The organism is Luteibacter sp. CQ10, assembly GCF_040900725.1.
Lineage (GTDB): Bacteria > Pseudomonadota > Gammaproteobacteria > Xanthomonadales > Rhodanobacteraceae > Luteibacter.
Genome location: NZ_JAEUYM010000001.1, coordinates 1,807,368 through 1,922,710 on the forward strand (window position 1 = coordinate 1,807,368; position 115,343 = coordinate 1,922,710).

Genomic DNA, 115,343 nt, shown 5'->3' on the forward strand with positions numbered 1-115,343 from the left:
GGTGATGCCACGCGGACCGAGGTCTCGCGCCAGACCGCGTGTCAACGATTCCACGGCACCCTTCGTGGCCGAATAGAGGGCCCCGTTGGGCGACCCCGAGCGATCGCTCACCACGCTGCCGAGGTTGACGATGCTGCCACCGGCTTTCATGTGTGGCACGGCGGCATGAATGCCGGCGTACACCGCGCGAACATTGACGGCAAAGATCTTGTCGTACGCTTCCACGCCCGCTTGATCGATCGAACCGAGCGAGATGATGCCGGCGTTGTTCACCAGCACGTCGATGCCTCCCTCGCGCTTCGCGGCGTCGTCGATGGCCTCCGCCAGGGCCTGGACATCCGCGCTGTCCGCACGTACGGCGCGCGCCGTGCCGCCGTCGTGGGCGACCTCGGCGACCACGGCCTGGGCCGCCTCCTCGGACGATACGTAAGTGAACGTCACCTTGGCACCCTCGCGCGCCAGACGGCGGACGATGGCCGCGCCGATACCGCGGGAGCCGCCCGTCACGAAAGCATGTTTACCGTTCAACGTAGCCATGACTTACCTCTATTTTAGATTGATTGATCAATTATTAGGCGAAAGAAAAAGCCTTCAACTTAGGAGCGAACACTTTAACCGCTCTTGCCTCGAAGGCCTTACCGTGATTTATGGACTAATCATTCCACAACAAGGGCGCGCAACGCAAGATCCGCGATCCGGCGGAGATCGTCCGCCCCCGCACCGCCTCGCGCCGCGATTTTCAGCCCGACCAGGGTCGCCATGAAGAATCCGCCCCCGGTAGCCGGCTCGACCCAACGGGCGATTTCACCACGCTCGAGCCCTTCTCGTAGCCTCGCCTCGACGGCTCGCCGGGTCTTGTCGCCCATGGCGGCGTTGATGGCGTTCACCTCGGCCGACGAGGTGCCGAACTCGGCGACCGAGTGCACGCCCAGGCAGGCCCGCGCGGGGTCCGCCATGGCTTCGTCGATGAAGCCGTAAAGGGACCGGCGCAGTCCCTTCGCCACGGAAGGCTCCGAGAAAAGCCTGGAGATGGTGCCGGACGTACTTTCTTCCGAATAACGGGAAAGGCTTTCCAGGTACAGCGAGCGCTTGTCGCCGAAGGTGTCGTAGAGGCTCTGCCGGCCGATCTTCATTGCTTCCAGCAGCATGGGCGTGGAGGTGCCCTCGAAGCCGTGCGCGGAAAAGACTTCGATGGCACGCTTCAGGGCGGTATCCCTGTCGAATTCGCGTGGCCTGGCCATGGATCACCATTATGGACTGTTGAGTCCAACATGGTATCACCTGTCGCGAAGGCAGGGCCTTATTGGAGTTCGCGCACCACGCGGAAGCCCACGCGCGCGCTGCGCACGTCGGCCGACGCACCCTGACGGTAGGCCGAGCGCACCATATCGGGCGCGCTGCCCCACGAACCGCCGCGGATCACCCTCCGGTTACACCCCGGGTTCACCCAGGCCTGGGCGTCGCGCGGCGCACGGATGTAGTTGTCGTGCCAGCAGTCGGCCGTCCATTGGGAGACGTTGCCACCCATGTCGTACAGGCCGAAGGCATTGGCCGAGAAGCTCATCACCGGCGCGGGACCCCAGTAGCCGTCCTTGTACCCGCTGAAGGCATTGCTCCAGCGACGCCCGGACGACGAGCGGTCGTTGCTGCCGGTCAGGTTTTCCACGCGGCTCGCGGGCGTGCCGTCGCCCCACCAGTATCGCGTGGTGCTGCCGGCCCGCAGCGCGTACTCGAACTCGGCCTCGCTCGCGAGGCGGTATTTCTTGCCGGTGCGCTGCGAGAGCCAATCGGCGTAGGCCTTGGCGTCGTTCCACGACACGTTCACCACGGGCAGGCGCTCCTGCCCGGGCCGCCCCAGGTAATCGTCTTCCCAGGTGGCCGAGCCATCGTCGCGCAGGCCGCCGCTGGCTTCGTCGTACACGCTGCCGCCCTGCAACGATTGCGATTGCGGCACGTAGCCGCTCGCGCGCACGAAATCGCGGAACTGGCCGATGGTGACCGAGCTGCGCGCCATCGCGAATCCCTTGTCGACCTGCACCTCATGCACGGGCGATTCGTTGGTATCGTGACCTCGCTCGCCATCGGGCGAACCCATCAGGAACTTGCCGGTGGGTATCACCACCATCGCCGGTGCCTGGCCCGCGCTGTCGACGAAGCGGTCGGCGAACACCTGGCCCGGCTTGTAGCTGGCGTAGAGGCGTGCGTTGGTGAGGCGTTCGTTGAAGTCGTCGATACCGGCGACGTCGGGGCTGATCTGCTGTGCCTGCGCGGCGAGCTGTTGGGCCAGTTCGATGTTGCCGGCGTCGAGCGCCGAGCGCGCTTGCGCCAGCACGCCCGAGGCGCTTTGCCGGCGCATGCCCTCGATGCGGCCACGCGTGTCCTGCAAGGCCTGGGACTCGGGCTCGATGACGGCCGCTTCGGCGAGGGCCGCGTCGGCCGATTTGAAATCGTTCTGCGCCACCGCCGCCAACGCCCTGTCGAGCACCACGTGCTGCACCTGGGCAATGCCTTGCACGGCCACGGCGTTATCCGGGTCGAGGTTCAGCACCTGGCGATAGGTATCCAGCGCACTGTCGCCGCGCGGCTGGGTGGCCTTGTTGTCGCGCAATTGATCGGCCGCCTTGCCCAGCAGAGGTCGCACCTTGTCGAGCACGCCCAACCGTTGTTGCAGCGGCCCGACATCGCCGCCGCTGTCGGGAAGCGACTTGAGGGCGCCCAACGAGTCGCGGGCCGCGTCGGCGTCGCCCAGCGCGATGTCCTGTTCGATCTCGGCGACGAGACGCGCGCGCACTTCGTCCATGCCCTGGGCGGCGCGCTGGCTGTCGGCCTTTTCCTTCAGCGCAGCCATGAAGAGGGCCGAGGCGCTGTCCTTGCCCACCAGGCGGTCTGACGACAGGGCCTTGTCGGCACGGTCGAGCAGGGCCGTGAGTTCGGGGCTGTCCGGCGTCTTCTGCGCGGGTAGCTGGATCTCGTCGTTCTTCTCGCGACGACGCGCCGCGATCACGGAAGCGGGCGCCAGCACCAGCGGCGGCCCGGCATCCACTTCGGAGGCCATGGCGGGCGCGGCGGCCTGCGGGCGCTGGTCGAAGCCCATGGGGGTCGGCTGGCCGCGCAGCGGGGAGCGCGGCGTGTTCTGGCTGGGCTGCACGTGCAGCAATTGCGGAAAAAAGTGATAGAACAAGGCAAAACCGAGCACGGCGACACCCATCGCGCCGCCAATGGCACGCTGTCGGCGGACGGTCTCGGTGTTGGGCATGGTGTGCTGTTCCGCGTGGGCCTGCTATCGTGCGTTGCCACCTTAGGGAATCGCGCGCTGCAGGGCAACACGCAGACGCGTGTCCCCGATCCCACAAGGACCCATGCATGCCACCGAGCGATCTCGCTCCCAACGCTCCCTGGATCGACCGCCACGATGCCCTCGTGGAATGGCTCGCGCCGATCGGCCCGGGCGCCGTTGTCGGACTCGACACCGAATTCATGCGGCGGAACACGTTCTATCCGCAACTGGCCCTGCTCCAGCTCGCCTACGACGGACAGTACGCGCTGATCGATCCGCTCGCCGTTCCGTTCGGCGACACGCTGGCGCGCACGTTCACCGCGCAGCCGGTCGTCACCGTGATGCACAGCGCCGGCGAAGACCTCGAAGCCTTGTCGCCTCACCTGCCCGAAGGCCCGCACACGTTGTTCGACACGCAGATCGCGGCGGCCTACGTCGGCATGGGCCTGGGCATCAGCTACCGGGCCCTGGTGGCCGAACTGGTGGGCGACGAGCTCGACAAGGGCGAAACGCGCAGTGACTGGCTGCAACGCCCGCTCACCGAATCGCAGAAGCGCTACGCGGCCCTCGACGTGGTGCACCTGCATCCCGTGCACGCGATCCTCGCCGAGCGCCTGGCCCAGCGCGATCGCACCGCATGGCACGCGGAAGACTGCGCCCGCATGAAACGCCGCGCCAGCCAGCGCGACGGCGATCCGCAACCGCAACGCGGCTTCAAGCCCGCGGCCGAGTGGAGCCCCGAGCGCCAAGCCCTGCTCCGCCGCGTGCTGCGCTGGCGCGACGCCACCGCGCGCACGCTCGACAAGCCGCGCTCGTGGTTGCTCGAAGATGCCCACGCCCTCGACCTCGTCGACAAGCCCGCCACTTCCCTCGGTGCGCTGGAAGAGCGTACGCGCGGCACGCGCGCCCTGCGCTCGCAACAGCGCAGCGAACTGTTCGACGTCTTGCAGCGCCCCGTCGAGCCGGAAGACATCGAGGCCACGGCGCCGGTGGTCGGCCATCCCTTCGGCGATGCCAAGCGAGCCATCAACGACATGCGCACGGCGGTGGACGAGATCGCGACCCAACTCGACCTCCCCGCCGGCCTGCTGTGCTCACGCCGTTCGCTGGAGGAATTCGTGATGAGCGGGGGCGCCTGGCCCGAGGCCCTCGAGGGGTGGCGCCGCGACGTGCTGCACGAACGGCTGTCCTCGCTGCTGCCAGGCTGAACGAGCGCGAGTCAATCCAGCCCAACCTTATGTCAAGAATATTTGACGCGAGGTCAAGCCAGGCATACATTGCAGTCACCCCCTGCAAGGAGCGGTTGTCGATGTTGCCGAGAGAGCGTCTTACGGTCGTATGGGGATGCCCGCAGGATGGCCTCATCCTCGTCGGTTACCGACGGGGCCTGCGTGTCTGAGCGGCGCATCACCAACACCATCCGCACGCTGCGCTTCATGGCGGGCGAAATGACCCAGGCCGATCTCGGTCGACGGGTGGGCGTCACGCGCCAGACCATCGCCGCCGTGGAGGCGGGCAAGTATTCGCCGAGCCTGGAGTGTGCTTTCCGTATCGCCGAGGTCTTCGGAAAGCCCATCGGGGAGGTTTTCTCGTGGGAATGACGCACCGCACCGACATCGTCTCGCTGCCCGCGTGATTGTCTAACACCGCTCGCCGCACCTATCCTCGCCCGCCATGCCTTCCCGTCCGGCCAACCTGTTCCGATGCCTGCGCTCCCACAAGGGAGCGTGGATGCTCGTGTTCGCGGCGATCCTCATCAAGATCATGACGGCCACGGCATGCATGCTGGACGGCCCGCGCGTCGTCGATCCCGCCGCGGTCGCCGCGAGCGAGATCACGATGCAGGCACAGACGATCGACGATCAGGGTGACGACTGCCTGCTCGGCGAATCCGGCGGTTGTCATTGCGCCTGTGCCCACGCCATGACGTTGCCGGCCGTCGCCTTCCACCTCGCACTGACGGTTCGCCCGATGCCCGTGGACATCCATCCGCCGGTCACACCCTCGTTGCGCACGGTCGGTTCCCTGTTACGCCCACCCATCGCCTGAGTGCCCGATAGACGCGCTGCCGCATTCGCGGCGGCGCGAATCATTCGTGCCTCAGGAGATAGTCCCCATGTTTTTTCGACGTGCAGCGCCACGCGGCGCCTTGTGCGTGTTGCTTGCCGCCTCCGCCATGACCGGCGCCGGCGCGGCGGAAACCACCGCGCTTCCCCTTTCCCCTCCGGCTGTGCGCCGAGCCATCCGCGAACTGTGGGATACGAATCCCCAGGTGCAGGCCGCCGAGGCCACGCTTCGTGCCGCGCGGGAGCGCACGCGCGGCGCCGCCCGGCCGGTCTACAACCCATCGATCCAGCTCGAAGGAGAAAACGCCGACGTCGACCGGCGCACCGCGGGTGCCAGCCTCACGCTGGACCTCTTCGGCAAGCGCAGGGCTCGCGTCGGCGAAGGCGATGCGAACGTACGCCTCCAGCAGGCGACGTACGTCCTCGCGCGTCGCGACGCCGCCCTGGACTGGTTGAAAGCCTGGTCCGGGGCCACCCTGGCGCGTGAGCAAAGCGAACTCGGCCGTCGTCGCCTGGAACTCATGCGCCGTTTCGACGCCCTCGCCGCGCAACGGCTGAAGGTGGGCGACATCAGCAGCCCCGAGCGCGACCTGGCCGGACTGGCGCTGGGCGAAGCCCAAATGCAGCAAGCGTCACTCGATGCCCAGCGGGCCGAGACGCTCGCCACGCTCGCCGCGCTTGGCGGCGACCCGGGAGGCGATCTCCCGGCCCTGCCTCGTGACCTTCCACCGGAGACGGCGTCGGTGTCGGCGGTACCGGTCGATGAACGCCCCGAGCTGATTCGCGCAGGGGCGGACCAAGCACGAGCGGAAGCCGCCGTCGTCGTCGCCGATCGCGCCCGCCGTCCGGACCCCACCGTCAGCCTGACCGGCGGCAGCGTTCGCAGCGGTCCCCGTACGGATCGCGTGATCGGCGTCAACGTGTCGATTCCGCTGCCCCTGCTCGACAGCGGTCGTTACGCGGTAAGCGCCGCTCGCGCGGAAGCGGATGCGGCATTCGCCTCGCACCGCGCGGCGATGCTGCGCTCGGAGGCCCGTCTCAAGCAGGCCCGGGCCACCTACGACGCGATGCGCACGGCCAGCGAAGGGTTTCGCCGTGGCCGCGCGAGCGCGTTCGACGAACGGGCGCGGCTGCTCGACCGCCTATGGCAGGCCGGGGAAATCAGCACCTCCGATTACCTCGTGCAGTTGAAGCAGAGCCTCGACACCGCCCTCTCCGGCATCGCCCTCGAAAACCAGACCTGGCAGGCGTGGTTCGACTACCTCGCCGCCGCCGGCCGCCTGACCGAATGGGTCGACGGCTCCCCCAAGGATTCCTCTCCATGACGCGCATCTTCCTTCGTTTTACCGTCGTCGCCTTTTCCGTGGCCCTTGCCCGCGCACCGGTCGCCTTCGCGCAGGACGCCGATCCCCTCCTCCTCGATGCCGCCGCGATCAAGGCCGCCGGCATCACCGTCAGCACGGCAAGCCTGCGCACGTTGACCGATCAGGTACGCGCGCCAGGCGAGGTAAAGGTGGATGCCTATTCCACCGCGCTGGTCTCGCCGCGCGTGGCGTCGCAGGTCGTCGCGCGCAAGGCGAAACTCGGTGACGTGGTGAAAGCCGGCCAGCCGTTGGTGGTGCTTTCCAGCGTCGAGGTCGCCGACACCCAGGGACAGCTCATCGTCGCCAGCCAGGACTGGAACCGGGTGGCCTCGCTCGGTCCCCAAGCCGTGTCCGCGCGACGCTACAACGAGGCGCTGGTCCAGCGTGACCAGGCCAAGGCCCGCCTGAAAGCGTACGGTCTCTCCGACGGCCAGATCACCCACCTCGTCAAACGCGGTTCCGCCGCCGCCGACGGCAGTTTCGAGCTGCTCGCGACGCAAGCCGGACGCATTACCACCGACGACTTCGTGGTGGGCGAACGCATCGAACCGGGCCGCGTCCTGTTCACACTGGTGGCGGAATCTTCCGTCTGGGTCGAGGCGCGGCTAGCGCCGGACATGGCCGAACAGGTTCGCCCCGGTGCCTCCGTGACCGTTCTCGCACACGGCGCCGAGCGGAAAGGCCGCGTGATCCAGCGTTCCCACCAGACCGACGAGAAGACGCGCACCGTCGCCGTGCGCATCCAGGTGCCGAACGAGAACGACCTGCTCCACCCCGGCGAACTGGTGGAATGCCGCATCGCCATGCCGTCCACGACCGAGCGCCTGGCCGTGCCCGCGGAATCCGTCGTGCTGTTGCAGAACCAGCCCAGCGTGTTCACCCGCGGCAAGCGGCCCGGCCAGTTCGAAGCGACCACCGTCGACGTCGGCGACACCCGCGACGGCTGGACCGAGATCAAGCGAGGGCTCTCCGCCGGCACGCCTTACGTGAGCAAGGGCGCGTTCGCCCTGAAGGCGCGCGTCCTGCGTTCCCGGCTGGGAGACGAATGATGCTGGGACGCCTCGTCGAACTGTCCTTGAAGTACAAGGTGCTGGTACTCATCGCCTTCGCGGTGATCGGCGCGCTGGGTTACCGGGCGGTGAGAAGCCTGCCGATCGACGCGTTTCCCGACGTGACCCCGGTACAGGTCAACGTCTACACCGAGGCGTCCGGCCTCGCCGCGGAAGACGTCGAACCCTTGCTCACCACGCCGGTCGAATCCGCCCTGGCCGGCCTGCCGAAGGTGCAGGACATCCGCTCGGTGAGCCTTTTCGGCCTGTCCTACGTGTCGGTGTACTTCGACGACGACATGGACATCTACTTCGCGCGGCAACAGGTGAACGAGCGCCTGCAGCAGGTGGGCGACCGCCTGCCCGCGGGCTACGGCAAGCCCGAGATGGGGCCCAACACCTCCGGCCTCGGCCAGGTGTTCTGGTATACGGTAGAGCGCGCCGACGACACCCTGAAGAACGCGCCTTCCGACATGGACCTGCGCACGCTCCAGGACTGGACGGTGCGCCTGATCCTGCGCACCGCGCCGGGCGTGGACGACGTCACGTCGTGGGGCGGGCAGCAGAAGCAATACCAGGTGCGCATCGACCCCATGCGCCTTATCGCGCACGAACTCGGCTTCAAGGACGTGATCCAGGCGCTGGAGGCGAACAACGCGCAGGTCGGCGGCAACGTCATCGACGTGGGTCGCGAACAATACCTGGTGCGCGGGCTCGGCCTGGTGAAGGACGCGAAGGACATCGGCAACATCGTGCTCAAGAGCGAAGACGGCACGCCGGTCTACGTGCGCGACGTCGCCAGCGTGACCGAAGCCGGTGCGCCGCGCACGGGGGCCGTCACCCGCGACGGCAAGGAAGTGGTGATGGGCCAGGCCCTTGCCCGCATCGGGGAAAACGCCAAGAGCGTGGTCGATGCGGTCACGGCAAGGCTCGACAGGGTGAAGCAGGCCTTGCCCGAAGGCGCCGTCGTCAAACCCGTCTACGAGCGCACCGACCTCGTCGATGCCGCCGTCGGTACCGCCGTGCGCGCGCTGGTGGAGGGATCCATCCTCGTCGCGGTGATCCTGTTCCTCTTCCTCGGCGAACTGCGCAGCGCGTTGATCGTGGTGGTGACATTGCCGCTGGCGATGCTGATCGCCTTCATCTGCATGGAACGGGCGGGCCTCTCGGCCAACCTGATGTCCCTGGCCGGACTCGCCATCGGCATCGGCATGATGGTGGACGGCGCCGTGGTGATGGTGGAAAACGCCTTCCGCATCATGGCGGAGGCGAAGGCACGCGGCGAACCCGTCGACAAGACCGCCGCCGTACTCCAGGCCGCGCGTGAAGTGGCGAGCCCCGTCGCCTTCGCGATCCTCATCATCATCGTGGTCTTCCTGCCGCTGTTCGGCCTGCAGGGTCTCGAAGGCAAGATGTTCAAGCCGATGGCGTTCAACATCAGCTTCGCGATGGCGGGGTCGCTGCTGCTCTCGCTCACCCTGATTCCCGTGCTCGCCGCCTTGATCCTCGAGCCCAAGGAGGAAAAGGACACCCGTCTCGTCGCCTGTCTCAAGCGCGCCTACGGAAGGGTCTTGGCGTGGTCGCTAGGCCATCGCAACGTGGTGATCGGCATCGCCGCCGTTGCCTTGCTGGGCGCCCTCGCCCTGTTTCCCTTCCTCGGCAAGGAGTTCATGCCCAACCTGCGCGAGGGCGCGATCATGTGGCGCATCACGTCCATTCCTTCGGCGTCGCTGGATGAATCCATCGCGATTTCCCACCGGGTGGCCGAGCGGATCAAGGCACGCTTTCCCGAAGTGGACACCACGCTGGCGATGATCGGCCGCGCGGAAAAGGGCGAAACCGCCGACGTCAACTACATGGAGGTCTACACGCCACTCAAGCCGAAAGCGCAATGGCGCAAGGGGCAGACGCTCGAAGGCATCGAAGCCGCCATGCAGGCGGAGCTGACCGACCTCCTGCCCACGGCGGTGGTGAGCTACACCCAGCCCATCCAGATGCGCATCGAGGAACTGATCTCCGGCGTGCGCGCCACGCTCGCGCTGAAGCTCTACGGCAATGACCTGGGCGAGCTCGACCGCACCAGCGCGAAGATCAAGGACGTACTGGCCAGCGTGCCGGGCGTGGCCGATCTCGCCCTGGAGGCCAACCTCGGCAAGCCGCAGGTCCGCATCGACGTGGATCGCGACGCGCTCGCCCGCTACGGCCTGAACGCCGAAGACATCCTCACCGTGGTGCGCAACGGCATCGGCGGCGAGCCCGTCGGCACGTTGCTCGACGGCGTGAGGCGATTCGACATGACCCTGCGCCTGGACGACGCGAGCAAGGCCACGATCCAGGATATCGAACGCATTCCCATGCGCACGCCGTCGGGTGCGCTGGTGCGGCTCGACCAGGTGGCGACCGTGAGCACGGCCGAGGGCTACTCGTTCATCCGCCGCGAACAGCTCCAGCGCTACGCGGTGATCCAGATGGACGTACGCGGCCGCGACATCGACGGCTTCGTGCAGGACGCCAACGCGGCCATCGCCCGGTCGGTGAAATTACCGACGGGCTACTACACCGAATGGGGCGGCGCCTTCGAGAACCAGCAACGCGCCCTGAAGCGCCTGGCCGTCATCGTGCCGGCGACGATCTTCCTCATCTTCGTGCTGCTCTACACCGCGTTCAACTCGCTACGCCACGCGATGCTCATCCTCGCCAACGTGCCCTTCGCGACCATCGGCGGCATCGTGGGCCTGTTCATCACCGGGCAGTACCTATCGGTGCCGTCAGCCATCGGCTTCATCGCGGTGTTCGGCGTGGCGATGCTCAATGGCATCGTGCTGGTGAGCTTCCTCAACGAGCAACGGCAGGCCGGACTGAGCATCCGCGAATCGGTGGTAAGAGGCACCGCCCTGCGCCTGCGGCCCGTGCTGATGACCGCCAGCGTCGCCATCCTGGGGCTGGTACCCATGCTGCTGTCCTCGGGCGTGGGCGCCGAGACCCAGCGGCCGCTGGCGACCGTGGTGGTGGGCGGCCTCATCACCTCCACCCTGCTCACCCTGGTGCTGCTGCCGGTGCTTTACGACTGGATGGAGCAGCGGCTTGCCAGGGCGTCAGGAAGCCTTTCCAGCCGTCCCTGAGCCCCTGTTGGCAGAGCCGTGCATCGCTGATAAGATGCACGGCTCGTGGGGCGGTAGCTCAGCTGGGAGAGCGTCGCGTTCGCAATGCGAAGGTCGGGAGTTCGATCCTCCTCCGCTCCACCAACTATCCAGTGACGAAAGGCCAGGGCATCGCGCCCTGGCCTTTTGTTTTCTACCGAGGCGCCGTCGCCAGCCATTTCAGCAGGGCTTGCGAGAGTTCCGTCCGCTTGTCCGAGTACGCATGATCGGTGGGCAGGTGAAGCGTCGAGACCTTCGTGTCGCCCATCTTTCGAAGCGCGGTGACGAAGGCGTCGTTGGAAGGGGCCAGCCCATCGTCCGAGGTAATGACGAGTACCGGCCGGTCCTTCACCGCACCGGCCTTCGAAGGGAACGCCCAGTCCACCGCATGATCCGACAGCTCCGTCGCCAGGCTAACGGGCGTGCATCCGCTGAGCGGTGCCATGCCTTCGGCGGCCAACGCCGACGCGGTCTTACTGATCGCGTTCGCCCGGGAATCCCGTTCCTGCAACTGCCCTGCCCGCCCCGCCATGTCGGCGGCCGAGATGAGGGCCACGCCCTGGATGGCGGGGTCGGCGGCCGCGGCCTGCACGGCCAACATCCCGCCCATGCTGTGACCGACTAGCACGATCCTCGACGGGTCCAGGCGCAGGCGTTTGGCATTCTCCGGCTCGCGCAGATAGGCCAGCGCCGCCGCTACGTCCTCGATGGCGTGCGAGAAGGAGAAATCCCCCGGTGTGCCCCATGCACCACGGTAATTGAAGTAGAGAACGTCCCATCCCGCCCGGCGCATGTCCTGTGCGAGATCGAGGTTTCGTTCGTTGCCCGGGAAACCGTGCAGCAGCACGACCACCGGATGCGGTCCCGCGCCCGCGGCCACGTACACCAACGCATTCATCGGCGATCCGTGGCTGGGGATCTGCATGGTTTCCATCGAGGCTTTCGCTTCGTTCGATGATGTCGAAGCGACACTCCCGCCGCGGGCGTGTGCGGGAACAAAGGCGGCGCATAGGGAAAGGCAAACCGCGAACCACGCAGACGTGACGTAGACCTTCATGTAGTCCCCTCGATTGAGCATCCCGAAACACGTCCCGCGCGCCGCGCAGGATGACAGACAACTCGACGTTGTTTTGCTAGGGCAGTCGCGTTGCCCGCGCTCTTGCCATGTACGCGTCGCGGGCAACCATCGCTCGATGCGGTGAAAAAGCGCGGGCCGTAGGTGTTTCGACCACCCCCGAGCCGCTCACCAAAGCCAACTGTCCAGGAGTTGATCGTGGCTGACCACCATCATACGGCACCCGCTCGCCCGCCGAATCCCCCCGGCTACAAGGCTGGTCTCCAGCCCTGTATAGGCGAAGCCATGGTTCGGACCCTGCGGACTCCTGCAAGGTGTCGATCATTCTTCAGGATATGGCGCAAGTCGTCACGTTCGGCAGACGTCTAGGCGGCGGAATGATGATTGAGTGCTTCGATAGCGGCCCTCACGAGAAACCCCGAGCGGGTCTCGCCATGGCTTGAAGCGTAGGCATCGATTCGATGAAGCGTTCGGCGTGGCACGGTGATGTTGATCTTCTCTGCCTTGCCTTCGTACTTCGACGTATCGAAATCCACCACCGCCCAGATGCCATCGGCGAAATCCGGGTTCTTCCGGTGTACCTCGATGGCCTGGACGAGCGGCAAGTCAGTCGACTCATCCTCGAGCAACGATTCAAGGTGAAGGTCGATCGCCTCATGGACATGGTTCAAGGCGTCGTCGATGGAGTCACCGGCGCTAAAGCAACCAGGGAGATCGGGAACGGTCACGCCATAATGAATGCCGTCATCTGTATGTAGAACTACGGGAAAGCGCATGGTTGCCTCCTAGCGAAGTCCTGCTTGTTTCAGGATGCTGCGCAACGTGCCTGTCGGGACTTCGGATTTGGGATGGGGGACCGTCACCAGCCCTGATTTCACCGGATGCTTGAAGTGATGATGGGATCCCTTAACCCGATCCAAATACCAGCCATCGGCTTCCAGCCGCTTGATGACGTCCATACTCTTCATGGTGGGTATTATACCCACCGCACCAATGATCTCAACATGTGCATGTCGACTGGGCGGTGTAACGCGACCGCTCAAGCCCTTAAGAACGATCCCGACATCACGGCGGCGAAGTCGGTCTGTCCCACAGGCCGCGCGTCGATCGTGCACTCGAGCACGTCGCCTGACGCATGGAACGAGGTTCGCCCCGTTCCGCGAACCGTGGATTTCGCCAACAGCAACGTGTTCCCGTCCCACCGGCCGCGTGCCGGATCGAGCGGCGGAAAACCGTAGGAGTCGAACCACCACCAGAGCGCATCGCCCTGCTCCGGGTCGACGCCGAGTACGCCGTGGGCGGAAAAGATCGAGCCATCGGCACGGATCTGACGGCAATCGCACAGGAGAAACAGGGAGGCGGCATCCCATCGAAAATGCCATGAGGTGCGGGCCGGTCCGGCACCACCCCAGGGATTGGGATGCACGATGGCGTTCCCTTCCCAGCGGCCCACCAAGACGTCGAATGTCGAGCGATCCGGGTTCGTCACGAAAAAACGGGCTCCTCCCCACTTCCAATATCTTACCGTGACCGGGGCTTGCCGCCATCCCCTCCTCCCGCGATCCAATGCGCAGCTTCACCACGGCGGAGTGTTGCGATGAACGAACATCAAGTGATCGTTATCGGAGGCGGCCCGACGGGATTGATGCTGGCGGGCGAACTGGCGCTGGCAGGCATCGATGTCGCCATCGTCGAGCGGCGTGCGAATCAGGATCTCGGCGGCTCGCGCGCCGGCGGCCTGCACTCGCGCACCATCGAGGTATTCGACCAGCGCGGCATCGCGGATCGCTTCCTGGCGGAGGGAAAAAAGGTCCAGGTCACGGGATTCGCGGCGACCAAGCTGGACATCGGCGACTTTCCCACGCGGCACCCCTATGGACTCGGCCTGTGGCAGAAGCATATCGAACGAATCCTCGCCGGCTGGATCGACGAATGGCCGGTGACGTTCCATCGCGAGCGTGAGTTCGTCGGCTTTACGCAAGACGGGCGAAACGTCGACATCGAACTCTCGAACGGCGAACACATGAAGGCTCGTTACCTCGTCGGGTGCGACGGTGGACGCAGCGCCGTCCGAAAGGCCGCAGGTATCGCATTCCCCGGCTGGGAGCCGACGATGAGTGCCCTCCTCGCCGAGGTCGAGATGGACGAGGAACCCCCGCTGGGCCTTCGTCGCACACCTTCGGGCACCCACGCCCTGGGCAAGGTGGAATACGACATCCGGGATGGTGACGTGGTCTACGGGAAAGGCTGCACGGTGGGCGTCATGCTTACCGAATCGGCGATCGGCACGCGCGAACCCACCCTCCGGGATCTCCGCGACGGACTGATCGCCGTTTACGGCACGGATTTCGGCGCCCACGATCCCAGCTGGATCACGCGATTCACCGATACGACCCGCCAGGCCGCCGCCTATCGGTCGGGACGCGTACTGCTCGCCGGCGACGCGGCACACGTTCACTCGCCCATCGGCGGCCAGGGTCTCAACATGGGCGTGCAGGATGCGGTCAACCTGGGCTGGAAACTCGCGCAGGTGATCCGCGGAATCTCGCCGGAAGATCTGCTCGACACCTACCACGCCGAACGTCACCCGGTCGCCGCCCGCGTGCTGCGCGACACGATGGCCCAAGTGGCCTTGTCACGCACCGACGATCGCACCGAGGCGGCGCGCGACATCGTTTCCGGGTTGCTGGGCGCGGAAGAATCACGCAGGCGATTCGGCGCGAGGATGTCCGGGCTGGATATCCGCTACGATTTCGGTGAAGGCCACCCGCTGCTCGGGCGTCGCATGCCCGATCTGGACATCGTTACCGATCAGGGGGCCACGCGGGTCTACGCCTTGCTGCACGATGCCCGACCGGTGCTGCTCAACTTCGGCAGGGAGGACACCATGTCGTTTCATCCCAGGACCGAACGCATTCGAACGATCGATGCCGCCTACGGCGGCCCATGGGAGCTTCCCGACACAGGGGCGGTTCCCTCGCCCAAGGCGGTATTGATTCGACCCGACGGATACGTGGCATGGGTGGGACGAGGAACGCATGCGGGCCTGCTCGAGGCGTTAGCCACCCGGGTCGGTATCGCGAACGCCACCGCCGACCAGGCCGGCTCCCACGCCTTCATCCGCAACCAGCGTTCCGCGGATGAAGGTCCGTCAGCCGACAATGACGATTCGTTGGGGACATGTACGCCCCCACCGTGAGACTCACGCCATGGCGAGTCAGAAGTTCCAGCGGAACCCCAGGTTCACCGAATCGCTCTTCGTATGCGACGCGCGATCGGCGTTGTAGTACACGTACGTGCTCGCGGCGGGCGTGATGTCGAAGCTCATGCCCACGCCGGCCTGCCAGTGGTTCTTCACCGGACGCGAACCCTGCACCGTGAAGCCGGTGGTCGGCACGCCCGCGAAGGCGTTGTCCACCGTCACCGTGTCGTCCTTGGTGTTGTGCAGGTAGCGCACGATCACGATCGGGTGCAGTTTGGTGCCTTCGACGCCCAGGTCCACGTCGCCGACCAGTCGCGCACCCACGCCGTATTGCATGCTGCGCGCCTCGCTGCGGCCCACGCGCAGATCGGCGTCGCCGGCACCGCGCTCGGTGAAGCCGTCGTACTTCACCTTCGTGTAGTACGCGCCGACGAACGGCTCCAGGTGCATGCTCTGGCCGAGCGGGAAGCGATAGCCGCCTTCCAATGCCGCGTTCGTGGTCTTGCCGTCGTAACGTCCCGTGGCTTCCGGGTCGAACGGACCGACCGCGACGCGACGCGAACTGTCGGCGTTCTGCCAGCCGTACGAGGCCAGGCCCTGGAACCACCACTGGTGCTCGTTGAAGTACTGCGCGTGCACGCCCACCGCGTACTGGTCCACATCGGTGTAGTCGCCGCGACGATCCACCTCGGTGCGCGAGTTGGCCACGTTGGCGTGCACGCCGATGCGCAGGTCGGGCGTCACCGGCGCATCGGTGCCGATCACGATGCCGTTGATGCGGTAATCGGTGCGCGCCACGTCGACGCTACGCGACAGGTCGCTGCTCGAGGTATACGGCTCGGCCCAGACGGCCGCGCCCTGCTCGTTCGTGTCGCGTTCCAGCTTCAGGCGATAGAACACCGAGTCCTGGTACTGGCTCTGGCCCTGCAGCTCCGCCGTGGCGGCCGACGCATAGGTTTCACCGGTGAGCGAGTCGAACGCCCGATCCACCTGGTCGCCGGTCAGGCCGCGCACGTAGCCGAGCAAGGTCGGCAGCGGATCGCCGCCCGAGGTGGCGATGGTCTGAAGCGCCGCGGCCATGCCTTGCTGGTTGCCGTTGAGGCCGGCGAACTGGTCGAACGGGGTGCCGCCCGTGCCCACGCCGCTGCCGGCCTGGGTCAGCGTCAGGACCACCTGGTTTCCCTGCTGGCTCACGCTGGCATCGAGGAACGGGAGCGTGTTTTGCACCACGTTGGCGTAATTGCCGGTGATGCCACCACTCGCGTTGATGATCGAATAGTGGGTGACCGGCGCATACGTGCCTGCCGACGGCAGCGTTACGAGCTGGCCGCCGACGGTCGCGGGGCCGTTGACGTTGATGCTGTCGTGCGCGCCGCCCGCGTTGGTGCGGATCTGCGTCGTGGAGCCGGCGGCGAGAACGAGGCCACCGGTGTTGAGTGTCGTGCGTGGCGTACCGCTGCCACCGGCGGGGCCCGTGGCGCCGTCGATGCCGCTCGGGGCGATGGTGCCGCCGTCGCCGACCGTCACGGGTCCGCCGACGGTACCGCCGCCGACCACGCCGCCACCCGGATTGACCGTCACCGGACCGCCGAGGTTGCCGTTCACCACCAGGTTGCCGCCGATCGTCGTACCGCCATTGAAGCTGACCGAGGTACCCGCATCCACCGACAGCGTGCCCGCATCGACGTTGAGGTTCGTGATGCCGTTGAGCGATGCGCCCGGCAGGCTCGCCTGGCCGTTGCCGGTGATATTCAGCGTGGTGCCCGGCGCGGTGCCGTTGACCGTGCCCGTCACGGTCGGGAGGTCCCCGTAGCTCACGTCGAGGCTGCTGTCGCCACCGAGGTTCAGCGTGCCGGCGATGGGGCCGGCCACGGTCAGTACGTTGCCGCTGCCGTCGAGGTTGGCCGTGGCGCCCGCGCCGACGGAGATGCCGCCCTGGTACGGATTGCTCGCCGTAAGCGTGCCCGCGTTGACGGCGAACTTGCCGCTGAAATCGACCAGCAGGCCATGGAGCACCAGGCTGCCGCTGCCTTCCTTGACCAGGCCACCGCTGCCGGCGAGGTCGCCGTCGAGCGTGAGGTTCTGCGCGCCCGTGACGGATGCGCCGTTGGCACCAACGATAACGTTGTTGGCGAGCGTGACCGCCGTGCCCGCTTCGAGGCTGGCACCGTCGATCGAGAGGTCGCCCGTACCCAGCGCCGTGTCGCTGCCGACGACGAGCGATCCGCCGTTGACCGCGGTACCGCCGCTGAAGGTGCTCGAGCCGTTGAGGGTGAGCGAACTCGCACCGTTCTTGGTCAGGCCACCCGTGCCGGCAATCTCGCCGTCGAGGGTGAGCGCGTTGTTGCCCGAAAGGGTCAGCCCGGCGTTCAAGGTCACGTCGTTCGCCAGCGTCAGCGGCGCGCTCGTATCCAGCGCACCGCCGTTGACGGTCAGGCTTCCCGTGCCGAGCGACGCGTCGTTGCCGAGCGTGAGGCCGCCCGCGTTGAGGGTCACGCCACCGGTGAAGCTATTCGCGCCGTTGAGCACCTGCACGCCCGCGCCGTTCTTCACGAGGCCGCCCGCGCCGTCGATGATGCCGTCGAACGTCGCATCGGCCGTACCGCCCAGCGTCAGCGTGCTGCCACCCAGCGTGACGTTGCTTCCGGCCACGCCCGCGAGCGAGCCGACGGTCTGGTCGCCGCCCGCGGCGATGTCCAGCGTGGCACCCGCACCGGCGAGGTTCACCGCGCTGGCAGGCGACAGGCTGCCGCCCGCACCGATCGCCAGCGTGCCGTCGTTGACGAGCGTGCCGCCGGTGTATGAGCTTGCACCGCTCAGCGTCAGCGTCGCCGCGCCGTTCTTGGTAAGACCGCCCGCACCGGTGATGGCGCCGCCGAGGGTCACGTCGTTGCTGCCGAGCACGGTGAGGCCCGCGTTGAGCGCCACGTCGTTGGCGAGCGTCACCGCCGTGCTCGCGTCGAGCGTGGCCGCGCCGCCCACCGTCAACGCGCCCGACCCGAGCGACGCGTCGTCGCCCACCACGAGGCCGCCCGCGTTCAACGCTACGCCGCCACTGAAGGTATTCGCGCCACCGAGCAGTTGCACGCCCGCGCCCTCCTTCACCAGGCCACCCGTACCGCCGATCGTGCCGTTGAACGTACCGTTGCCGACACCATTCAGGGTGAGCGTGTTGCCGCCGAGCGTCACATCGCTGCCGGCCACGCCGTTCAACACGCCGATGGCCTGGTTACCGCCGCCGGAAATGTCGAAGCCGGTGCCTGCCGCCGCGAGCGTCACCGCGCCCGTGGGCGACAGGCTGCCGCCCGCGCCGATCGCGAGGATGCCCGCGTTGATCAGCGTGCCGCCGGTGAAGGTGTTGGTGCCGGTCAGCGTCTCGGTGCCGGTGCCTTCCTTGACGAGGCCACCCGACCCGCCGATGGAGCCGCTGAACGTGCCGTCCGTGGGTCCGCCCACGGTGAGGTCGTTCGCGCCGAGGTTGACCGTGCCGTTGCCGGTCAGCGTACCGAACACCTGCGTGCCGTTACCGGCGGAGAGGTCGAACGTGGCGCCCGTGACGACGTCCACGATGCCCGTGGCGGCAAGGCTCGCGCCGGCACCGAGGGCCAGCGTGCCGGCGTTGATCTGGGTGCCGCCGGTATAGGTGTTGGCGCCGTTCAAGGTCAGCGTGGCCGCGCCTTCTTTCGTGAGCCCGCCCGTGCCGGTGAGATCGCCGTTGAAGATCATGTCGTTCGTGCCCAGCACCGTCAGGCCGGCGTTGAGCACCATGTCGTTCGCCAACGTCACCACGCCGCTCGAGTCCAGCGTCGCGTTGCCGCCCACCGTGAGCGAGCCGGTACCCAGCGCGGCATCGTTACCCAGCGTGAGGCCGCCCGCGTTGAGGGTCACGCCGCCGCTGAAGCTGCTCGCGCCGTCGAGCGTCTGGACGCCCGCACCGTTCTTCACCAGGCCGCCGTTGCCGATGATGCTGCCCGCGAACGTGGTGTCGGCCGTCCCGCCGAGCGTGAGCGTGCCGCTGCCGAGCGACACCGTGCTGCCCGCCACGCCCGCGAGCGAACCGATGGACTGGTTACCGCCGGCCGAGATGTCGAACGTGCCCGTGCCGGTGAGGTTCACCGCCCCGGTGGACGACAGGCCACCGCCCGCGCCGAGCGCCAACGTGCCGTCGTTGATCGTGGTGCCGCCGGTGTAGGTATTCGCGCCGGTGAGCGTGATCGTCGCCGCACCGTTCTTGATCAACCCGCCCGCGCCGACGATCGGACCACCCAGGGTCAGCGCGTTGCTGCCGAGCAGGTTGAGGTTGATGCCCGCGTCGAGGTCGATGGCGTTGGAGAGGTTCAGCGCCGCGCTCGTGTCCAGCGTGGCGTCGCCGCCGACGGTGAGCTGGCCCGTGCCCAACGCACTGCCGTTGCCGAGAACCAGGCCGCCGGCGTTGAGACCCACGCCGCCGCTGAACGCGTTCGCGCCACCCAGCGTCTGGATGCCCAGGCCGTTCTTCACGAGGCCGCCGGTGCCGGCCATGACACCGTCGAACGTGCCATTCGCGACGCCACCCAGCGTGATCGTGTTGCCGCCGAGCGTCACCGTGCTTCCCGCGACCCCGTTCAGTACGCCGATGGTCTGGTCGCCGCCCGCCGAGATGTCGAACCCGGTCCCCGATGCCGCGAGGGTCACCGCGCCGGTCGCGGCGAGGCTGCCGCCCGCGCCGATGGCGAGCGTCCCCGCGTTGATCAGCGTGCCGCCGGTGAAGGTGCTGGCACCGGTCAGCGTCTCCGTGCCGATGCCTTCCTTGATGAGGCCGCCGGTGCCGCCGATGGCACCGCTGAAGGTGCCGTCGGTGGGACCGCCGATGGTGATGTCGTTCGCGCCCAGGTTGACCGTGCCGTTGCCGGTCAGCGTGCCGAACACCTGCGTGCCGTTGCCCGCGGAGAGATCCAGCGTGGCGCCCGCGGCGAGATCCACGACCCCGCTGGCGGCGAGGCTTGCACCCGCGCCGAGCGCCAGCGTGCCCGCCGCGATCTCGGTGCCGCCGGTGTAGCTGTTGATGCCGTTGAGGGTGAGCGTGGCGGCGCCTTGCTTCGTCAGTCCACCCGCACCGGTCAACGCGCCGCCGAGCGTGATGTCGTTGCTGCCCAACACGGTGAGGCCCGCGTTGAGCACGATGGCATTGGTCATCGTCACCGCCGCGTTCGCGTCGAGCGTGGCCGCGCCACCGACCGTCAGCGTGCCGATGCCCAGCGCCGCGTCGTTGCCGACGATGAGGCCACCGGCGTTCAACGACACGCCGCCGCTGAACGTACTGGCGCCGTCGAGCGTCTGCACGCCCGCGCCGACCTTCACCACCGAGCCGTTGCCGCCGATGCTGCCACCGAAGGTCTGGTCGGTCGCATCGCCGAAGGTCAGCGTATTGCCGCCCAGGTTGATCGCCGTGCCGGCGACGCCCGATAGCGCGGCGATCGTCTGGCTGGCGGCACCGGAGATGTCGAGCGTGGCTCCGGCACCGCCCAGGCTTACCGCGCCGGTCGAGGCGAGGCTGCCGCCCGCGCCGAGCGCGAGCGTGCCCAGGTTGACCGTCGTGCCGCCGGTGTAGGTGTTTGCACCGGTGAGGGTCAGCGTGGCCGCGCCGTTCTTGATCAGTCCACCCGTGCCGGACACCACGCCACCCAACGTCAGGGCGTTGCTTCCCGCGACGCTCAGGCTCGCTCCCGCGGCCAGCCCCACGTTGTTGGCGAGGTTGATCGGGGCGCTCGTATCGAGCGTGGCGTTGCCGCCGACGTTGAGCGCACCCGTACCCAATGCGCTTCCGTTGCCGAGCAGCAGGCCACCCTGGTTGAGGGTCACGCCGCCGGTAAAGCTGTTCGCGCCGTTGAGGGCCAGCAACGAGGCGCCGTTCTTCACAAGGCCGCCGGTGCCCGTTACGGCACCGCCGAGGGTGAGGTCCTGGCCGCCCAGCAGGTTGAGGGTGCTGCCTGCGCCGAGGTTCACCGCGTTGGCGAGGTTGGCCGCCACGCTGGTATCCAGCGTGACCGCGCCGCCGACGTTCAGCGCGCCGGTACCGAGAGCGCCGTCGTTGCCGAGCACCAGGCCGCCCGCGTTGGCGGTGAGTCCACCGCTGAACGTATTGGCGCCGTTCAACGTGAGTACCGAGGCGCCGTTCTTGATGAGGTTCCCCGTGCCCGCCACCACGCCACCCAGGGTGATGGCCTGACCGCCCAGCAGGTTCAGGGAGCCGCCGAGGTTCACGGCGTTGCCCAGGTCGAGCGCCGTCTTGCCGTCGAGCGTCGCCGCGCCACCGACATTGAGCGCACCCGTGCCGAGTGAATTGCCGTTGGCGAGCAGCAAGCCGCCGGCGTTGAGGTTGAGTCCGCCGCTGAACGTGTTCGTGCCGTCCAGCGTGAGCAGCGAGGCGCCGTTCTTGGTGAGGCTGCCCGTGCCGGACAGGACGCCGCCCAGCGTCACGTCCTGGGTGCCCGGAAGCGTAAGTGCCGCGCCGAGGTTGACGGCGTTGGTCAGGTTGAGTGCCGTCGTGCCGTCGAGGGTGGCGGCGCCGTTCACGGTCAATGCGCCGGTACCGAGCGCGCCGCTGTTGCCGAGCAACAGGCCACCGGCGTTGAGGGTGGTGCCGCCGCTGAACGTATTCGCGCCGGTGAGCGTCTGCGTTCCCGTGCCGTTCTTTACCAGCGATCCCGTGCCGCTGATGATGCCCGCATAGGTCTGGCCGGTGGCATCGCCGAACGTGAGCGTGTTGGCGCCGAGGGCGATCGTCGTTCCGAGCACGCCCGACAGCGCGCCGATGGTCTGGTTGCCACCGAGGGAGATATCGAGATTGGCACCCGCCCCGCTGAGCGTCACCGCGCCGGTGGTGGCGAGGCTGCCACCCGCACCGAGCGCGACGGTGCCCGCCGCGACGTTCAGTCCGCCCGTGAACGTGTTGCCTCCATTGAGCGTGAGCGTGGACGCGCCGTTCTTGACCAGGCCACCGGCACCGGACAGGGCGCCGCCGAACGTGAGCGCCTTCGAGCCCAGCACGTTCAGCGTGGAGCCCGCGGCGAGGTTCACGTCGTTGCTCAGCGCGAGGCCACCGGCGGGAGCCGCCGACGAGCCGTCGATCGTCGCCGTGATCCCCGTGATGCCGTCGCCGACGGTGAGGGCTCCGGTACCCAGGGCCGTGTCGGTACCGAGCAGCAGGCTGCCCCCGTTGACGGTGAGGCCGCCACCGAACGCGTTGGCACCGTTGAGGGTCAGTGACGAAGCGCCATTCTTGACCAGGCTGCCCGCACCGGAAACCGTTCCGCCGAGCGTGAGGTTCTGTCCCCCCGTCAGGTTCAATGAAGCACCCATGCCGAGATTCAGAGCGTTGCCCAACGAGAGCGAACTCGTACCATCCAGCGTGACGCCGCTGCCGCCGACGCTGATAGCGCCCGTGCCCGCCGACGTATTGCCGCCGAGCAACAGGCCACCGCCGTTCAAGGCGATGCCGCCGCTGAAGCCGACGTTGTCGCCGCTGAGTGTCTGCACGCCCGTGCCGACCTTGATGAGGCCGCCCGTGCCGGCGATGGTCCCGGCGTATGAGGGGCTCGTGTTCAATCCGCCGAATGTCAACGTTCTCGCACCGAGATTGACGGCCCCTCCGGTGCCCGCCAGCGAGCCGATGGTCTGGTCGGCGTTCGCGCCGGAAATGTCCAGGCTGGTGCCTGACGACAGGCTGATCGCTCCCGTGGGGGAAAGACTGCCGTTCGCACCCAGCGCCAGACCACCGCCGTTGACGGAGAGGTTACCGGTCAGCCCGTTCGCGCCGCCCAGCGTCAACGTACCCGCGCCACTTTTGATGACGTTGCCTGCGCCGGACAACGTGCCGTTGAGTGCCAGCGCGTTGCTGCCGAGCAGGCTGAGCGTCGCCCCGCCATTGACGACGACACTGTTGGCGAGGTTGAAGTTGGCGGCGGTCGTATCGAGGGACGCATTGCCCCCCACGGTCAGCGCGCCGCTGCCGAGCGCGCCGGCATTGCCGAGCAGGAGGCCACCCGCGTTGAGATCCACTCCCCCGCTGAAGATATTCCCGGCACCGAGCCGGACCACGCCCGTAGTGTTGACGGTGAGTCCGCCCGCGCCCGACAACACGCCGTTCAGGCCGAAGCCGTTGGTACCGCCGAGCGTGAGCCGTCCGACGTTGAGGGACACGTTGTTCGCCAGCGAGAGTCCCGCCGCCGACGCGGCGATCGCGCCGCCGTTGACATTCAGCGTGCCGCTGCCGAACGCTCCGGCGTTATTGAAATTGACCAGGCCATCGTTGATCGTGGCATCGACCCCTGCGACGGCACCCAGTAGGTTCCACGTGCCGCTATTGATGACCAGGTGCTGGAAATTGATGTACTGCGCCGCATCGATCGAGGACACGGCGCCGCCGGTGCCCGCGCCCGGACCCGTCGCCGAATTCTGCAGCACCAGGCGATTGTCGTTCAGGCCACCGCCGTCGACGATGCCCGCGGCACTCAGCGTGACGTTGATGCTGAGAAACGGAAGCACGACCGACAAGCCATCGCTCTGCACCGACGATCCCGACACCGCCGTGAAGGTGTTTCCGGTCACGGAATTGCCGAGGTTGACGCTTCCGTTGATGCTTCCGGCATTGAGGAACGTATTGCCCGCACCCGCGGTGGTCGATCCGGCGAACGCCACGCGCCCCTCCATCGCGCCGGTCGCGCTGTTGGTGAGGTTGGTCTGGCCACCGCCATAGGAAATGATGGCCGGCGCATCGGAAACCTTCAGCGCGCTCACGCCGAAGATATCCATGCCGATGTCGCCGTCGTTGCGTATGTTGGTGACGCCGCCCGCGGCGTTTCGCGTGGCGATCGCCTGCCCTCCCACGCCCACCAGCGAACCGACGTTGACCACCCCCTTGATCACGCCCCGGTTCGAACCGTTGACGAGGTTGTTGATGTTGATCGTGTTGGCGACACCCGACGCGTTGCCTGCCTCGATACCCGCGGAAACGATGGTCAACAGACCTGGATCGATCGAGCCGCTGTTGTTGACCGTGATGCCGTTGCCGGTCAGCGTCATCGCCGTGCCGCCGAGGGCCGGTAACGGCGACACGCTGGCTCCCGTCTGCACGTTCACGGTGACGCCATTGGTGGGGCTCGTGACGGGAAGATTGGCGTCGGTGCAGGTAATGACCGTGCCGGCCTGATTACACACCGCGTACGCGGTGGCACTGAACATCGGCATCGTCAATAACGAGGCGAGGGCCAGCCCCACGCTCCGGCTGATGGATTTGCGGCGAAGGAATTCAAGACGGCGCTGGCTCATGATGCTCCCGGTATGCACGCGTTGGTTTACGCTGCGGTCCCACGTCGCGAGGCCGCAAGGAACCCGCCCCTGTCGTTCGTCGGGCAAGCGTTAAAAAGCGGGTCAGGGAATGATTACCGTGGAGCCTAAGCGACCGTCGGATTCATCGGATGCATAAATTTGGCAACCGATTTAGAAGCGTGCGAATGCGTTACGCATTAGCCGTGGGCTGCGCTTTATTCGGCGAAAATGGGGCAATTACGGCATGGCCGATATCGAATCGGCAAAATGTGATTCAAGCCGCTTCAATCATCGCGAAGCGAAACGCGTTCATTCCTTGTCGAGCGCGCGATACGTCCTGTCCATTGCGACCACCAACATTTTCAAGTACGTCAGCCGCATCTTGGCCACCGCCAGGCGATCGATCGCCGTCGCCATGCGTTCCGGTGTCCATTGCCCCGCGTCGGGAACGCTTTCCACGGTCGCCGCCGCATCCATGTCGTCCTTGATCACCTGTTCCTGCGCGCCACGGAACTGATCCTGCATCGCGTAGACGGTGGAGAAATCCTGCGCATCCTCGTAGGCCATGTACGTGAAGGCACCCGACGTCTGGGCCGTACGCCACGCCGCATCCTTCAACGCCCCCATCTCCATGTTGAAGCTCAGGTGCTGGCCTTCGGCGGACGCGTTGGCGATCTTCGCCAGGACGGCGCGGTCGTCGTCGAGCATCTTCAGCTCTTTGTCGATCTGCGTCCGGATCTGCGAGAGGTCACGGGCATTGTCCGCGACCTCCCTGCGCATCGCGGCTTCGGCCTGGTGCACGAGATGCCGGTGGTGCACGGACTCGACCAGCCCCTCCAGGCTCAACGCGATGAACAGGCCCACGGTGATGGTGAGGATGTGCAGCAGGAATTCCTTGACGCCATCGATCTTCCGGTGGGGCGGATGAACATCGAGCATGACGATTCCTCGAGGCGCGGGCCGTATCCACGAAAGTATGCACGGACTTATCTGCACATGGCCATCACGTTCCTTTCGACACCGTTCGCGGAAGGGAATCGGCCAAAAGTGATAAGAACGTCGGCATGCTTCTTGCGGTTATGATGGTGGGCTGCCGTCGGCGAGTAGGGAGACGACGGCGGAACATTCAACTTCCCTGGCCGGATAAGCACATCCGCCAAGGCAGATCGCGGATCAACAGGCAGGATGGATTTGATTCACACGACACCTCCGCGCGCCGCGCGCGTGCCCCGGGCGAGGCTGTGCCTGGCGCTGATATGGGCCTTGCAGGGCTCCGTTGCCCTGGCTTCCACGCCGTCGTCCGACCGCGATGCGCTCATGGCGCAGGTACGTGCCGAACGGGCGCAGGGGCATCGCGTCGATGCCCTGGCCACGTGCCAGGCGATCCTCGACCGCTGGCCCGCCGACCGCGAGGCCCTGTCCATGAACGTCACTTTGTTGACGGAACTGGGCGCGACGACGCGCGCCAAGGAACTGGCGGCCCGCCTCGATCCGCCGCAAAGCGTGGAAGACCGCTTCCACCTGCATGCCGACGACGTCGGCCACGAAATCCGCTGGGCCGACGGCGAGCCGGCCGACCCGCGCACGCCCTATGCCGAGGCCGATCGCGCGGTAACCGATGCCCGGACGCTGGCCGAGGACACCGGCCTGCCGGAGGATCTTCGTCGCCGCGAACGCTTCGACCTGCTGGTGGCGCTCGACCAGGCGGGCCAGACGGCGGAAGCCGTGAAGCGTTACGACGCCACCCGGAAGACCGATGCCCCGTTTCCTCCCTACGTGGAACGCGCGATGGCCGATGCCCTGCTCGCGCAGCGCCGGCCCGCCGAGGCGGCCTCGCTTTTCGAAGACGCCATCGCCAAGGATCCCGGCCCCTACGACCCTTCCGAACCTGAGCCGCGCATCGGGCTCATGTACGCCTACCTGGAATCCAACCAGATTCCGAAGGCCATCAAGACCATCGACGAGCTCGCCGCGAAGGAACCCAAGTGGGTTCGCGTACCCGGCATCCGCCTGCCGCTGGAAAACCCGCGCAAGGTCGATGCCGACGTCGCCGCCGCGACGCTGCGCGAATACGTCGACATGCCGGCCGCCGCCTACGCCCGGCTCGAGCCGCTCAGCCGGGAAGCCCCGTCCAATGCGCAGCTTCGCAGCGAACTGGGCATGACCGAACTGGCCCGCGGGTGGCCGCGTCGGGCCGAGGAAGACATCGACATCGCCGGCACGCTCGACGAACGCGACGTGGGCATCTACGTCGGACGCTCCGAGGCGGCGCGTGCGCTGCATGACTACGACGAGGTGGATGACGACCTCGCCGTCGCGCACGCGATGGCCGATCGCAACGGACGCGTCGACCGCTCGATGCGCTCATGGGATCGCGAGCGCGGCTGGCAGTTCGACATCACCACCGAGCGCGGCAAGGGCTCCAGCCCCGACTTCGGCGACCGCGACGGCGACACCCAGGCGACCGTCGCCAGCCCGTTGATCGACGACCACTGGCGGGTACTGGCCCTGGCCCGCTATGCCACGGCCGACCTGCCCGAAGGCAGCGTGCGCCGCAGCCGGGTGGGCCTGGGACTGCGTGGTTATGCGCGCGGACTCGAAGCCTATGTCCAGGCGCTGCCCGCCGCCGACCGCTACGTGGGCAAGACCGCCATCGAGGCCGGCGTGAACTGGGCGATGAGCGACCACTGGTCGGTCCACGCCGATTTCAGCACCGCCGGCGACGATACCCCGCTGCGCGCGCAGTACTACGGCATCTCGGCCAAGACGCTCGCCACGGCGGTCACCTACCGCAGCAGCGAGCTGTTCGAGGCGAAACTCGGCCTCACCCGCGACCATTTCAGCGACGGCAACGAGCGCACGGGCTGGCTTGCCACCATCGTGCAGCGCCTGCATACGGCGCCCTACCTCACCCTCGACGGTGGCGTGGAAGTCGGCGGTTCGATGAATACGCAGACCGAGCGTCCGTACTTCAATCCGCGACGCGACAAGAGCTACGCCCTCACCGGCCGGCTGGAAAACCTGCTCAGCCAGTTCTACGAGCGCACGTGGACGCAGCGCGTCGACGTCGCGGTCGGCCGCTACGACGAGCAAGGCTTTTCCAGCGACTGGATGGCCACCGTACGCTACGGCCAGATCTTCGCCCCGATGCCGGGCTTCCGCCTCGGCTGGGGCATCGGCTGGCACAACCAACCCTACGATGGCCGCCGCGAACATCGCGTCGTCCTCGACCTGACCCTGCACTGGGGAGATTGACCCGTCATGCGCTCGTTGTTGTCACTGCTGGCCTTGATCGGTCTCGCCCTGCCCGCTTTCGCCCAGCCCGCGGCGCCCGTGCGTGCGCCGCTGATCGTGCTGGCCTACCACGACGTCCGCGACGATGTCGGCCAACAGGCCGACCGCGATCCGGACGCGACCAGCACCGACCACCTCATCGCCCATTTCGACTGGCTCAAGGGCAACGGCTACAACATCGTGAGCCTCGAGCAGGTGGCGCAGGCCGGTCACGGCGGCGCGCCGCTGCCGCCGAATGCGGTGCTGCTCACCTTCGACGACGGCCTGGAGAGCTTCTACACGCGCGTCTATCCGTTGCTGCGCGCCTACCACTACCCCGCCCTCGCCGCGCTGGTGGGTTCATGGATGGACATGCCCGCCGGGAAGCGCATGCCCTATAACGGTTCCGACTGCGACCGCTCGTGCTTCCTGAGCTGGGACCAGGTGGCGGAGATGCAGAAGTCGGGGCTGGTCGAATTCGGTTCGCATTCCTGGGCGCTGCACCAGGGCATGGAAGGCAACCCGCAGGGCAACCTGCAACCGGCCGCCGCCTACGTGCACTACGACGGGGCCACGAAGCACTACGAAACCGAAGCCGAGTACACCGCACGCGTGCGCGCCGACCTCGCGCACAGCGCCAACGAGATCGCCGAGCATACCGGGGTGCATCCGCGCGCCATGGTCTGGCCCTACGGTGCCTACACCCAGGTCGGGCAGAACATCGCCGCCGGCGAAGGCATGACCTTTTCCTTCAGCCTCGGCGACCGCCTGCCGAAGGTCGGCGGCGGCGGTACCATCCCGCGCCTGCTGGTCAGCGGGAACATCACCGCCAACCGCCTGGGTTGGCTCATGCGCCATCTCTCGCGCGTCGATCCCGTGCGCGCCGTGCAGGTGGACCTCGATTACGTCTACGACCCCGACCCCGCCCAGCAGGACCGCAACCTGTCCAAGCTGCTCGACCGCATCAAGCGCATGCATCCCAGCCAGGTGTGGCTGCAGGCCTATGCGGACCCGGACGGCGACGGCGTGGCCGACGCGGTGTATTTCCCCAACCGCCACCTGCCGATGCGCGCGGACCTCTACTCGCGCGTGTCCTGGCAGTTGCGCACCCGTGCGGGCGTGCGCGTCTACGCGTGGATGCCCGTGATGGCATTCCGCTTTCCCGACGGCAAGGATCTCCCTTCCCTCGCGGGCGAGCCCAAGCCAGGCGGCGACCACTTCCGCCTGGCGCCGTACGACCCCAAGGTGCGGCAGATGATCGGCGACGTTTACGAAGACCTCGCCATGCATGCCGACGCGGCGGGCATCCTGTTCTCCGACGATGCCTACCTGCGCGACACGGATCACCTCGGCCCCTGGGCCCACGACACGCCGGCGCAGAGGACGCAGGACCTGATTGCCTTCACCCAGGAACTGATGACACGCGTGCATCGCTGGCGTCCCCAGGCGCGTAGCGTGCGTAACCTTTACGCCCTGCCGGTGCTGACGCCCAAGGCCGAGGGTTGGACGGCGCAGAACCTCGCCGCGTTCAACGAGGCCTACGACTTCACCGCGCTCATGGCGATGCCGCAGCTCGACAAGCAGCCGGATACCCTGCGCTGGTACCGAACGCTGGCCGACGCCGTGGCCGCCACGCCCGGTGCGCTCGACCGCACGGTGTTCGAATTCGCCGCGCAGGACTGGCGCACGAAGGCGCCGATCCCGGCCGCGGCCATGGGCGAGCGCATGCGCGCGGTGCAGGCCCTGGGCGCGCGCCATATCGGTTATTACCCCGACGACTTCCTCAAGGACCAACCGGCGCTGGAGAGCATTCGTCCGTTCATCTCCGCCGAAGACTATCCCTATCCGGAGCCCGTGCGATGAACGGCGGCATCCTCCACGTACTGCTCGAATTCGCGTTCTTCTATCCGCTGATCATGTCGCTCATCTGGATGAGCGGTGGCGTGATCTACTTCCTGCGCTGGGAGCGCGACGAGCCCCTGCGCGTAAGGCCGCCGGAACTGGCCGAATACCCGATGGTTTCGCTGGTGGTGCCGTGCCACAACGAAGGCGAGCAGGTACGCGAGACCATCGCCCACCTGGCCTCGCAGCAATACCCCCACTTCGAGATCATCGCGATCAACGACGGTTCCACCGACGACACGGGTGCGCAGCTCGACCAGTTGATGCAAACGTATCCGCGCCTGCGCGTGATCCACATGTCCAGCAACCAGGGCAAGGCGATGGGCCTGCGCGCCGCCGCGCTGGCGTCCAACGCCGACTTCCTGGTCTGCGTCGACGGAGACGCCCTGCTCGACGACTACGCCACGCACTGGCTCATCTCGCACATGCTCGAAAGCCCGCGCGTGGCCGCGGTCACCGGCAACCCGCGCATCCGCAATCGATCCACCCTGTTGGGCAAGCTGCAGGTGGGCGAGTTCTCGTCGATCATCGGCCTGATCAAGCGTGCGCAACGCGTGTATGGGCGCATCTTCACCGTGTCGGGCGTGATCGCCTGTTTCCGCAAGAGCGCCTTGCACGACGTGGGCTACTGGAACACCGACATGGTCACGGAAGACATCGACGTGAGCTGGCGCCTGCAGATGCGCCACTGGGAAATCCGCTACGAACCCAACGCGCTGTGCTGGATCCTCATGCCCGAGACCCTGCGCGGCCTGTGGAAGCAGCGCCTGCGCTGGGCGCAGGGCGGCTCCGAAGTGCTTCTTCGCTACACCGGCAAACTGATGAAATGGCGCCAACGCCGCATGTGGCCGGTGGCCTTCGAATACGTGGCGAGCCTGGTGTGGTCTTACACCATGGCGATCATCATCACGCTGTGGGTGCTGGGCCTGTTCGTGCCGCTGCCGCCGTCGCTGTACATCGATACGCTCTTGCCGCAGTGGCACGGCGTCGTGCTGGGCGCGATCTGCCTGCTGCAGTTCCTCATCAGCCTGCTCGTGGACCGCCGCTACGAGACGCGCATCGGACGCAACTACTACTGGATGATCTGGTACCCGCTGGTGTACTGGCTGCTCAACACGGCGACCTCGATCGTCGCGATGCCCAAGGCGCTGATGAAGCGCAAGGGCACCCGTGCGGTATGGGTCAGCCCGGACCGGGGACTGCGATGAAAGCCGAAGCGATCATGATCCAGCGCCCCGAGCGCCAGTCCGCGGCGCAGAAAGCCGTGTTCACCACCGTCACGGTCATCGCCTGGCTGTTCTGGGTGTTTCTCTGGCTGCCGCTGGTCACGCTTGGCGCGTGGGCCTTCGGCCTGCGCAACGCCTGGGTGCAATTGCACGTGAATCGGCTCGGCGACGGCGGCGACATCAGCATCGTGTTCATCTGCGCCCTGGTGTGCGCGCTCGTCTTCACGAGCTGGTCGGGCTACAACTACCGGCGCTTCGCAGGCAAGCAGAAGCGCCGGGGCAACCTGCCCGTGGGCGTGGCCGAAACGGCCGCCGCCATCGGCGCCACCACGGACGATGCCTTGCGCATGCAAGGACATCGTCGCGCGGTGGTGAGCGTGGCCCAGGACGGGTTCATGACGGTCGACGACGCTCGCTGAACCCAGCGCTACACCGCTTTCAGCACGAACACGCCGAACGCGGGGTCGTCCGACACCCACTGCCGCTCCACCTCCCAGCCACCCGACCTCGCCAACGCCGCGAACGAGGCCGGCGTGAACTTGTGCGAGTTCTCGGTATGGATGGTTTCGCCCGCGGCGAAATCGAACGCCTGCCCCGCCACCGTCACGCGCTGCGCTCGTCGGCTCGCCAGGTGCATCTCGATACGCGCCTTCTGCGCGTTCCACACCGCGCGATGCTCGAAGGAGCCCACGTCGAAGTCGCCACCCAGCTCGCGATTGATGCGCACCAGCATGTTGCGATTGAAGGCGGCCGTGACGCCCTCGGCGTCGTCGTAGGCCGCGGTCAGGGTCGGCACGTCCTTGACCTGATCCGCACCGACGATGAAGCGCGCCTCAGGGCCCAGGCGACCGCGCACCGCGCGCAGCAGCTCCACCGCGTCGTCGGCTTCGAAGTTACCGATGGTCGACCCCGGGAAGAAGGCCACCACCGGGTGCCCTTCCAGGGCGCGCGGCACGTCGATGGAACGGGTAAAGTCGGCCACCACCGGATGCACCGCGAGTGCGGGATACGCCGACGCCAATCGTTCGGTGGCGCCGTCCAGCGCATCCACGCTGATGTCCACCGGCACGTAGGCGGCGATCCCGGGCGCGGCGTCCAGCAGCAGGCGGGTCTTCTCGCTGGCGCCACTGCCCAGTTCGAGCAGTACGGCGCCCTCGGGAATGTAGGAGGCCAGATCGGCGGCGATGCCGGTCAGCAAGGCCTTCTCCGTGCGCGTCGGGTAATACTCCGGCGTGTCGCAGATCGCTTCGAACAACGCCGAGCCCGCGCCGTCGTAGAAATACTTCGGCAACATCGTCTTCGGCGAGGCGGACAACCCCGCCAGGGTATCGCGCAGGAACACGTCACGCTCGTCCTCGCGCTCGCGATGCACGTCGCGCGCCAGGCGCAGCCCGGAGAACATCCAGCGTTGTCCCGGCCGGTAGAAGTTCCGGTACGACGGACGGCTGTGTCCGGGCGGCGTCACCGACGCGCCGCCACGCAACACCATCTGGCCGCTCATGAACTTGCCGTTGTACTCACCCACCGCGTCGTCCGCCGCGCGAAACCCGGGATAGGGCGTGTAGGCGCTGGCGGTCCACTGCCATGCCACGTCGTCCACCTGTTCCAGTCCTTGGCGCGAACGCACCGCGTGCTCCCACTCCGCTTCGGTCGGCAGACGCGCACCGGCCCAGCGCGCGTAAGCCTCGGCTTCGTAGTAGCTGATATGGGTGACCGCGGCGTCCGGATCCACGGGACGCCAGCCGGCCGGCGTCATATGCGACCAGACCTCGCCATCGTGTTGCCAATACAGGGGCGCTTCCCAGCCTTCTTCGCGACACTGCGCCCAACCGTCGGACAGCCACAGGTCCGCCCGGCGATAACCGCCCAGCGCCATGAACGCCAGCCATTGCCCGTTGGTTACCAGGCGGTCGGCGATGTCGAAAGGCTCCAGCCAGACCGTGTGGCGAGGGCCTTCGTTGTCGAACGAGAACGGCTCGTCCTGCGCACCGATGCGCACCGGACCGCCTCCGATGCGATGAAAGCGTGCGACGCGGCCCGGCGAAGGCAAGGCCCACCGCGCATCGAACGCCGGCTTCAGCGGCGACTGCGCGAAGAGATGCTGCACGTCCATCACCAGCAATTCCTGATGCTGTTCCTCATGGGCGAGGCCCAGATGCAGCAAGGCCTCGATGTCCGCCTCCAGGCGGTGGGAAAGCAACTCGCCCATGTACCGGTCGACGTAGCGGCGATAGTCGAGCACGCGTGCCACCGAAGGCCGCGTGAGCAGGCCACGCATGGGCCTGGGGTGGCGTGGGCCCACCGCTTCGTAATACGAATTGAAAAGAAAACCGAAGGTCTCGTCGAACACCTGGTAGCCGGGTACGTTCGGTCCGAGCAGGAAGGTTTCGAAAAACCACGTGGTATGCGCGAGGTGCCACTTCGCCGGACTGGCGTCCGGCATGGACTGAACCACCATGTCTTCCGCATCGAGGGCCGCCACCAGGGCTTCGGTGCGGCCGCGCACGGCGGCATAGCGACCGGCCGCCGTCGAGGGCACGCCAACGGCGGAGGCGGCGACGCGTGCCGCCGGTTCGTTATCGACAATGGCTTGCATGGTTGCTCCCTTGGCTTCCGGCTCAGTCCGGAAGGTGTTCGATCGTGACCCGCTCGGGGTAGAACGCCAGATGATCGCGTATGGCGGCTACCGCGTCGTGCGGGGTTTCATAGCTCCACACCGCGTTGATCGCCCGTTCCGAGTGGCCCGGCAGGCTGAAGTACGAGGCCTCGCCCTTATAGGGACACCACGTGTGGTGCTCCGTCTTGCTCAAGGCAGCCATGTCGGCATCGTCGCGCGGCACGTAGAACACGGGCGGATAGCTGGCTTCTTTCAGGCGCAGGGCGTTCCGCGTGTCGACGACCACGCGATCGCCGTCGCGGACGATCACACGTCCGCCGGCCGGCGTGATGTCGATGGGATGGTCCGGTCCGGGAATGCGTACGGGGCGGGACGTCATGGTGATCTCCTTCGCGGCGGAAGCTTTCATCCTGTGGCCCTCGCCGGTGGATTCCAAGACGCCTGCATCGCAAAGCTGCCCGTACCCGCTCGCATGAATGGCAGGATAAGCCACGTTTTGTCCGATGCCGACACTCGAAGACGCCGCGGGCGCGGCCTGCCGGATGACGTTCGACCCGGTTCATTTCGCGGACGCGCGCCGTAATATGGCGTACATGATCTTTGACCGTCGCCGCCTCGCGGCCGCTCCCTCCCCCGGCACGGATCGCCTGCGCGTCCCATGAAGGCGTTGCTGTTAGCGATCATCGTCGTCGTCGCGCACGTCATGCTCCTGACCGTCGGTGCGCGCCACGGCATGGCGGTGTCCTACGCATGCTATTTCGCCATGGGCAGCCTGGCCATCGGGAGCACGTGGCTCGCCTGGCGGCGCCAGGATGGCGCGCGCGACCCTCGCTGGTGGCTGCTCGTCGCGAGCGTTGCCCTGTGGATGGTGGCCATGGCCCTGGCGGCGCGGCAGAGCTACGTGATGGACAACGACAATCCCACGCCCGGCGACAGCATGTTCGCCTACGTGCTCTACGTGCTGCCTGTGCTGGTGGCGATATCGTCGGCGCCGGTGGCCGTGCGCAAGCGCTGGGCACTCGCCATCGACCTGGCCCTCGCCCTGCTGCTGGGCGTGCTCTTTTACGTACACACCTTTTCCATCGTCTCGCTGCACGGTGCGGTCGACGTGGCCAGCGCGCTCCAGGTCGCATGGGTGCTCGACGCGGAGAACGTCTGCCTGGCGCTGGCGGCCCTGCTGCGCTTCGTGGCGACCGACAATCCGGACGACCATCGCTTCTTCCGCGCGGTGACCGGCTTCTTCGTCACCTATGCCGTCGCGGGATTCACGTACAACCACTACATCGCCCTGGGGGGGCATCCGGCGTTCGGCGATACGCCCTGGGATGCCCTGCTCGACCTGCCGTTCGCCGTGCTCGTCGCCGTACTCGCCATGGAGCCCACGCGCCGCCACTGGCATCCGCCGGTATACCTCGTACGTTTCGTGCAGGGCGCAAGCCCCACGTTTCTCGCGATGAGCGTGCTCACCTTCGGGCTGCTGGTGATGGCCGACCATCCCGAACTGGGCATCACGGCGGCCATCGCCGCCGTGATGGGTATCGGCCTGCGCGGTACGCTCGCCCAGGTGGACCTCGTCGACGAGGAACATCGCCAATGGCGCCTGCGCGACGAACCCGAAGGCCTGGTCTTCGTCGATCGGCTCACCGGCCTGCCCAACCGTCGCGCCTTCGACGAACGCCTGCTGCGCGAATGGGGCCGTCCGGCACAACAGGCGCCCATCGCGCTGCTGGTGATCGACGTCGATTTCTTTCGCGAATACACCGACCGCTACGGCCGCGTCGCCGGCGACGACTGCCTTCGCACCCTCACCGGCATGCTGCAGGCCCGCGGCCTGCGCGCCGGCGACTTCTTCGCGCGTTTCGGCGGCGAGGAATTCGCGGTGATCGCGCCGGCGACGCCGCTGCATCAGGCCGTGTCCCTGGCCGATGAGCTTCGCGCGCATGTGGAAACCCAGGCCATCCTGCATCCCCTGAGTCCTTTCGGCGTGGTGACCGTCACGGTGGGCGTGGCAGCACTGCGCGCTTCGCCCCACGGCGGCGCGCTGGAACTGGTCAACGCCGCCGAACGCGCGCTCCAGCGGATTCGGCGGTCGGGGCACAACCGCGTGGGCACGCTGGGTACGCCGCGCGTGGCCCAGTCCGACGATCCCTCCCCGCTGGAGTGGAATTAACCCCATTCGTCCCGTCGCCACGTTTCATCCCATGTCCCCCCGCCGAGGCCATGCATGATGATCACGTTGCGCACCCCCCTTCCGTTGCTCCTTGCCGGACTGGTGCTCGCCGCCGGCGGTTTTACCGGCGATGCCCCCGCCAGGCCCGGGATGTCGCCTTCCCCGGCGCCCGACGAGACATCGGCCGATTGCCTGCCGGGCACGCCGATGCCGCTGCCGATGGGCCGGCAGACCCTCGCCTACGCACCGGTGCCCGTACCGGCGAAGATGGCGGCGCCCGCGATGCGGGAGGACGCCCGCATCGTGGCGCCGCCCTCGCTGCCGTTCGCCGGGTCGCCACCGGTGGATACCAGCCGCTACCGCCACCGCGACGCCAATCCCGTGCACCTGGCGGCGGACGAGCCCGTATCCACCTTCGGCCTCGACGTGGATACCGGTTCATACACGAACGTGCGGCACATGCTCCAGGCGGGCCGCCTGCCTCCCGCCGACGCCGTGCGCAGCGAGGAGTTCATCAACTACTTCGACTACGGCTACACGCCGCCCAGCGATCGCTCGCGTCCCTTCAGCGTCACCACCGAATTGGCCCCGTCGCCTTGGAACCGCGACCGCCAACTGCTGCTCGTGGGCATACAGGGATACACCCTTCCCGCGAAGGACATGCCTGCGGCGAACCTCGTCTTTCTCGTCGACGTATCCGGCTCCATGAACGAGCCCGACAAGTTGCCCCTGCTGAAGGCCTCGCTGCGACAGGTGGTGCCGAAGCTGCGCGCTCAGGATCGCGTATCGCTGGTGACCTATGCCGGGTCGACCTGCGTGGCCCTGCATTCCACGCCCGGCGACCGGCACGCGGCGATCCTCGCCGCCATCGACGCGCTCGGCGCCGGGGGCTCGACCAACGGTGCCGCGGGCATCGACCTGGCCTACGCACAGGCCGCGAAAGGCTTCATCAAGGGTGGCGTCAACCGCGTGATCCTCGCCACCGACGGCGATTTCAACGTCGGCACCGTCGGCGTGGAAGCCCTGAAGGATCGCATCGCCGACAAGCGCAGGAGCGGCATCGCCCTGACTACGCTGGGCTTCGGCGAAGGCAACTACAACGACGACATGGCCGTGACCCTCGCCGATGCCGGCAACGGCAGCCATCACTACATCGACAGCCTCGAGGAAGGGCGCCGCGTGCTCGTGGACGAGATGTCGGCCACGCTCACCACCATCGCCAAGGACGTCAAGATCCAGGTCGAGTTCAACCCCGGCACGGTCGCCGAATACCGGCTCATCGGCTACGAAAAACGCCTGCTCGCCCGCGAGGATTTCAACAACGACGCGGTGGATGCGGGCGAGATCGGCGCCGGTGCGAACGTGACGGCGCTGTACGAGATCACACTCAAGGGCGCCAAGGCCGGTCGCATCGATCCGCTACGCTACGGCTCCCCGTCCGCCGTCCCGGACAAGAGCGGCGAGCTGGCCTTGCTGCGCCTGCGCTACAAGTCGCCCGACGGGGGCGCCAGCCGGCTGATCGAACAGCCGCTGTCGGCGACGCCCGAAGCCGCACCCAGCGACCGACTGCGCTTCGCCGCGGCCGTGGCCGCCTTCGCCGACAACCTGCGCGGCGGCAAATACAGCGAGGGCTTCGGCTACGGGAAGGTCGCGGAGCTGGCGCGCGGTGCGGTCGGCAGTGATCCGGGCGGGTATCGCGGACAGATGGCGAGGCTGGCGGAGATGGCCGGCGGGATGCAGACGGCCGAACCCGGACGGCGCTAGACCTTGGGCATCGCTTCGCAGGATTCGCCGATCGTATCGGCGAAGGAAGCCCGCGAAGATTCCTTTTCGCCATGGATGCCTTAACCTTCGGGACCATGGACGCTCCTTCCACCGACGACGCAACGCTGATGCAAGCCTGGACCGCCGGCGACGCCGGCGCCTTCGGCACGCTGTACGCGCGGCACAAGGGCGCCCTCTATCGTTTCCTGCTGCGCACGATGAAGGACCGCGCGCTCGCGGACGAATTGTTCCAGGAAACCTGGAGCCGCGTGATCGCCGCTCGCGCGCGTTACCGGCCCGAGGCGAAGTTCTCCACCTGGTTGCTGCAGATCGCGCATAACCTCGCCATCGACAGCTTCCGGCGCAGCCGTCCGCAGGCCGATGCGGAGGAAACCGAAGCGGTGCTCGCCATGCAGGCCGCGCCCGAGCGGGAACAGCCCGAGCACGCGTTGTCCGACTTCGAATGGCGCCGGCGCATGCAACGCGCCATCGAGAGCCTGCCCGACGAACAACGCACGGCCTTCGTGCTGCGCATGGAAAACGAACTCTCCGTGGAGGACATCGCCGCCGTGACCGGCGTGGGCCGGGAAACCGCGAAATCGCGGCTTCGCTACGCCATGGCCCGGATCCGAGACAGGATGGCCGATTGACATGAACCCGAACACGCCCCCGCCCAGCGACGACCTGCCCGACGAGCGCGAACTCGCCACGCTGTATGCACGCCTGCCGCGCGTCGAGCCCTCGCCGGAACTCGATGCGGCCGTTCGTGCCGCCGCCATGCATGCGCAACCGCGTCGTCGCTCGCGCTGGCCGCTCGCGATCGGTTCGGCGGCCGTGCTCGTGCTGGCCGTCGGCATGGGCTGGCATCTGGGTCACGAGCCGGTGATGCCGCCCGCGGCACGCACGCTGCCCCCGCCGCCCGCGCAAGGCGCGGTGACCCGGGATACCGCTCGCGGCGTCGAACCGCCGTCCTCACCGTCGCCGGTTCTCGACGAAGCGGCGCCTCCCCCACCCCCGATGGCGGCCCGGAAATCCGCTCGGCCCCAGCGCATCGAATCGGCGCCCGCTCCGTCGCCCGCCGCACCGCCGGCCGCCGATGCCGTGCCGTCCTTCGCTCCCGCGCTGCGGATGCAGCGGGCCGTGCCCGAGAAACCGCCCGCGAAGATCCTGCCGTCATCGCTGCCGCCGGACGACCGCGTGGCCTACATCCGCCACCTGCTCGACCAGGGTCGGCGCGACGAGGCACGGCGCGAAACCGAAGCCCTGCGCCGCTCGCACCCACGCTACGAGCTGCCGCAAGACCTGCTCGACCTGCTCAGGTGAGCGCGCTGTACACGCTCACCTCGCCATGGCGGCACGAGGAAGACATCCGCAAGAGCCGCTTCCTCGCCCAGGCCTCGACCGTCGCCACGCCGGAAGAAGCCCTGGCCTGGTTCACCCGGGTGGGCGACGCGTCCGCGACGCATAACTGCTGGGCGTACCGCATCGGCGACGCCTACCGCTTCAACGATGACGGCGAGCCCGGCGGCACGGCCGGGCGACCCATCCTGCAGGCCATCGACGGCCAGGGCTGCGACCGCGTGGCGGTCGTGGTCACGCGCTGGTATGGCGGCATCAAGCTCGGCGCGGGCGGACTCGCACGCGCCTACGGCGGCTCGGCCGCCGAATGCCTGCGGCTGGCGCCGCGCACGCCCATCGTCGCGATGGGGCGGCTGGGCATGCACTGCGACTTCGCGGAACTGGCGCTGGTGTCGGCACGCGTGCGCGAGCTGGGCGGCGAGATCGAACGGGAAACCTTCGTCGCCGACGGTGCGGACGTCGTCGTGTCGGCGCCCCTCGATCGCATCGAGGCCATCGAGGGGCGCGTCGTCGACATCACGCGCGGGCGCATCCAGCCTCGACGGCTGGATTAGGCATCCCTTCCCATGGCGACGCGCGACCGACGCACCGATACCCGGGTGCGAGGCCTCGTCGATCGGCCATCTGTGATTGAATACCTGGCTGGCAGGCCCCATCCCACAAACGATTTCCAACGGAACACGCAACGCATGGCCGAGGCACGCAGGGAGAAGTCACGCAAAATCGGCGCGCTGCGCCATCTGTGGCCGTTTCTCCGGCCGCACAAGGGTCTGGCCGTAGGGTGGCTCATCTTCCTGGGCCTGTCGTCCGGCTCCTCGCTGCTCCTGCCGGTGGCCGTGCGCCACATCATCGACCACGGCTTCCTCGCCTCCAGCGTCGCCACCATCAACGGCACCTTCCTCGCACTGTTCGGCGTGGCCGTGGTGCTCGCCCTCGCCACCGCGGGCCGGTACTACTGCATCGCCCTGCTCGGCGAGCGCTCGCTGGCCTCGCTGCGTACCACGCTCTACCGCCACGTGATCGGGCTGGACGTCGGCTTTTACGAAAGCACGCGCGTGGGCGAACTCACCTCGCGCCTGGGTACCGATACCGAGGTGGTGCAGACCCTGGTCGGCTCGGGCATCTCCGTGGCGCTGCGCAGCGCCGTCATGCTTATCGGCGCCGCCGGCGCGATGGCCTGGACCAGCCCCCGCCTCGCCGGCCTCACCGCGCTGGTGATTCCCGCCGTGATGCTGCCGATCCTGGTGTTCGGACGCCGCGTGCAGAAACTTTCGCGCAACAGCCAAGACCGCATCGCCGACGCCGCCGCCGTCGCCAACGAAACGCTCAATGCCGCGCAGGCGGTGAAGGCCTACGGCCGCGAACCCATCGAAAGCCGTCGCTATGCCGACGCGATCGCGCGGGCACTCGCCACCGCACGCCTGCGCATCGGCATGCGCTCGCTGCTCACCGCCGCGGTCATCGTGCTGATCTTCGGTGCGATCACGCTCGTGCTGTGGGCCGGTGCGCGCGACGTGATCTCCGGCGAACTCGCCCCCGGCGTGCTCAGCCAGTTCGTGCTGTATGCGATCTTCGCCGCCGGCTCGGTGGCCGGCCTCTCCGAAGTCTGGGGCGACGTGCTGCGCGCCGCGGGTGCCATGGAACGCATCGGCGAGCTGTTCGCCGAACGCGCGACCATCGCCACGCCGGATGCGCCCGAGCCCCTGCCGAAGCCCGTCACCGGCACGCTGCGTTTCGACCACGTGTCGTTCCGGTATCCCACGCGCCCCGACGTGCTCGCGCTGTCCGACTTCGACCTGAACATCGCACCCGGCGAAACGGTGGCCCTGGTGGGTCCGTCCGGCGCGGGCAAGAGCACCGTGTTCAGCCTGCTGTTGCGCTTTCACGATCCGGCCAGCGGCACGATCCGCTTCGACGGCGTGGACCTGCGCGCCCTTGCCCTGCCCGACCTGCGCGGTGCCATCGCGCTCGTACCGCAGGAGACCGTGATCTTCGGCGGCACGGCGGCGGACAACATCCGCTTCGGCCGCGAGAACGCTGACGACGCCGAGGTGCGCGAAGCCGCCCGCCTGGCCGAGGCCGATGGCTTCATTTCCGCCCTGCCCGACGGCTACGAGGCCGCGTTGGGCGAGCGTGGCGTGCGTCTCTCCGGCGGCCAGAAACAGCGCATCGCCATCGCGCGCGCGATCCTGCGCGACGCGCCGCTGCTACTGCTGGACGAAGCCACCTCGGCGCTCGACGCGCAATCCGAAGCGGCGATCCAGCAGGCGCTGGAGCGACTCGAAAAGGGACGCACCACGCTGGTGATCGCCCATCGCCTCGCCACCGTGCAGCGCGCGGACCGCATCGTGGTGATGGACGGCGGCAGGATCGTCGCGCAGGGCACGCATGACGAGCTGCTGCGCGAGGGTGGGCTTTACGCGGAACTGGCGCGGCTTCAGTTCGTCGCCTGAGCGTGAACCGGGGCGCTGGGTTCCTGCGTGCGCAGGAACGACGTGAGGTCGTTCGATAGGTAACCTAAACCTTGTAGCTCGTCGTTCCTGCGCACGCAGGAACCCAGCGCCGAGGGCTGGTTCAAGCGATTAGGGTCATGCGGCTCTTTTCGCCCCATTGACACACCGCCCCCTACCGTCCCCCCATGGACGGCGACCTCCTCCACCCCCTTCCCCAGGGCCTCTACTGCCCCGCGGGTGATTTCTTCATCGATCCGATGCTCCCCGTCGAGCGCGCGGTGGTGACGCACGCCCACGGTGACCATGCCCGTTCCGGAAGCGCGCTTTACCACGTCGCCGAAGCCGGCATCGGCCTGATGCGCGAGCGGCTTGGTGCCGACGCGACGCTTCACGCCCATCCCTACGGTGAACGTTTCACCCTCGGCGACACCATCGTCTCGCTGCATCCGTCGGGCCACGTGCTCGGTGCGGCGCAGGTGCGCATCGAAGGATGCGGCAAGGTCGCCGTGGTCTCGGGCGATTACAAGCGCGATCCCGATCCCACGTGCGAACCCTTCGAGCCCGTGCCCTGCGACGTGTTCGTCACCGAATCCACGTTCGGCCTGCCCATCTACCGCTGGCCGCCGATGTCGCAGGTCATCGATGACCTGCTCGGCTGGCTGGAAGACTGCAAGGCCCGTGGCGTGCCGGCCGTGCTGTTCTGCTATGCCCTGGGCAAGGCGCAGCGCGTACTCGCCGAACTGGTGCGCCGCGATCCTGATCGCGTGGTGCACCTGCACGGCGCCATGGTGCGTCTGGTCGAGGCGTATCGCGACGCCGGCGTGGTGCTTTCCCCGACGGTCCCCGTCAGCGACTCGGCCAAGGGTCGCGACTTCGCCGGCGAGCTGGTGATGGCGCCGCCGTCGGCAGCAGGCTCGCCGTGGATGCGTCGTTTCGCCAAGGCCTCCACCGCGTTCGCATCGGGATGGATGCAGGTGCGCGGCGCACGCCGCCGGCGCGGCTACGACCGCGGCTTCATCGTGTCCGATCACGCCGACTGGCCCGGCCTTTTGCGCAGCGTCGAGGAATCTTGCGCCAAGCGCGTGTACGTAACCCATGGCGATGGGGAGGCCCTGATCCGCTACCTCACCGAACGCGGCGTCGACGCCAGGCCCTTGCGCTCGCTAGGCGCCATGCCGCAGCCGCGAACGAGCGAGGAAGGCGACTGATGCGCCGCTTCGCCCGCCTGTTCGAAACGCTGGACCGGACCACGTCCACCACCGCCAAACGCGATGCGATGGTTGCGTATTTCGCCGAGGCCCCCGCCGCCGACGCGGCCTGGGCGGCCTACGTGCTCGGTGGCGGCAAGCTCAAGCGCACCGCCAGCTCCACCGAACTTCGCCTCGCGCTCGCGGCCGAGACCGGCTACGCCGAATGGCTCATCGACGAGTGCTACGAGCAGGTGGGAGATCTGGCCGAAACGGTGGCGTTGATGCTGCCCGAAGGCGATGCCGACGACGGCGACGTGCCGCTCCACGTCTGGATGGAAGCGCGCCTTCCCTCGCTGTCGCGCATGGATGCCGCCGGTCGCGTCGACCTGTTGCGCGAATGGTGGCGTGCGTTGCCGCGCGACCAGCTGTTTCTCGCCAACAAATTGCTGACCGGCGCCCTGCGCGTGGGCGTGTCGCATCGGCTGCTCGTGCAGGCGGTGGCGCACTGGGCGAACCTGCCCACCGACCTCATCGCGCATCGCCTCAGCGGCACCTGGCACCCCACGGCCGAGGCCTTCGCGGCATTGGCCGGGCCCGAGCGCGCGGACGAACACGCGGGTGATCGTCCCTATCCGTTCTTCCTGGCCTCGCCGCTCGAGGAGTCGCCATCGGTCCTGGGAGACGTCGGCGACTGGCTCGCCGAATGGAAGTGGGATGGCATCCGTGCCCAGGTCATGCGTCGCGGCGATGAAGCCTTGCTGTGGTCCCGTGGCGAGGAACGGCTCGATGGCCGTTTTCCCGAGATCGAACAGGCCGCCATCGCGTTGCCGCGAGGCTGCGTGCTCGACGGCGAAGTGCTCGCCTGGACACTGGACGAAAACCACCCCCTGCCCTTCGCGGCGTTGCAGAAGCGCATCGGCAAGCTCAAGCCGGGCCCGAAGCTTTTGGCCGACACGCCCGTGCGGCTCATGGCCTACGATCTGCTGGAACAGGACGGGGAAGACCTTCGCGAACGTCCGCTCGGCGAACGTCGCGAACGCCTCGCCGCGCTGATCGACGACCTCGGCCCCACGTTGATGTTGTCCCCGGCCGTGCGGGCCGACGACTGGGAAGCGCTCGCCACCGTGCGCGGCGAGTCGCGCGAACGGCGCACCGAGGGCCTGATGCTCAAGCGCCTGGCGTCGCCCTACCGCGTCGGACGCAAGCGCGGCGACTGGTGGAAGTGGAAAGTCGACCCCTACACCCTCGATGCCGTACTGCTCTATGCCCAACCCGGCCACGGCCGCCGGTCCGGCCTGTTCACCGATTACACCTTCGGCGTGTGGGACGGCGACAGCCTGGTGCCGGTGGCCAAGGCGTATTCCGGCCTGGACGACACCGAAATCGGCCGCCTGGACCGGTGGATACGCGCCCACACGATCGACCGGTTCGGGCCCGTGCGCTCGGTGGAAACCGTGCACGTGTTCGAGCTCGCCTTCGAGGCGATCCAGGTGTCCAACCGGCACAAGTCCGGCGTAGCCGTACGTTTCCCGCGCATCCTGCGCTGGCGCACCGACAAGGCGATCCACGATGCCGACACCCTCGACACGCTCCGCGGCCTGGCGGCGGGCTGAGCGGCGTCTGCTCGACTGGTTCGCCTCGCAGGAACGTCGCGCGGCGCCGTTCCAGCGCGCGGCATGGCGGGCCTGGGGCGACGGCCATAGCGGCCTGCTGCACGCGCCGACGGGCACGGGAAAGACGCTCGCGGCGGCCGGTGGCCCGTTGATCGACGGCCTGGTACATCCGGCCACGGGGCTTCAACTGCTCTGGATCACACCGCTGCGCTCGCTAGCGACCGACACGGTGCAGCACCTGACCGCCGCCGTCGACGCGATGGAACTGCCCTGGCGCGTGCTGCGCCGTACCGGCGACAGCGGCAGCGCGGAACGCGCGCGCCTGCGTCGCGGCGCCTGCGAGCTGTTGGTGACCACGCCGGAAAGCCTCGCGCTGCTGCTGAGCTATCCCGACGCGCGCGAACGTTTCGCTCGCCTGCGCGGCGTCGTCGTGGACGAATGGCACGAACTGATCGGCAACAAACGCGGCACGCTGCTGCAACTGGGGCTCGCTCGCCTGCGCCGCCAGTTGCCCGATCTGCGCACCTGGGGCCTGTCCGCCACGCTGGGCAATCTCGACGAAGCCCTGCGTGCGCTCTGCGGCGACGGCATGCTCATCGCCGGCGGAACCCGGCGCAAGACGCGGGTGGAAACGGCCCTGCCCGAAGGCGACGAACGCTTTCCGTGGGCCGGCCATCTCGGATTGTCGCAACTGCCCCGCGTGCTCGACGCGGTGCTGTCGGCCACCACCAGCCTCGTCTTCGCCAATACCCGATCGCAGGCCGAACTGTGGCACGAGGCCTTGTCGTCGGTGTGGCCCGAGGCCCCCGACACACTGGCGCTGCACCATGGCTCCATCGATCCCAAACTTCGCGCCGATACCGAGGAACGCCTGCGCGTGGGCACGCTGCGTTGCGTGGTGGCGACCTCCAGCCTCGACCTCGGCGTCGATTTTTCGGCGGTGGAACGCGTGATCCAGATCGGCAGCCCGAAGAGCATCGCCCGTCTGCTGCAACGGGCCGGCCGCAGTGGCCATCGGCCGGGCGCCCTGTCGCGCATCCTTTGCGTACCCACGCACCTGCTCGAACTGGCCGAGGTCGCCGCGGCACGGCGCGCGCTCGCGGCCGATCACCTCGAACCGCGCCATCCGCCGCGCGGCTCGCTCGACGTGCTGGCCCAGCACCTGGTCACGATGGCGCTCGGCGGCGGCTTCCATCCCGATGAGGCCTTCGACGAGGTGACCTCCGCGCTTGCCTACGCGCAACTGCCGCGCGAGCGTTTCGACGCCGTGCTCGCCTATCTGCAGACCGGCGGCTCGGCGCTGGCGAGTTACCCGGAATACCACAAGCTCGTCGTGCGCAACGGGCGGTACACGGTGGAAAGCGGTCGCATCGCGCGCATGCATCGCCTCTCCATCGGCACGATCACCTCCGACGGCACGCTGCAGGTCCGCTACATGAAGGGGGCGCGGCTGGGCAGCGTGGAGGAAGCCTTCGTCGCACGCCTTCGCCCGGGCGACCGGTTTCTCTTCGCCGGACGTCACCTGGAACTCGTGCGCGTGCGCGACATGACCGCCTACGTACGCGCCGCCACCACGCGCCGTGGCGGCGTGCCCCGCTGGATGGGCGGGCGCCTGCCGCTGTCGGGCGAACTGTCGGACGAGCTGCGCGAGGTGCTGGCCGATCCCGACGCATCCGAAGCCGAGATGCGCGCATTGCGGCCCCTGCTGGCCATCCAGCGAGGGCAATCGGCGGTGCCCGGGCTGGACGAATACCTTTGCGAGCGCACGCGTACGCGGGAGGGCGACTATCTGTTCGTCTACCCCTTCGCGGGGCGGCTTGCCCACGAGGGCATGGCCGCGTTGCTCGGCTACCGGTTGTCCCGCCTGCACCCCGGCGATTACGGCTACGCCGTGAACGACTACGGGTTCACGTTGACCGCCGCACGCATGCCACCGCTGGACGAAGCGGCACTGCGCGCGCTGCTCCACCCATGGCACCTTCGCCACGACATCCGCGACAGCGTGAACCTTACCGAATTGGCGCGGCGGCAATTCCGCGAGGTGGCACGCGTGGCCGGCCTGGTCTTCAACGGCTATCCCGCGCACAACAAGACGCTGCGTCAATTGCAGGCCTCCAGCGGTCTGTTGTTCGACGTGCTGAAGCGACATGACCCGGCCCATCCCTTGCTCTGGCAAGCCGAGCGCGAGGTGCTGGAGCAACAGCTGGACTACTCCCGGCTTCGCATCTGTCTCGTGCGCATGGCCCGCGCCCGCCTGCTCTGGCGCGAAACGCCCCGCCTCTCGCCGCTCGCCTTTCCGCTATGGGTCGAACGCCTTCGCGGCGGCATCGCCGCCGACGACTGGAAAACGCGTGTGGAACGCATGCGCGAATCGCTGGAGGCCAAGGCATGAGCCACGGCATCGACGTGGCCGGCGAACGCCTCGAACTGCATGCGGAGCGGGCGATCTTCTGGCCTGCGAAGCGCATCCTGTTCGTCGCGGACGTGCACTTCGGCAAGGGCGCGGTGTTCCGCCGCGCGGGCATCGCCGTGCCCAGCGGCGATACCGACGACGATCTGGCGAGGCTCGACGCGCTGATCGCTTCGCTCGCGCCGGAGCAGCTCGTCGTGCTGGGCGACCTCGTCCATGGCGCGCCCGGACGACACAGCGAATGGGTGGAACGCGTACGGGCATGGCGCGCGCATCATCGTGGCGTGCGCATGCGCCTCATCGCGGGCAATCACGACCGGCACATGGACGCGCGATGGCTCGGTTTCGACGTTTGCCCTGACCGCCTGGCGGAGCCGCCGTTCGTGCTGTCGCATCATCCGCGGGCGGACGAGCGCGGTTACGTGTTGGCCGGGCACGTGCATCCGGGCGTGGTGGTGCGCGACGGATGGCGCAAGCATCGCCTGCCCGCATTCGTTTTCGACGCGCGCGTGGGGATGTTGCCGGCATTCGGCACGATGACGGGACTGCATGAGATCACGAGCGAGGCCGGACGGCGGATCATCGCCGTCACGCCTGCCGGACTTCTGACCCTGTCGTCGCCTTGATTCGCCGATGCGATCGAGTACTTCAGGCCAACGCCGTCACCAAGGCACGCACGATCCGTGGATCGGTACGCGTTTCGCCGTCGCCCATGCCCAGCGCGTTGGCTGGCGCGCGGCGCATCGCCGACGGCAGGCGACGCTTGGCCGATGCATGGAACTCGACGGCATGGGTCGCGTCGCGCAGCGAGGCGACGTTGTCGGGGGTGATGCCCGCACCGGGCATCACCACGATGCGTTGCCTGGCCTGCCTGACGAGTTTCTCCAGCGATGCGGCACCCGTCACCGCGCTGGGCATGCCACCGGAACTCAATACGCGATCGAACCCCAGGTCGATGATCGTCTCCAGCGTCGCCGAGCGATCCGGCACGAGGTCGAAAGCACGATGGAACGTGATACCCATCGGGCCCGACGCCTCCACGAAGCGCTCGCAGGCATCTTCATCCACTTCGCCTTCGGGGGTGAGCGCACCAACGACCACGCCCGCGCAACCCAGTTGGCGGCAATGCTCGATGTCGTCGAGCATGGCCTCGATTTCGGCGTTTTCGTAAACGAAGTCGCCCGCCCTCGGCCGGATGAGCACGTAGAGCGGGATATCCAGCCCCTCGCGCGCAAGGCGAATGGTGCCGTGGGATGGCGTGACGCCGCCTTCGTCGAGGCTCGCGCACAGCTCGACGCGATGCGCGCCGCCTTCCTGCGCCGCGAACGCCGAAGCGACCGAATTGGCGGCGACTTCCAGCAGGGCCATGTCAGTACGTGCTCTTGCCGGGCAGCAGCGTATCCTGCTTCTGCGCATCGCAGATCGCGTACGAGAAGCCCTTCTGGATCGACCACGCGCCGACGTTGCCCTTCTTGTCCATGGCGAGAAACCCGACCTGCACGTCCTTCGCTTCGGGCTTGCGCTTGAGAATACGCTCCACCGCTTCGCGGCAGGCGTCTTCGGGCGAACGGCCCTGGCGCATCAGTTCCACCACGAGGAAGCTGCCGACGTTCCGGATCACCTCCTCGCCGACGCCGGTGGAGGTCGCGCCGCCGACGTCGTTGTCCACGTACAGGCCGGCGCCGATGATCGGGCTATCGCCGACGCGGCCATGGACCTTCCAGGCCATGCCGCTGGTGGTGCACGCGCCGGAAAGGTTGCCGTGCGCATCGATGGCGAGCATACCGATGGTGTCGTGGTTGCTCGCGTCGCCTGGGGTGCCGCCCGGTCCCGCGTTGTAGGTTTTCACTTCGCTGTTGGCGACCGGTTTGTACTTGGCCGTCTTGAGCCATTCGTGCCACGCCTTGTCGGATTCGGGCGTAAGCAGTTCTTCGCGTGGAAAGCCTTGCTCGATGGCGAACTGCGTGGCGCCGTCGCCCACGAGCAACACGTGCGGCGTGCGTTCCATCACGCGGCGGGCCACGGAAATGGGGTGGGCGATGTGTTCGATGGCAGCCACCGCCCCGCAATTGCCGTGCTCGTCCATGATGCTGGCGTCGAGCGTGACCTTGCCGTCGCGATCGGGATAGCCGGCTCGCCCCACGCTGTGGTTGCGCAGGTCGGCTTCCGGCACGCGCGCGCCCTGCTCTACCGCGTCGAGCGCACGGCCGCCGGACGACAACACTTTCCACGCGGCCTGGTTCGCCGCCACGCCGAAATCCCAGGTGGAACACACGCGGGGAATCATGCCGCCGCCCGATGCCTTGCCGGTGGACGACGCGGCCTTGGCCAGCGTGCTACCGCTCAGTGCCAGGCCCGAAGCGATCGACGCGCCCTGGAGAAACCGCCTGCGATCCATGAATTGCCCCGTTCGACGACGCGCCGTCCGCGCCATCGGGAATGTTCGCACGGTGCCGCCACGGCTGACCACCGCCGGAAGTCCCGCTTTCGAATGCTTTTTTCACGGCTTCGCGATAAGCCCTCGCCGCCGCCGAGCGACGGGCCGCCGCATCGGCGAACGCAGCGCCCAGTAACGTCATCATCGTGAGCGCCACCAGCACCAGCAGCAGGATCGAGCCGCGCGCTCGACGGTGCCTCATGGCACCCGCACCACCCGCGAAAACGTGCGGCCGTCGGCGAGCGTCAGACGAAGCTCCACGAGCCCGCGCGCTTCCGGAAGAAAACGCAGCGAGTGCACACCGTCGGCGAACGGCTGCCGCGATGCTCCATGCCGCAACGTGTGACCGGCAAGAGGCCAGTTCGCTTCGACGGGATCGGCGGCGACCGCCGCGAGCACCAGCCACGCCGTGTCGTCCGCCCGGTAGCCGTGCATGTAACGCGCATGCGCACGTCCGTCGATCGACAGGGAGACCATCACGACGGATGCGACGATGGACGCAACGAGCAGGCCCGCCAACAGCGCCACGAGCGTCATGCCGCGGACGGAGGCGACGGCACGTACCACGTGATTTCCTCGTGCCCGGCCCAGTCGATCCGGATGCGGCAAGAAAGGTCAGGCTCGCAATCGACCTTGCCGCTCGCGCCAGGGCCGAGGTGCTCGGCGAGATCGCGCCGAAATCGCGTCATGTCGCGGTGATTTGCCGGTTTTGTGTAGTCGCCCCGACGCACGCCGTCGAGGTTGGCGCGCATGCGGGTGGCGAGGTTCGAAGCGACGGTAGTCGCGGCGAACGAGCGGGATGCCCGTGCGTGCACCCCGAGGGAATGCGCCAGCCACGTGGCATGCGCCGCACTGCCGATCGCGAAGATCGCCAGGGCGACGAGGCATTCGATGAGTGACGAACCATGGACGCGGGGCATCCCGCCACGATGCCCTTTCCGATCGGGCAGGCAAATCCGTCCGGCGCGCCGATCGATGTCCGCGCGCTGATGTCGTCGCCGTCGGTGTTTCCCCAAAAAAAACCCCGCGCAACGGCACGGGGTTTTTCAGAACGTCGCTAGCGGACCGATCAGGCCGCGACTTCGACGCCGGACGCCTGGGCACCCTTGGGGCCCGTCGTCACTTCGAACTTCACGCGCTGGCCTTCCTGCAGGCTGCGAAAGCCCTTGGAATTGATCGCAGAAAAGTGGACGAACACGTCCTCCCCACCGTCCTCGGGCGCGATGAAACCGAAACCCTTGGCGTCGTTGAACCACTTGACCGTACCGAAACGCATTTGCGGAAACCTCTGGACATGGACTGGAAGCACCCGGACGGCGAGGCTTCCCCATGGATTCCCTTGGCCTGCCCCCGCGGCGCCTGCGAAGTATCATCATGTTTCAGACCAAAGCGCAACTGGGATTATTTCCGAGTTCAAAGGCTCGCGATCAGGCGCCCCACAATCGGAAACACGTTGGCCGTGGCCGCCTTCAGGTGCGCGAAGATTTCCTCGATGCTGATTTCTGCCTCGTCACCGGCACCCGCAGCGAAGTTGGCGACCAGGGCCAGGCAGGCGAATTCGAGATCGAGTTCGCGGGCCAGCGTCGCCTCGGGCATGCCGGTCATGCCCACCAGGTCGCAGCCGTCACGCTTCATGCGCGCGATCTCCGCCCGGGTTTCCAACCGCGGCCCCTGGGTGACGCCGTGCACGCCGCCGTCGACGATGGCCAACCCTTCCGCGCGGGCCGCGGCGAGCACGGCCTGGCGCAGGCTTTCGGTGTAGGGCTCGCTGAAGTCGATGTGGCGCACTTCGGCGCCCTCCACGTCGTTGAAGCTGGTGTAACGGCCGTGGGTGTAGTCGATGATCTGGTCGGGCACCACCAGGGTACGCGGGCCCATGTCGTCGCGAATGCCGCCGACCGCGTTGACCGCCAGCACGCGACGCGCGCCCAACGAATGCAACGCCCAGAGATTGGCCCGGTAGTTCACCCGGTGCGGCGGCACGGTATGGCTCTCGCCGTGACGCGCGAGGAAAGCCAGGCGTCGTTGCTTGTAGTCGCCCATGACGACATCGCCCGAGGCGGCGCCGAAGGGCGTGTCGACCGACCGGCGCTCGACGTTCTCCAGGCCCTCGAAGGCGTAGAGGCCACTGCCGCCGATGATGGCGAGATCGATGCTCATCGTGGCTCAGTCCTTCAAGGCATGGATGGCCGGGAGGTTGCGGGCCTGTTCGTGGTAATCCATGCCGTAACCGAAGACGTAGCGATCCGGCAAATCAACGCCGTTGAAATCGGCCTCGATGCCTTCGGCACGGCGGTCATGCAGCTTGGTGCACAGCACCGCCAGCAGCACGCGCTTCGCACCCATCGCCAGGCAGGCGTCGCGCACGGCCTTCAGCGTATGGCCTTCGTCGAGGATGTCGTCCACCAACAGCACGGTGCGATCCTTCAGCGGCACCTCGGGACGGCGCAACCAGTGCAGGTCGCTGCCGCTGGTTTCGCCGCGATAGCGGGTGGCGTGCACGTAGTCGAATTCGAGATCGGTGCGGATGGACAGCGCAAGCTGGCCGGCGAAGATCAGGGCGCCATGCATCACCGAAAGGAACACCGGGCGCTCGCCGGCGAGGGACGCATCGATCTCGCGTCCCATGCGGGCGATTTCGGCATCGAGCTGGTCGCGGGTGAACAGCACGTCGGAATGCGCGAGCGCGTGCTCGAGCGAAGCGGGGGTGGACATGATGGGTCAGGACTCCAGTGCAGTCACGCGCTTGATGAAGCGATCGCGTTGGGGGTTGTCGATAAGGCCTTCCCAGGTGGAAGCGATCTCGCCGCGCAGGGGAGCGATGCGCTCCATCGGCGACGGACGGCGCCCCTTCACCGCCGCGATGGCCTCGGGAACGGCCTCGGGAAAACAGGCGAGCACGAGATCGCAGCCCGCGTCGAGGTTGGCGTGGACCCGCGCGGCGATGCCGCCCGCACTGCCCGCCGCCGCCATGCTGATGTCGTCGCCGAACACGCAGCCCTTGAAGCCCAGTTCGCCGCGAAGGATCTCTTCGATCCACACGTGCGAGTAACCGGCCGGCTGGTCGTCGACGGCGGTGTATTTCACGTGCGCCGCCATCACCGCCTCGGCGCGCGCCTCGATGCCGGCGACGAAGGGTCGCAGGTCGGTGCGCATGATGTCGTCCTTCGAGCGCGGGTCGATCGCCGAGGATTCGTGCGTGTCTTCCTTTACCGAGCCGTGGCCCGGAAAGTGCTTCAGCACGGCGGCCATGCCACCCAGGTGCATGCCGCGCACGTAGGCCTGCACGAGGTCGGCGGCCACCTCGGGATCGGCATGCAGCGCGCGGTTGCCGATGGCCGCGCTGCCGCGATCGAGGTCGGCCACCGGGGCGAAGCTGAAGTCCACGCCCGTGGCGCGCATTTCGCTGGCCATGATCCAGGCGTGTTCTTCGGCGCGCTCGATGGCGGCCGTGGGATCGGTGTCGTGCAGGCGTCCCAGCACCGACAGCGGCGGCAGGCGGGTGAAGCCTTCGCGGAACCGCTGCACGCGGCCGCCTTCCTGGTCGACGCAGATCAGGAAGTCGTCGCCGGCCACGGCGCGCACGTCATCGATCAGCGTCGTCACCTGTTCGCGCGACTGGAAATTACGGGAAAACAGGATGACGCCCGACACGCCCGGCGCCGTGAGCTGGGCATGCTCGTGCGCCTGCAACGCGGTACCGGACAAGCCGATGATCAGCACGGTATGGCTCCTTAGGATTCCCGTTCGTCGGCCGTCCACTGCATGTAGGGCCGTGCGATGAGGTTGAGGTTGTAGTAGCGAACCTGGTGGCTCACTTCCCTGCCCAGCCAGTCGGGACGCGGATAGTCGGCGTCGGCGGCGGGCAATTCGAGTTCGGCGACCACCAGCCCGGCGTTCGCCCCGAGGAATTCGTCGATCTCGAAGTGTGCGCCTTCGAACATGACATGATGACGATGCTTTTCCAGCAGCCCGTCGCACAGATCGGCGAGCATGCGCTCGGCGTCGTCCAGCGGTATGGGGTATTCGTATTCCTGGCGTTCGATGCCCAGCGTGGCCGACTTGATGTTGAGCCATGCCCGCTCGCCCGACCGGCGCACCCGCACCGACGACTTAGCATGCCCCGCCGCGATGGCACCGGCATCGACCAGGTAACCCTGCGCGATCGTTTCGCTGCGCCCGACGAGGCCGCGCCAGCCGTCGCCGGACAGGAGGAACTTGCGCTCGATCTCGATACCCATGCTCAGCGGCGCTCGAACAAGGCGATGGATTCGACGTGCGCAGTGTGCGGGAACATGTCCATCACGCCGGCGCTGACGAGGCGAAAACCCTTTTCGACGAGGATGCCGGCGTCGCGGGCGAGCGAACCGGGATGGCACGACACGTAGACGACGCGGTCGGTGCCCTTGCGCGGCAGGTAGTCGAGCACCTTGTCGGCACCGGCGCGCGGTGGATCGAGCAGGAGCTTGTCCCACGACGCCTTGGTCCAGGGCTCGTTGCGCTGGTCGTCGAAGAGGTTGGCCACGTGGAACGACGCGTTGGCCAGGCCGTTGCGGGTCGCGTTGGCCGCGGCCCGCTCGACGAGGCCGTGCTCGCCCTCCACGCCCACCACCTCGGCGGCGTGGCGCGCGATGGGCAGCGTGAAATTGCCCAGGCCGCAGAACAGGTCGAGCACGCGGTCGGTGGGCTTGAGATCGAGTAACTCGAGCGTGCGCGCCAGCATGCGCTGGTTCATGCCCGCATTGACCTGCACGAAGTCGAGCGGCAGGAATTCCAGCTCGACGCCGGCGGCGGGAATGCCGAACGCCAGGCGCGGCGACTCGGGCCACAGCGCGTGCACGCTGCTGTGGTTGCCCGGCTGCAGGTAGATGGCGAAACCATGTTCCTTGCCGAAGGCCGTCAACGTCTCGCGGTCGCGATCGGACATCGGCGAAAGATGACGGAAGACGAGCGCCACCGTGTCGTCGCCCGCGGCGAACTCGATCTGCGGAATGTCGCGCGCCACGTCGAGGCTCTGCACCAGCGCCGCCAGCAGGCCCACCTTCGGCCCGATGGCCGGGTGGATCACCTCGCATCGTTCGATGTCGGCGACGAAACGCGGATTGGATTCCTCGCGGAAACCGACCAGAACGCGATCCTTCTTGTTGACGAAGCGCACCGAAAAGCGCCCCTTGCGACGATAACCCCAAGGCTCGTCGGTCGACGACGGCAGCCACGACTCCGGCGCCACCTTGCCGATGCGCTCGAAGTTTTCGGCCAGCACGTGCTGCTTGGCGGCGATCTGCGCGGCCGGGGCCAGGTGCTGGAGCGAGCAGCCGCTGCATTGGCCGAAATGGCGGCACTTCGGCTCCACGCGATCGGGCGAGGCCTCGATGACCGAGACGACCTCGGCATCGTCGTAGTTGCGATGCCGCTTGCGGTACGTCAGCCGCACGCGTTCGCCCGGCAGCGCGCCGGAGACGAAGGTGGCCTTGTTGTCGATGCGGGCGACACCCCTGCCGTCGTGGCTGAGGTCGGTGATGGTGGCTTCGAATTCGGTCATGCGCTCAAAAACTGAAAGCCCGGACTGGGGGCCCGGGCTGGCTGGGAGGACACGCCGCGCGACGGACGGCGGATTCCTGGCGAAGAGGGCCTACTTGCGCTTCCAGGCGCCGGAGGCGTCCCGATAATACCAGCCCGAGGGCGCGCGCTGGACCCAGCCGTCGGCGAAGGTCTTGCGAATCTGCGGCTCCCACTCGGGGTGGCCGTTGGCCGCGGCGATGGCCTTGTAGAGGGCGTTGCGATCGCCGTTCTCCTGGTCGACGAGGGAGCGCTGCGCCAACGGGAGGGCGTTCGCGTCGTGCACGGCGACCAGGCCATCGGCGGTGAAGCCCACGGCCCCGTTATCGAACAGGCCCTTCAAGGCACCGCCGAAGCGGCTCTTCATCCGCTCGCGGATGGCGTCGGTTTCCGGCGTGCGGATTTGGATATCCGGGCTGTCGGCCGCCATGGCCCGTGGGATCACGAGATCGAGCAACGACGCCGACGGACCGCCGTCTTGCGGCTTGGCCTTCTCCGGCACTTTCTCGGCGGGCCGTGCCACGCCGCTGTCATCGAGCACGTTGCCGATGAACTGGTCGGCCGCCTTCTGCGCGGCGGCCTCGGGGAAATAGACGTTGATGGTGACGCAGCCGACGAGGGCCACGGCGGCCGCGGCGACCAGGGTTATCAGCAACTTGCGCATGAAAAGCCACTCCGTAGGATCCTGCCCCATCATCGCACGGGCGATCCCGGTTCGCCGATACGACCGCCCTCACCCGATGGGTAGCCACCTTGCCGAAACGGCCCTATCGAAGGGCGGGAGCCGATCGTATCGGCGAACCGGCGGGAAGCGATGGCTTCAACGAACCACCGGCCCACCGCCCTCGGTCGCCGCCTGCAGGCGCCGCACCAGCGTCGGCCAGTCCACCTCGCGCTGGTGCCCCACCACCGTCAGGCGTGGCAGGCCGCTGCCCTCGACGATCGTGTAGCCCTCCTTCGCCGGGCCGAGGCCGCCCATGGTGCAGACATCGCCCTTGAGCACGCACGACAAGCCGATGCGGCGATAACCGAAGGTCTTGAAGATCTTCAACATCGTGCCCTGCAGGCCCCCGGCGATGCCTCCGCCCCCGACCGAGGTGAGGTTGTTCACCGCCTTCTGGCTGATCCGGCCGCCGTCGTCGGCGAGAAGATTCGCCTTGAAGGCCGTGGGCTTCCAGGCGACGAGGCGCAGGTCGTCGATGTGGCCATCCATCCGTCCGGTGATGCTGCCGAAATCGAAGACCGAGGTGAGCAAGCCCAGATCGAGGTTGCGCAGCGCGATGTCGCCGCTGAGCACGGGCGCATCGCTGAACGGCCGGGACAGGGTCATGCCGGTGATGTCGACGAAGCCGTCGAACACGTTGAGCGACAGGCCGCCGCCCAGTTCGACCCGGTCGTCGACGTAGCGCAGGTTCGGCACCGCGCCTCCGACCGTGCCCTTGAACTCCGGCCAGCCCAACGCGCGGCAGAACGCCGCCATGTCCACCTGGGTAAGCGCCAGCGAGGTCTGCAGGCGCTCGCCGCTCGCGGCGCCAGGCCTCAGGCCCAGTCCGAGGATACGCAGCTGACCGTCGAGTACGGGAATGCTCAAGGGCTTCTGGAGCGAGAGTGTGCCACCGCGGCTCCGCCACGTACCCTCCGCACCGCCGTTGGGAATCTTCAGCACCTGGAGTCCCCGCCAGCCGAGCTTCGTCGCGGGCCGATCGCCGTCGGCGCTCCAGTCGACGGCGCCGTGCAGTCCGGCGATGCCCAGGCGTCCACCGGCGAAGGACAGATCGAGGTTGTCGGTCTGGAAGGCGAAGGCGGACAAGCCCTTCGCATCCATCGATGCGCGGCCGCTGAGGCCGCCCGCGGCGTCCAGGGCATCGATGCCGACGGTCTTGAGCAGGCCGGTGCCATAGCGGGTGTAGGCGGCGGGGAACCGCGCGTTGATGCGATCGATGTCGAGTCGATCGAGGTCTCCCTTCGCGTCGAAGGCGAGCTCGCCTTCCAGTTGCAGGGCGTCCGGATCGGTCAGGCGCAGACGCTGGATCGCCAGCGCGCCCTTTTCCGAACGGGCGGAAAGGGACAACTGCACCGCGTGCGCGGGCAGCGCCGCGTAAAGCGGCCCGAGCAGCAACTCACCGCCCCGGAGCGTGCTGTCCAGTTCGATCGTCGTCGCCGACGGCTGGCTGTCGAGACCCAGGCGGCCGCCGCCCGACAGCTTCCGACCCGCCATCTTGCCGCCCGGCGTATCGAACCCCACGCCATCGAGGGCGAACTGGCCGGCCGCCTGGATGCCGTTGTCGAGCAGGTCGAGGGCGACGTCGGCATCGACCTTGCCCGCCTCCAGTCGTCCCGCCCACACGGTGGAGACCAGACCCTGGAGCCAACCCGCAGGCAAGCCCTTGAGCGTGATCTGAGCGTGCGTGGGTTGATCGATGGGCAAGGCCAGTTCCGCGCCGGCCTTGTCCTGGCGAACGGAGACCTCGAGCGTGTTGGCCGCGTCGTCGGCCACGATGCGTAGCGTCGCTTCGGTCAACGCGCCACCCGGCGCGCCGCGCAGGCGAACGCTGCCATCGAAAATCCAGCGCCCCAGTTCGTCGCGATCCAGGACACCGTCGACACCCAGGCCGAGTTTTTTCCAGCCCATCGAGGGTACGTCGGCCCGCGTCGCCAACAGCTTGACGGCCACGCCCTTCCCGCTGTCGGCCCGATGGATGTCGGCCTTCATGCCGCTCATGCTGAAGCCCGGCAGATCCAGGCTATCCGCTTCCACCGAGACGCCGGCATAGGCGATACCCGCCCAGGCGACGAGACACCAGGCAAGGGCAAAAACCATCCATGAGCGGGTTGATACGGGGAGCATGCTCGTCCATTCTGCCAAATCCTGATGAACGACACGGAACGTTGCATGGCAGATCGCCTCCTGGACCCCCTCCCCGCCCCTCCCGATACCGCGCGGCGCACCGTGCTGGTCGCCGACGACGATGTGTCGACGCGGGAGTTTCTGGCCGCCGCACTGAAGACCCTGGGCTATCTCCCCACCCTTGCCGCCGATGGCCGCGAAGCGCTGGAAATCGCCTCGCGCTTGCCCTTCGACGCGTTGCTGCTCGATTGCCGCATGCCCGGCGCCGGTGCGGAAGACGTGTTGGCCTCGCTGCGCATGACGGCTTCCGCCGCGTCACGGCTTGCGACGGCGTTCGCGACCAGCGCGGAGATCACTCCCGTACAACGCCGCCGCCTCCTCGACGCCGGGTTTGCCGGCGTCATCGAAAAACCGTGTCGCGTGGCGGCTCTCGGGCAGGCGCTGTCCTCCTTGTCCGAAAGGGCCTCGACGGCGAAAGTACTCGACGACGACGAAGCCCTCGCCGCGACGGGGGACGCCAACACGATGCGTGCGTTGCGCGGGTTGCTTCGGGACGAGCTGGCCACGCTCGAAGACGAACTCGGCGTTTATGCCGGCCAGCCGGGAGCCTTCATCGAGCGGCTTCACAGGCTGCGATCGGCGTGCGGCTTCTGCGGCGCGGCGCGACTGGGAGTGCAGGTAAAGGCATTGCAGAAGCACCTCGTCCACCAGGGGCATGCCACCGGGCCGGCACTGGAACGCTTTCGCGAAGAGCTTCGCGCCACGATGACGGCACTGGACGCGTCGCAGGCCTGAGCGATCGGACCATGCCATCGCCGATGACGTCGGCTCCCACGCGAAGCCCGGCCTTTTGGGAATCGACATCGTCGGCGATAGCCGGGACGCCTCGACTCAGCGAAGTACCCGCCATGCCCGCAACTCGCCACCCCCAAGGTGGAACGAGATCACCTGCCGCATCATCCGGCGCAGCGACGAAAGCCCCGCGGCATCCGGTGAGCTATCGGCCGCCAGCGCCAGCAGGTCGGAGCCGCGGATTGCGCCGGGATCTCCCGGCCGACCCGGCATCGGCCCCGCTTCCGGGTCGTAGTAGTAGCTCGACGAGGGATCGATGGCGTCGCCGCTGCTTGCGTCGGCATCGAGCAGCAAGGCGTATCCCAGCGCATCCATCATGTCGCGCTCGAAGCGCCGCAAGGTCCAGCCCAGCGGCTCCGCGCCGGCCATGCGCGCAAGCGTGCGTTCGTAGTGGCCGAACAGTTCGGGGTTCGGATCCTGCCTGCCGGTGAGGCGAACCACCAGCTCATTGAGATAGAGCCCGGCCATGCCGGCATCGCCGGTGAGGCGAATCACCGGGCCGACCGGCTCCGCATCGCGCAGCGTCGCCAGCTCACCCTTCAGCAGGAGGTCGAGTTCGAGCCGCTGGAACGGCTCGAGTTGGGCACGCTGCATGCGTGCTTTCTCACGCCGCACACCCCGCGCGACCACGCCGATGCGGCCCTGGTCACGGGTAAGGCACTCCACCAGCAACGACGTCTCGCGGTACGGCCGCGCATGCAGCACGAAGGCGGGTTCCCTCTCGATACGCATGGCGTCGCACGCCCCCGCGGCTTATTCGTAACCGAAGCGCTTGAGCAGGTTTTCGTCGTCGGCCCAGCCTTCGCGCACCTTCACCCAGAGCTTGAGGAAGACCTTGCGCTCGAACAGGTGCTCCATCGCCTTGCGGGACGACGTGCCGATGGCCTTGAGCTGCGCGCCGCCCGCGCCGATGACGATCGCCTTCTGGCCGTCGCGTTCCACCCAGATCACGGCATGCACTTCGGCTACGCCATCGGGGCGATCCTCGAAGCGCTCGATCTCCACCGTGGTGGCGTAAGGCAGTTCCTGTTCCAGGCGCAGCATGAGCTGCTCACGCACCATCTCGGAGGCGAGGAAGCGCTCGCTGCGGTCGGTGATCTCGTCTTCGCCGTAGATCGCCGGCTGCTCGGGCAGGCGCTTGAGGATGCCTTTCTCCAGGGCATCGAGCCCCTTGGACTTCAGCGCGCTCACGTAATACACATCGTCGAACGGATGCTTCTGCATCAGGTCGGCCACGAAGGGCAGCATGGCGGCCTTGTCTTTCTGCAGGTCGACCTTGTTGATCGCCAGCAACCGGGGAAGATCCTTCTGTTCGGCGAGCGCGGCGTACATGGCCGCGTCTTCGTCCGTCCAGCGCCCCGCCTCGATGACCTGCACCGCCAGATCGACCTCGGTGACGGCCGCGCGTGCCGCGCGATTGATGCTGCGGTTCATCGCGCGCTTGCCGCCCTTGTGCAGTCCTGGCGTGTCGACGTAGAGGATCTGGCCCTCCGGCTTGGTCGAGATGCCCAGGATGCGGTGACGGGTGGTCTGCGGGCGATGACTGACGATGCTCAGGCGCACGCCGATCAGCGCGTTGAGCAGGGTGGACTTGCCGACGTTGGGACGACCGGCGAGCGCGACGTAACCGCAGCGGAAATCGTCGTCGACGCGGACGTCGGGGGTCGGATCGTTATCGAATTCGTTCATGGTTTGATGTCCTGCAATCGACGAAGCACGGCCTCGGCGGCCTCCTGCTCGGCGGCGCGACGGCTGCCGGCGCGGCCTTCGATACGGATGGATTGGGGCTCGTCGATGGAACAGCTCACGTCGAATGTTTTCGCGTGGTCTTCGCCGTAGCTGTCGATGAGTTCGTAGGTGGGCAAAGGCAGGCCCTTGCCCTGGAGCCATTCCTGCAGGCGCGTTTTCGCGTCCTTGCTGGAGCGCTTCAGTTCGGCGATACGCGGCGTGAACAGGCGATTGATCACCTGGCGGCACGCATCGTAGCCGTCGTCGAGGTAGACCGCCGCCACCAGCGCCTCGAACGCGTCGGCGAGGATCGAATCGCGGCGAAAGCCTCCGCTCTTCAGCTCCCCCGGCCCCAGTTTGAGCTTGTCGCCCAATTCGAGGTCACGCGCGATCGCCGCCAGGGCCTGACCGTTCACCAGTTGGGACCGCAGGCGCGACAGCTCGCCTTCGCTGGCGTTGGGATGCGCATCGAACAGCAACTCGGCGACGGTCACGCCCAGAAGCGCGTCGCCGAGGAATTCCATCCGCTCATTGTTCGGCTTGCCCGCGCTTCGGTGGGTGAGCGCGAGATCCGCGAGGGATGGATTACGAAAATGATGCGGAAACTGCACGGTAAGCCGTCATGCCTGGACGTTCCTCATCGGCACCGCGTTTTCGAAGTGCAGGAGGAAGTCGATGTTGTAGAGGAAATGGATGCGCTTGTCGTACGAGACCTCGAGCACCGTAGCGTTGTTGCGACGGTCGATCGTGATGTCCTGCGGCCGGATGGTGGCATCGTCGACGTACTGGAAGCCCATCTTGTAAATGAGGTCACGGCGAATGCCGTTGAGGTCGCCCGAACCGCCGTCGGAGGCCATCTGGTTCATGGCCTTCTTCACGCCGAAATACTCGATGTACGACGGCACGAGCCTCATGGCCATGAAGGCGAAAAAGCCGAGCACTAACAACACGATGAGAAAGCCGATAAGGGTAATACCCGATTGCCTGGTCTTCATGCGTTCACGTCCCGCCGCCCGGGCGGCTCCCCTGAGTTGGTGCCGATGAGATGCGGGGCGCCAAGCGCCCCGCCGTGCCAGATTACCGCGTCCGACGCCCGCCGTAACGTCGGCAGGCGTGACGGTGGGCACCGTTTCGTCAATGAATGACCCGGCCCATCCGGCCGAAGTCGAACCAGCCGTTGCCCGGGCCGCGCCAGGCCAGCCAGACGAAGAACGCCTTGCCCACGAGGTTCTTCTCGGGCATGCAGCCCCACCAGCGGCTGTCGGTGCTGTTCATGCGGTTGTCGCCCATCACGATGTAGCAGCCCTTGGGCACTTCCGACGGCACCCCGGCGTTGGGGATATCCAGCGGCATATTGTAGGCGGGGGTGAGCGCGATGGTGTGGTTGATGCTGCCCAGGTGCTCGGTGTAGAGCTTGGAGCCGTAGGTCATCAGCAGACGGTCTTCCGGCTCGTTCACGTTGCCCTTGTACGGCCCGATCTCGTCGGCGCCCACGCGTTCGCCGTTGATGTAGAGCTCGCTGCCACGGGTTTCGATACGGTCGCCCGGCAGGCCGATCACGCGCTTGATCCAGTTTTCGCTGGGCACCGGCGCATGGGGGTTCTGGCAGGTCACGTCGCCGCTGCGGATGGTGTTGCCCTGCTCGTCCTTGCAGACGTAGCCGGGGAAGCGGAACACCACGACATCGCCACGGCGCGGTTCGCCGTTCTCGACCAGCTTGTTGTTGAAGGCCGGCATGCGCAGGCCATAGGTGAACTTGTTGACCAGGATGAAATCGCCGACGTCGAGCGTGGGCATCATCGAGCCGGAAGGAATCCGGAACGGCTCGGCCACGAAGGAGCGCAACAACAGCACCACGAGAATCACGGGAAAAAGGGAACGTGCCCAGTCCACCGGCCACGACTCGGGCTGGTCTTCGCCCGTGGCCTCGGCGCGGGCGCGGCGACCCTTCGCCAGGAAAAGGCGGTCGAACAGCCAGATCAGTCCGAAAAGGACCGTCAGGCCAAGCAGAATCGCCGAGAAATCAAATGCCATGCCAACTCCGTCAATCGTGTCGAAGGACCGCGAGGTCCATTCCGGCGCATCCGGCGCCGGGTTTCCATGGGTGAAACGTCATGCCACAGGGGTGGCCTTTACTTGTCCACCTTCAGCACCGCCAGGAAGGCTTCCTGCGGGATCTCCACGCTGCCGACCTGCTTCATGCGCTTCTTGCCTTCCTTCTGCTTCTCGAGAAGCTTCTTCTTTCGCGATACGTCGCCGCCATAGCACTTGGCCAGCACGTTCTTGCGCAGGGCCTTCACCGTCGAGCGAGCGATCACCGCCGCGCCGATGGCGGCCTGGATCGCCACGTCGAACTGCTGGCGGGGGATCAGGTCTTTCATGCGCTCGACCAGCTCGCGTCCGCGGCGGTCCGCGTGAGAGCGGTGCACGATCAGGCTCAGCGCGTCGACGCGATCGCCGTTGATGAGGATATCCACGCGCACGAAGGGGCCGGCATCGAAGCGCTCGAGGTGGTAGTCCATCGAGGCGTAGCCGCGGGATACCGACTTCAGGCGATCGAAGAAATCGAGCACCACCTCGGCCAGCGGCAGTTCGTAGGTCACCTGCACCTGGGTGGCCAGGTACTGGATGGAGCGCTGCACGCCGCGCTTCTCCTCGCACAGCTTGATCACGTTGCCGACGTAATCGGCCGGCGTGAGGACGTTGGCGACGATGATCGGCTCGCGAATCTCGGCAATCGTCTGCGGCGGGGGCAGCTTGGCCGGGTTGTCGAGTTCCATGACGGTGCCATCGGTCTTGGCCACCTCGTAAACCACGGTGGGCGCCGTGGTGATGAGGTCGAGGTCGTACTCGCGCTCGAGACGTTCCTGCACGATCTCCATGTGCAGCATGCCGAGGAAGCCGCAGCGGAAGCCGAAGCCCATCGCCTCGGAGCTTTCCGGTTCGAAGAACATGGCGGCGTCGTTGAGGCGCAGCTTGTCGAGAGCCTCGCGCAGCGCCGGGTAATCGTCGGCCGACACCGGGAACAGCCCCGCGAAGACGCGCGGCTGCATGGTCTGAAAGCCCGGCAGGGGCTCCTCGGCCGGCTTGCCGGCGTGAGTGAGCGTATCGCCCACGGGCGCGCCATGCACGTCCTTGATGGACGCGTTGATCCAGCCCACTTCGCCGGCCGACAGCTTTTCGAGCTTCTTGCGCTTCGGGGTAAACACGCCGACGTCGTCGACCAGGTGGGTGCGTCCGGTGGACATCACCAGGATCTTGTCGCCGGGACGGATCTCGCCCTGCATCACGCGCACCAGCGAGACCACGCCCAGGTAGTTGTCGAACCACGAGTCGATGATCAGCGCCTGCAGCTTGTCGGTGCCGCGCGGCTTCGGCGCGGGGATACGATGGATGATCGCCTCGAGCACCTCGATGACGTTCTGGCCGGTCTTGGCGCTCACGGGGATCGCGTCGCTGGCGTCCAGTCCGATCACGGCCTCGATCTCGGCCTTGGCCTTCTCCACGTCGGCGGTGGGGAGGTCGATCTTGTTGAGTACCGGGATGACCTCGAGGCCCTGCTCGATCGCCGTGTAGCAGTTGGCGACCGACTGGGCCTCGACGCCCTGGGCGGCGTCGACCACGAGCAAGGCGCCTTCGCAAGCGGACAGCGAACGGCTCACCTCGTAGGAGAAGTCGACGTGGCCGGGGGTGTCGATGAAATTGAGCTGGTAGGTCTTGCCGTCACGCGCCTTGTAAGGCAGCGAGACCGACTGGGCCTTGATGGTGATGCCACGCTCGCGCTCGATCGGGTTGTTGTCGAGCACCTGCGCTTCCATTTCGCGCTCGGACAAGCCTCCGCACAACTGGATGATGCGGTCGGCCAGGGTCGACTTGCCATGGTCGATGTGGGCAATGATGGAGAAGTTGCGGATGAGTTCCATGGAGCGCCGTGGTCACGTTCACCATCGCTCGCGGCGCGAACGACGCGCGCCGGCCCATCCGGGCCGACGCTAATCCCGCATTATCGCATGGAAGGCCGCCCGCCGCCGACCGGCGGGTGGCCCTTGTTTCAACGATCGCCGGGGACGGTAATTCCCACGAACCGGGTGGCATCGTCGCGGCGAATCAGCAGCATGGCGGTGTCGCCCGGCTTGACCCCTTTGGTGGCTTCGCGGAAGGCCGCGGCACTGCCGACACGCTTCTGGTTGACCATGAGCACGATGTCTCCCGACTGCAGGCCGGCCGCCTGGGCCGCCCGACCGGAAATCTTGCTCACCACCACGCCCTCGCCCGCCTTCAGGCCCAGCTCCGATCGCGTGGAGGCGTCGATGTCCTGCACCGACATGCCCAGGGCGGCGGCCGAGCCGCCCGCCGAATCGCCGCCGGACGAGACGGCTGCCAGGGCATCCTTGTCACGTGGCAGTTCGCCGACTTTCACGTCGACGGTCTGCTTCTTGCCGTCGCGCAGGATCTCGACCTTGGCGTTCGAGCCCGGTTTGGTCATGCCCACCAACGGCGGCAGGTCCGCCGACTGCATGATCGGCGTGCCGTTGAACGAGAGGATGACGTCACCCTGCTTCAGCCCGGCGTTGTCCGCACCACTGCCGGCCGTGACCTGCGCCACCAGCGCGCCGCTGGCGGTGGGCAGGTCGAGATTCTTCACGAACTCGTCGACCGGCTGCACTGTGACGCCCAGCATGCCCCGGGAGACATAGCCTTTTTCCTTGATCTGCTGCACCGCGTTCATCGCCACGTCGATGGGAATCGAGAACGACAGGCCCTGGTAGCCGCCCGACGTGGAGTAGATCTGCGAATTGATGCCGATGACCTGGCCCTGCAGGTTGAACAGCGGACCGCCCGAATTGCCCCGGTTGATCGGCACGTCGGTCTGGATGAAGGAGGTATACGGCTGGTCACCGCTGCCGAGGTTGCGGCCCACGGCGCTGATGATGCCGTGGGTCACCGTGGCGTCCAGGCCGAACGGCGAGCCGATGGCCAGGGCCCACTGGCCGCGCTTCACCGAACGCGAATCGCCGATGGTGACGGTAGGCAACGCGCTGGCATCCACCTTGAGCAAGGCGATGTCGTACTGGGGGTCCTCACCCACCACCTTGGCCGTGAACGAACGGCGATCCTGGAGACGGACCTTCACCTCATCGGCGCCGTCGACGACGTGGTCGTTGGTGAGGATGTATCCGTCGGCCGAGATGATGAAGCCCGAACCCAGCGAGGTCTGCTCGCGGGGTTGCATGGGCATGCCCGGCATCCCGGGCATGCCGAAGAAACGGCGGAGCAGTTCGTCCTGGTCCTGGTCGTCGGGCGCGGTCTTCGGCGAGCCGGTGCGCCCCTTGGCGCGATGCGCCGCTCCGGTGGTTTTCGCCTCCACGTGGACGACCGCGGGGGCGTACTTGTCGACGATCCCGGTGAAGTCCGGCAACGATTGCGCCTGCGCACCCGTCGCCGCCACGACCAAGGCGCCGCCCAGAAGCGCGCGTACATGCCAGAAAGCCATCGTTTTCCTCCTTTTTAAGCCACGGCTGCCCGTGCGGAGCATGCCGCACGGATCGTTACGAAACAGGGATGGTCGAGCGGCGCGCCATGAACGCACGGCGCGCCGGGAAAGCCAGGTGCCTCAGCGGGCCTGAGGCGCGGCGACCGGTGCCACATAACGGCTACCATCGGGCCGGATCAGCAGCATGTAGGGGCTGTTGTCCGTCGCCTGGGCAGCGGCACGGGTACGGTGAATCTGGTAGGGCATGGAGCGCGGCAGATAGACCGCACCGTCGTCGCCCGGCCCCTCGAAAGCGGCCTTCTGGGTGAACTGCGACGCCATGTTGCCGCTGAGCCATTGCGGCGCCACTGGCGCCTGGGCGGTCTCGCGGGCGGTATCGGCTACCTGCGCAACGCTCTCGGGGGCTGCGCTGGCAGCCTGCGATGCGACCTGAGGCACGCCGGCGGACGATCCACTGCCCGACGGCTGGGAAAGCATAAGGGCCGCCACGGCGACGCTGGCGGCGATCGCACCGCCCGCCGACCACTGCAGCCAGCGGCGCCGCGGCGCCCCCGCGGGAGCGGCGGCGGCTTCGGCTTCGATGGCGGCCATGACCCGGCTGGCGAAATCGCGCGATACCGGCGGCACCGCCTGGCCACGCAAGCCGTCACGGCCCAGGTGATAGCGCGACCATGCCTCCGAAAGGCCCTGGTCGGCGTCCAGACGCCGCAGCAGGAAGCGGATTTCCTCCCGTGACAGCTCTCCATCCATACCGGCGGAGAGAAATTCCCGATTGGCTTCGCTCATTGGGTTTTGTCCTCGCGGTCGGAAAGCAATGGCCGCAGTTTTTCGTCGATGGCCTCGCGGGCCCTGAAGATACGCGAACGGACGGTGCCGATGGGGCAGTCCATGATGGCGGCGATTTCCTCGTAACTCTTGCCGTCCACCTCGCGCAGGGTGATCGCGGCCCGAAGCTCCTCGGGCAGGGCTTGGACAGTGGAAAACACCGTTTGTTCCACCTGTTCACGCATGAGTTCACGCTCGGGCGTGGCACTTTCGTGCATCCGGGTGGCTCCGGGTACGTAGACGGCGTCCTCGATGTCGATATCTCCCGTGGGAGGGCGCCGGCCCATGGCCACGAGGTGGTTCTTGGCCGTGTTCACGGCGATCTTGTACAGCCAGGTGTAGAACGCGCTCTCGCCACGGAAGGAGCCGAGCGCACGCCACGCGCGCACGAAAGCCTCCTGGGCGATGTCTTCGCATTCGGTCCAGTCATGGACGTAGCGGGAGATCAGCGCGACCACCTTGTGCTGATACTTGCGGACAAGCAGATCGAATGCGCGCCGGTCACCCTGTTGCACGCGTTCGACAAGTGCTTGATCCAGTTCGTTTTCGCCCATCCGGGCCGTCTCCTTAACTCTTCAGGGGCCAGTCGCGGGCGCAAGTGAGACAAAAGCCGGCGACGCAAGTTCACCGCACCGGCCGTTCCCAGGGAAAATATGCGGATCGCGGCCGCCACCTCAACCCGGCTTACGCCGGCGCGACCGAGCGCCCCTCGCTGACCAGGCGCTCGCGCTCGGCCAGCAACTTGTCGAAAGTGAGCGCGGGCAAGGGCCTGCAGAACAGATAGCCCTGCAATTCATCGCAGCCCTGCGCGCGAAGGAACTGCAGGTGTTCCTCGACCTCGACCCCCTCGGCCACCACCCCACGCTTGAGACGATGCGCCATCTCGATGGTGGAGCGCACGATCGCCTCGTCGTCGGGATCGACGCCGATATTGCGTACGAAGCTCTGGTCGATCTTGATCCGGTCGGCGGGCAGGCGGCGCAGGTAATCGAGCGAGGCCGCGCCCGTGCCGAAGTCGTCGATGGCGATACGGCAACCCAGCGCATGCAGCGCCCCGAGCCGCTCCTCGAGGTCGGGCACGGTCTTGACGCTGATGCTCTCCGTCACCTCGAGTTCGAGCAGCGAGGGGCTCAGTTCCGTCTGGCGCAACGCCGCGGCGACATCGCCGGCGAGGTCGGCCTGCATCAACTGCACCGCCGAAAGATTGACGCCCAGACGCAAACCCAATCCGTAGCGGTCTTCCCAGACCTTGGCCTGCTGGCACGCCGTGCGCAGCACCCATTCGCCGATGGGCACGATGAGACCGGTGGCCTCGGCCATGGGAATGAAGAAGGCCGGGCTGATCATGCCCAGTTCGGGATGCTCCCAGCGCACCAGCGCTTCCATGCCGACGATGTCCTCGCTCACCGCGTCGACCTGCGGCTGGTAGAAGACCCTCAGTTCGCCATTGCGCACCGCATGGCGAAGGCGCGACTTCAGTTCGATCTGCTGCTGCTGCGATGCGTCGAGATTGACCGCATACACCTGGTAGTTGTTGCGCCCCAGGCGCTTGGCGCCATACATGGCCTCGTCGGCGTGATGGAGCAACAGGTCGCCCTCCACCGCGTCGTCGGGGAAAAAGGCGATGCCGATGGATACCGTGACCTGAAGTTCGGAGCCGTCGCCGAGGTCGAGCGGCACCTCCATGGCCTGCACCACCTTCTCGGCGATGCGCTGCACGTCGTCGCGCTTGACGATGTGCCGCAGGATCATCGTGAATTCGTCGCCGGCGTAGCGCGCCACGGTGTCCGAGCCACGTACGCTCGACCGCAAGCGTCGCGCCACGGCCGCGAGCACCTGGTCGCCCGCCGCGTGACCCAGCGTGTCGTTGATGCCCTTGAAGCGGTCCAGGTCGATCATCAGCGTGGCGAAACATTCGCCCGTGCGCTCGGCCTCGCGGATGGTGGTATCCAGGCGATCGTCGAACAACAGGCGGTTGGGCAGCCCGGTCAGCGGATCGATCAGTCCCCGGGCGCGGCCCTGTTCGCGGCTTCGCCGCAGCTCCAGTGCCGCGGCGAAGCGCGCGCCGACGGCGCGCAAGGCCACTTCGAGCATGCGGCCCGCGCCGCTATGGCGACGGCTGCCGGCGAGCATCGCGCCGAACACGTTGTGCCGTTCGTCGATCAGGGGAACGAAGGCGAAAGCATGCAATCCCAGCGCTTCCACCAGCGGATCGGCCAGGGGGATGCCCTGCCCTTCGATCAGCTGCGACAGCGTTTCACCGCCGAGGCATAGCTTCAGGAGCGAAATATCGGCCGCTTCCGCCCATTCGACCTGCTCGCCGCCGTTCCACACGCGGGCCACCAGCTCCGGATCGTGATCGCTTTCGGGGAAGGCCGACCACACCGCCAGCACGTCGAGGCCAAGGGCATCGGCCACCTTCGCGGCCGTGGCGTGCATGCCTTCGTCGTCGGCGGGAAACGCATCGAGTTCGGCCAGCAACGCCAGCGCGCGATCGGCCACGTGGCTCACGCGCAGGTCACGAAACGCCACGCCGATGCGGTGTTCGCCGCCGTTGACCAGGTGCCGCACGTCCACTTCGCCGGGAACGTCCCGCCCATCGGCCCGGCGGAGCACGCAAGGGTGGGCATCGCCATCGGGTAACGGCCAGGACATACCGTCGGGAAGGGAAAAAAGCTCACCGAGCAGGCGGCCTTCCACGGGGCCATCCCCCACGCATAGGCGGTTCATCACCTCGCCGCTTTCGAGGATGCAACCGTCGGGCGTCGTCGCCACGACCCAGGCCGCGCCGGCGTCGAAAGCGAAACGGTAGCCCGCCTCCGGGGGCGCCGCCGCCGGAGCGACCGGCGCCGGCGCGGCCATGGCCGCGCGCAGGCGAGGCACCAGTTCGTGTTCGACGGCGCTCTCGCGCAACCAGTAGGCATGCCCCTCCGGCGTCAGCCCGGGGAGATCGTCGGCCACCAGGTAGACGATGGGCAAAGTCGCATACGCGGCATGGGCACGCAGGATACGCAGCCCCCGGGCGAGATCCTCGGTGCCATCGGCGGCGACCACCGCCACGTGCAGCGGCGGCGCGTCGGCGAGCAACGAGGTCAGCTGCTCCGCGTCGCGGGCGCTCAGCAGGAAGCAATCGCCTTCCGCGTCGAGCGCGTCGAAGATCGCGCGACGGATATCCCGGCGCGGCGTGAAAACGAGGATGCCCCTGGTGTCCGTCATGCCCGTTCAGACCACCCAGCGCCCGTCGCGCAGGCGCGGCGTCGCCGACCGGGCGTGCCGATCGGCATCGACGACCACCACCTCGTCGCCCAGGCCGCCCAATTGGGCGGCCGTGGTGCCGAGGAGCACCACGCGGCGCACATGACCGGTCTGTGCCCGGGCCAATTGCCGTAACAGTGCACTGTCGGTGGCGCTGATGGGGCCGGTCGGCACCTCGAGGAGGTACACGCCGAAATGCAGGCTCTGCAGGATGTAGCGAAGCGCATCGCCCAGGCGTGCGCAGCCGGGAACGCGCATCTGCGCGTCACGCAGGCTCACCAGCCCTTCGTTCGCGCCCCACAGATAGGCCGCCTGGCCGGTACGGCGGGCGACGAGACGGAACTGGTCCACCAGCGCGGCCAGATCGGTGGCCTTGAGCGCCACCAGCGGCCCGGATGCCGACAGGATGCGTTCGAAGAGGTCGGTGCCTGCTTGCGGATCGACGGACATGGGCTCGGAAAGGGCAGAAATCCCTCAAAGTATCGAGCCAAATGCCCAAAGGCGCCAGCGCCTTGCACGGAAACGCCCCGGCCACCATACGCGCCGGTATCTCGCATTCGTCCCGATGGGACGGTATGGTGGTGCGCTCACTCGCCACCGCACGACCGCCATGTTCGAAGGACTCCGATTCAAGCACTGGAAGACCAGCGTGGGCGACGACGGCATCGTCGTCCTGACGCTCGACCGCGAGGGCACCAGCGCCAACGCGATCTCCCGCGACGTGCTCGACGAGCTGGACACGCTCGTCGAACGCCTGGGCATCGAAAACCCGACCGGCGTGGTCATCCACTCGGCCAAGCGCTCCGGTTTCGCGGTGGGCGCGGACGTCCGCGAATTCGTGGAGTACGCGCAGACCGGCACCGTGCTCGAAACCATCGAGTATGGCCAGCGCGTCTTCGAGAACCTTGCCCGCCTCCCCTGCCCCACGGTCGCCGCGATCCACGGCGTCTGCCTGGGCGGGGGCGCCGAACTGGCCCTAGCCTGCCGCATGCGCATCGCGGCCGACGACGACGCCACCCGGATCGGCCTGCCCGAGGTGATGCTGGGCATCCATCCTGGCTGGGGCGGCAGCGCCCGTCTCCCGCGCCTCATCGGCGCACCGGACGCCTTGCCGGCCATGCTCACCGGCAAGCCGTTCAATGCGCGCCGCGCCAAGGCCGTGGGCCTGGTCGACCGCCTGGCCCGCCCGGACGAACTGCTCGCCGAAGCACGTCATCTCGCCAAGCGCCCACAGAAACGCCCCCTCGCCCAGCGTGCGAAGGCATGGGCCACGAACACCGCCCCCGCGAGGGCCATCCTGGCGCCGATGGTGCGCAAGCAGACCGCCGCCAAGGTGCGCAAGGAGCATTACCCGGCGCCGTTCGCCCTCATCGATACCTGGGCGCGAGGCGGAGACGACATCCAGCAGCGCCTGAAGCTCGAAGCCCGGTCGGTGGCCAAGCTCGCCGCTACGCCCACCGCACGCAACCTCATCCGTATCTTCTTCCTGCAGGAGCGGCTCAAGGGCCTCGGCGGCGGCGTCGAGCATGGCATCGAGCACGTGCACGTCGTCGGCGCCGGCACCATGGGTGGCGACATCGCCGCGTGGGCCGCGCTCAAGGGCTTCGAGGTCACGCTGCAAGACCGCGAGCTGCGCTTCATCGAGCCGGCGATCCAGCGGGCGAAGACGCTGTTCGAAAAGAAGCTCAAGGCACCCGCCAAGGTCGAAGCCGCCACCGCCCGCCTCCGCGCCGATGTCGAGGGCAAGGGCGTCGCCGACGCCGATCTCGCCATCGAGGCGATCTTCGAGAATCCCGAAGCGAAGCACGCGCTTTACGCGGCCATCGAGCCGCAGTTCCAGGCCGACGAGATCCTCGCCAGCAATACGTCGTCCATTCCGCTCGACGAACTGCGGCAGGGCCTGGCCGCGCCGCAACGCTTCCTGGGCCTGCACTTCTTCAATCCGGTGGCGCAGATGCCGCTCGTGGAAGTCGTCCGCCACGACCGGCTCGACGCCGATATCGAAAAACGCGCACTCGCGTTCTGCAAGGCCATCGGCAAGCTGCCGGTGCCGGTCAAGGGAACCCCGGGCTTCCTGGTCAACCGCATTCTCATGCCCTATCTCATGGAGGCCATGCGCCTCTACAACGAAGGCGTGCCGGGGCCGGTACTCGATCGCGAAGCGAAGAAGTTCGGCATGCCGATGGGCCCGATCGAACTGGCCGACACCGTGGGCCTCGATGTCTGCGCCTCGGTGGGCAAGGAACTGGCGCCGTTCCTGGGTCTCGAGGTGCCGCAGGGCCTCGAGGAAAAGCTCGCCGCGAACAAGCGCGGCAAGAAGGACGGCGAAGGCCTCTACGTCTGGAAGGACGGCAAGCCCGAGAAACCCGAGGTCGATCCGGACTACGTGCCGCCGTCCGACCTGCAGGACCGCATGATCCTGCCGATGGTCAACGAAGCCATCGCCTGCCTCGCGGAAAACGTTGTCGACGATGCCGACCTGCTGGATGCCGGCGTCATCTTCGGCACCGGTTTCGCGCCGTTCCGCGGCGGCCCCATCCAATACGTGCGCACCGAAGGCGTCGCCACGGTTCGCGAGCGGCTGGCGAAGCTCGAGCAGAAGCATGGAGCACGGTTCGCGGCGAAAGAAGGCTGGGATAACCCGGAGCTCAAGGCTCCGGCCGCCTGATTCGTCTTTACCGCTTCGCCGGGTATCGCCGCTGAAGCGGCTCCTACCGAACGGGGTGCGGCAGCTTGCAGCCACCTGCTCGGTAGGAGCCGCTTCAGCGGCGATAGTCCGATGGCCTCACCACATCAGGTCGTCAGGCACGCCGTCGTCCGATTCGCTCTTCGCATCCGGATCCACCATCAGCGCGATGAACTCCGGCGCGATGCCGCGCAGTTCGTCCACCACCACCTTGCTCACCACGAGGTAGCGGCCGTTCTGTTGCACCACGCCCAGCTCACCCGCGTTGATCGCGGCCAGTTGCACGGCATCGACGTGGACGCGCCGAATCTTCTCGCCATACGGAAAGTGGCGCACGTGATCGGCTTCGGCGAGATTCAGCGCCTTGTCCTTCAGCAACGCCTCGACCTTGTTCTTTTTTTCCTTGCGCAAACGGGCCTGCTCGGCGGCCTCGGCTTCCGCCTTCTTGCGTTCGCTGGCCTCGGTCTGCGCGCGGATGGCGTACGCCTTGGCAAGGTCGATCTCGCCGTCCTTGCGTGGCGGACGCTGACCGCCCTGCGGCTTCGGGCCCGGACCCTTTCCCGGGCGGCCACCTTGCGGCTTGCCGCCATGGCGCGGATTCTTGCCCGCATACGGCTGACCGCTCGCGCCACCCTGCTTCTGAGGCGGCGGCGAGGACGTCCTTTTCTCTTCGCGGATCTCCTTGACGAGGCCGCTCTTCAACAACTGGTCGCGCAGGGACTCTGCCATGATCGGTAAGACTCGTTCGGTTTCAGTAATGCGGCGGCGGCGGCTCGGTAGCCGGATCGCTACCCAGGCCCGCGCGCATGTTGCCAAGGTCGGAGCGCAGGTCGCGCACCGCCCGTTCCAGCAGATCGAGCCGGCGTGCGATTTCGGCATCCGCCGACGACAGGCCGTTGACCGTGTCGTCGATGAAGGCCAGGCGCACCTCCAGCTCCATCATGCGTTCGTCCAGCTCAGCCATGTTCGCGCCCCTTGAGACTGCGGCCACGACCGATGCCGTAATAGGCGATGCCCGCCTCTTCGACCAGCATGGGATCGTAGAGGTTGCGACCGTCGAAGATCACCGGCGTGGCCAGCAACGACTTCACGCGTGCGAAGTCGGGGCTACGGAAGGCCTTCCACTCGGTGACGATCACCAGGGCGTCGGCCCCCTCGAGCGCTTCGTAAGGACGCCCAGCCAAGTAGAGGTCGGCGCGTTCGCCGTAGATGCGACGGGTTTCGTCGGCCGCCTCGGGATCGAAGGCGCGCACCTTCGCGCCCACATCCCAGAGCTTCTCCATCAGGCGACGACTCGATGCCTCGCGCATGTCGTCGGTGTTCGGCTTGAAGGCCAGGCCCCATACGGCGATGGTCATGCCCTGGAGCTTGCCGCCGAAATGCGCCGAAAGCAGATCGAACAGGCGTGATTTCTGCGCATCGTTGACGGCTTCCACCGCGTCGAGCAGGCGTGCGTCGTAGCCCACCGCGTGGGCCGTGCGCGCCAGCGCCTGCACGTCTTTCGGAAAGCACGAACCGCCGTAGCCCGCGCCGGGATAGATGAAGTGGTAGCCGATGCGCGGATCGGCGCCGATGCCCTGGCGCACGAGTTCCACGTCGGCGCCCACGCGCTCGGCGATGTTGGCGATCTCGTTCATGAAGCTGATCTTCGTCGCCAGCATGGCGTTGGCGGCGTACTTGGTCAGCTCGGCAGAGCGCTCGTCCATCACCACCATGCGGTCGTGGTTGCGGTTGAACGGTGCATAGAGCTTGCGCAACACGCCCACGGCCCGTTGGCTGGACGAGCCCACGATGATGCGATCGGGACGCATGCAGTCCTCGACCGCGTCGCCCTCTTTGAGGAATTCGGGGTTGGACACGACATCGAAAGGCACCGACGAGCCCCTCGCCTCGAGCCGTTCGGCGATGGCGGCACGCACCCGATCGGCCGTACCGACCGGCACGGTCGATTTGTTCACCACGACGGTGTAGCGGTCGATGTGGTCGCCGATGGTCCGCGCCACGGCCAGCACGTACTGGAGGTCGGCGCTGCCGTCCTCGTCGGGCGGCGTGCCGACGGCGATGAACACGATATCGCCATGCTCGATGCCCTGTACCGCGTCCGTGGTGAAGCCGAGACGCCCTTCGTCGTGGTTGCGCACCACCATCGGTTCGAGGCCGGGCTCGTAGATGGGAATGTCGCCCTGCTTCAGGCGCTCGACCTTGCCGGTATCCACGTCGACGCAAAGCACGTGGTTGCCCATTTCGGCGAGGCAGGTTCCGGTGACGAGACCGACGTAGCCGGTTCCGAAGATGGTGACTTTCATGAGGTTCCCGGGAAGGGCGACGCATGCGTCGTAACGACGAATTGTAAGCCGCCATCCCATGGGCGAAAAGAAAAACCATGAAAAAAGGCGCGGATCGCTCCGCGCCTTTTTCGTGTAACCCAAACCGCCGGGGCTTAGTTGCCGCCCTTGTCCTGCACGGTCGGAGCAGCACCCGGACCCTTGCCGGCCGGGGTCGGACCGGTCTTGACCAGCTCGACGTCGAAGATGATCGTCGCATTCGGCGGGAAGCCGTTTTCCGGCTTGGCGCCGTAGGCGATGTTCGACGGGATGAAGAGCTTGTACTTGCCGCCGACCTGCATCAGCTGCAGGCCCTCGCGGAAGCCCGGGATGACCGCGGCGAGCGGGATCTGGGCCGCACCCGGCGGCTGGTGGTCGGCCGACGAATCGAACTTCTGGCCGTTCACGAAGGTGCCGGTGTAGTTGATGGTGACCGTGTCGTTCGGACCCGGACGCTGGCCGGTACCGGCCTGGACCACCTGGTACTGCAGGCCCGAGGCGGTGACCTTCACGCCCGGAGCGGTCTTGTTCTTGGCCAGGAAGGCGTCGCCTTCGGCCTTGTTCTGCGCGGCGACCTTGTTGTACTCGGCCTCGGCCTTGGTCTTCAGCTGGGCCACGAAGGCTTCACGCGTGGACTTGGCTTCCGCTTCGGACATGGTCGGCTTCTGGCCGGAGAGCGCGGCCTGCAGGGCCTTGGCGACCGTGGCCGGGTCGACTTCCTGGGCCACGAGCGGCGGCAGCGAGCTGGCGAGATCCCAGCCCACGACGTAGCTGGCCTTCTGCTTGTCGACCGGACCCGCGGCAGCCGACTTGGCGGCGGGCTTGGCGCCCTGGGCGGATGCGCCCGCGGCCGTACCCAGCGCAACCGCCAGGGCGACGGCCGTCATCGTGGGACGCAAAAAGTGCTTCATTCGATACTCCCTCTTGGAAAGATTGGCGACGCCGCCAGTACACCTCCGTGTGGAGGCAGAAACGCCATTGTGCGGTGGTTCGCGGCTAGCTTGCAATGACGGGCCAAAGACAGGGTTTCACGGGAAAAGTTCACCGGCCTTTCGTGGATGTGACGAAATCGTCATTCCTCGTGCCCATGGCCGGGTTTTTCCAGCGTGTCGCGCAGGGCCGCCTGCAGCCGGGCATGGACCTGCACCAGTACCCGCCAGAGCAACCAGGTGAGCCCGATGCCGATCAGCACCAGCACGATGGCCACCTCGCGGGGCGGCAGGATCGTCGAGGCCAGGGCGGCCACCAGCAGCCCCAGGATCAGCATCGCCACCAGGGGAATGATCCGGGCGAGCACGGCGCGAATGGTGTAGGTGCGGGCGCCGAAACGGTCGGGGATGCTCAGCTCCGCCAGCAGCATGCCCAGCGCCTCCGCCTTTCGATAGGTCGCCACCACCATGGGCAGGGAAAGGAGCGCCGCCACCGACCAGGCGAGGCTGCGTCGCACGTTCGGCTCGTCGCTGAACAGGTCCAGGTGGAGGAATCCGCGGCGATAGGCGAAGGCCACGATGATGAAGACCGCGACCACCAGCACCATGTTGATCGCCACGTGCCAGACCAGCCGGCGGATCATCTTCATCACCATGGCGCCCTGCCCTTGCAGGCCGAGGTTGCCCATCCATTCCGTGTAGGCGCCGAACACGCCGGTGACACGCGCCGGCAGCACGCGGCCGAGGACTCCCGCCAGGGGCACGGACGCGCGAATGAGGTAGGGCGTAAGGAAGGTGGTGATCGCCGACACCGCCACGGCCACGGGATAGAGGAAGCCGCTGGTCACCTTCAGGCTCAGGCCCAGCGAGGCGATGACGAAGGAGAATTCGCCGATCTGCGCCAGCCCCATGCCCACCCGCAGGGACGTGCGGCCGTCGTTACCCGCGACGAAGCTGCCGAAACTGCATGTCACCACCTTGCCCACCACGACGGCGACGGTGACGATGGTGATCGGCCAGGCGTACTCGACCAGCAACGCCGGATCGATGAGCATGCCGATGGCGACGAAGAAGATCGCGCTGAACATGTCGCGCACCGGCATGATGATCCGCTCGATGCGCGCCACGCTTTCGGACTCGGCCACGATCGCGCCGATCATGAAGGCACCCAGCGCCACGCTGTAGCCCAGTTCGGTCACCAGCAGGCAGAAGCCGAAACAGATGCCGAGCACCGCCACGAGCAGCACGTCGTTACGGCTCACCCGCGCGATGTAGTCGACCACGCGAGGCACCAGCAGCAGGCCCACCACCAGCGACACCGCCATGAACAGGCCGAGGCGCCCGACCGCGGCCAGCGCCTGCCCCGTTTCCACGCCGCCCGTGCTGGCGATACCCGTAAGCAACGCCATGAGCACGATGGCGAGCAGGTCTTCGACGATGAGGATGCCGAACATCAGTTGCGCGAAACGCTCGCGCTTGAGGTTCAGGTCTTCCAGCGCCTTCATGATGATGGTGGTCGAGGAGATCGACAGCATCGCGCCGAGGAAGATCGAATCCATCGCCGACCAGCCGAAGAAGCGCCCGATTTCGTAGCCGATCCACACCATCAGCACGATCTCGGCGAAGGCGGCCACGAGGGCCGCCCCGCCGACCGCGCGCAGTTTCTTCAGGCTGAATTCCAGGCCCAGCGCGAACAGCAGCAGGATCACGCCCAGTTCGGAGAGCGTGCGGATCGTTTCTTCGTCGTGGATGAAGATGAAGGGGAAGGTATGCGGACCGATCAACAGGCCGGCGATGATGTAGCCGAGCACGACAGGCTGGCGCAGGCGCTGGAACAGCACCGTGGTGAGTCCGGCCACGAGCATGACCGTGGCGAGGTCCTGGATGAAAACGAGCCCGTGCATGCCTGTCCTTTGAAGAATGTGGGAACAGGTTAACCCGTGGGCCGGTGTGGGAGCCGACTTTGCCGGCGACAACGTGCGAACCACCGGGACCGCCCGCGTGGTCCATCATGCAAGTACGTGCCGCTCATGGACATTCCCGACATGCCCGAAACCGACGTTGAAAAAAATGTAACGAACGCTTGACGGGTTCGGCATTCAGCCGTAATCTTTGCGGCTTCCAGCAGGGGGCCATAGCTCAGCTGGGAGAGCGCCTGCATGGCATGCAGGAGGTCGCCGGTTCGATCCCGGCTGGCTCCACCAACTTCTAGTACGTCCCCATCGTCTAGAGGCCTAGGACATCACCCTTTCACGGTGGCGACCGGGGTTCGAATCCCCGTGGGGACGCCACTTCCTTAGTCCGCTAAGGAGTGAGAGTACTGAAGTTGGTTTGTGGTTGGAAGGTTTGAGAAGTAATTCGGAGCGGTAGTTCAGTCGGTTAGAATGCTGGCCTGTCACGCCGGAGGTCGCGGGTTCGAGTCCCGTCCGCTCCGCCATTACTTTCAAGAATCCGCCTGATGGGCGGATTTTTTTTCCCGGTTTACGGGGCCATAGCTCAGCTGGGAGAGCGCCTGCATGGCATGCAGGAGGTCGCCGGTTCGATCCCGGCTGGCTCCACCATGTTTCACGTTTCAAGTACGTCCCCATCGTCTAGAGGCCTAGGACATTACCCTTTCACGGTAGCGACCGGGGTTCGAATCCCCGTGGGGACGCCAACTTGAAAAGCAGTTCGGAGCGGTAGTTCAGTCGGTTAGAATGCTGGCCTGTCACGCCGGAGGTCGCGGGTTCGAGTCCCGTCCGCTCCGCCATTGCTTTTCCTTTCAAAGAAAAATCCGCCCTCGAGGCGGATTTTTTTTGCCGTGATGCAGCCGATGAATCGGCTCCTACCGAGCGGGTTCCCCGCCGGCGGCGTCCACCCGCTCCAGCGTCCCGATCGAATGCCCCTGCTCCGCCAGGTATTCCAGCCAGCGGCTGAGGAATCCGTTCATGCGCAGGCGGTGCTGGAACACGGTATCGGCGGGCGGAAACGGCCCGAGCACCTGCCATAGCTTGCGGCCGGGATGGCAGTGCATCGCCTCGGCCACGTGGGCGTCGGTGTACATGCGCAATTGCGCCGACGGCGACGGCTGGCCGGTGGTCTCGTCGACGAAGTCGTAGGTGAGCTCCAGCTCCAGGGTGTAGGGATGCTTTTCCTGGATGTCGAGCTGCACCTTGAGGCCGTCGTCCACGTCGGACACGTAACGTCCGGGCGCCAGCCGCTGGGGCGCGAACAGCCGCGCCAGCCGGTGGTAGTTCTCCGAGTAGAGTCCCATCAGGAACTCGAAGCGTCCCGGAATCAACGCGATGGGGCGTTCGATGACGGAGGTCATGGCGCGGTCGGTCTCCTGGCTCAATCAGTACATGTGTCTCTCGATGCCGAGGTATTCGAAGATCTTGCTCGAGATCTCCTCGATCGAGGTATGGGTCGTGTTCAACACCGGGATGTTCTCCCGTCGCATCAGGCGGTCGGCCTGCTCCAGCTCCCAGCGGCACTGCTTCAGCGTGGCATAGCGGCTTCCGGGACGACGCTGCTCGCGGATCTGGGCCAGGCGGATGGGGTCGATGGTGAGTCCGAACAGCCGGCTACGGTAGGGCTTCAGCCGCGACGGCAGTTCGAGCTTGTCGAGATCGTCGTCCGTGAGCGGGTAGTTGGCGGCGCACACACCGTAATGCAAGGCCATGTACAGGCAGGTGGGGGTCTTGCCGGACCGGGACACGCCCACCAGCACCACGTCGGACTGGTTGTAGTCCACGTCCAGCCCGTCGTCGTGCGCGAGGGCATAGTTGGTGGCCTCGATGCGGGCCTCGTACCGCTCGGCATTGACCAGGCCGTGGGAGCGGTTGACCGCGCCGGACTGCTTGGCGCCGAGTTCGATTTCCAGCGGCTCGATGAAGGGCGCGAACACGTCGAGCATCAGGGCCCCGCTGCCGGCCACGATGTCGCAAAGGGCCCGGGAGGTCATGGTGTTCACCACGATGGGACGCTGGCCATCCTGGGCGTACTTGGTCTTGATCCGCAGGCAGGCGGCTTCGGCTTTGGCCGGGTTATCGATGAAGGGAAGGCGGTGGGTGTCGAACTGCACCCCGTCGAACTGGGCCAGCATGCTGTTGCCGATCGTCTCGGCGGTGATCCCGGTGGAGTCGGAGATGAAGAACACGGTTCGCCGCATGAAAACGATTCCTCGGGAAAAGGTAGGACCCAGATGACTCCCACCTTAAGACCAATACGCCGTCCTAACCAACTACCCCGCAGAATAAGCGGGTCGTTTGTGCATTGCGCCTTGTATGGTGGCAATACCACTACGACAATGCGCCGATTTTTCCAGCGCGGCCCGCCGCCCAACCGATGTGAGGATCTTCCTTTGAGCGACCTGGTACTTTGGCTCGACGCGCTACGCATGACCGACCTGGGCAAGGTGGGCGGCAAGAACGCCTCCCTTGGCGAGATGATCGGCAACCTGGCGAAACTGGGCGTCTCCGTTCCCGGTGGCTTCGCCACCACGGCCGACGCCTTCCAGACCTATCTCGAGAAAAGCGGCCTTGCCAAGCGCATCCAGGAGCGCCTGGCCACGCTCGACGTCGACGACGTCGACGAGCTGACCCGCGGCGGCAAGGAGATCCGCGGCTGGATCGTCGATACCGCCCTGCCCGCCGACCTCGAGCAGGCCATCCGCGACGCCTACGCCAAGCTCTGCAAAGACGCCGGCGCCACGGACATCGCCGTGGCCGTGCGCTCCTCCGCCACCGCCGAAGACCTTCCCGACGCGTCCTTCGCCGGCCAGCAGGAAACCTTCCTCAACGTCGCGGGCATCGACGACGTGCTGCATAAGGTGAAGGAAGTCTTCGCCTCGCTCTACAACGATCGCGCCATCGCCTATCGCGTGCACCAGGGCTTCAAGCACGAGGACGTCTTCCTCTCGGCCGGCGTGCAGTTGATGGTGCGCTCCGACGTGGGCGCCTCCGGCGTGCTGTTCACCCTCGACACCGAGTCGGGCTTCCGTGACGTGGTCTTCGTCACCGGCTCGTACGGCCTGGGCGAGATGGTGGTCCAGGGCGCCGTGAATCCCGACGAGTTCTACGTGTTCAAGCCCACCCTGAGGGAAGGCAAGCCGGCCGTGCTGCGTCGCAGCCTCGGCGCCAAGCAGCAGCGCATGGTCTATTCCAGCCAGCCCGGCGAGCGCGTGCGCATCGAGGAGACCCCGGTCCAGGACCGCCACCGCTTCTGCATCGACGACGCCGACGTGGAAGAGCTGTCCCGCCAGGCGCTGGTCATCGAAAAGCACTACGGCCGCCCGATGGACATCGAGTGGGCGAAGGACGGCCACACCGGCAAGCTCTACATCGTGCAGGCCCGTCCCGAGACGGTGAAGTCGCGTTCGCACGCCACCACGCTCGAACGCTTCCAACTCAACGAGAAAGGCAAGGTGCTCACCGAAGGCCGTGCCATCGGCCAGAAGATCGGCTCGGGCAAGGCCCGCGTCATCCGCTCGCTGGCCGACATGAACAAGGTGCAGCCGGGCGACGTGCTCGTCGCCGACATGACCGACCCCGACTGGGAGCCGGTGATGAAACGCGCCGCCGCCATCGTCACCAACCGTGGCGGCCGCACCTGCCACGCGGCGATCATCGCCCGCGAGCTGGGCGTACCGGCGGTGGTGGGCTGCGGCAACGCGCTGGACACCATCCCCGACGGCACCGACGTCACCGTATCGTGCGCCGAGGGCGACACCGGCACGATCTACGAAGGCATCCTCAAGTTCGACCGCATCACCGCCGATCTCGGCGCGATGCCCGAGGCGCCGCTGAAGATCATGATGAACGTGGCCAACCCCGAGCGCGCCTTCGACTTCGGCATGCTGCCGAACGCCGGCATCGGCCTGGCCCGCCTGGAAATGATCATCGCCAGCCACATCGGCGTGCATCCCAAAGCCATGCTCGAATACGGCAAGCAGGATGCCGAGACCAAGGCGCGCATCGACGCGCGGATCGCCGGCTACAAGGATCCCGTGTCGTTCTACGTCGACCGCCTCGCCGAAGGCATCGCCACCATTGCCGCTTCGGTTTATCCCAAGCCGGTGATCGTGCGCCTGTCCGACTTCAAGTCGAACGAATACGCCGGCCTGCTCGGTGGTTCGCGTTATGAACCGCACGAAGAAAACCCGATGATCGGCTACCGCGGCGCCAGCCGTTACGTCTCGGCCGATTTCGCCGAGTCGTTCGCGCTGGAATGCAAGGCGGTCAAGTACGTACGCGAGACGATGGGCCTGGGCAACGTGTGGGTGATGATCCCCTTCGTGCGCACGCTCGACGAAGGCCGCAAGGTGATCGAGGTGCTGCGCAAGAACGGCCTGGTCCAGGGCGAGCACGACCTCAAGGTCATCATGATGTGCGAGGTGCCGTCCAACGCGCTGCTGGCCGACGAATTCCTCGACATCTTCGACGGCTTCTCGATCGGCTCGAACGACCTCACCCAGCTCACCCTCGGTCTCGACCGCGATTCGAGCATCGTCGCCAACCTGTTCGACGAGCGCGACCCGGCGGTGAAGAAGCTGCTCGCCCTCGCCATCAAGACGGCGCGCGAAAAGGGCAAATACGTGGGCATCTGCGGCCAGGGCCCGTCGGACCACCCGGACCTCGCCGAGTGGCTCATGGAACAGGGCATCGAATCGGTGTCGCTCAACCCGGATACCGTCGTGGATACCTGGTTGCGCCTCGCCAAGAAGAAGCAGGCCGTCTAAGGGCCCGGCGTAGCTCGGTAGGAGCCGATTCATCGGCGATCAGCGCAACGGCGTTTCCGCTCCGTTGGCTTTCGCCGCTGAAGCGGCTCCTACCAAGCCGGCTTCGCATGCACGGCCACGCCAGCCATGCGATACCGCTCCATCACGCTTTCTTCGGTATCCCCTGCCACCACCAGGTGCGTAATCGCCGTGATCGGCACCGTATGATGCGTCGCCGACGCCACCAGCTTGTCCGGCGTGGCGATCGCCACCGTCTCGCCGCTCGCTTCGACGATCGCCTGCTTGAACACCGTCTCCTCCTCGTCGAAGGTCCACAGGCCGCTGACGGGGTCGATCGCGCATACGCCGGGAAAACACAGGTCCGCGCGAATGTCCTGCGCCTGCCGAACCGTGCGCGAACCGATGGCCCCGCCGATACGCGGATCGATCCGCCCGCCCAGCAGCATCACCTCGAAACCTGGACGGCCCAGCACCGCCATGGCGACGTCGGGGGCATTGGTCACCACCGTGAGGTCGCGTCGCTCGGGTAGCGCGTGCGCCAGCGCGGTATTGGTCGAACCGGCGTCGATGAAGAGGATCTGCCCCTCCCCGACCAGCGAGGCCGCGACGCGGGCAAGCGAGCGTTTGAGCTCGACGCGTTCGTGATGACGCTCGCCGAGCGGGGCGACGGGCTGCGCCAGCAAGGCGCCGCCGTAGACACGCCGGCACAGTCCCTGGGAGGCGAGATCGCGCAGGTCCCGGCGGATGGAATCCTCCGACACCCGGAACGCCTGCGCGAGATCCGCCGCCACCACCCGGCCATCGCGCCGAAGTCGTTCGAGGATCCACTGCTGCCGCTCGCGCGGCAGGGTGACGTCGGTCGCGTTCATGCCTTCAGGAAGCCCAGCGCGACCAGCTCCGCGCGCAGCTGCGCCGGCGAATGGAAGTGCACGCCATGGATGCCGAGCTTTTCCGCGGCGTCCACGTTGAGCTTGTTGTCGTCGATGAAAATCGCGGTCGCCGGATCGATGTCGTAGCGCTCCAGCAACGTCTCGTAGAGCTTCGGATCGGGCTTGATCGTGCCCTCCTCTCCCGAGACCACGATGCCGTCGAACCATCCGAAGAAGTCGTAGCGTTCGCGGGCGAAGGGAAACGTCTCGTGCGACCAGTTGGTGAGGCCGTACAGCGGATGGCCTGCCTGTTTCAGGTCGTGCAGGATCACGATGCTGTCGTCGATGGGGCCCTTGAGGGTTTCCGGCCAACGCCGGTGATAGGCCTCGATCAGTTCGGCGTGCTGCGGATACTCCGCCGTGAGCAGGCGCACGGCCTCGGTCCACGGACGCCCCGCATCCTGCTGGAGGTTCCACTCGTTGGTGGTCACCTCGGCGAGGAAACGCTCCATGCCGGCCTCGTCGTCGCCGAACAGCTTGCGGTAGAGATAACGGGGGTTCCAGTCGACGAGTACGCCGCCGAAATCGAAGATCACCACTTCGCGCCGGGTATGCATTGCAAGAATTCTCCGATCAACGGCGCGCGATCGACGCGCACAGGGAAACGACCACCAGCAGGCCGGCGACGCCGGTCAATGCGATGGACAGGGTACTCAGGTGGGCGACGAAACCGATGCCGGCCGGCCCGGCAAGCATGCCCGCGTAACCCAGCGCCGTGACGATGGCGATGGCCACGCCCGGCGAGGCGCCACCCATCCGGCCCGCCGCGCTGAACAAGACCGGCACGATGTTCGACGCGCCGATGCCCACGAGCACGAAGCCGAAAAGCGCCGCCGGACCCCACGGAATCAACGTGGCGACGAGGAAGCCGGCGGCCGCGACGAGACTGCCTCCCCGTACGATGGCCACGGGCCCCACGTGCGAGGTGATGCGATCGCCCAGCAGGCGGCACACCGCCATGGCCACGGAAAACGCGGCGTAGCCCAGTCCCGCCGACGACGCGTCGAAGCCGCGCGAGAAACGCAGGAACACCGCGCTCCAGTCCAGCATCGATCCTTCGGCCAGGAAAACCACGAGGCAGAGAAAACCCAGCAGGAAAACGGCGCCACCCGGCATCCGGAACGGGGCACGGGCGTCCGCATGCGCATCCTCGTGGCGCACGATCAAATGTCGCCACTGGGTCAGCACGATCACCAGCAAGGCGAGCGACACGGCGACGGCGCTGCCGGTCAGGGGCGCGCCCGCCTTCAGCAGTGCGGCCATGCCCGCGGACCCCACGAGGCCACCCACGCTGAAGAGACCGTGGAAGCCGGACATCATCGGCCTGCCCTGTTGCTTCTCCACGTCGACCGCATGCGCGTTCATGGCCACGTCGACCAGGCCGAGCGACGCGCCGAAGAACAGCAGCGCCGCCCCCAGCCACGTTGCGCTGGGGGCCACGGTGAGCAGCGGCAACGCGACACAGACGAGCAATCCCGTCACGCCGATCACGTCGCGGTTGCCGAAGCGGTGGGTGAGGAAACCCGCCAGCGGCATCGCCGCCGCCGCGCCGCATCCCATGCATAGCAGCACCATGCCGAGCGTGCCGTCGTCCAGGCCCAGGCGATCCTTGGCGTACGGAACCATGGGCGCCCAGCTGGCCATGCCGATGCCGGAGAGGAGAAAGATCAGGCGGGTGGCGCGTACAGGGTTCATCGAACAGCCGTCGTCAAGGATTGAGGATCAATGTACTCAATCGTGCATGAACGTGCAATTCGAATGCACATTCTTCGACAAGGCGCTTTTCTCTTGCATCCACGTACGGGGATGTGTACAAATGTACGCATGCCGACACCTTCCCTCACCGAGCGCCAGCAGCGCACCCTGACCTTCCTGCGAGACTATCTGCAGGCCCAGGGTTTGCCGCCCACCCTGCGCGAGATCGCCGACGCGCTGGGTTTCCCCAGCCATAGTTCGGCACAGGCCTGCGTGGAATCCCTGGTGCGCAAGGGTGTGCTCGAACGTTCGCCCCAGCATCGCGGCCTGCGCCTGCCCGGCGGCCAAGCTCCGGGGCTGCGTGGAGCGATGGCCGTCGAATTGCCGCTCATCGGACGCGTGGCCGCAGGCTCGCCCATCCTCGCCGAGGAAAACATCGAGTCCCAGCTGGAGGTCGACCCGGCCCTCTTCCGTCCCCGCGCCGATTACCTGTTGCGCGTGGTGGGCCTGAGCATGCGCGATGTGGGCATTCTCGACGGCGACCTTCTCGCCGTGCACCGCACCCGCACGGCCAACGATGGCCAGATCGTCGTGGCACGCCTCGACGACGAGGTCACGGTCAAACGCCTCAAGCACGAGCGCGATCGTCTCTTGCTGCTTCCCGAAAACCCCGACTTCGATCCCATCGAGGTCGACCCACGCCGCCATGAATTCGCCATCGAAGGGCGTTACGTCGGCATCATCCGCAGGGCCTAACCCATGAACGCCATCGCCACCCCGTCGCTCGCCCAGGTACTCGACCATCCCGGTATCTGGCGCCGCTCCGCCGATCGCCAGCCGCGCGTGCGTGCGTTACCCACCGGCTGGACGTCGCTCGACGCGAAGCTGCCGGGCGGCGGCTGGCCCCAGGGCGCGTTGAGCGAAATCCTCTTCGAACACCAGGGCCTGGGCGAACTCGATTTGGTGATGCCCGCCCTCGCCTCGCTGACGCAGGAACACCGTCGCGTGATCTTCATCGCGCCACCGCACCTGCCCTACGCACCCGCCCTGGCGGCCGCCGGCGTCGACCTGCGCTTCCTGCACGAGATTCAGGCAGGTGCCAGCGAGGCCGCGTGGAGCATGGAGCAATGCCTGCGTTCGGGCTGCTGCGGCGCCGTGGTGGGCTGGCTCCCGGCCGACATCGACTACCGCAGCCTGCGCCGCCTGCAACTGGCCGCCGAAAGCGGAGATGCCTGCGCCCTCATTTTCCGTGATGCGTCCTATGCCGCCCAGAACAGCCCGGCCGCACTACGCATCAAGGTCAGCAACAGCGACGAAGCCACCTACGTCGACGTGCTCAAGTCGCGAGGCTTGCTGACCACCACCGCTCCGCTGCTGCGCATGCGGGCCTGAGGTTCGTTCGGCATGACGACGTCCCTCATCCGTCGTCATGCCGGGCGCCTCTCACGGCCACGTTCCATAACGCAGTCATGTTTTGGGCCTGCCTCCGTTTCCCCGGCCTGGCGTTCTCCGCCGCCTTCGCCGCGGCACCGGAGGCAGGCCCCTCTGCCCTGCTCGATCAGCAGGCTCGCCAGCGCCTGATTGCCCTGCCCAATGCCGAGGCTGCGGCACAAGGCGTACGGCGCGGCCAAAGCCTGGCCGCTGCCCGGGCTCTATGCCCTTCGCTTGCGGTGCGGCCACGCGATCGTGATGCCGAAGCCGGTCTGCTGGCCGAACTGGCCGCCTGGTGTTACCAGTTCAGCGGCCATGTCAGTCTCGTACCGTCCCAGGCCATCCTCATGGAAGTCGGCGCGAGCCTGCGCCTGTTCGACGGCTGGCCCAAGCTCATCGCCCAACTGAAACACGGGCTGTCCGAGCAGGGGCATGCGCATACGATCGCCGCCACGCCCTTTCCGGCGGCGTCATGGGTCTTCGCCGCCAGCGCCGACGGCATGGCATTGCCGGACGTCGACGGCGTGCGGCGCATGCTCGGTGCCTTGCCGCTCGCACGGAGCGGCTTGCCCGCAAGCACGGTGACATCACTGCAGGCGATGGGATTTCGCCGGCTCGAGGAGGTCTTCCACCTGCCCCGCCCCGAACTGACCCGACGCATCGGCAGGCAAGGTGTCGGCTGGCTCGACCGCCTTCGCGGTGAAGCGCCCACGGCGCTGCCCGCCTGGCAACCACCGGCCAGCTTCCGGCAAACGATCGAATTCGATGGCGAGCTCGACGGCAGCCAGCCCTTGCTGTTTCCCCTGCGCCGACTGACGCGCTCGCTGGCGAACCAGCTCGCCGCACGCGACGGTGGCGTGCAGCGATTCACGCTCACGCTGGAACATGCGCGCGGGGAAAGCACACGCATCGTCGTCGCCATGGCCGCGCCCCAGCGCGAAGCCGAGCGCCTTTTCGAACTGGCTCGCACGCGGCTCGAACGAACCACCTTGCCTGAACCGGCCCGCTCGCTCGAGTTGCATGCCGACGAGTTGCCCGTGTTTCGCCCACCGATGCGCGACCTGTTCGAGCCCATCAAGGGCGACGGACTCGACTGGACCACGCTCGACGAACGCCTGCGCGCCCGGCTCGGCGACGCGGCGCTGAAGCAGATCGAGCTGGTGGCGGACCACCGGCCGGAGCGCGCCTCACGCTATGGCACGCCGACGGCCAAGGTCCCGCCGCCGCCCCAGCGACGGCCGTTGTGGCTCCTGCGCCGCCCGGAACCGCTGCGCCATGAACCCGCCGTGCTGCTGAGCGGTCCCGAACGCATCGAAAGCGGCTGGTGGGACGAGGACGACATACGCCGCGATTACTACATCGTGCGCACCCCGCAAGGACAACGCGCCTGGGCCTATCGGTCGCCCGAGGCACAAAGCTGGATGCTGCACGGCTGGTTCGCCTGACGGTGATCCCATGAGGTTGCCGACCGATGCCATGCGGTGCCTGGCCGACGCCGCGTCAGCGGCGATAGCCCGTGCATGGCAAGCCCGATGAACATCACGCTCCCGCTCGATGCGGCCAATGACGCCGACGCCGCCCTCCCGGCCTACGCGGAACTGCACGTACTCAGCGACTTCAGCTTCCAGCGAGGGGCATCCAGCGCGCGCGAGCTTTTCACTCGCGCACAGGAACTCGGCTACACCGCCCTGGCCATCACCGACGAATGCTCCCTCTCCGGCATCGTGCGTGGCCTGGAAGCGTCCCGGGACACGGGTATTCCGTTGATCGTCGGTAGCGAATTCCGTCTCGACGACGGCACGGTGATCGTGCTGCTGGTGGAAAACCAGCAAGGCTATGCCGAACTCTGCCGGCTCATCACGCTGGGCCGCCGCCGCGCGCCGAAAGGCAGCTACACCCTTTGCCGCGACGATGTCGCTTCGCTGGCCGACGGCCTGTGCCTGCTTTGGGCTCCCGGGCCTTACATGGCCACCAAGGCCTCCGTGCACGAGGACCGGGCCGACTGGATCGCGACCCATTTCCCCGGGAGGTCGTGGCTGGCCGTCGAACTGCACCGGGGACAACATGACAAGGCCGAGCGCATCGCGTTGCGCGAGCTCGGCGAACGCCATGGATTACCGTGCGTCGCCGCCGGCGACGTGCACATGCATGCACGGTATCGCCGCTGCCTGCAGGACGTCATGACCGCCATCCGGCTCAATACCACGGTCGCCGACGCCGGCCATGCCCTGTTTCCCAATGGGGAAAGACACCTTCGCACGCGCAACGCGCTCGCCCACATCTACCCGCGCGACCTGCTCGAGGAAACGCTCGTCGTCGCCGACCGCTGCACCGGCTTCGACATCCGGAAGATCAACTACGTCTATCCTCGCGAACTCGTTCCAGCCGGATCGACCCAGGCCGAACACTTGCGGCGCCTTACCTACGAAGGCGCAGAACGACGCTGGCCGGATCCCGTCAAGCGGGCCGGCTACGTCGAGCGTATCGAGAAGGAACTGAGCCTCATCGCCCGAAAAGACTACGAAGCCTTCTTTCTCACCGTCGAAGACATCGTTCGCTTCGCCCGGCACAAGAACATCCTCTGCCAGGGCCGCGGCTCGGCGGCCAACTCCATCGTCTGCTTTTGCCTGGGTATCACCGAGGCGAACCCGGAACAGGTATCCACCCTGTTCGAGCGATTCATCTCCGCCCAGCGCGAAGAACCACCGGACATCGACGTCGACTTCGAGCACGAGCGGCGGGAAGAAGTCCTTCAATACGTATTCGAAAAATACGGGCGCGAGCGCGCGGCCCTGGCGGCGACCGTCATCAGCTATCGCCCGAAGAGCGCGGCGCGTGACGTGGGCCGCGCGCTGGGCCTGTCCGAGGACCAGCTCGACCAGCTCAGTCGTGCCTATTCGTACGCCCATGGCGACGTCTCGATCGACCAGCGGCTGGCCGAGCGCGGTTTCGATCCTTCGAATCCGACCATCCGCCTGCTCAAGTGGATGGTGTACGAGCTGCAAGGCATGCCACGCCACCTTTCCCAGCACGTGGGCGGCTTCGTCATTTCCGACACGCCCCTGCATCACCTCGTACCCGTGGAGAACGCCTCCATGGACGACCGCACGGTCATTCAATGGGACAAGGACGATCTCGAAACCATGAAGCTGCTCAAGGTCGACTGCCTCGCCTTGGGCATGCTCACGTGCATGCGCAAGGCTTTCGATCTGTTGCGAAAGCACGATGGAAAAGACTACCGCGGTATCGCCGATATCGAACACGACGACGGGGCAACCTACGCGATGATCCAGAAAGCCGACACCGTCGGCGTCTTCCAGATCGAATCGCGCGCCCAGATGTCGATGCTCCCCAGGCTAAAACCTGCGAGGTACTACGACCTCGTCGTGCAGGTCGCCATCGTTCGCCCGGGCCCCATCCAAGGCGGCATGGTGCATCCCTACCTGGAGCGCCGCCGCATGGACCCGAAGGATATCGTTTACGAGAGAGACGTGGAATCGGTCCTGGGACGCACGCTCGGCGTGCCGATTTTCCAGGAACAGGTCATGGCGCTACTGCAAAAAGTGGCTGATTTCACTGCGGACAAGGCAGACGAGCTCCGCCGCTCGATGGCCGCATGGAAACGTCGTGGAGGACTGGAAAAATTTGAACCGGATATCCGCGAGAAAATGACCGGCAACGGATATTCGCAGGAGTTCATCCAGCAGATCCTCGACCAGATCAAAGGCTTCGGCAGCTACGGCTTCCCCGAATCCCACGCCGCCGGCTTCGCACTCATCGCCTACGCTTCCGCCTGGCTCAAGCGCCATCATCCTGAAGTGTTCACCTGCGCCCTGCTCAACAGCCAACCGATGGGCTTCTACGCGCCCGCGCAACTGGTGGCCGACCTGCGCCAGCACGGCGGCGAGGTGCGGCCGCCCGACGTCCTGGCCAGCCATTGGAATTGCACGCTGGAACCGGCCGCGAACGGGCGCCACGCATTGCGCCTCGGCCTTCGTCTGGTGTCCGGACTGTCGGAAAAGCTGGCCTCGCGCATCGTCGCCGCGCGCGAGCGGGCGCCCTTGCACGACCTCGCGGACCTCGCCGCGCGGGCCGACATGAATCGCTTCGAGCGCGAGCGTCTCGCCGATGCCGGCGCCTTGCGCGCGCTCAGCGGCCACCGTCACCGCGCCCGATGGGAGAGCTCCGGCATCGAGCGCACCCTGCCCTTGTTCGGCACGGTGGATGAGCGGCGCCCCAGCCTGCGGCCGCCCCGTCTCGCCGACGACGTGATGGCCGACTACGCCACGCACGGCCTTTCCCTTACCGCGCATCCGCTCTCGCTCATTCGCAAGAACTTGCTATCGCGGCGCGTCAGGACCGCGACCCATCTCGGCGGCATGCGCGACGGAACCTGGGTGCGCCACGCCGGGCTGGTCACGGTACGCCAGCGACCGCAGACGGCCAGCGGCATCACCTTCGTCACGCTGGAGGACGAAACCGGCCACGTCAACGTGGTGGTGCGGCCGAAAGTGGCCGAAGCATGCCGCCACGCCTTGCTGGATGCGGTGCTGTTGGCCGTGGATGGCCGCTGGCAATCGGTCGACGGCGTGAACCACCTGGTCGCCGTTCGCCTGCTGGACTTCAGCGATCTGCTTCCGGCCCTGGCCTCGGTTTCTCGCGATTTTCATTAAAGGATCGTTGCGCGGCGCCACCCGGGCGAATTTCCCCTGAACGGACATGGCGAAATGCGTACCGCATGCGTATTCGGTTCATGCGAAAAGCGATAGCGTCAGCACCCGAACCCCTCCCGGATTTTCCGGTAACGCGATGCCAATGCGCCGAGCATCGCCACGTACCCCAGGCGCTTCGCTCCAAGGAGATCTTCGCCATGCGTAACACGAAACTGATTCTCGCGATGCTGGCCGGTTGCACCGTCCTCAGCGGCGCCGCGTTCGCGCAGGACGCCTCGCAGAACGCCACCCCGACCCCCGCCTCCACCGCCGGCTCGCAGACCCACACCAGCGACTCGAAGATGGGCAACGAAAACGGTTCGATGACGTCCACGCACAAGAAGGCCCATCACAAGGCCAAGAAGACCTCGTCGGGCAGCAGCAGCGAGCCGGCGAAGTCGTCCACGTCGGGCATGTAATCATCCCGCCATGACGAAAAAACCCGGCGCCTCACGGCGCCGGGTTTTCTTTTGGGCCGGCGTCGAGACGTTCGCCTGCCAAGCGACCAGCGACGTCGACAACGCTTAGAAAGCGGTGCCCTGCTGCGAGCCCTCGTTTGCCGTCACGGTCCGGTGAGCGAAGGCCGACAGCGTGGCTTCGGGTCTTTCTTTCCCGGTGTTCCTCACCTGGAGCAACCCACGTGCGCCGAACGGCAAGGTCCACTTATCGGGCCCATGGCCGAACAAAGCGCCGCGCAACATCGGTACGTCGCACACGCGGCGAAAGCGATCGAGAGCGCTTTCGATGTCGTAATCGTTGTCGTACTCGCTGACCCGTTGCCCGCCCAGGCCTCCCAGCAATATCGCGCGCTGGCCTTCGAGCGCGCCGCCGAGCTTCAATTCGTAGAGCATGCGCTCGATCTTGTAGGCCTGCTCGCCGGTCTCCTCGATGTAGAGGATGCCGCCGTCGATGCGAGGCAGGTAAGGCGTACCGAGCAGGCTGCACAAGGCGGAGAGGTTACCGCCCCATAGGGTGCCTTCCACCCGGAGGTCTTGCTGCGGCTCAAGGCACGCCCAGCCCATCTCGATGCGCGGCGCCTGCAGCGTTTGCCAGAAGTGCCGCCAGGTACTTTCCCGCAGGAAGTTGCTGCCGAAGTCCTGTACCAGCATCGGGCCATGCAACGAACCGATACCGGCCCGGGCGTAAAGCGCGCACTGAATCACCGTGAAATCACCGTGCCCCACGAACTCGCACGACGCCCCCGAGAAGCGCGCCGCCAATCCGGCGTAATCCAGCCGATCGAGCAGCGGAATGGCACCGTATCCTCCGCAGATGGCCATCACCACGTCCGGCAGCGGCTGGGACGGATCGGCGAGGGCGTTGATATCCGAAGCCCGTTCCTCATCCCGACCGGCAAAACGCAAATGGACGCGATCGATCACGTCGACACCGGAAATCGTATGGCCCGCCGCCTGCAGGCGCTCGATGCCGCGCTGGCAGGCAGAGCGATCTTCTGCGTATCCGGAGGGAGCGACGAGCCGTATATCGAGACGCTTTGGCATGAGGGGGCTGGAATCGGACCGGCCTTACCAATACCGCCATGCCCGCATAAAGGCAACCCGAAGTTGACCCTGCCCGCCGCGGCAATGACCACGGCGGACCACGGCGGAGCTTCGAACGGCACGCTACGCGTGCTGCCCCCGTTACCAGCCGTCGTATTCGCCGGCGGTCGTGAGGTCTTCCGCCGCCACGCTACGCGTCAGCGTCTCGCGTGGTTGCTCGCCGAAAACGCTCCGATATTTCTCAGCGAAACGGGAGAGATCCCACATGCCGCAACTCAGCGCCACCGACTTGACCGAGCGGCGACCGGCTTCCGCGGTAATCAGGCTGCGATGCGCCGTGCACAGGCGCAACATGGCGAGGTAGCGGTTGGGTGGAATGCCCAGCAAGTCGTCGAATGCGTAACGCAGCCCACGCTCGCTCGCCCCCGCCGCCTGGCAGAGTTCCAGCGAGTAGATGTCGCGGCGCAGGTTGGCGCGCATGAAGCGCTCGGCACGGCGCATCACCTGGTAATGCGCACGACGACCCCGCGACGCCACCGGCCGCTCTTCGGACGACGAAGCCAACGCGACGCGAATGTGCTCGTCGAGCAGGTCTTCGACCGGGCCGAACACCACCTCGTCGGGTTCCTTCACGCGATCGCGGATCTGCCGGTAGGCGCGCTTGAGGTGTTCCGAATGGACCGAGAACAGGCGAAGGCGCTGCGCCGCCATGTCCACGTCGGCGTGATCGGACGCCATGAAGCGTGCGCGGAACCTCGCATAAGGCGCGATCACCAGGGTGAAGCGCGTGCCCCGTTCGAACATGAAATCCGTCGGCGTGCCCCTGAGCAGGGTGACCGCCATGTCCGATTCCACGCTCACGCCCTGGCACCAGCTGCGCTCACCCGCTTCATGCAGATAGACCAGCATGCAGGCGTCGTCCGGAACGGTAAGCGACCCACGCACGTCGAAGTCGATATGCGCGCTGAGGTAAGTGACGCCATCGTGCGTCTTGGTGGAAATCGCGGCTCGCGGGCGCGCCGGACTCAAGGTCAGAAGATCGACTTCACAGACGCCCAGAGCAGCGCCGAGGGTGACCAGATCGTAGTCTTCCAGACCGGGCACGTCGAATGGACGGCTCATGCGCGAACCTCCGAATGGATGGATTCGAATACCTGCCTGTCTTGCGCGATGTAATGAGCCTCACGGCCATCAACCGCGGCAACGCCCCTAACGCTGCCAATCCAGAACCGAACGCCCCAACTTCCCATATAACCCCCATCCCCAGCAGGCCTGCCTGCACGCAATCCGAATACTCCAAACCCGGATGATATCCATTTTGGCCGATACCGTCCGATGCGTATAACTAACGGTGTATGCGAGGAAATGCCAGCACTTTGTGAATATGCCGAATTCGCGCAGTGAGTGCGAATGACGGGCCCCTCGTTTGTGAATTGCCGCCTGGGTCACGGTATCGGATATTTCCTTTCGAAAAGAGCCCTAAGTGGCCAGACCGTCATTTCGATTATTGGATCGAGAAAATTCGCAATTTGCAGAAAAAAGCGTGCCCTGCGGCCAGGCCGTTTCGGCATGACGCCGCAGGCACCTTTGGATCGATATGCCATGGCCCCGGCCGCCCGCGGCTGCGGCTACACTCGAAGACCGATCCTACGAAGGGAATGTCCCGCCGATGCGACGCCTCGCCCTCGCCTGCCTCGCCGCCCTTGCCCTGGCGGCCTGCCAATCCCACGACGAAGACAAGAACGCCCAGGCCCCTGCCGCTGCCCCGGCCAGGCCCTCCACCGCCCCGCCGCCGCCCCTGCCGGCCGTGGCGAACGAGCAGCACACCTTCACGCCCGACATCACGGCCGCCGATTTCGCGGCACACCTGCGGGTGATCTCGTCCGACGAATACGAGGGCCGCAAACCGGGCACCCTGGGCGAGCGCCTCACTACGAACTATCTCATCGAGCAGTTCAAGCGAATGGGTCTTGAGCCGGGTAACAAAGGCGAGTGGGTGCAGACGGTACCCGCGGTATCCACCGAATTGACCGGCCAGGACACCCTCAAGCTGGATGTCGCCGAAGGCGGCGGCACCGAGTCCTTCGCCTTCGGCAAGGACATGGTCGTAGGCACCCTCCAGGCGAAGGCCGTCGTGGAGCTCAAGGATTCCGACATCGTCTTCGCGGGCTACGGCGTCGATGCGCCCGAAGCCCAGTGGAACGACTTCGACGGCATCGACGTGAAAGGCAAGACGCTGATCGTGCTGGTGAACGACCCAGGCTGGAACGGCAACGATCCGTCGCTGTTCAAGGGTCGAGAGATGACCTACTACGGCCGCTGGACCTACAAGTACGAAGAGGCCGCGCGCCAGGGGGCTGCCGCCGTGTTCATCGTGCACCAGACCGAACCGGCCGCCTACGGCTGGAACGTGGTGCAGAGTGGCTGGGCCACGCCCCGACTCGACCTCCCGGCCAGCGAAGATCCCTCACCCCGCGTGCCGGTGGCCGGGTGGCTCACCCACGAGGCGGCCCAACGCCTGTTCGCCAAGGCCGGCAAGAATTTCGACGACCTGGAAAAACAGGCCGGCGTGCGCGGGTTCAAGGCCGTGCCGCTGGATGCCAAGGCCAACATCGTCCTGCACAGCAACATCAGCCATTCGCTGAGCAACAACGTCATCGGCATGGTCAAGGGCAGCGAAAAGCCCGACGAAGCCGTGATCTACACCGCCCACTGGGATCACCTCGGCCGCGACCCATCGCTGAAGGGCCACCAGATCTACAACGGCGCGGTCGACAACGGCACCGGCATCGCCGCCATGCTGGAGATCGCCGGCAAGTTCGCCCAGGACAAGCCGAAGCGCTCGGTGGTGTTCGCCGCCGTGACGATGGAGGAATCCGGCCTGCTCGGCTCGCAGTATTACGTGGCGCACCCACCCTTCCCGCTGGCGAAGACGGTCGCCGACATCAACATGGACGCCCTGCCCATCACCAAGCCCACGAAGGATATGGAAGTCACCGGCATGGGCCAGAACGACCTGGAAGACAGGCTGGCCGACGTCCTCAAGGAGGACGGGCGCACGATCAGCGGGGATACCACGCCCGAGAAAGGCCACTACTTCCGCTCCGATCACTTCAACTTCGCCAAGGCCGGCGTGCCGGCGCTCGCGGCGGGCGGCGGCGTGGACATGGTCGACGGCGGCAAGGCTGCCGGCGAGGCGGCGGCCGCCGACTACGTGAAGAACCGCTACCACCAGGTCACCGACGTCTTCGACCTGCGCTGGGATTTCACCGGTGTGATGCAGAACGTCACGGCGTACTACAAGCTGGGCGAGAAGCTGGCGGACGGCGATGACTGGCCGGTCTGGAAGGACGGGAGCGAGTTCAAGGCGGTGCGGGAGAAGTCGTTGGCCGGTGGGAAGAAAAAACCGAAGTGACGTCTCGCGACAACCGTACGCAAGGCGCCGGGTTCCTGCGTGCGCAGGAACGACGCAAGGTTTTCTCGTGCGCAACGACAGACCTTGCGACTCGTCGTTCCTGCATACGCAGGAACCCAGCGCCTTGAGTCGGAGCGAGAAGGACTCCGTTCGAATCTAGTAATTGACCTGCAACTGCACCCGCAACAGCTTGCCGTCGATACGACGATAAGGCGCCGCACTCACGTCGGTACGCCGCATGTTGGCGAACGCCACCGCCAGTTCGACGGCGTTCGACGGCTGCCACTCCACACCCGCTTCCAGCTCATCCACCGACATCTTCGGCGCGTTCGTATCGAACTTGGCCGCGCCACGATACGTCTGCCACTTCGCGTACGGAATGAAGACACCATTCACGCCTTCGAATCTGTACATCAACTGCGCATAACCGCCGCGCAGCGAACGGGTACGGATCGTGCGACGCGCCACGTCCAGCTGCGGCCCCTCGCCCACCGTCCATTCCGCCTGGAAACCGAACGGTTGCGGGTAATACACCACGTGCGCGGCGATGCGCCGATCCGTCGACCCGGCGTCGGACGCGTTCACCGTCGGCGTAAACGTGCGCCCGTCGATGGTGGCCGACGCCGTGGATACCTTGTAACGCCCGGCGTACGCATCGGCACCCACTTCGAGGTACTGCCCGTTCGCGAACTTGAACGGATAAGAGAAGTGCACCACCGTATGCAGCCGGTCGTTGCGATCCGGGCGGTTCGCCCCCTGCCCGTTGTATACGCCGACGCCGAACATGCCGTAATCGCCCGAACCCTTCAGCCCCGATTTCTGCAGATAAGCGAAGCGTTCCTTCGCTTCCTTCGGCGACCAGTAGAGGAATACGCCGAGGTCGCGTTCGTCGCGCACGGCGGAATTCAGCGCATCTGCGCGGTCGAGCGCCAGGCGATTCTGGCTCGATTGCAGGTCTTCCCACCCGAAGGGGATCTTCGACTGGCCCGCGCGGATGCGCCAGGTCTTCTCGGGGTCGAGCCACAGATCGGCGTAGGCGTCGCGCAACTGGGCGAAGTTGCCGGTGCTCGAGCCCGACGGCGTGCTGGCCAGATCGGGCTGGATGTAGATGGACATGCGATCGGTCACGTCGCCGCTGATGACCACGCGGGCACGACGGATACCGAAACCCTGCTCGCGGCCGATGTAGCGATCGCCCGGTGATTTGAGTTCTTTTGCCTCACCGCCGATCTCCTGGTTGTAACGCATCTGCACGTAACCACGGATGCCGATGCGGTCGTACCAGTGCTTCGACGACGATGCCGGTGCCGCAGCGGCCACCGCCCGCTCCGCCGGCACTGGCGCCGCGGCCGGGGCGGGCGCATCGACGGCCTGCACGAATCGTCCAAGGCGCTGCCGGCCTGGACCCGGCTCGGCGTAGATCTGGCGGGTGGCGCTATCCACGTACAACTCGATGGCCGCTTGCGGCGACCCCTCCGCGGCGGCGGTCCCGCACATCGTCCAGAAGGCGGCGGTGAGGGGGAATCTCTTCATGCGAAACCTGCTCCGGGGGCGCGGGGAACGGTGGTTGAGAAAATACTCAAACGTCGGCGATCAGGAAGGCTACGTGTGTTAAACAGCGCAAATCCTTGCGACGGAGCCGCACGTTATCGGGGCCTCATTGCAGTTCCGTGACAGCTCTCGTGACAGGAGCGGGTCGACCGGGGCGAACATGCAGCCCTTTCGTCATCACCGTGTCACAGGGATAATGCGCGCCAGACGCGCCCTCGCCAGGGGCCAGCTCCGACGCATGGCGAGGCACCTCTCCCACCCCAGGCGGAACCCAAAACATGTCCTTCGCAAGTTCGCGCGGCACGCCGCGACGTCTCGTCATTGCCCTGTCCATCGCCACGGCTCTCGCCGGTGGCACGGCCATCGCCCAGGACGCCTCGTCCAGCGCGCAGCCGTCGAACGCGCCCACCAAGACCGCCACGCTGCAGACGGTGACCGTCACCGCCGAAAAGCGCACCGAAGACCTGCAGAAAGTGCCCATCTCGATGACGGTGGTCACCAGCGAAAAACTCGAAGCCTTCGGCCAGGCCGGCGACGGCGTGCTGCAGCTCGCCTCGCGCGCACCGAGCGTCTACGCCGAAACGTCCTACGGTCGTGAGTTTCCGCGCTTTTACATCCGCGGCCTCGGCAACAGCGACTTCGACCTCAACGCCTCGCAGCCCGTGTCGATGGTCTACGACGACATCGTGCAGGAAAACCCCATCCTCAAGGGCTTCCCGCTCTTCGACCTGGAGCAGGTCGAGGTGCTTCGCGGCCCGCAGGGCACGCTGTTCGGCCGCAACTCCCCCGCTGGCGTGATCAAGTTCGAATCGCGCAAGCCCACGCAGGAAACCGAGGGCTACGCCCGCGTGTCGTACGGCTCGTACGGCACCGCCAACGCCGAGGCGGCGCTCGGCGGCAAGCTCGGCGGCAACTGGGCCGGCCGCGTGTCCACCATCGCGCAGCATCGCGACGGCTGGATCGACAACGAATACACCGGCAAGAAGGATGACCTCGGCGGCTACAACGATCGCGCCGTGCGCCTGCAGGCCCTCTACAAGGCCTCGGACGATTTCGACGCACTGATCAACGTGCACGCGCGCTGGCTCGACGGCAGCGCGATGGTCAACCGCGCCAATGCCATCACCCCGGGCAGCGACCAGTTCGTGGCCGACTTCCAGCGCGACAAGGTCGCCCAGGACGGCCGCAACCACCAGCACCTGTTCACCTGGGGCAGCAACCTGCACCTGAACTGGCACTTCGGCGACCTCAACTTCGCCTCGATCACGGGCCTGGAGCGCGCCACCACGTACAGCCTCGGCGACGTCGACGGCGGCTACGACGCCTCCGGTACCCCGGCCACGCCCGGCCTGGGCAACCGCTTCGTCACCCCGTTCTATTCCGAGACGGCCGACGCGCTACCGAAGGATCGCCAGATCACCCAGGAATTCCGCCTGTCCAACGACAGCTCGGAGCGCCTGAAGTGGCAGGTGGGCACGTACTACTTCGACGAGGACATCGCCATCGCGAATTTCTCGTACGACACGCTCAACAACCACGCGCTCAACGGCTGGGTGGACCAGAGCCAGCGCACCAAGGCCTGGGCGGTGTTCGGTTCGGCCGACTACAACTTCACCGACACCTTCGACGTGCGCGCCGGCGCGCGCTGGTCGCACGACAAGCGCGACTTCAAGGCAGAGCGATTCCTTGGCTTCACCGGCCCCGTGGGCCCGCTCACGTCCGATCCCACCGACTCGCGCTGGAGCGGCGACCTGACCGCCACCTGGCAGCTGTCCGATCGTGCCAACGTCTACGCCCGCGTGGCCAACGGCTTCCGCGCCCCCAGCGTGCAGGGCCGCATCAACTTCGCCAACTCGATCTCCACGGCCAAGCCGGAGACGATCACCTCGTACGAAGTGGGCTTCAAGTCGACGTCCGACGACAACAAGATCCGTTTCAACGCCGACGTCTACAAGTACAACATGCACAACCAGCAGCTGACGGCGGTGGGCGGCGCCACCAACGTCACGCAGCTGATCAACGCGAAGAAGACCGAGGGCTACGGCGCCGAGTTCGACCTCGAGGCCTACCTGACCCCGCAGTTCTACATGACCGCCGGCGGCAGCTACAACCACACCGAGCTGAAGGATCCCAACCTCGCCGTGGCTCCCTGCGGCGGCGGCTGCACGGTGCTCGACCCGCTCAACGCCACCGGCAACGCCCTCATCGACGGCAACGCGCTGCCCAACGCGCCGAAGTGGATCGGCACCTGGACCGCGCGCTACGGCATCCCGTACGGCGAAAGCGGCGAGTTCTTCGTCTACACCGACTGGAACTACCGCAGCGAGGTGAACTTCTTCCTGTACGACTCGGCGGAGTTCCGCAGCAAGCCGTTCCTCGAAGGCGGCATCCGCGTCGGTTACAACTGGGACTTCGGCAAGCGCGAGATCGCGCTGTACGGCCGCAACATCACCAATAAGCAGGTGATCACCGGCGGCATCGACTTCAACAACCGTACGGCGTTCGTCAACGATCCGCGGATCATCGGCGTGGAGTTCCGGGCGGAGTTGTAAGTTTCGATCGATGCGGATCCAAAAAAAAACCGACCCCCGGGTCGGTTTTTTTTTGCCGATGAAACGCCATCGCCCGCCGGGAAACGAGGCGCTGGATTCCTGCGTGCGCAGGAATGACGGCGCATGACCCCAGGTCCGCCGCTCGTATCACACGCAGAAACGACAGCAGCAAGACCCAGGCCCGTCTGAAGCGCCATCGCCCGCCGGGAAAAGAGGCGCTGGATTCCTGCGTGCGTAGGAAAGCCGGCGCAGGACCCCAGGTCCGCCGCTCTTACTCGCACGCAGAAACGACAGCGGCAACACCCAGTCCCGTCGCTCCTGCGCACGCAGGAGCCTAGCGCGGAACATCCGGTTTTCGCCAAACGTCGCTACGGCTTCTAAACCTTCCGTGAAACCCGCGCATCCCATGACTGCCCGGCCCGCTACCCCACCAGCACACCCCGGCAGCCCGCCCTGGCATAGGCCATAAGTCATATGGAATTTCACGAAATTCCGGTTGACGACTAAAAATCTGGTGTTATAGTTCACTACAACACCACTCACCCAGAGCACTAGAGGAGAGAGCACCATGAAAAACGTCAACTACATCGCCGTCGCCGCCTCGTTCGCCATCGCCATCGCCACCTTGGGCGTCTTCAGCAGCACCTCCACCAAGGCCCCGCCGCTGACCGTCATCAACGGCACGCACGTCACCGACCTCGCCCCGATCGTCGTCTACGCCGACGCCACGGACACCGTCGCTTCCCTGTAACCCGCTGCCCCAGCACGTCATCGGAGTCGAAACCCCATGAAAGCGCCGAACCTCATCGCCCTGACCGCATCCTTCCTGATCGCCGGCACCAGCGTGTTCGCCCTGCGCTCCTTCGATGACCGTGCCGCCGCACTCTCGGCCGCGCCGCACTACATCAACGGCACGCGTGTCGTCGACCTCCCCGCCGTCGTGGTGAAGCCGACCGACGCCGAGGTGCGGCAGGCCATGCCGACCGGCCAACAGGTACTCGATTCGGCCGCGGACGCCCTCCGGCGCAGCGCCGAAGACCGTGCCGCCGCACTTATCGGCGCACAGCTGAGCATGCCCTACTATTCGTTTGGCTCCGCATTGCGCCAATCGGCGAAGGATTGAACTACATGTCCATCACCTGGAACGACAGCGTCCCGATCTATCGCCAGCTACGCGAACGCGTCGTGGCCATGATCCTGGACGGCGCCTTGAACGAAGGCGACCCGCTGCCGTCGGTGCGCCAGGTAGCGGGTGATTTTCAGATCAACCCGCTCACCGTCTCCAAGGCGTACCAGGAGCTGGTCGACGAACAACTGGTTGAGAAACGGAGGGGTCTTGGCATGTTCGTGATCGATGGAGCGCGCGAAGCGCTGCTCAAGAGTGAAAGGGAGCGCTTCCTGCGCGAAGAATGGCCGGCACTGTACGCCCGCCTCCAGCGCATGGGCCTCGATCTGAAAACCCTGTTACGTGAGGCCGATGGCCCCACAGAGGATCCGTCATGACCGCGGTCGTCACCGCCAATGGCCTCACCAAGCGCTACAAGTCGCAAGCCGCGCTCGATGGTGCCACCTTCCAGATCGGCTCGGGCCGCATCGTGGGCCTGATCGGCCCCAATGGTGCCGGCAAGACCACCGCGCTGAAGGCCATCCTCGGCCTCACCACCTTCGACGGGCAGCTCGAGGTGCTCGGCCTGGATCCGCGCAAGGATCGCGACAAGCTGATGGAACAGGTGTGCTTCATCGCCGACGTGGCCGTGCTGCCCCGCTGGATGAAGGTGGGCGACGCCGTCGACTTCGTGGCGCACACCCACCCGCGTTTCGACCGCGCCAAGTGCGAGGCCTTCCTGGCCCGCACCAAGCTGCAGCCGAAGCAGAAGGTGCGCCAGCTCTCCAAGGGCATGATCGTGCAGCTGCACCTCGCGCTGGTGATGTCCATCGACGCGAAACTGCTCGTGCTGGACGAACCGACCCTGGGCCTGGACATCCTCTATCGCAAGCAGTTCTACCAGAGCCTGCTGGAGGACTACTTCGACGAGGAGAAGACCATCCTGGTCACCACCCACCAGGTGGAGGAAATCGAACACATCCTCACCGACCTCATGTTCATCCGCGACGGAAAGATCGTGCTCGACGCCGACATGGACACCGTGGGCGAGCGCTTCAGCGAAGTGCTGGTCAGCGCCGAATTCGCCGCGGCCGCCCGGCAGCTCAAACCGCTGGACGAGCGCCAGGTGTTCGGCAAGAGCATCTTCCTCTTCGACAACGTCAGCCGGCCCGAGCTGGAACGCCTGGGCGAGGTCCGACGCCCATCGATCGGCGACCTCTTCGTCGCCACCATGAAGGGCACCTACGCATGAAAACCTTCTACTGGCTGGTCAAGCGCGAGTTCTGGGAGCACAAGGGCGGCTTCATCACCGCGCCCATCGTGGCCGGCATCATCTGCTTCCTGCTTAACGCCATGCTCATCGCCTTCGGCGAGGGCCATTACGGCGGCGGGGACTTCCACACCAATTTCTCGATGGCCTACAACAGCGAGAACCTGGCCCAGGCCGGCGCCGTCATCGACGGGCTGCTCTACGGCGTGACGATGATGGTGATGATCGTCACCGCCATCGTGGTGTTCTTCTACAGCCTGGGCTCGCTGTACGACGACCGGCGCGATCGCAGCATCCTGTTCTGGAAGTCGCTGCCGCTGTCGGATACCTCCACCGTGCTGTCGAAGCTCGCCAGCGCCGTGATCGTCGCCCCGGCCGTGGCCGTGGTGGTGGGCGTGGTGGCGGGCCTGGCCCTGACGATCATGTTCGCCGGCGTCGCCACCTTCCACGGTTTCTCGCTGTGGCCGCTGCTGATGCAGGCGCATCCGATCAAGGTCATGATCAACCTGGTGCTGCTCATCCCGCTCTATGCGCTCTGGGCACTGCCCACCGTCGGCTGGCTGATGCTCTGCTCCGCCTGGGCCCGCAGCAAGCCGTTCCTCTGGGCCATCGCCCTTCCCGTCGGCAGCGGCGTGCTCGTGGGATGGTGGGGCCTGATGATGGGCAACGGCGGGTTCACCAGCCTGTACTGGCGCCACGTGGTGGGACGCCTGCTCGGCGGGCTGACCCCGGGAGGCTGGATGACCGAAACCTCCAAGCTCGTCCACTTCGACGGCGACAATCCCGCCTCGGCGCTGGAGAAGTTCGATCTGACCTACCACTACAGCGCGCTCGCCAGCCCCGCGCTCTACCTGGGTGTCCTGGCCGGTGTGGCGATGATCGCCGCGGCGATATGGTTCAGAAGGTGGCGTGACGACAGTTGATCACCTCGCGGCTCCCACGAACGTGGGAGCCGCGTCGTTTGCGGACGCTTACGGGGCGAGATCGATATGAGCCGCCAGGCAGGCCACCATGGCATCGAACACGATCCGGCAACGCCGGCTGCCGACCAGGTCACCATGCATCGTGACCCAGGTGTCCAGCGGAAACACGAAGTCGTCGGCCAGTATCCGCACCATGCCCGGATCACGCCGGGCCAGCGCCACCTGGCAGATGCCGATGCCGCAACCGGCGCGGATCATGGCGAGCTGCGCCACGTCGCTGTCGCTGCGTAGCGAGAACGACTCCCGATCCCACCGGGGAAACCGGGCCCTGGCGGCGCGAATGAACGGGGTTTCGTCATCGAAGCCGATCAGCGCATGCGCCATCAGGCCATCGAGCGTTTCGGGCGTGCCGTGCCGCGCGAGGTAATCGGCATGGGCGAACAATCCCAGCTTGACCGTACCCACCCGCCTCGCGACCAGCGCCTGCTGTTGCGGTGGGGTCATCCGGATCGCGATGTCGACCTCGCGCTGCAGCAGGTCCTGTACGCGATTGGTCGCCACCAGTTCGATCTTCAGCGCCGGGTAGTCGCGGCGTAATCCGGCCAAGGCCCGCGGCAACACTTCCACGCCGATCACTTCGCTGGCCGAGATGCGGACGGTGCCATGGACGCCCTGCCCCTGGCTGAAGGCCTCCCGTTCCAGGGCGGCGGCCGTACTGCGCATGGCTTCGGCATGCCCCCGGAGCGCGCGCGCGATATCGGTGGGTACCAGCCCCGACGGGCCTCGCGTGAACAGCGTCTGCCCGAAGGCGGCTTCCAGTGCCGAGATATGTCGGCCGATGGTGGGCTGGGTCATGCCCAGCACCCGGGCGGCGCCTGACAGCGACCCTTCCGTCAGGACGGATAAAAGGGTGCGGTAGTGTTCCCAGCCGATGTGCTCGCCCATACGAAAATGTATAGCCGGTATAGGTCGATGGCAATTCCAGCGCATCCGCAGGGCGAGGACGATGGGCGACGTCCTCCTGTCAGAGATATAGCGCCATGACGAACGGTTCGGAAAAGCAGGTGCTGGTGCTGGGCGCCAGTGGCGGCATCGGCGGCGAAGTCGCACGCCAATTGCGGGATGCCGGATGGCGCGTCAAGGCGCTCAAGCGCGGCATGGACGTGCCCGAACGACGCGAGGGCATCGAATGGTCGGGCGGCGATGCGATGAACCCGGACCACGTCCGGCAGGCGGCCCGGGGTTGCCAGGTGATCGTGCATGCGGTCAACCCGCCCGGCTACCGCCACTGGGCCGAGCGCGTGCTGCCGATGGTGGATAACACCATCGCCGCCGCGATCGCCGAGCGGGCCACGATCGTGTTGCCGGGGACGGTCTACAACTACGGGCCCGACGCATTTCCGTCGATCGCCGAGGAGGCGCCGCAGAACCCGCTGACCCGCAAGGGCCGCATAAGGGTTCAACTGGAGCAGCGCCTGCACGACGCGACCCTGCGGGGCGCGAGAGCGATCGTGGTTCGTGCCGGGGACTTCTTCGGACCGCGGGCGGCCAACAGCTGGTTTTCCCAAGGCCTGGTCCAACCCGGCAAACCGATAAGGCACATCCGCGTACCCAACGACGCCGGCGTCGGTCATCAGTGGGCCTACCTTCCCGACGTCGCCCGTACGATGTGCGCCCTGCTCGAACAGCGCGACGGGCTGGAGCCGTTCGCCCGCTTCCACATGGACGGCCACTGGGACGCCGACGGAACGGCATTGGCCGAGGCCATCCGCGACGTGGCTCGACGACACGGACAGAACCCCACGATCTCCGCGTTTCCCTGGTGGCTGACCCGACTGCTGGCCCCCGTCGTGCCGACGCTTCGCGAACTCCGGGAGATGCGCTACCTCTGGAGCGAGCCCCTGCGCCTGGACAACCGGCACCTGCGTGCCGTGCTCGGCGACGAGCCGCATACCCCGCTGAAGGACGCCGTGGAGGCGACCCTGGCGGGGATGGGCTGCATCACTCCTTTGGACACGGCGTCGGCGCCGATACGCCCGAGGTGAACGGTCGGCGCCGTGCGATCAGGCGATGTCGTCGAGGATCCGCTTCGCGGTGTCCTTCTGCATCTGCGAGCCCTCGGCCATCACTTCCTCCAGCATCAGGCGCGCGCCTTCGGCGTCGCCCATGTCGAGGTAGGCGCGGGCCAGATCGAGCTTGGTGTCGACCGGATCGTCGCTGAAGCCCTCGGGCGAGGCGTCGAGCGTGACGGGCTCTTCGTCGGGGAAGTGCGGTTCGTCGAATCGCGGCGGCTCATCGAAAGTCGGCACGTCCCGATGCGATTCCGCCCGGATCGGATGCACCGGCGTCTCCGGCACGTCGTCGAACGACCAGGTCTGGCGTTCTTCCGGCAGCGTCGTCTCTTCGGCCAGCACGTCACCGAAAGCGGGGGCGTGGGTTTCGTGCGGCTCGACGTAAGGCGATGCCGGCGCGTCGACGTCGAACACGTCCGGCGCATTCGGGCGGGTTTCCGCTTCCGCGCGCTGCACCGGCGTGAGGTCGAAGTTGAAGTGGTATTCGCTGTGCTTCTGCGGCGCGGGCGCGACGCGTTCGTCGTCTTCGGGGCTGGTCACGTAATGACCCAGGTCGAATTCTTCGAGCGCGGCGGCTTCGTGCGCGTCATGGGGCGTCGATGCCGTGTAGGTATCGGACGCGTACTCGTCGTCGTCCGTGTCGCCCGGCACGCCGCCGAACAGCGGATGCGTGGGCGCGAGCTCCTGGCCCATCGCCACCACGTCGCGCCATTCCGGCTGGTCCGGATCGGAGATGTGGGCGTACATCGCCTCGGCGGCGGCTTCGAAATGATCGACGTCGCCCCGGCCGTAGTACAAGCTCACCAGTTCCAGATGCAGGCCGATGTCATCGGGATGTTCGGCCAGCGCGTCGAGGATCTCGCGCTGGTCCGGATCGATGCCGTCGAATCCGTCGAAGCGCGGCTCGTCGCCGAAGCGGTCGGCCAATGATGGCGTCGCCAGCGGCGCGGCCGCGGGAGCGGCCACCGTCTTCTTGCGACGGGCGAACAACGCGAGCAGGAGCAGCAGCACGACGACGCCACCGGCGCCCCATGCCCACGGCTGCATGAACCACGGGGTCTCTTCTTCGATCGGCGCGGGCGCGGGACGCGGTTTGACGGCCTGCGGCGGGACGGCGGCGGGCGCTTTCAGCGGCGTGGTGGTCACGGTCGCCGCGGTGGGCTCGCCGGCGGTGGAGGCCGCCTTCGGTGCGGCCGGCGCACTGGCCGCGGCCACCGGCGCAGGGGCAGAAGCCGACGCGGCAGGGGCGGCGGGAGCCGGCGCGCTGGCGGGAGCCGCCGCGGCCACGGGCGCCTTGCCCGCCTCGGCCAGCTTGCGCTGGAGTTCGGCGATCTCGCTGTCCTTCAGGCTGATCAGCCGCTCGTTCTTGGTCTTGATCGCCTCCAGGTCGGCCACGCGCGACTTGAGCTCTTCGCCCTGCTGGCGCAGCGAGGCCACGGATTCCTGGGAGGTGGCGAGTTCCTGCTTGAGTCCGGCCACCTGGGCATCGCCGGTGCCGTTCTTCGAACCGGCGCGGGTGGAGGCGGCCTCGCCGCCCTCCTTCGCCGGAACGAGAGCGAGCCGGTCGTCGCCAGCGGACGGCCTGGCCTTGCCCTGCGCGGCACCGGTGGAGGCGGCATCGGCCACCACGGCCGGCGAACGGGCGGTACCCGAGCGCCAGGCCTCGTTCTGGCGACGCACCTCGGTCAGCGCCGCGGCGGCGGACTGGGCCTTCACGTCGTCGGCGGAGGGGATGCGCAGCACGGCGCCGGTCTTCAGCGCGTTGATGTTGTCGCGATAGAAGGCGTCGGGATTGGCTTTCTGCAACGCCACGAGCATCTGGTTGATGTCGGCGCCATCCGCGTGGTCGCGGGCAATGGCCGAAAGCGTTTCGCCGCGCTTCACCGGGCCGACCTGACTCGCTGACGCGGAAGACGTAGCCTGGGCGCGTGGCGCCGCGTGCGTGCGCGGCGCGGGCGCCTCGGCTCGGGACGGCGCGGCCACCGGAGCGGCCGGAGCGGTGCTTTCGGCCCGCGACGGCTGCGTTGCCTGGGACACCCTGGCCGGCACCTCGGAGGTACGCGACGGACGAGGACCGGCAGCCACGTTCGCACCGGGCGCGGACGGCGTGCTGCCCGGCGGATCGAGCAGCATGGTGACTTCGCGCACGACCTTGTTACCGCCGGCGCTCACTTCGACGAGGAAGTCGAGATAGGTATCGCGGATCGGCTCGCTGCTGGTGACGCGCACCACCGGCTGGCCGGAGGCGCCCTTGGCTACGGCGAAGCTCAGCGCCACCGGAAGCCCGTCGCGATTGAGCCCCGCGCGGGAAAAGGCTTCGGCCGAGGCCAGCGTCACGTGGATATCGCCCGCGCCACCCGTTACCCCGGTGATGGGGATCTCGGCCAGTAGCGGCTGGTCGATGGTGGACCGCACCTGGGCAGGACCGAGGTTCTGGGCCATGGCATGGCCGCCGCCCGCGGCCAGCGCCAGCATGATGGACAGCTTGAGTGTGCGGTTCATTGATCGCTTCCCCCGAACATATACCCGTGCCGGCGGCTCGCCTTCTGTGGGCGGATGGCCGCGAAGGCGCCACTGTAGTGCACCCCAGCAACAACTAACAATAGCGCCGACGGGCATTTACGAGACAACGTTGAGGCCATCCTCAAGTTGCCCGCGGGCCCGCGAGTGCCCCCTGTATGCACCGCCGATGGCATCCGGCGGGTTCGTTACGGTTTTTGCCGGGCTTCCAGCTGGCGCTGGAGCTCGGCGATCTTACGGTCCCGCTCGTCCAGCGACTGGCTGGCCGCGTGGGAATCCGCTTCCAGCGCATTGACCCGCGCCTTGAGCTTTTCCACCTGGGCACCTTCGGCGGCGACCTGCCCGCGCGAGGCGTCGAGCCTTGCGCGGGTGGCCCGGGCCGGTTCCGCGTGCGCCGCTTTCGCCCTGGTCGCCTGCGCGGCCAGCGCCGGGAGGGCGATGGAGCACAGCAGGAACCCGGCGAGCGCGGCGCGGCGGTTCATCAGAGGTGATCCCGGATGAGGATTTCGGCGATCTGCACGGCGTTGAGCGCGGCACCCTTGCGGATGTTGTCGGCCACCACCCAGAGATCGAGGCCGCGATCGTGCGAGATGTCCTCGCGGATGCGGCCGACGAAGACCGGATCCTTGCCCGCCGCGTCGCCGACCGGCGTCGGATAGCCGCCGGCCTTGCGCTCGTCCATCACCACCACGCCCTCGGCCTGCTCGAGGAGTTCGCGGGCGCGTTCGGCGGTGATCTTGTCGCGCGTTTCGATGTGCACCGCCTCGGCATGGCCGTAGAACACCGGCACACGGACGGCGGTGGGATTCACCTGGATGGATGGGTCTTCCAGGATCTTCCGGGTCTCCCAGACCATCTTCATTTCTTCCTTGGTGTAGCCGTTGGCCTGGAATTCGTCGATGTGCGGGATCACGTTGAACGCGATCTGCTTCGGGAACTTTTCGACCTCGACCTCCTGGAAGTTGAGCATCTGGGCCGTCTGCTTGCCCAGTTCCTCCAGGCCGCTGCGGCCCGCGCCGGACACCGACTGGTAGGTGGCCACGTTGATCCGCTCAATGCCGGCCTCGCGATGGATCGGCGCCAGCGCCACCAGCATCTGCATCGTGGAGCAGTTGGGATTGGCGATGATGCCGCGCACCGTGTAGTCGGCGATGGCGTGCGGATTCACCTCGGACACCACCAGCGGGATGTCGTCCTGGTAGCGGTATTCGGAGGTGTTGTCGATCACCACCGCGCCGGCCGCGGCCGCGCGCGGGGCGTGCTCGCGGCTCACCGAGCCGCCGGCGGAGAAGAAGGCGATGTCCACGCCGTCGAAGTCGAAGGTGGCGAGGTCTTTGACGACGCAAGGTTTTCCGGCGAAATCGACCGTACCGCCCGCCGAGCGCTCGCTCGCCAGGGGAATCAGTTCGCTCACGGGGAAGTCCCGTTCGGCGAGTATCGACAGGAGGGTTTCGCCGACCGCGCCGGTCGCGCCCACCATGGCCACCTTGTAACTCGTCTTCTTGCTCATCTTCGCTCTTGTTGGCGGGGGGTAGAGGGTCAGCTGGCGTCGGCCAGCACACCCGGATTGAGAATCGTGGGTGGCCGACCGGCGTGAGGACCATGCCCGAACGCCGCCAGCACATTGTCCACAGCCAGCGCCGCCATATCGCGACGTGTGTCGCGACTTGCGCTGGCGATGTGCGGACTGAGCACGATATTGGAGAGACCGAGAAGCGCCGGGCACACCTGCGGCTCTCCCTCGAACACGTCGAGTGCCGCCGCCGCGATCGTGCCCTCGGCCAGGGCCCGGGCGAGCGCCGCGTCGTCGACGATGCCGCCGCGCGCGATGTTGGTGAGCGTGGCCGTGGGCTTCATGGCCTTCAGCTCGGCCTCGCCGATGCTGTGCCGGTTGGCCGGGGTATAAGGCAGCACCAGCACCAGGTGGTCGGCGCGGGCCAACAGGGTGGCCTTGTCGACATAGGTGGCCCCGCACTCACGCTCGATGGCGGCATCGAGCCGCGACCGGTTGTGGTAGATCACCGGCGAGCGAAAGCCCGAGGCACGGCGCGCGATGGCTTGGCCGATGCGGCCCATGCCGAGGATGCCGATGGTCTTGCCGTGCACGTCGGCACCCAGCCAGCCCTCGAACCGGGCGCCCTTCCACTGGCCGTCGCGCAGCCAGCGCTCGGCCTCGCCGACCCGGCGCGCCGCGGCGAGCATCAGCGCCCAGGCGTAGTCGGCCACGGTTTCGTTGAGCACGTCGGGTGTGTTCGACGCACCGACGCCGGCCTCGGTCAACGCGTCGATGTCGAGGTTGTTGTAGCCGACGCCGAGGTTGGCCACGAAACGCAGTCGCGGCGCCTGGGCCAGCACGGTCGCGTCGATACGGTCGGCCAGGCCCACGATGGCGGCGTCGGCGTCGGCGAGGCGTTCAGCGATTTCCTCGGGCGCGTAGGGTCGCTCCTCGTCTTCCGCACGCACGTCGAAGTGGTCGCGAAGGCGGTCGACGATGTCCGGAAAGAAGGGCCGGGAGACCCAGACCTTGGGCTTGCTCATGCGCTCATGCCTGGAGGGTGCCGGGAACGCGCGGGGGCACCTCGCCCACGTCGCCGCATTGCGCACGGTGGCGCAGGGCCTGGTCCATCAGCACGAGAGCCAGCATGGCCTCGACGATGGGCACGGCGCGGATGCCGACGCAGGGGTCGTGCCGTCCCTTGGTGACCACCTCGGTCGGCTCGCCGGCGCGATCGATGCTGCGGCCGGGCACGAGGATGCTCGAGGTGGGCTTGAAGGCCACGGAGACCACCACGGGCTGGCCCGTGGCGATGCCGCCGAGGATGCCGCCGGCGTGATTGGAGAGGAAGCCGTCGGCGGTAATCTCGTCGCGATGCTGCGTGCCGCGCTGGGCCACGGCCGCGAAGCCGTCGCCGATTTCCACGCCCTTGACCGCGTTGATCGACATCATGGCGCTGGCGATCTCGCCGTCGAGCTTGCCGTAGATGGGCTCACCCCACCCCGCCGGCACGTGGTCGGCCTGCACGGTAACGCGCGCACCCACCGAGTCGCCCGACTTGCGCAGGGCGTCCATGTAGGTTTCGAGCTCGGGCACCTGTTGGGCCCAGGGCCAGAAGAAGGGGCTGCCCTCGATGGCGTCGGCGTCGAAGCCGCGCGGCACCACGTCGCCGATCTGCGAGACGTGGCCGCGCACGGTCACGCCGTAACGCTGGGCCAGCCACTTCTTGGCGATGACGCCGGCCGCCACGCGCATGGTGGTCTCGCGGGCCGACGAGCGGCCGCCGCCACGCGGATCGCGGATGCCGTACTTCTGCCAGTAGGTGTAGTCGGCGTGGCCGGGGCGGAAGGTGTCGAGGATGTTGCCGTAGTCCTTCGAGCGCGCATCGGTGTTGCGGATGAGCAGCGCGATGGGCGTGCCGGTGGTCACGCCTTCGTAGACGCCCGAAAGGATCTCGATGTCATCGGCCTCGCGGCGCTGCGAGGTATGCCGCGAGCGGCCGGTGGCGCGACGCTCGAGGTCGGCGCGAAACTCGCCGGCCTCCAGCGGCAGACCGGGGGGGCAACCGTCCACCACGCACCCGATCGCCGGGCCGTGGCTTTCGCCGAAGGTAGTGACCGCAAGGAGCTTGCCGAACGTATTGGAGGACACGGTACTTCCGCTGGGTATCAGGTTCTTGCGGCCCGCGCGGCCGAGATGTCGGCGGCGTGGGCGATGAGGTCGCGGCGTTCGAGGGCGAAGATGCCCATCTGGCCCACCTTGAACTCCAGCCAGACGAACGGAAGACGCGGCAGGAGGTTGACCAGCGCGTGCTCGCTATCGCCCACTTCGACGATGAGCAGGCCGTCTTCGGACAGATGGTCGGCCGCCTCGTCGAGGATGCGCAAGGTGATGTCCAGTCCATCATCCCCGGATGTCAGGCCGAGGACGGGCTCGTGGCCGTATTCGGCCGGCATGGCGGCGTATTCGTCGTTGGTGACGTAAGGCGGGTTGGAGACGATGAGGTCGTAGACCTCGCCCCGCACCCCGTCGAAGAGGTCGGACTTGATCGCCCGCACGCGGCCTTCGACGTGCTGGTAGACGATGTTCTCGTTGGCCAGCGACAGGGCGTCGTCGCTCACGTCGATGAGGTCGACCTGCCAGTCGGGGTTGTACTCGGCCATGGCGATGCCGATGCAGCCGGAACCCGTGCACAGGTCGAGCGCGCGCTCCACGTGGCGGTCGTCCAGCCACGGGGTGAAGCGGCTCTCGATCAGTTCCGCGATGGGCGAGCGCGGCACCAGGGCGCGGGGGTCGCTCTTGAACTTCAGGCCGGCGAACCAGGTTTCGCCCACGAGGTAGGCCACCGGCACGCGGTCGACGATGCGTTTCTCGATGAGCGAGAGGATGCGCTCCCTTTCCTCGGCCACCAGCGTGCCCGCGCCGTAGGCCGGCGGCAGGTCGGGCGGCAGGTGCAGCGCCGCCAGCACCAGGTGGGTGGCCTCGTCGATCGGATTGTCGTGGCTGTGCCCGAAGGTCAGGCCGGCGGCCGAGAAGCGGCTGGCGCCGTAGCGGATGAAATCGATGATGGAGGTCAGTTCGCTGGTCACGTGCGGGGGCTTTCTGTGGCTGACCCGGGAGTATAGCCGTCTACGGCGTCAGGTTTCCCCTCCGGCTGCCCTGCCCTTGCCGCTTTCGTTGCGGTGCGCCTCGCATGGGCGAGCGTCGGGCGCGCCTCGGCGCGAAAAGCGATGGAGACAGGGACGGGAGCCCCGGCCGCGCGCCCTGTCCGCCGCACGTCGCCCGTCCCTTCCGGGCCACGGGCCTTTACGCGGGATTTTCCGACTCGCCATCCATGGCTCGGCGGAAAACGTCGGTCATCCTGACCGTCCTCGGGCGCCTATCGCGGCCGACAGGGGGCGCGGCCCGGGCTCTTTCGGAAGTGCGCGCCGGTTTCATCCGGAGGAAGGGCTGTCGCCTGCTCGAACGTTTCGCCGTAGGCACCGGCCTGCGCCGGTGCGACGACGTTCCCGAGCAACACAGCTATACCACCCTGCAACGAAGCGTCGCAGCGGCGCAGGCCGGTGCCTACGGCGAAGCGACCGTTTCTCGCCTCACCCCGCCCCAAGCACCCGCACATGCGCCTGCGCCGCACACGCCACCCCATGCGACGTCATGGCCTCGATCGCTCCCAACGCCAACACCATCTTCCCGCGATCCACCACCTCGACCTCCTCCACCCACTCCGCCAGCAACTGCGTCATCCCGCGCGCGTACTGCAACCACTCGGTCGCCTCGTTCAACAATTCATGCGCCGACGCTTCCACACCTTCAGCCATCACTCGCTCCGTACCTCGAAAATCACTCACCGCGAAACGTGGCACGCCGCGAACGACATGCCACGGATCAACGGGCTTGCTCAAAAAACGAAAGCGGCGCGAGGTTTCCCACCAACGCACGTGACCTCGCCGGATCGAACCACCCGCGCCATTCCGCTTCAGCCGTGCCTGCGGGAAAGGCAGACAGGCGACGGTCGGGCGAGTGCCGTATGATCAGGGGTACCCATGATCGACTCCTTGCTAGTTGATTGTGGATAGCGGCTCGGGAGTGTTGCTGCACTCTCGGGCCGCGCTTCTTCACCGCATGCAGCGATGGTCGCCTACGACCGCATCAGTCGAAACCGTAGGCAACGAAGCGACCCTACCAAACCAACAGTAAGTTGTCTGTAGGCGCATCCAATTTTGTGCACCTCTCGTCGCACCGGCGCAGGTCGTTGCCCACGGCGAAGCGCTCAACCATCGCGACAACCTACGCGCCCCGACTCGTCATTCCTGCGCACGCAGGAATCCAGCTCCGAGCGCATTTATAAGCGAAAACCTCCACTCTTACGCTTTTTTGCGAATCGTCTCAAATTTCACGAACTCAGTGGGAGGACCCAAGCCACCCAGGAGAGAATGCGTTCTTGGTCGACGCCACTACGCAGAACCAAATCATTCAAACGAGCAAACCGGTGATCCTCAACCAAATTTCCACTTCGCAACCCATAGTTGCCACTTCACATCAGTCATAAACCTACTACCCTCATCAGGCAAAACCGTGGACATTGGAGTCATGCGCTCCTAGCGTCGATCACTTCACTGATCGTTCCCAAGGATCGCTTACATGCATCGGATGCCTTCCCGCATCGCCACCTTTATCCTCGTGTCCGGCACATCCTTGTCGGCGTGGTCGACGGATACCAAACCTTTCGCAGAATTCGCGATCAGCGACAAGATCGGTGACGTTCCCATCGCATGGATCATCGATGACAGCGAAGCTGCTGTCCGTGCCTTGCTGAAACATCGGTGCGATCTGGCGGGCTATCGAGACTGCCAAATCACTAGCTTTTCCGTTTACGTTTGGCATACCTACGGGATCCGTTTCTCGTACCTGGCCAGTGACGGAAACCGACACCCTGATTTCACCGAAGACAACTGGTATCACGGATGTCCGGAATCGCCGTCGCTATACGTCATAGAGATGGACGGCAGTGAACACGGGCCCTACCCAAACAGAACCCGCTTCATTGAGGGCCCTTTCGCGGAAAAAGTCGTTTGCCGCTCCAGCACCCCACCACCCGAACCGACCGAGGCGGAGCCCCATCAATCCGATCTGGGCCCCGGCGACTGCCTGACCCATCCGTCCGTCGGCAACCCCATCAATGCCGGCCTCGGCAACAAGTTCGAAACCGCCACCGACATCCCGACGACCGCCGCCAGCGCGCTGACATGGACCCGCCACTACAACAGCGGCGCCATCGCAGGCGACGAGCCCACGCGCCCAATGGACGCGCATCTCGGCGCGCGCTGGCGCGGCACCTATGACCGCTCGCTGAGTGAAGTCGAACTGGACGCAGGCGACAGCAAACGCACCGCGATTCGCCTGTTCCGCGCGACAGGCGAACGCGTCGACTACGTCGAAGCCAACGGCCGCTACGCCAGCACGGTCGATCCACGCGGCCTGCTCGTCCGCGACGGCACCGGCTGGCGCTACCGCGATGCCCAGGGCAACACCGAATCCTACGACGCCAACGGCCGCCTCATTACGCTGGATGAAGGCGGTACTCCGCTGCACTTCACCTACGATGCAACCGGCCGCCTGAGCCAAGCCATCGATGCCCAAGGCCGCACGCTGACGTTCGCCTACGACGCCGCTTCGCGCATCGCCTCCGTCCGTGACGGCCTCATCGCCGGCGTCACCTACACCTACGACGGCACCGGCCCCGACGCCGATCTGGTCAAGGCCACCTACGCCGACGGTACCTCCGTCTCTTACCTCTATAACGAAGCGAGCCATAACGGCGGCACCAGCCAACCCCACGCCCTCACCGGCATCGTCGACGAAACCCACCGGCGCTACGCCAGCTTCGCCTACGACAAGGACGGCCGCGCCATCTCGAGCGAACACGCGCTCGGCACACAGAAGACCAGCGTGCGTCCGTTAGGCACCGATCGCGTGCAGGTCACCGACGCCGACGGCGCCATCCGCACCTACCACTACACCGACGTCCGCGGTGGCCGTCGCCTCACCGGCCTCGAC

At 66.8% G+C, this 115,343-nt stretch carries 94 protein-coding genes and 7 tRNA genes (2 of these 101 cut by a window edge); 45 read left to right on the plus strand and 56 right to left on the minus strand.

What is annotated here, in order from left to right:
• The 3 genes from JNG39_RS08025 to JNG39_RS08035 form a co-directional block, all read right to left on the minus strand.
• Positions 1–537, minus strand: partial view of an SDR family NAD(P)-dependent oxidoreductase gene (locus JNG39_RS08025; RefSeq protein WP_368310624.1) — the 5' portion only. Its footprint begins 198 nt before the window's first position; only the first 537 of its 735 coding nucleotides appear in the window; it begins with the start codon at positions 535–537; the stop codon falls past the left edge of the window.
• 119 nt (positions 538–656) lie between these two features.
• Positions 657–1,241, minus strand: coding sequence for a TetR/AcrR family transcriptional regulator (locus JNG39_RS08030; protein WP_368310625.1), 585 nt, complete (start codon positions 1,239–1,241; stop codon positions 657–659).
• A 59-nt stretch (positions 1,242–1,300) separates the two neighbouring features.
• Positions 1,301–3,256, minus strand: coding sequence for a formylglycine-generating enzyme family protein (locus tag JNG39_RS08035; protein ID WP_368310626.1), 1,956 nt, complete (start codon positions 3,254–3,256; stop codon positions 1,301–1,303).
• Between the two features lie 107 nt (positions 3,257–3,363).
• Here JNG39_RS08035 and rnd point away from each other — a divergent pair, with 107 nt between their 5' ends.
• The 7 genes from rnd (at position 3,364) to JNG39_RS08070 (ending at position 11,001) form a co-directional block, all read left to right on the plus strand.
• A complete protein-coding gene (gene rnd / locus JNG39_RS08040) occupies positions 3,364–4,485 on the plus strand; it encodes a ribonuclease D (RefSeq protein WP_368310627.1) in 1,122 nt (373 codons plus the stop codon).
• Between the two features lie 198 nt (positions 4,486–4,683).
• Positions 4,684–4,878, plus strand: coding sequence for a helix-turn-helix transcriptional regulator (locus JNG39_RS08045; protein ID WP_205118101.1), 195 nt, complete (start codon positions 4,684–4,686; stop codon positions 4,876–4,878).
• A 130-nt stretch (positions 4,879–5,008) separates the two neighbouring features.
• On the plus strand, positions 5,009–5,326 hold the full coding sequence (locus JNG39_RS08050) for a hypothetical protein (protein WP_368310628.1): 318 nt from the start codon (positions 5,009–5,011) through the stop codon (positions 5,324–5,326).
• A 67-nt stretch (positions 5,327–5,393) separates the two neighbouring features.
• The gene (locus tag JNG39_RS08055; protein ID WP_368310629.1) at positions 5,394–6,668 is read left to right on the plus strand and encodes a TolC family protein; all 1,275 of its coding nucleotides are present in this window, start codon (positions 5,394–5,396) and stop codon (positions 6,666–6,668) included.
• Complete coding sequence (locus tag JNG39_RS08060) at positions 6,665–7,756, plus strand: efflux RND transporter periplasmic adaptor subunit (RefSeq protein WP_368310630.1); 1,092 nt, start codon at positions 6,665–6,667, stop codon at positions 7,754–7,756. Before JNG39_RS08055 ends, JNG39_RS08060 begins: the two co-directional genes overlap by 4 nt.
• Positions 7,756–10,878: an efflux RND transporter permease subunit gene (locus JNG39_RS08065; protein WP_368310631.1), complete on the plus strand. Its 3,123-nt coding sequence runs from the start codon at positions 7,756–7,758 to the stop codon at positions 10,876–10,878. Before JNG39_RS08060 ends, JNG39_RS08065 begins: the two co-directional genes overlap by 1 nt.
• Positions 10,879–10,925: 47 nt before the next feature.
• Positions 10,926–11,001, plus strand: a tRNA-Ala gene (locus JNG39_RS08070).
• A gap of 49 nt (positions 11,002–11,050) precedes the next feature.
• Here the strand turns inward: JNG39_RS08070 and JNG39_RS08075 are convergent.
• From JNG39_RS08075 to JNG39_RS08090, 4 genes are all read right to left on the minus strand, one after another.
• Complete coding sequence (locus JNG39_RS08075) at positions 11,051–11,794, minus strand: alpha/beta hydrolase family protein (protein ID WP_368310632.1); 744 nt, start codon at positions 11,792–11,794, stop codon at positions 11,051–11,053.
• 542 nt (positions 11,795–12,336) lie between these two features.
• Positions 12,337–12,747: a type II toxin-antitoxin system HicB family antitoxin gene (locus JNG39_RS08080; protein WP_368310633.1), complete on the minus strand. Its 411-nt coding sequence runs from the start codon at positions 12,745–12,747 to the stop codon at positions 12,337–12,339.
• Between the two features lie 9 nt (positions 12,748–12,756).
• The gene (locus JNG39_RS08085; RefSeq protein ID WP_368310634.1) at positions 12,757–12,930 is read right to left on the minus strand and encodes a type II toxin-antitoxin system HicA family toxin; all 174 of its coding nucleotides are present in this window, start codon (positions 12,928–12,930) and stop codon (positions 12,757–12,759) included.
• A gap of 80 nt (positions 12,931–13,010) precedes the next feature.
• Positions 13,011–13,460, minus strand: coding sequence for a hypothetical protein (locus tag JNG39_RS08090; RefSeq protein WP_368310635.1), 450 nt, complete (start codon positions 13,458–13,460; stop codon positions 13,011–13,013).
• A 108-nt stretch (positions 13,461–13,568) separates the two neighbouring features.
• Between JNG39_RS08090 and JNG39_RS08095 the strand changes: the two genes are divergently transcribed.
• Entirely contained in the window at positions 13,569–15,170 is a 1,602-nt protein-coding gene (locus JNG39_RS08095; RefSeq protein ID WP_368310636.1) for an FAD-dependent monooxygenase, read from the plus strand.
• 18 nt (positions 15,171–15,188) lie between these two features.
• On the opposite strand, the gene JNG39_RS08100 is transcribed toward JNG39_RS08095, so the two are convergent.
• Together JNG39_RS08100 and JNG39_RS08105 are read right to left on the minus strand one after the other, a co-directional pair.
• Positions 15,189–24,482, minus strand: a complete 9,294-nt coding sequence (locus JNG39_RS08100) for an autotransporter-associated beta strand repeat-containing protein (RefSeq protein WP_368310637.1) — start codon at positions 24,480–24,482, stop codon at positions 15,189–15,191.
• 309 nt (positions 24,483–24,791) lie between these two features.
• A complete protein-coding gene (locus JNG39_RS08105) occupies positions 24,792–25,421 on the minus strand; it encodes a hypothetical protein (protein ID WP_368310639.1) in 630 nt (209 codons plus the stop codon).
• 246 nt (positions 25,422–25,667) lie between these two features.
• On the opposite strand from JNG39_RS08105, the gene pgaA reads away from it, so the two are divergent.
• From pgaA to pgaD, 4 genes are read left to right on the plus strand one after another with little or no spacing between them, the layout of a single operon-like run.
• Positions 25,668–27,737, plus strand: a complete 2,070-nt coding sequence (gene pgaA, locus JNG39_RS08110) for a poly-beta-1,6 N-acetyl-D-glucosamine export porin PgaA (protein ID WP_368310640.1) — start codon at positions 25,668–25,670, stop codon at positions 27,735–27,737.
• A gap of 6 nt (positions 27,738–27,743) precedes the next feature.
• On the plus strand, positions 27,744–29,618 hold the full coding sequence (gene pgaB / locus JNG39_RS08115) for a poly-beta-1,6-N-acetyl-D-glucosamine N-deacetylase PgaB (protein ID WP_368310641.1): 1,875 nt from the start codon (positions 27,744–27,746) through the stop codon (positions 29,616–29,618).
• Positions 29,615–30,865: a poly-beta-1,6-N-acetyl-D-glucosamine synthase gene (pgaC, locus tag JNG39_RS08120; protein ID WP_368310642.1), complete on the plus strand. Its 1,251-nt coding sequence runs from the start codon at positions 29,615–29,617 to the stop codon at positions 30,863–30,865. The genes pgaB and pgaC overlap by 4 nt, the downstream gene beginning before the upstream one ends.
• A 14-nt stretch (positions 30,866–30,879) precedes the next feature.
• Positions 30,880–31,302: a poly-beta-1,6-N-acetyl-D-glucosamine biosynthesis protein PgaD gene (gene pgaD / locus JNG39_RS08125; RefSeq protein ID WP_368310643.1), complete on the plus strand. Its 423-nt coding sequence runs from the start codon at positions 30,880–30,882 to the stop codon at positions 31,300–31,302.
• 8 nt (positions 31,303–31,310) lie between these two features.
• Here pgaD and egtB read toward each other — a convergent pair whose 3' ends face one another.
• Both egtB and JNG39_RS08135 read right to left on the minus strand, forming a co-directional pair.
• Entirely contained in the window at positions 31,311–33,479 is a 2,169-nt protein-coding gene (gene egtB, locus JNG39_RS08130; protein WP_368310645.1) for an ergothioneine biosynthesis protein EgtB, read from the minus strand.
• Between the two features lie 22 nt (positions 33,480–33,501).
• A complete protein-coding gene (locus tag JNG39_RS08135; protein WP_368310646.1) occupies positions 33,502–33,879 on the minus strand; it encodes a DUF427 domain-containing protein in 378 nt (125 codons plus the stop codon).
• A 279-nt stretch (positions 33,880–34,158) separates the two neighbouring features.
• On the opposite strand from JNG39_RS08135, the gene JNG39_RS08140 reads away from it, so the two are divergent.
• The 10 genes from JNG39_RS08140 to pdeM all read left to right on the plus strand — a co-directional run bounded on the left by JNG39_RS08140 (position 34,159) and on the right by pdeM (position 47,085).
• Positions 34,159–35,670 carry a diguanylate cyclase gene (locus JNG39_RS08140; RefSeq protein WP_368310647.1) on the plus strand — a complete coding sequence of 504 codons (1,512 nt, stop codon included), beginning with the start codon at positions 34,159–34,161 and terminating at the stop codon, positions 35,668–35,670.
• A 54-nt stretch (positions 35,671–35,724) separates the two neighbouring features.
• A complete protein-coding gene (locus JNG39_RS08145) occupies positions 35,725–37,434 on the plus strand; it encodes a von Willebrand factor type A domain-containing protein (RefSeq protein ID WP_368310649.1) in 1,710 nt (569 codons plus the stop codon).
• A 95-nt stretch (positions 37,435–37,529) separates the two neighbouring features.
• Entirely contained in the window at positions 37,530–38,084 is a 555-nt protein-coding gene (locus tag JNG39_RS08150; protein ID WP_368310650.1) for an RNA polymerase sigma factor, read from the plus strand.
• Position 38,085: 1 nt separating this feature from the next.
• Entirely contained in the window at positions 38,086–38,757 is a 672-nt protein-coding gene (locus JNG39_RS08155) for a hypothetical protein (RefSeq protein WP_368310651.1), read from the plus strand.
• Positions 38,754–39,347 (plus strand): YigZ family protein, encoded by a 594-nt coding sequence (locus tag JNG39_RS08160; RefSeq protein ID WP_368310652.1) that lies wholly within the window; start codon positions 38,754–38,756, stop codon positions 39,345–39,347. Before JNG39_RS08155 ends, JNG39_RS08160 begins: the two co-directional genes overlap by 4 nt.
• A gap of 135 nt (positions 39,348–39,482) precedes the next feature.
• Positions 39,483–41,246, plus strand: coding sequence for an ABC transporter transmembrane domain-containing protein (locus tag JNG39_RS08165; protein ID WP_368310653.1), 1,764 nt, complete (start codon positions 39,483–39,485; stop codon positions 41,244–41,246).
• A 185-nt stretch (positions 41,247–41,431) separates the two neighbouring features.
• Positions 41,432–42,454, plus strand: coding sequence for a ligase-associated DNA damage response exonuclease (locus tag JNG39_RS08170; RefSeq protein ID WP_368310654.1), 1,023 nt, complete (start codon positions 41,432–41,434; stop codon positions 42,452–42,454).
• Entirely contained in the window at positions 42,454–44,049 is a 1,596-nt protein-coding gene (locus tag JNG39_RS08175) for an ATP-dependent DNA ligase (protein ID WP_368310655.1), read from the plus strand. Before JNG39_RS08170 ends, JNG39_RS08175 begins: the two co-directional genes overlap by 1 nt.
• Positions 44,006–46,441, plus strand: a complete 2,436-nt coding sequence (locus tag JNG39_RS08180) for a ligase-associated DNA damage response DEXH box helicase (RefSeq protein ID WP_368310656.1) — start codon at positions 44,006–44,008, stop codon at positions 46,439–46,441. Before JNG39_RS08175 ends, JNG39_RS08180 begins: the two co-directional genes overlap by 44 nt.
• Complete coding sequence (gene pdeM, locus JNG39_RS08185; RefSeq protein WP_368310657.1) at positions 46,438–47,085, plus strand: ligase-associated DNA damage response endonuclease PdeM; 648 nt, start codon at positions 46,438–46,440, stop codon at positions 47,083–47,085. The genes JNG39_RS08180 and pdeM overlap by 4 nt, the downstream gene beginning before the upstream one ends.
• Before the next feature lie 22 nt (positions 47,086–47,107).
• Here the strand turns inward: pdeM and JNG39_RS08190 are convergent, their stop codons facing one another.
• From JNG39_RS08190 to JNG39_RS08250, 13 genes are all read right to left on the minus strand, one after another.
• The gene (locus JNG39_RS08190; RefSeq protein WP_368310658.1) at positions 47,108–47,827 is read right to left on the minus strand and encodes a copper homeostasis protein CutC; all 720 of its coding nucleotides are present in this window, start codon (positions 47,825–47,827) and stop codon (positions 47,108–47,110) included.
• Position 47,828: 1 nt separating this feature from the next.
• A complete protein-coding gene (locus JNG39_RS08195) occupies positions 47,829–48,857 on the minus strand; it encodes a N(4)-(beta-N-acetylglucosaminyl)-L-asparaginase (RefSeq protein WP_368310659.1) in 1,029 nt (342 codons plus the stop codon).
• Positions 48,796–49,098: a hypothetical protein gene (locus tag JNG39_RS08200; protein WP_368310660.1), complete on the minus strand. Its 303-nt coding sequence runs from the start codon at positions 49,096–49,098 to the stop codon at positions 48,796–48,798. Before JNG39_RS08200 ends, JNG39_RS08195 begins: the two co-directional genes overlap by 62 nt.
• Positions 49,095–49,463, minus strand: coding sequence for a hypothetical protein (locus JNG39_RS08205; RefSeq protein ID WP_368310661.1), 369 nt, complete (start codon positions 49,461–49,463; stop codon positions 49,095–49,097). The genes JNG39_RS08200 and JNG39_RS08205 overlap by 4 nt, the downstream gene beginning before the upstream one ends.
• The gene (locus tag JNG39_RS08210; protein WP_368310662.1) at positions 49,430–49,816 is read right to left on the minus strand and encodes a prepilin-type N-terminal cleavage/methylation domain-containing protein; all 387 of its coding nucleotides are present in this window, start codon (positions 49,814–49,816) and stop codon (positions 49,430–49,432) included. Before JNG39_RS08210 ends, JNG39_RS08205 begins: the two co-directional genes overlap by 34 nt.
• Before the next feature lie 149 nt (positions 49,817–49,965).
• The gene (locus JNG39_RS08215; RefSeq protein ID WP_045829421.1) at positions 49,966–50,172 is read right to left on the minus strand and encodes a cold-shock protein; all 207 of its coding nucleotides are present in this window, start codon (positions 50,170–50,172) and stop codon (positions 49,966–49,968) included.
• Positions 50,173–50,309: 137 nt separating this feature from the next.
• A complete protein-coding gene (locus JNG39_RS08220) occupies positions 50,310–51,056 on the minus strand; it encodes an S-methyl-5'-thioinosine phosphorylase (protein WP_368310663.1) in 747 nt (248 codons plus the stop codon).
• A 6-nt stretch (positions 51,057–51,062) separates the two neighbouring features.
• Positions 51,063–51,611, minus strand: coding sequence for a hypoxanthine-guanine phosphoribosyltransferase (locus tag JNG39_RS08225; protein ID WP_368310664.1), 549 nt, complete (start codon positions 51,609–51,611; stop codon positions 51,063–51,065).
• A 6-nt stretch (positions 51,612–51,617) separates the two neighbouring features.
• Complete coding sequence (gene nagZ, locus JNG39_RS08230) at positions 51,618–52,619, minus strand: beta-N-acetylhexosaminidase (protein WP_368310666.1); 1,002 nt, start codon at positions 52,617–52,619, stop codon at positions 51,618–51,620.
• An 11-nt stretch (positions 52,620–52,630) separates the two neighbouring features.
• Complete coding sequence (locus JNG39_RS08235; protein WP_368310667.1) at positions 52,631–53,137, minus strand: CYTH domain-containing protein; 507 nt, start codon at positions 53,135–53,137, stop codon at positions 52,631–52,633.
• A gap of 2 nt (positions 53,138–53,139) precedes the next feature.
• Entirely contained in the window at positions 53,140–54,438 is a 1,299-nt protein-coding gene (gene rlmD, locus JNG39_RS08240; protein ID WP_368310668.1) for a 23S rRNA (uracil(1939)-C(5))-methyltransferase RlmD, read from the minus strand.
• 90 nt (positions 54,439–54,528) lie between these two features.
• Complete coding sequence (locus tag JNG39_RS08245; protein ID WP_368310669.1) at positions 54,529–55,119, minus strand: YdbL family protein; 591 nt, start codon at positions 55,117–55,119, stop codon at positions 54,529–54,531.
• A gap of 156 nt (positions 55,120–55,275) precedes the next feature.
• Positions 55,276–57,303 (minus strand): hypothetical protein, encoded by a 2,028-nt coding sequence (locus tag JNG39_RS08250; protein WP_368310670.1) that lies wholly within the window; start codon positions 57,301–57,303, stop codon positions 55,276–55,278.
• Positions 57,304–57,348: 45 nt separating this feature from the next.
• On the opposite strand from JNG39_RS08250, the gene JNG39_RS08255 reads away from it, so the two are divergent.
• The gene (locus JNG39_RS08255; RefSeq protein ID WP_368310671.1) at positions 57,349–58,098 is read left to right on the plus strand and encodes a response regulator; all 750 of its coding nucleotides are present in this window, start codon (positions 57,349–57,351) and stop codon (positions 58,096–58,098) included.
• 96 nt (positions 58,099–58,194) lie between these two features.
• Here the strand turns inward: JNG39_RS08255 and recO are convergent, their stop codons facing one another.
• The 11 genes from recO to JNG39_RS08310 form a co-directional block, all read right to left on the minus strand.
• Positions 58,195–58,887, minus strand: coding sequence for a DNA repair protein RecO (gene recO / locus JNG39_RS08260; protein ID WP_368310672.1), 693 nt, complete (start codon positions 58,885–58,887; stop codon positions 58,195–58,197).
• Positions 58,888–58,908: 21 nt separating this feature from the next.
• Positions 58,909–59,844: a GTPase Era gene (gene era / locus JNG39_RS08265; protein ID WP_368310673.1), complete on the minus strand. Its 936-nt coding sequence runs from the start codon at positions 59,842–59,844 to the stop codon at positions 58,909–58,911.
• Positions 59,841–60,494: a ribonuclease III gene (gene rnc, locus JNG39_RS08270; protein WP_368310674.1), complete on the minus strand. Its 654-nt coding sequence runs from the start codon at positions 60,492–60,494 to the stop codon at positions 59,841–59,843. Before rnc ends, era begins: the two co-directional genes overlap by 4 nt.
• A 9-nt stretch (positions 60,495–60,503) precedes the next feature.
• Positions 60,504–60,878, minus strand: a complete 375-nt coding sequence (locus tag JNG39_RS08275) for a DUF4845 domain-containing protein (RefSeq protein ID WP_368310675.1) — start codon at positions 60,876–60,878, stop codon at positions 60,504–60,506.
• Between the two features lie 139 nt (positions 60,879–61,017).
• Entirely contained in the window at positions 61,018–61,917 is a 900-nt protein-coding gene (lepB, locus tag JNG39_RS08280; protein ID WP_368310676.1) for a signal peptidase I, read from the minus strand.
• A gap of 98 nt (positions 61,918–62,015) precedes the next feature.
• The gene (lepA, locus tag JNG39_RS08285; protein ID WP_144909070.1) at positions 62,016–63,806 is read right to left on the minus strand and encodes a translation elongation factor 4; all 1,791 of its coding nucleotides are present in this window, start codon (positions 63,804–63,806) and stop codon (positions 62,016–62,018) included.
• Between the two features lie 128 nt (positions 63,807–63,934).
• On the minus strand, positions 63,935–65,377 hold the full coding sequence (locus tag JNG39_RS08290; protein ID WP_368310677.1) for a Do family serine endopeptidase: 1,443 nt from the start codon (positions 65,375–65,377) through the stop codon (positions 63,935–63,937).
• A gap of 120 nt (positions 65,378–65,497) precedes the next feature.
• Positions 65,498–66,163, minus strand: a complete 666-nt coding sequence (locus JNG39_RS08295) for a sigma-E factor negative regulatory protein (RefSeq protein ID WP_368310678.1) — start codon at positions 66,161–66,163, stop codon at positions 65,498–65,500.
• On the minus strand, positions 66,160–66,756 hold the full coding sequence (gene rpoE, locus JNG39_RS08300) for an RNA polymerase sigma factor RpoE (protein ID WP_247367064.1): 597 nt from the start codon (positions 66,754–66,756) through the stop codon (positions 66,160–66,162). Before rpoE ends, JNG39_RS08295 begins: the two co-directional genes overlap by 4 nt.
• 130 nt (positions 66,757–66,886) lie before the next feature.
• On the minus strand, positions 66,887–69,418 hold the full coding sequence (locus tag JNG39_RS08305) for a putative bifunctional diguanylate cyclase/phosphodiesterase (protein ID WP_368310679.1): 2,532 nt from the start codon (positions 69,416–69,418) through the stop codon (positions 66,887–66,889).
• A gap of 6 nt (positions 69,419–69,424) precedes the next feature.
• Positions 69,425–69,907, minus strand: a complete 483-nt coding sequence (locus JNG39_RS08310) for a hypothetical protein (RefSeq protein ID WP_368310680.1) — start codon at positions 69,905–69,907, stop codon at positions 69,425–69,427.
• Positions 69,908–70,067: 160 nt separating this feature from the next.
• Here JNG39_RS08310 and JNG39_RS08315 point away from each other — a divergent pair, with 160 nt between their 5' ends.
• Complete coding sequence (locus tag JNG39_RS08315; protein WP_368310681.1) at positions 70,068–72,125, plus strand: 3-hydroxyacyl-CoA dehydrogenase NAD-binding domain-containing protein; 2,058 nt, start codon at positions 70,068–70,070, stop codon at positions 72,123–72,125.
• 117 nt (positions 72,126–72,242) lie between these two features.
• On the opposite strand, the gene JNG39_RS08320 is transcribed toward JNG39_RS08315, so the two are convergent.
• From JNG39_RS08320 to JNG39_RS08340, 5 genes are all read right to left on the minus strand, one after another.
• Complete coding sequence (locus JNG39_RS08320) at positions 72,243–72,872, minus strand: DUF2058 family protein (RefSeq protein ID WP_368310682.1); 630 nt, start codon at positions 72,870–72,872, stop codon at positions 72,243–72,245.
• Between the two features lie 22 nt (positions 72,873–72,894).
• Positions 72,895–73,107, minus strand: a complete 213-nt coding sequence (locus tag JNG39_RS08325; RefSeq protein WP_144909087.1) for a SlyX family protein — start codon at positions 73,105–73,107, stop codon at positions 72,895–72,897.
• Positions 73,100–74,449, minus strand: a complete 1,350-nt coding sequence (locus JNG39_RS08330) for a UDP-glucose/GDP-mannose dehydrogenase family protein (protein WP_368310683.1) — start codon at positions 74,447–74,449, stop codon at positions 73,100–73,102. The genes JNG39_RS08325 and JNG39_RS08330 overlap by 8 nt, the downstream gene beginning before the upstream one ends.
• A gap of 134 nt (positions 74,450–74,583) precedes the next feature.
• The gene (locus JNG39_RS08335) at positions 74,584–75,378 is read right to left on the minus strand and encodes an FKBP-type peptidyl-prolyl cis-trans isomerase (RefSeq protein WP_368310684.1); all 795 of its coding nucleotides are present in this window, start codon (positions 75,376–75,378) and stop codon (positions 74,584–74,586) included.
• A 161-nt stretch (positions 75,379–75,539) separates the two neighbouring features.
• Positions 75,540–77,300: a cation:proton antiporter gene (locus JNG39_RS08340; RefSeq protein WP_368310685.1), complete on the minus strand. Its 1,761-nt coding sequence runs from the start codon at positions 77,298–77,300 to the stop codon at positions 75,540–75,542.
• Between the two features lie 224 nt (positions 77,301–77,524).
• On the opposite strand from JNG39_RS08340, the gene JNG39_RS08345 reads away from it, so the two are divergent.
• The 6 genes from JNG39_RS08345 (at position 77,525) to JNG39_RS08370 (ending at position 78,145) form a co-directional block, all read left to right on the plus strand.
• A tRNA-Ala gene (locus JNG39_RS08345) sits at positions 77,525–77,600 on the plus strand.
• Positions 77,601–77,611: 11 nt separating this feature from the next.
• A tRNA-Glu gene (locus JNG39_RS08350) sits at positions 77,612–77,687 on the plus strand.
• Between the two features lie 69 nt (positions 77,688–77,756).
• Positions 77,757–77,833, plus strand: a tRNA-Asp gene (locus tag JNG39_RS08355).
• 48 nt (positions 77,834–77,881) lie between these two features.
• Positions 77,882–77,957, plus strand: a tRNA-Ala gene (locus tag JNG39_RS08360).
• A 19-nt stretch (positions 77,958–77,976) separates the two neighbouring features.
• Positions 77,977–78,052 (plus strand) — tRNA-Glu (locus JNG39_RS08365).
• 16 nt (positions 78,053–78,068) lie between these two features.
• A tRNA-Asp gene (locus JNG39_RS08370) sits at positions 78,069–78,145 on the plus strand.
• Between the two features lie 75 nt (positions 78,146–78,220).
• On the opposite strand, the gene JNG39_RS08375 is transcribed toward JNG39_RS08370, so the two are convergent.
• Positions 78,221–78,706, minus strand: coding sequence for a DUF1249 domain-containing protein (locus JNG39_RS08375; protein ID WP_368310687.1), 486 nt, complete (start codon positions 78,704–78,706; stop codon positions 78,221–78,223).
• 24 nt (positions 78,707–78,730) lie between these two features.
• Entirely contained in the window at positions 78,731–79,546 is an 816-nt protein-coding gene (locus JNG39_RS08380) for a pyruvate, water dikinase regulatory protein (RefSeq protein ID WP_247367079.1), read from the minus strand.
• 192 nt (positions 79,547–79,738) lie between these two features.
• Here JNG39_RS08380 and ppsA point away from each other — a divergent pair, with 192 nt between their 5' ends.
• Complete coding sequence (gene ppsA, locus JNG39_RS08385; RefSeq protein WP_368310688.1) at positions 79,739–82,114, plus strand: phosphoenolpyruvate synthase; 2,376 nt, start codon at positions 79,739–79,741, stop codon at positions 82,112–82,114.
• An 89-nt stretch (positions 82,115–82,203) separates the two neighbouring features.
• Here ppsA and JNG39_RS08390 read toward each other — a convergent pair whose 3' ends face one another.
• From JNG39_RS08390 to JNG39_RS08400, 3 genes are read right to left on the minus strand one after another with little or no spacing between them, the layout of a single operon-like run.
• A complete protein-coding gene (locus JNG39_RS08390) occupies positions 82,204–82,983 on the minus strand; it encodes a DeoR/GlpR family DNA-binding transcription regulator (protein WP_368310689.1) in 780 nt (259 codons plus the stop codon).
• On the minus strand, positions 82,980–83,600 hold the full coding sequence (locus JNG39_RS08395) for an HAD family hydrolase (protein ID WP_368310690.1): 621 nt from the start codon (positions 83,598–83,600) through the stop codon (positions 82,980–82,982). Before JNG39_RS08395 ends, JNG39_RS08390 begins: the two co-directional genes overlap by 4 nt.
• Positions 83,601–83,616: 16 nt before the next feature.
• Positions 83,617–84,738 (minus strand): MFS transporter, encoded by a 1,122-nt coding sequence (locus JNG39_RS08400; RefSeq protein WP_368310691.1) that lies wholly within the window; start codon positions 84,736–84,738, stop codon positions 83,617–83,619.
• A 129-nt stretch (positions 84,739–84,867) separates the two neighbouring features.
• Between JNG39_RS08400 and lexA the strand changes: the two genes are divergently transcribed.
• The 5 genes from lexA (at position 84,868) to JNG39_RS08425 (ending at position 91,300) form a co-directional block, all read left to right on the plus strand.
• Complete coding sequence (lexA, locus tag JNG39_RS08405) at positions 84,868–85,494, plus strand: transcriptional repressor LexA (RefSeq protein WP_368310692.1); 627 nt, start codon at positions 84,868–84,870, stop codon at positions 85,492–85,494.
• 3 nt (positions 85,495–85,497) lie between these two features.
• Positions 85,498–86,130 carry a translesion DNA synthesis-associated protein ImuA gene (imuA, locus tag JNG39_RS08410; RefSeq protein ID WP_144909107.1) on the plus strand — a complete coding sequence of 211 codons (633 nt, stop codon included), beginning with the start codon at positions 85,498–85,500 and terminating at the stop codon, positions 86,128–86,130.
• A 77-nt stretch (positions 86,131–86,207) separates the two neighbouring features.
• Positions 86,208–87,614 carry a DNA polymerase Y family protein gene (locus JNG39_RS08415; RefSeq protein ID WP_368310693.1) on the plus strand — a complete coding sequence of 469 codons (1,407 nt, stop codon included), beginning with the start codon at positions 86,208–86,210 and terminating at the stop codon, positions 87,612–87,614.
• A gap of 87 nt (positions 87,615–87,701) precedes the next feature.
• Complete coding sequence (locus JNG39_RS08420) at positions 87,702–90,842, plus strand: error-prone DNA polymerase (RefSeq protein WP_368310694.1); 3,141 nt, start codon at positions 87,702–87,704, stop codon at positions 90,840–90,842.
• Between the two features lie 197 nt (positions 90,843–91,039).
• The gene (locus JNG39_RS08425) at positions 91,040–91,300 is read left to right on the plus strand and encodes a hypothetical protein (RefSeq protein ID WP_368310695.1); all 261 of its coding nucleotides are present in this window, start codon (positions 91,040–91,042) and stop codon (positions 91,298–91,300) included.
• A 105-nt stretch (positions 91,301–91,405) separates the two neighbouring features.
• Here the strand turns inward: JNG39_RS08425 and JNG39_RS08430 are convergent, their stop codons facing one another.
• Complete coding sequence (locus tag JNG39_RS08430) at positions 91,406–92,383, minus strand: LD-carboxypeptidase (protein WP_368310696.1); 978 nt, start codon at positions 92,381–92,383, stop codon at positions 91,406–91,408.
• Positions 92,384–92,524: 141 nt separating this feature from the next.
• Positions 92,525–93,505, minus strand: coding sequence for a helix-turn-helix domain-containing protein (locus tag JNG39_RS08435; protein ID WP_368310697.1), 981 nt, complete (start codon positions 93,503–93,505; stop codon positions 92,525–92,527).
• 547 nt (positions 93,506–94,052) lie between these two features.
• Here JNG39_RS08435 and JNG39_RS08440 point away from each other — a divergent pair.
• Positions 94,053–95,798 (plus strand): M28 family metallopeptidase, encoded by a 1,746-nt coding sequence (locus tag JNG39_RS08440; protein WP_368310698.1) that lies wholly within the window; start codon positions 94,053–94,055, stop codon positions 95,796–95,798.
• 156 nt (positions 95,799–95,954) lie between these two features.
• Here JNG39_RS08440 and JNG39_RS08445 read toward each other — a convergent pair whose 3' ends face one another.
• Positions 95,955–97,331 (minus strand): porin, encoded by a 1,377-nt coding sequence (locus JNG39_RS08445; RefSeq protein ID WP_368310699.1) that lies wholly within the window; start codon positions 97,329–97,331, stop codon positions 95,955–95,957.
• 296 nt (positions 97,332–97,627) lie between these two features.
• Between JNG39_RS08445 and JNG39_RS08450 the strand changes: the two genes are divergently transcribed.
• From JNG39_RS08450 to JNG39_RS08475, 6 genes are all read left to right on the plus strand, one after another.
• The gene (locus JNG39_RS08450) at positions 97,628–99,901 is read left to right on the plus strand and encodes a TonB-dependent receptor (RefSeq protein ID WP_368310700.1); all 2,274 of its coding nucleotides are present in this window, start codon (positions 97,628–97,630) and stop codon (positions 99,899–99,901) included.
• A 568-nt stretch (positions 99,902–100,469) separates the two neighbouring features.
• The gene (locus JNG39_RS08455) at positions 100,470–100,652 is read left to right on the plus strand and encodes a hypothetical protein (protein WP_368310701.1); all 183 of its coding nucleotides are present in this window, start codon (positions 100,470–100,472) and stop codon (positions 100,650–100,652) included.
• A gap of 36 nt (positions 100,653–100,688) precedes the next feature.
• Positions 100,689–101,024, plus strand: a complete 336-nt coding sequence (locus tag JNG39_RS08460; protein WP_368310702.1) for a hypothetical protein — start codon at positions 100,689–100,691, stop codon at positions 101,022–101,024.
• Between the two features lie 5 nt (positions 101,025–101,029).
• The gene (locus JNG39_RS08465; protein WP_144909127.1) at positions 101,030–101,404 is read left to right on the plus strand and encodes a GntR family transcriptional regulator; all 375 of its coding nucleotides are present in this window, start codon (positions 101,030–101,032) and stop codon (positions 101,402–101,404) included.
• Entirely contained in the window at positions 101,401–102,258 is an 858-nt protein-coding gene (locus JNG39_RS08470) for an ABC transporter ATP-binding protein (RefSeq protein WP_247367128.1), read from the plus strand. The genes JNG39_RS08465 and JNG39_RS08470 overlap by 4 nt, the downstream gene beginning before the upstream one ends.
• Positions 102,255–103,199 carry an ABC-2 transporter permease gene (locus tag JNG39_RS08475; RefSeq protein WP_368310703.1) on the plus strand — a complete coding sequence of 315 codons (945 nt, stop codon included), beginning with the start codon at positions 102,255–102,257 and terminating at the stop codon, positions 103,197–103,199. Before JNG39_RS08470 ends, JNG39_RS08475 begins: the two co-directional genes overlap by 4 nt.
• Before the next feature lie 48 nt (positions 103,200–103,247).
• Here the strand turns inward: JNG39_RS08475 and JNG39_RS08480 are convergent, their stop codons facing one another.
• Positions 103,248–104,144: a LysR family transcriptional regulator gene (locus JNG39_RS08480; protein WP_368310704.1), complete on the minus strand. Its 897-nt coding sequence runs from the start codon at positions 104,142–104,144 to the stop codon at positions 103,248–103,250.
• A gap of 95 nt (positions 104,145–104,239) precedes the next feature.
• On the opposite strand from JNG39_RS08480, the gene JNG39_RS08485 reads away from it, so the two are divergent.
• Positions 104,240–105,244 carry an NAD-dependent epimerase/dehydratase family protein gene (locus JNG39_RS08485; protein ID WP_368310705.1) on the plus strand — a complete coding sequence of 335 codons (1,005 nt, stop codon included), beginning with the start codon at positions 104,240–104,242 and terminating at the stop codon, positions 105,242–105,244.
• Positions 105,245–105,262: 18 nt separating this feature from the next.
• On the opposite strand, the gene JNG39_RS08490 is transcribed toward JNG39_RS08485, so the two are convergent.
• The 7 genes from JNG39_RS08490 to JNG39_RS08520 form a co-directional block, all read right to left on the minus strand.
• Complete coding sequence (locus JNG39_RS08490) at positions 105,263–107,773, minus strand: FimV/HubP family polar landmark protein (RefSeq protein ID WP_368310706.1); 2,511 nt, start codon at positions 107,771–107,773, stop codon at positions 105,263–105,265.
• 206 nt (positions 107,774–107,979) lie between these two features.
• On the minus strand, positions 107,980–108,273 hold the full coding sequence (locus JNG39_RS08495; RefSeq protein WP_368310707.1) for a hypothetical protein: 294 nt from the start codon (positions 108,271–108,273) through the stop codon (positions 107,980–107,982).
• On the minus strand, positions 108,273–109,301 hold the full coding sequence (locus tag JNG39_RS08500; RefSeq protein ID WP_368310708.1) for an aspartate-semialdehyde dehydrogenase: 1,029 nt from the start codon (positions 109,299–109,301) through the stop codon (positions 108,273–108,275). Before JNG39_RS08500 ends, JNG39_RS08495 begins: the two co-directional genes overlap by 1 nt.
• 29 nt (positions 109,302–109,330) lie before the next feature.
• Complete coding sequence (locus tag JNG39_RS08505) at positions 109,331–110,329, minus strand: 2-hydroxyacid dehydrogenase (RefSeq protein WP_368310709.1); 999 nt, start codon at positions 110,327–110,329, stop codon at positions 109,331–109,333.
• Between the two features lie 4 nt (positions 110,330–110,333).
• Entirely contained in the window at positions 110,334–111,437 is a 1,104-nt protein-coding gene (gene aroC, locus JNG39_RS08510) for a chorismate synthase (protein WP_368310710.1), read from the minus strand.
• A 17-nt stretch (positions 111,438–111,454) separates the two neighbouring features.
• The gene (prmB, locus tag JNG39_RS08515) at positions 111,455–112,375 is read right to left on the minus strand and encodes a 50S ribosomal protein L3 N(5)-glutamine methyltransferase (protein ID WP_368310711.1); all 921 of its coding nucleotides are present in this window, start codon (positions 112,373–112,375) and stop codon (positions 111,455–111,457) included.
• Positions 112,376–112,879: 504 nt separating this feature from the next.
• Entirely contained in the window at positions 112,880–113,224 is a 345-nt protein-coding gene (locus JNG39_RS08520) for a hypothetical protein (protein ID WP_368310712.1), read from the minus strand.
• Positions 113,225–113,936: 712 nt separating this feature from the next.
• Here JNG39_RS08520 and JNG39_RS08525 point away from each other — a divergent pair.
• Positions 113,937–115,343 carry the 5' portion of a DUF6531 domain-containing protein gene (locus JNG39_RS08525; protein ID WP_368310713.1) on the plus strand. It continues 186 nt past the right edge of the window, so only the first 1,407 of its 1,593 coding nucleotides appear in the window; its start codon is at positions 113,937–113,939; its stop codon lies beyond the right edge, outside the window.

What these genes read in the sequence shown, in the direction of transcription:
- rpoE (WP_247367064.1), bottom strand. Translation starts at nt 66,756, where the DNA reads ATGGGCGAAAACGAACTGGATCAAGCACTTGTCGAACGCGTGCAACAG.
- JNG39_RS08435 (WP_368310697.1), bottom strand. Translation starts at nt 93,505, where the DNA reads ATGAGCCGTCCATTCGACGTGCCCGGTCTGGAAGACTACGATCTGGTC.
- JNG39_RS08480 (WP_368310704.1), bottom strand. Translation starts at nt 104,144, where the DNA reads ATGGGCGAGCACATCGGCTGGGAACACTACCGCACCCTTTTATCCGTC.
- JNG39_RS08060 (WP_368310630.1), top strand. Translation starts at nt 6,665, where the DNA reads ATGACGCGCATCTTCCTTCGTTTTACCGTCGTCGCCTTTTCCGTGGCC.
- JNG39_RS08395 (WP_368310690.1), bottom strand. Translation starts at nt 83,600, where the DNA reads ATGCATACCCGGCGCGAAGTGGTGATCTTCGATTTCGGCGGCGTACTC.
- JNG39_RS08155 (WP_368310651.1), top strand. Translation starts at nt 38,086, where the DNA reads ATGAACCCGAACACGCCCCCGCCCAGCGACGACCTGCCCGACGAGCGC.
- era (WP_368310673.1), bottom strand. Translation starts at nt 59,844, where the DNA reads ATGAACGAATTCGATAACGATCCGACCCCCGACGTCCGCGTCGACGAC.
- JNG39_RS08250 (WP_368310670.1), bottom strand. Translation starts at nt 57,303, where the DNA reads ATGCTCCCCGTATCAACCCGCTCATGGATGGTTTTTGCCCTTGCCTGG.
- JNG39_RS08490 (WP_368310706.1), bottom strand. Translation starts at nt 107,773, where the DNA reads ATGAACCGCACACTCAAGCTGTCCATCATGCTGGCGCTGGCCGCGGGC.
- JNG39_RS08430 (WP_368310696.1), bottom strand. Translation starts at nt 92,383, where the DNA reads ATGCCAAAGCGTCTCGATATACGGCTCGTCGCTCCCTCCGGATACGCA.
- JNG39_RS08445 (WP_368310699.1), bottom strand. Translation starts at nt 97,331, where the DNA reads ATGAAGAGATTCCCCCTCACCGCCGCCTTCTGGACGATGTGCGGGACC.
- JNG39_RS08135 (WP_368310646.1), bottom strand. Translation starts at nt 33,879, where the DNA reads ATGACGTCCCGCCCCGTACGCATTCCCGGACCGGACCATCCCATCGAC.
- JNG39_RS08065 (WP_368310631.1), top strand. Translation starts at nt 7,756, where the DNA reads ATGCTGGGACGCCTCGTCGAACTGTCCTTGAAGTACAAGGTGCTGGTA.
- JNG39_RS08415 (WP_368310693.1), top strand. Translation starts at nt 86,208, where the DNA reads ATGTTTTGGGCCTGCCTCCGTTTCCCCGGCCTGGCGTTCTCCGCCGCC.
- JNG39_RS08330 (WP_368310683.1), bottom strand. Translation starts at nt 74,449, where the DNA reads ATGAAAGTCACCATCTTCGGAACCGGCTACGTCGGTCTCGTCACCGGA.
- JNG39_RS08200 (WP_368310660.1), bottom strand. Translation starts at nt 49,098, where the DNA reads ATGAGGCACCGTCGAGCGCGCGGCTCGATCCTGCTGCTGGTGCTGGTG.
- JNG39_RS08460 (WP_368310702.1), top strand. Translation starts at nt 100,689, where the DNA reads ATGAAAGCGCCGAACCTCATCGCCCTGACCGCATCCTTCCTGATCGCC.
- JNG39_RS08245 (WP_368310669.1), bottom strand. Translation starts at nt 55,119, where the DNA reads ATGCGCAAGTTGCTGATAACCCTGGTCGCCGCGGCCGCCGTGGCCCTC.
- JNG39_RS08165 (WP_368310653.1), top strand. Translation starts at nt 39,483, where the DNA reads ATGGCCGAGGCACGCAGGGAGAAGTCACGCAAAATCGGCGCGCTGCGC.
- JNG39_RS08390 (WP_368310689.1), bottom strand. Translation starts at nt 82,983, where the DNA reads ATGAACGCGACCGACGTCACCCTGCCGCGCGAGCGGCAGCAGTGGATC.
- JNG39_RS08485 (WP_368310705.1), top strand. Translation starts at nt 104,240, where the DNA reads ATGACGAACGGTTCGGAAAAGCAGGTGCTGGTGCTGGGCGCCAGTGGC.
- JNG39_RS08150 (WP_368310650.1), top strand. Translation starts at nt 37,530, where the DNA reads ATGGACGCTCCTTCCACCGACGACGCAACGCTGATGCAAGCCTGGACC.
- JNG39_RS08420 (WP_368310694.1), top strand. Translation starts at nt 87,702, where the DNA reads ATGAACATCACGCTCCCGCTCGATGCGGCCAATGACGCCGACGCCGCC.
- JNG39_RS08325 (WP_144909087.1), bottom strand. Translation starts at nt 73,107, where the DNA reads ATGGCTGAGCTGGACGAACGCATGATGGAGCTGGAGGTGCGCCTGGCC.
- JNG39_RS08275 (WP_368310675.1), bottom strand. Translation starts at nt 60,878, where the DNA reads ATGAAGACCAGGCAATCGGGTATTACCCTTATCGGCTTTCTCATCGTG.
- JNG39_RS08500 (WP_368310708.1), bottom strand. Translation starts at nt 109,301, where the DNA reads ATGAGCAAGAAGACGAGTTACAAGGTGGCCATGGTGGGCGCGACCGGC.
- JNG39_RS08190 (WP_368310658.1), bottom strand. Translation starts at nt 47,827, where the DNA reads ATGGCCCTGCTGGAAGTCGCCGCCAATTCGGTCGCTTCGGCGTTCGCG.
- JNG39_RS08335 (WP_368310684.1), bottom strand. Translation starts at nt 75,378, where the DNA reads ATGAAGCACTTTTTGCGTCCCACGATGACGGCCGTCGCCCTGGCGGTT.
- JNG39_RS08030 (WP_368310625.1), bottom strand. Translation starts at nt 1,241, where the DNA reads ATGGCCAGGCCACGCGAATTCGACAGGGATACCGCCCTGAAGCGTGCC.
- pgaC (WP_368310642.1), top strand. Translation starts at nt 29,615, where the DNA reads ATGAACGGCGGCATCCTCCACGTACTGCTCGAATTCGCGTTCTTCTAT.
- JNG39_RS08225 (WP_368310664.1), bottom strand. Translation starts at nt 51,611, where the DNA reads ATGTCCACCCCCGCTTCGCTCGAGCACGCGCTCGCGCATTCCGACGTG.
- JNG39_RS08080 (WP_368310633.1), bottom strand. Translation starts at nt 12,747, where the DNA reads ATGCGCTTTCCCGTAGTTCTACATACAGATGACGGCATTCATTATGGC.
- pdeM (WP_368310657.1), top strand. Translation starts at nt 46,438, where the DNA reads ATGAGCCACGGCATCGACGTGGCCGGCGAACGCCTCGAACTGCATGCG.
- pgaA (WP_368310640.1), top strand. Translation starts at nt 25,668, where the DNA reads ATGGATTTGATTCACACGACACCTCCGCGCGCCGCGCGCGTGCCCCGG.
- egtB (WP_368310645.1), bottom strand. Translation starts at nt 33,479, where the DNA reads ATGCAAGCCATTGTCGATAACGAACCGGCGGCACGCGTCGCCGCCTCC.
- JNG39_RS08425 (WP_368310695.1), top strand. Translation starts at nt 91,040, where the DNA reads ATGCGTAACACGAAACTGATTCTCGCGATGCTGGCCGGTTGCACCGTC.
- lepB (WP_368310676.1), bottom strand. Translation starts at nt 61,917, where the DNA reads ATGGCATTTGATTTCTCGGCGATTCTGCTTGGCCTGACGGTCCTTTTC.
- JNG39_RS08255 (WP_368310671.1), top strand. Translation starts at nt 57,349, where the DNA reads ATGGCAGATCGCCTCCTGGACCCCCTCCCCGCCCCTCCCGATACCGCG.
- pgaB (WP_368310641.1), top strand. Translation starts at nt 27,744, where the DNA reads ATGCGCTCGTTGTTGTCACTGCTGGCCTTGATCGGTCTCGCCCTGCCC.
- JNG39_RS08220 (WP_368310663.1), bottom strand. Translation starts at nt 51,056, where the DNA reads ATGAGCATCGATCTCGCCATCATCGGCGGCAGTGGCCTCTACGCCTTC.
- JNG39_RS08175 (WP_368310655.1), top strand. Translation starts at nt 42,454, where the DNA reads ATGCGCCGCTTCGCCCGCCTGTTCGAAACGCTGGACCGGACCACGTCC.
- JNG39_RS08400 (WP_368310691.1), bottom strand. Translation starts at nt 84,738, where the DNA reads ATGAACCCTGTACGCGCCACCCGCCTGATCTTTCTCCTCTCCGGCATC.
- JNG39_RS08315 (WP_368310681.1), top strand. Translation starts at nt 70,068, where the DNA reads ATGTTCGAAGGACTCCGATTCAAGCACTGGAAGACCAGCGTGGGCGAC.
- JNG39_RS08095 (WP_368310636.1), top strand. Translation starts at nt 13,569, where the DNA reads ATGAACGAACATCAAGTGATCGTTATCGGAGGCGGCCCGACGGGATTG.
- JNG39_RS08310 (WP_368310680.1), bottom strand. Translation starts at nt 69,907, where the DNA reads ATGTCCGTCGATCCGCAAGCAGGCACCGACCTCTTCGAACGCATCCTG.
- JNG39_RS08195 (WP_368310659.1), bottom strand. Translation starts at nt 48,857, where the DNA reads ATGGATCGCAGGCGGTTTCTCCAGGGCGCGTCGATCGCTTCGGGCCTG.
- lexA (WP_368310692.1), top strand. Translation starts at nt 84,868, where the DNA reads ATGCCGACACCTTCCCTCACCGAGCGCCAGCAGCGCACCCTGACCTTC.
- recO (WP_368310672.1), bottom strand. Translation starts at nt 58,887, where the DNA reads ATGCGTATCGAGAGGGAACCCGCCTTCGTGCTGCATGCGCGGCCGTAC.
- lepA (WP_144909070.1), bottom strand. Translation starts at nt 63,806, where the DNA reads ATGGAACTCATCCGCAACTTCTCCATCATTGCCCACATCGACCATGGC.
- JNG39_RS08210 (WP_368310662.1), bottom strand. Translation starts at nt 49,816, where the DNA reads ATGCCCCGCGTCCATGGTTCGTCACTCATCGAATGCCTCGTCGCCCTG.
- JNG39_RS08475 (WP_368310703.1), top strand. Translation starts at nt 102,255, where the DNA reads ATGAAAACCTTCTACTGGCTGGTCAAGCGCGAGTTCTGGGAGCACAAG.
- JNG39_RS08470 (WP_247367128.1), top strand. Translation starts at nt 101,401, where the DNA reads ATGACCGCGGTCGTCACCGCCAATGGCCTCACCAAGCGCTACAAGTCG.
- JNG39_RS08455 (WP_368310701.1), top strand. Translation starts at nt 100,470, where the DNA reads ATGAAAAACGTCAACTACATCGCCGTCGCCGCCTCGTTCGCCATCGCC.
- JNG39_RS08145 (WP_368310649.1), top strand. Translation starts at nt 35,725, where the DNA reads ATGATGATCACGTTGCGCACCCCCCTTCCGTTGCTCCTTGCCGGACTG.
- JNG39_RS08305 (WP_368310679.1), bottom strand. Translation starts at nt 69,418, where the DNA reads ATGACGGACACCAGGGGCATCCTCGTTTTCACGCCGCGCCGGGATATC.
- JNG39_RS08100 (WP_368310637.1), bottom strand. Translation starts at nt 24,482, where the DNA reads ATGAGCCAGCGCCGTCTTGAATTCCTTCGCCGCAAATCCATCAGCCGG.
- JNG39_RS08075 (WP_368310632.1), bottom strand. Translation starts at nt 11,794, where the DNA reads ATGAATGCGTTGGTGTACGTGGCCGCGGGCGCGGGACCGCATCCGGTG.
- rnd (WP_368310627.1), top strand. Translation starts at nt 3,364, where the DNA reads ATGCCACCGAGCGATCTCGCTCCCAACGCTCCCTGGATCGACCGCCAC.
- JNG39_RS08215 (WP_045829421.1), bottom strand. Translation starts at nt 50,172, where the DNA reads ATGCGTTTCGGTACGGTCAAGTGGTTCAACGACGCCAAGGGTTTCGGT.
- JNG39_RS08055 (WP_368310629.1), top strand. Translation starts at nt 5,394, where the DNA reads ATGTTTTTTCGACGTGCAGCGCCACGCGGCGCCTTGTGCGTGTTGCTT.
- JNG39_RS08140 (WP_368310647.1), top strand. Translation starts at nt 34,159, where the DNA reads ATGAAGGCGTTGCTGTTAGCGATCATCGTCGTCGTCGCGCACGTCATG.
- JNG39_RS08375 (WP_368310687.1), bottom strand. Translation starts at nt 78,706, where the DNA reads ATGACCTCCGTCATCGAACGCCCCATCGCGTTGATTCCGGGACGCTTC.
- JNG39_RS08505 (WP_368310709.1), bottom strand. Translation starts at nt 110,329, where the DNA reads ATGAGCAAGCCCAAGGTCTGGGTCTCCCGGCCCTTCTTTCCGGACATC.
- JNG39_RS08340 (WP_368310685.1), bottom strand. Translation starts at nt 77,300, where the DNA reads ATGCACGGGCTCGTTTTCATCCAGGACCTCGCCACGGTCATGCTCGTG.
- rlmD (WP_368310668.1), bottom strand. Translation starts at nt 54,438, where the DNA reads ATGACCGAATTCGAAGCCACCATCACCGACCTCAGCCACGACGGCAGG.
- JNG39_RS08290 (WP_368310677.1), bottom strand. Translation starts at nt 65,377, where the DNA reads ATGGCTTTCTGGCATGTACGCGCGCTTCTGGGCGGCGCCTTGGTCGTG.
- JNG39_RS08450 (WP_368310700.1), top strand. Translation starts at nt 97,628, where the DNA reads ATGTCCTTCGCAAGTTCGCGCGGCACGCCGCGACGTCTCGTCATTGCC.
- JNG39_RS08440 (WP_368310698.1), top strand. Translation starts at nt 94,053, where the DNA reads ATGCGACGCCTCGCCCTCGCCTGCCTCGCCGCCCTTGCCCTGGCGGCC.
- JNG39_RS08465 (WP_144909127.1), top strand. Translation starts at nt 101,030, where the DNA reads ATGTCCATCACCTGGAACGACAGCGTCCCGATCTATCGCCAGCTACGC.
- JNG39_RS08295 (WP_368310678.1), bottom strand. Translation starts at nt 66,163, where the DNA reads ATGAGCGAAGCCAATCGGGAATTTCTCTCCGCCGGTATGGATGGAGAG.
- JNG39_RS08320 (WP_368310682.1), bottom strand. Translation starts at nt 72,872, where the DNA reads ATGGCAGAGTCCCTGCGCGACCAGTTGTTGAAGAGCGGCCTCGTCAAG.
- JNG39_RS08180 (WP_368310656.1), top strand. Translation starts at nt 44,006, where the DNA reads ATGCCGACACCCTCGACACGCTCCGCGGCCTGGCGGCGGGCTGAGCGG.
- JNG39_RS08495 (WP_368310707.1), bottom strand. Translation starts at nt 108,273, where the DNA reads ATGAACCGCCGCGCCGCGCTCGCCGGGTTCCTGCTGTGCTCCATCGCC.
- JNG39_RS08050 (WP_368310628.1), top strand. Translation starts at nt 5,009, where the DNA reads ATGCTCGTGTTCGCGGCGATCCTCATCAAGATCATGACGGCCACGGCA.
- JNG39_RS08035 (WP_368310626.1), bottom strand. Translation starts at nt 3,256, where the DNA reads ATGCCCAACACCGAGACCGTCCGCCGACAGCGTGCCATTGGCGGCGCG.
- JNG39_RS08235 (WP_368310667.1), bottom strand. Translation starts at nt 53,137, where the DNA reads ATGGGTATCGAGATCGAGCGCAAGTTCCTCCTGTCCGGCGACGGCTGG.
- imuA (WP_144909107.1), top strand. Translation starts at nt 85,498, where the DNA reads ATGAACGCCATCGCCACCCCGTCGCTCGCCCAGGTACTCGACCATCCC.
- JNG39_RS08085 (WP_368310634.1), bottom strand. Translation starts at nt 12,930, where the DNA reads ATGGACGTCATCAAGCGGCTGGAAGCCGATGGCTGGTATTTGGATCGG.
- JNG39_RS08380 (WP_247367079.1), bottom strand. Translation starts at nt 79,546, where the DNA reads ATGCGGCGAACCGTGTTCTTCATCTCCGACTCCACCGGGATCACCGCC.
- JNG39_RS08170 (WP_368310654.1), top strand. Translation starts at nt 41,432, where the DNA reads ATGGACGGCGACCTCCTCCACCCCCTTCCCCAGGGCCTCTACTGCCCC.
- pgaD (WP_368310643.1), top strand. Translation starts at nt 30,880, where the DNA reads ATGATCCAGCGCCCCGAGCGCCAGTCCGCGGCGCAGAAAGCCGTGTTC.
- JNG39_RS08105 (WP_368310639.1), bottom strand. Translation starts at nt 25,421, where the DNA reads ATGCTCGATGTTCATCCGCCCCACCGGAAGATCGATGGCGTCAAGGAA.